This window comes from Burkholderia sp. Nafp2/4-1b, assembly GCF_003635165.1.
In the GTDB taxonomy this organism is placed as follows: domain Bacteria; phylum Pseudomonadota; class Gammaproteobacteria; order Burkholderiales; family Burkholderiaceae; genus Burkholderia.
On the sequence record NZ_ML058597.1, the window covers coordinates 395760 to 509659 of the forward strand.

105 protein-coding genes (2 of these 105 cut by a window edge) are annotated in these 113900 nt (G+C 67.2%); 54 read left to right on the top strand and 51 right to left on the bottom strand.

Features of this window, described 5'->3' with window-relative positions:
• Window positions 1-4, bottom strand: partial view of a MurR/RpiR family transcriptional regulator gene (locus C7H84_RS01880; RefSeq protein ID WP_121857145.1) — the start only. Its footprint begins 875 nt before the window's first position; 4 of the gene's 879 nt are visible here — the first part of the coding sequence; the start codon lies at window positions 2-4; its stop codon lies off the left edge, out of view.
• A 366-nt stretch (window positions 5-370) separates the two neighbouring features.
• On the opposite strand from C7H84_RS01880, the gene ggt reads away from it, so the two are divergent.
• Complete coding sequence (gene ggt / locus C7H84_RS01885; protein ID WP_121857146.1) at window positions 371-2122, top strand: gamma-glutamyltransferase; 1752 nt, start codon at window positions 371-373, stop codon at window positions 2120-2122.
• A 221-nt stretch (window positions 2123-2343) separates the two neighbouring features.
• Window positions 2344-3672, top strand: a complete 1329-nt coding sequence (locus C7H84_RS01890) for a dicarboxylate/amino acid:cation symporter (protein ID WP_121857880.1) — start codon at window positions 2344-2346, stop codon at window positions 3670-3672.
• Here C7H84_RS01890 and C7H84_RS01895 read toward each other — a convergent pair.
• Complete coding sequence (locus C7H84_RS01895; protein WP_121857881.1) at window positions 3669-4058, bottom strand: DUF3331 domain-containing protein; 390 nt, start codon at window positions 4056-4058, stop codon at window positions 3669-3671. The two genes, C7H84_RS01890 and C7H84_RS01895, sit on opposite strands and share 4 nt — an antisense overlap.
• 44 nt (window positions 4059-4102) lie before the next feature.
• Window positions 4103-5395, bottom strand: coding sequence for an NAD(P)/FAD-dependent oxidoreductase (locus C7H84_RS01900; protein WP_121857147.1), 1293 nt, complete (start codon window positions 5393-5395; stop codon window positions 4103-4105).
• Window positions 5396-5544: 149 nt separating this feature from the next.
• On the opposite strand from C7H84_RS01900, the gene C7H84_RS01905 reads away from it, so the two are divergent.
• Window positions 5545-6198, top strand: a complete 654-nt coding sequence (locus C7H84_RS01905) for a TetR family transcriptional regulator (protein WP_121857148.1) — start codon at window positions 5545-5547, stop codon at window positions 6196-6198.
• A gap of 519 nt (window positions 6199-6717) precedes the next feature.
• Window positions 6718-8235 (top strand): cytosine permease, encoded by a 1518-nt coding sequence (locus C7H84_RS01915; RefSeq protein WP_121857150.1) that lies wholly within the window; start codon window positions 6718-6720, stop codon window positions 8233-8235.
• Between the two features lie 201 nt (window positions 8236-8436).
• On the opposite strand, the gene C7H84_RS01920 is transcribed toward C7H84_RS01915, so the two are convergent.
• On the bottom strand, window positions 8437-9192 hold the full coding sequence (locus C7H84_RS01920) for a glucose 1-dehydrogenase (protein ID WP_121857151.1): 756 nt from the start codon (window positions 9190-9192) through the stop codon (window positions 8437-8439).
• 377 nt (window positions 9193-9569) lie between these two features.
• Here C7H84_RS01920 and C7H84_RS01925 point away from each other — a divergent pair, with 377 nt between their 5' ends.
• The gene (locus tag C7H84_RS01925) at window positions 9570-10181 is read left to right on the top strand and encodes a cysteine hydrolase family protein (RefSeq protein WP_121857152.1); all 612 of its coding nucleotides are present in this window, start codon (window positions 9570-9572) and stop codon (window positions 10179-10181) included.
• Between the two features lie 72 nt (window positions 10182-10253).
• On the opposite strand, the gene C7H84_RS01930 is transcribed toward C7H84_RS01925, so the two are convergent.
• Window positions 10254-11879, bottom strand: coding sequence for an amidohydrolase (locus C7H84_RS01930; RefSeq protein ID WP_121857153.1), 1626 nt, complete (start codon window positions 11877-11879; stop codon window positions 10254-10256).
• A 754-nt stretch (window positions 11880-12633) separates the two neighbouring features.
• The gene (locus tag C7H84_RS01935; RefSeq protein WP_121857154.1) at window positions 12634-13008 is read right to left on the bottom strand and encodes a YXWGXW repeat-containing protein; all 375 of its coding nucleotides are present in this window, start codon (window positions 13006-13008) and stop codon (window positions 12634-12636) included.
• Between the two features lie 609 nt (window positions 13009-13617).
• On the opposite strand from C7H84_RS01935, the gene C7H84_RS01940 reads away from it, so the two are divergent.
• Window positions 13618-14739: a porin gene (locus C7H84_RS01940; RefSeq protein ID WP_121857155.1), complete on the top strand. Its 1122-nt coding sequence runs from the start codon at window positions 13618-13620 to the stop codon at window positions 14737-14739.
• Between the two features lie 180 nt (window positions 14740-14919).
• On the opposite strand, the gene C7H84_RS01945 is transcribed toward C7H84_RS01940, so the two are convergent.
• Window positions 14920-15318, bottom strand: coding sequence for a GreA/GreB family elongation factor (locus tag C7H84_RS01945; protein ID WP_121857156.1), 399 nt, complete (start codon window positions 15316-15318; stop codon window positions 14920-14922).
• Between the two features lie 513 nt (window positions 15319-15831).
• Between C7H84_RS01945 and C7H84_RS01950 the strand changes: the two genes are divergently transcribed.
• Entirely contained in the window at window positions 15832-16161 is a 330-nt protein-coding gene (locus tag C7H84_RS01950) for a DUF4148 domain-containing protein (RefSeq protein WP_121857157.1), read from the top strand.
• A gap of 151 nt (window positions 16162-16312) precedes the next feature.
• Here C7H84_RS01950 and C7H84_RS01955 read toward each other — a convergent pair whose 3' ends face one another.
• Complete coding sequence (locus C7H84_RS01955) at window positions 16313-16774, bottom strand: CBS domain-containing protein (RefSeq protein ID WP_121857158.1); 462 nt, start codon at window positions 16772-16774, stop codon at window positions 16313-16315.
• Window positions 16775-16951: 177 nt separating this feature from the next.
• Here C7H84_RS01955 and ribA point away from each other — a divergent pair, with 177 nt between their 5' ends.
• Together ribA and C7H84_RS01965 are read left to right on the top strand one after the other, a co-directional pair.
• Window positions 16952-17602: a GTP cyclohydrolase II gene (ribA, locus tag C7H84_RS01960; RefSeq protein ID WP_059819351.1), complete on the top strand. Its 651-nt coding sequence runs from the start codon at window positions 16952-16954 to the stop codon at window positions 17600-17602.
• A 256-nt stretch (window positions 17603-17858) separates the two neighbouring features.
• Window positions 17859-18440 (top strand): GNAT family N-acetyltransferase, encoded by a 582-nt coding sequence (locus tag C7H84_RS01965; protein ID WP_121857159.1) that lies wholly within the window; start codon window positions 17859-17861, stop codon window positions 18438-18440.
• 312 nt (window positions 18441-18752) lie between these two features.
• Here C7H84_RS01965 and C7H84_RS01970 read toward each other — a convergent pair whose 3' ends face one another.
• The 3 genes from C7H84_RS01970 to C7H84_RS01980 form a co-directional block, all read right to left on the bottom strand.
• On the bottom strand, window positions 18753-19511 hold the full coding sequence (locus C7H84_RS01970) for a hypothetical protein (protein WP_205611383.1): 759 nt from the start codon (window positions 19509-19511) through the stop codon (window positions 18753-18755).
• A gap of 54 nt (window positions 19512-19565) precedes the next feature.
• Entirely contained in the window at window positions 19566-20174 is a 609-nt protein-coding gene (locus C7H84_RS01975; protein ID WP_121857160.1) for an acyl-homoserine-lactone synthase, read from the bottom strand.
• Between the two features lie 209 nt (window positions 20175-20383).
• Window positions 20384-20827 carry a DUF4902 domain-containing protein gene (locus tag C7H84_RS01980; RefSeq protein ID WP_121857161.1) on the bottom strand — a complete coding sequence of 148 codons (444 nt, stop codon included), beginning with the start codon at window positions 20825-20827 and terminating at the stop codon, window positions 20384-20386.
• A 73-nt stretch (window positions 20828-20900) separates the two neighbouring features.
• Between C7H84_RS01980 and C7H84_RS01985 the strand changes: the two genes are divergently transcribed.
• Window positions 20901-21620, top strand: coding sequence for an autoinducer binding domain-containing protein (locus C7H84_RS01985; RefSeq protein ID WP_121857162.1), 720 nt, complete (start codon window positions 20901-20903; stop codon window positions 21618-21620).
• 45 nt (window positions 21621-21665) lie between these two features.
• On the opposite strand, the gene C7H84_RS01990 is transcribed toward C7H84_RS01985, so the two are convergent.
• The 5 genes from C7H84_RS01990 to C7H84_RS02015 form a co-directional block, all read right to left on the bottom strand.
• A complete protein-coding gene (locus C7H84_RS01990; protein WP_121857163.1) occupies window positions 21666-22373 on the bottom strand; it encodes an MgtC/SapB family protein in 708 nt (235 codons plus the stop codon).
• A 343-nt stretch (window positions 22374-22716) separates the two neighbouring features.
• Window positions 22717-24264: a TolC family protein gene (locus tag C7H84_RS02000; RefSeq protein WP_121857164.1), complete on the bottom strand. Its 1548-nt coding sequence runs from the start codon at window positions 24262-24264 to the stop codon at window positions 22717-22719.
• Window positions 24251-26278 carry an FUSC family protein gene (locus C7H84_RS02005; RefSeq protein ID WP_121857165.1) on the bottom strand — a complete coding sequence of 676 codons (2028 nt, stop codon included), beginning with the start codon at window positions 26276-26278 and terminating at the stop codon, window positions 24251-24253. Before C7H84_RS02005 ends, C7H84_RS02000 begins: the two co-directional genes overlap by 14 nt.
• Window positions 26259-27308, bottom strand: a complete 1050-nt coding sequence (gene mdtN, locus C7H84_RS02010; RefSeq protein WP_121857166.1) for a multidrug transporter subunit MdtN — start codon at window positions 27306-27308, stop codon at window positions 26259-26261. The genes C7H84_RS02005 and mdtN overlap by 20 nt, the downstream gene beginning before the upstream one ends.
• On the bottom strand, window positions 27305-27598 hold the full coding sequence (locus C7H84_RS02015; RefSeq protein WP_121857167.1) for a hypothetical protein: 294 nt from the start codon (window positions 27596-27598) through the stop codon (window positions 27305-27307). The genes mdtN and C7H84_RS02015 overlap by 4 nt, the downstream gene beginning before the upstream one ends.
• 691 nt (window positions 27599-28289) lie before the next feature.
• Between C7H84_RS02015 and C7H84_RS02020 the strand changes: the two genes are divergently transcribed.
• The 4 genes from C7H84_RS02020 to C7H84_RS02035 all read left to right on the top strand — a co-directional run bounded on the left by C7H84_RS02020 (window position 28290) and on the right by C7H84_RS02035 (window position 32050).
• On the top strand, window positions 28290-29438 hold the full coding sequence (locus C7H84_RS02020) for a metallophosphoesterase (RefSeq protein WP_121857168.1): 1149 nt from the start codon (window positions 28290-28292) through the stop codon (window positions 29436-29438).
• Window positions 29439-29548: 110 nt separating this feature from the next.
• The gene (locus tag C7H84_RS02025) at window positions 29549-30154 is read left to right on the top strand and encodes an alpha-ketoglutarate-dependent dioxygenase AlkB (protein WP_121857169.1); all 606 of its coding nucleotides are present in this window, start codon (window positions 29549-29551) and stop codon (window positions 30152-30154) included.
• Between the two features lie 333 nt (window positions 30155-30487).
• The gene (locus tag C7H84_RS02030; RefSeq protein ID WP_121857170.1) at window positions 30488-30694 is read left to right on the top strand and encodes a hypothetical protein; all 207 of its coding nucleotides are present in this window, start codon (window positions 30488-30490) and stop codon (window positions 30692-30694) included.
• A gap of 408 nt (window positions 30695-31102) precedes the next feature.
• The gene (locus C7H84_RS02035; protein ID WP_121857171.1) at window positions 31103-32050 is read left to right on the top strand and encodes an IclR family transcriptional regulator; all 948 of its coding nucleotides are present in this window, start codon (window positions 31103-31105) and stop codon (window positions 32048-32050) included.
• A 130-nt stretch (window positions 32051-32180) separates the two neighbouring features.
• Here C7H84_RS02035 and C7H84_RS02040 read toward each other — a convergent pair whose 3' ends face one another.
• Window positions 32181-33266 carry a porin gene (locus C7H84_RS02040; protein WP_121857172.1) on the bottom strand — a complete coding sequence of 362 codons (1086 nt, stop codon included), beginning with the start codon at window positions 33264-33266 and terminating at the stop codon, window positions 32181-32183.
• Between the two features lie 451 nt (window positions 33267-33717).
• On the opposite strand from C7H84_RS02040, the gene C7H84_RS02045 reads away from it, so the two are divergent.
• From C7H84_RS02045 to C7H84_RS02115, 15 genes are all read left to right on the top strand, one after another.
• Window positions 33718-34035: a non-heme iron oxygenase ferredoxin subunit gene (locus C7H84_RS02045; protein WP_121857173.1), complete on the top strand. Its 318-nt coding sequence runs from the start codon at window positions 33718-33720 to the stop codon at window positions 34033-34035.
• Window position 34036: 1 nt separating this feature from the next.
• On the top strand, window positions 34037-34348 hold the full coding sequence (locus tag C7H84_RS02050) for a recombinase-like helix-turn-helix domain-containing protein (RefSeq protein WP_121857174.1): 312 nt from the start codon (window positions 34037-34039) through the stop codon (window positions 34346-34348).
• 63 nt (window positions 34349-34411) lie between these two features.
• Entirely contained in the window at window positions 34412-35482 is a 1071-nt protein-coding gene (locus C7H84_RS02055) for an aromatic ring-hydroxylating dioxygenase subunit alpha (protein WP_121857175.1), read from the top strand.
• Window positions 35475-36245: an SDR family oxidoreductase gene (locus tag C7H84_RS02060; RefSeq protein WP_121857883.1), complete on the top strand. Its 771-nt coding sequence runs from the start codon at window positions 35475-35477 to the stop codon at window positions 36243-36245. Before C7H84_RS02055 ends, C7H84_RS02060 begins: the two co-directional genes overlap by 8 nt.
• Before the next feature lie 34 nt (window positions 36246-36279).
• Window positions 36280-36807 (top strand): cupin domain-containing protein, encoded by a 528-nt coding sequence (locus C7H84_RS02065; protein ID WP_121857176.1) that lies wholly within the window; start codon window positions 36280-36282, stop codon window positions 36805-36807.
• A gap of 18 nt (window positions 36808-36825) precedes the next feature.
• On the top strand, window positions 36826-37722 hold the full coding sequence (locus C7H84_RS02070) for an alpha/beta fold hydrolase (protein WP_121857177.1): 897 nt from the start codon (window positions 36826-36828) through the stop codon (window positions 37720-37722).
• Entirely contained in the window at window positions 37719-38576 is an 858-nt protein-coding gene (locus C7H84_RS02075) for an IclR family transcriptional regulator (protein ID WP_121857178.1), read from the top strand. Before C7H84_RS02070 ends, C7H84_RS02075 begins: the two co-directional genes overlap by 4 nt.
• Entirely contained in the window at window positions 38573-39370 is a 798-nt protein-coding gene (locus C7H84_RS02080) for an SDR family oxidoreductase (RefSeq protein ID WP_121857179.1), read from the top strand. Before C7H84_RS02075 ends, C7H84_RS02080 begins: the two co-directional genes overlap by 4 nt.
• Window positions 39363-41033: a thiamine pyrophosphate-binding protein gene (locus C7H84_RS02085; protein ID WP_121857180.1), complete on the top strand. Its 1671-nt coding sequence runs from the start codon at window positions 39363-39365 to the stop codon at window positions 41031-41033. The genes C7H84_RS02080 and C7H84_RS02085 overlap by 8 nt, the downstream gene beginning before the upstream one ends.
• Window positions 41026-41865, top strand: a complete 840-nt coding sequence (locus C7H84_RS02090; RefSeq protein WP_121857181.1) for an aspartate dehydrogenase — start codon at window positions 41026-41028, stop codon at window positions 41863-41865. The genes C7H84_RS02085 and C7H84_RS02090 overlap by 8 nt, the downstream gene beginning before the upstream one ends.
• Window positions 41866-41956: 91 nt before the next feature.
• Entirely contained in the window at window positions 41957-43447 is a 1491-nt protein-coding gene (locus C7H84_RS02095; RefSeq protein ID WP_121857182.1) for an aldehyde dehydrogenase, read from the top strand.
• An 18-nt stretch (window positions 43448-43465) separates the two neighbouring features.
• On the top strand, window positions 43466-44428 hold the full coding sequence (locus C7H84_RS02100; protein WP_121857183.1) for a VOC family protein: 963 nt from the start codon (window positions 43466-43468) through the stop codon (window positions 44426-44428).
• Window positions 44425-45669, top strand: coding sequence for an FAD-dependent oxidoreductase (locus C7H84_RS02105; protein WP_121857184.1), 1245 nt, complete (start codon window positions 44425-44427; stop codon window positions 45667-45669). The genes C7H84_RS02100 and C7H84_RS02105 overlap by 4 nt, the downstream gene beginning before the upstream one ends.
• Window positions 45670-45707: 38 nt before the next feature.
• Window positions 45708-47108, top strand: a complete 1401-nt coding sequence (locus C7H84_RS02110; protein WP_121857185.1) for an MFS transporter — start codon at window positions 45708-45710, stop codon at window positions 47106-47108.
• A gap of 129 nt (window positions 47109-47237) precedes the next feature.
• Complete coding sequence (locus tag C7H84_RS02115) at window positions 47238-47639, top strand: PPC domain-containing DNA-binding protein (RefSeq protein ID WP_121857186.1); 402 nt, start codon at window positions 47238-47240, stop codon at window positions 47637-47639.
• Window positions 47640-47708: 69 nt separating this feature from the next.
• On the opposite strand, the gene C7H84_RS02120 is transcribed toward C7H84_RS02115, so the two are convergent.
• The 4 genes from C7H84_RS02120 to C7H84_RS02135 form a co-directional block, all read right to left on the bottom strand.
• Complete coding sequence (locus C7H84_RS02120) at window positions 47709-48944, bottom strand: DUF2252 family protein (RefSeq protein WP_121857187.1); 1236 nt, start codon at window positions 48942-48944, stop codon at window positions 47709-47711.
• A gap of 102 nt (window positions 48945-49046) precedes the next feature.
• Window positions 49047-50333: an Nramp family divalent metal transporter gene (locus tag C7H84_RS02125; RefSeq protein WP_121857188.1), complete on the bottom strand. Its 1287-nt coding sequence runs from the start codon at window positions 50331-50333 to the stop codon at window positions 49047-49049.
• A 435-nt stretch (window positions 50334-50768) separates the two neighbouring features.
• Entirely contained in the window at window positions 50769-51017 is a 249-nt protein-coding gene (locus tag C7H84_RS02130) for an adhesin (protein WP_121857189.1), read from the bottom strand.
• Window positions 51018-51639: 622 nt separating this feature from the next.
• Window positions 51640-52074: a universal stress protein gene (locus C7H84_RS02135; RefSeq protein ID WP_121857190.1), complete on the bottom strand. Its 435-nt coding sequence runs from the start codon at window positions 52072-52074 to the stop codon at window positions 51640-51642.
• A 385-nt stretch (window positions 52075-52459) separates the two neighbouring features.
• Between C7H84_RS02135 and C7H84_RS02140 the strand changes: the two genes are divergently transcribed.
• The 4 genes from C7H84_RS02140 (at window position 52460) to C7H84_RS02155 (ending at window position 56902) form a co-directional block, all read left to right on the top strand.
• Window positions 52460-53944 (top strand): amidase, encoded by a 1485-nt coding sequence (locus C7H84_RS02140; protein ID WP_121857191.1) that lies wholly within the window; start codon window positions 52460-52462, stop codon window positions 53942-53944.
• 249 nt (window positions 53945-54193) lie between these two features.
• On the top strand, window positions 54194-54892 hold the full coding sequence (locus tag C7H84_RS02145) for a hypothetical protein (protein ID WP_121857192.1): 699 nt from the start codon (window positions 54194-54196) through the stop codon (window positions 54890-54892).
• Window positions 54893-55058: 166 nt separating this feature from the next.
• On the top strand, window positions 55059-55892 hold the full coding sequence (locus C7H84_RS02150) for an arylamine N-acetyltransferase (RefSeq protein ID WP_121857193.1): 834 nt from the start codon (window positions 55059-55061) through the stop codon (window positions 55890-55892).
• 143 nt (window positions 55893-56035) lie between these two features.
• On the top strand, window positions 56036-56902 hold the full coding sequence (locus C7H84_RS02155; RefSeq protein WP_121857194.1) for a class I SAM-dependent methyltransferase: 867 nt from the start codon (window positions 56036-56038) through the stop codon (window positions 56900-56902).
• 123 nt (window positions 56903-57025) lie between these two features.
• Here the strand turns inward: C7H84_RS02155 and C7H84_RS02160 are convergent, their stop codons facing one another.
• The 5 genes from C7H84_RS02160 to C7H84_RS02180 form a co-directional block, all read right to left on the bottom strand.
• Entirely contained in the window at window positions 57026-61876 is a 4851-nt protein-coding gene (locus C7H84_RS02160) for an NAD-glutamate dehydrogenase (protein ID WP_121857195.1), read from the bottom strand.
• A gap of 259 nt (window positions 61877-62135) precedes the next feature.
• Window positions 62136-62282: a hypothetical protein gene (locus tag C7H84_RS02165; protein WP_240461945.1), complete on the bottom strand. Its 147-nt coding sequence runs from the start codon at window positions 62280-62282 to the stop codon at window positions 62136-62138.
• 105 nt (window positions 62283-62387) lie between these two features.
• Entirely contained in the window at window positions 62388-62576 is a 189-nt protein-coding gene (locus C7H84_RS02170; protein WP_014898956.1) for a 4-oxalocrotonate tautomerase, read from the bottom strand.
• A 54-nt stretch (window positions 62577-62630) separates the two neighbouring features.
• The gene (locus C7H84_RS02175; RefSeq protein ID WP_121857196.1) at window positions 62631-63407 is read right to left on the bottom strand and encodes a class II aldolase/adducin family protein; all 777 of its coding nucleotides are present in this window, start codon (window positions 63405-63407) and stop codon (window positions 62631-62633) included.
• The gene (locus C7H84_RS02180) at window positions 63382-64275 is read right to left on the bottom strand and encodes an urea transporter (protein ID WP_121857197.1); all 894 of its coding nucleotides are present in this window, start codon (window positions 64273-64275) and stop codon (window positions 63382-63384) included. The genes C7H84_RS02175 and C7H84_RS02180 overlap by 26 nt, the downstream gene beginning before the upstream one ends.
• 275 nt (window positions 64276-64550) lie before the next feature.
• Here C7H84_RS02180 and C7H84_RS02185 point away from each other — a divergent pair, with 275 nt between their 5' ends.
• Both C7H84_RS02185 and C7H84_RS02190 read left to right on the top strand, forming a co-directional pair.
• Window positions 64551-66095: a Fic family protein gene (locus C7H84_RS02185; protein WP_121857198.1), complete on the top strand. Its 1545-nt coding sequence runs from the start codon at window positions 64551-64553 to the stop codon at window positions 66093-66095.
• An 85-nt stretch (window positions 66096-66180) separates the two neighbouring features.
• Window positions 66181-66735, top strand: a complete 555-nt coding sequence (locus C7H84_RS02190) for a putative glycolipid-binding domain-containing protein (RefSeq protein WP_121857199.1) — start codon at window positions 66181-66183, stop codon at window positions 66733-66735.
• On the opposite strand, the gene C7H84_RS02195 is transcribed toward C7H84_RS02190, so the two are convergent.
• The 10 genes from C7H84_RS02195 to C7H84_RS02240 form a co-directional block, all read right to left on the bottom strand.
• A complete protein-coding gene (locus C7H84_RS02195) occupies window positions 66696-67676 on the bottom strand; it encodes an alpha/beta fold hydrolase (RefSeq protein ID WP_121857200.1) in 981 nt (326 codons plus the stop codon). The genes C7H84_RS02190 and C7H84_RS02195 overlap by 40 nt on opposite strands.
• Before the next feature lie 4 nt (window positions 67677-67680).
• The gene (locus C7H84_RS02200; RefSeq protein WP_121857201.1) at window positions 67681-68586 is read right to left on the bottom strand and encodes a metal-dependent hydrolase; all 906 of its coding nucleotides are present in this window, start codon (window positions 68584-68586) and stop codon (window positions 67681-67683) included.
• On the bottom strand, window positions 68583-69518 hold the full coding sequence (locus C7H84_RS02205; RefSeq protein ID WP_121857202.1) for an SDR family NAD(P)-dependent oxidoreductase: 936 nt from the start codon (window positions 69516-69518) through the stop codon (window positions 68583-68585). Before C7H84_RS02205 ends, C7H84_RS02200 begins: the two co-directional genes overlap by 4 nt.
• A gap of 21 nt (window positions 69519-69539) precedes the next feature.
• Window positions 69540-71129, bottom strand: coding sequence for an NAD(P)/FAD-dependent oxidoreductase (locus tag C7H84_RS02210; protein WP_121857203.1), 1590 nt, complete (start codon window positions 71127-71129; stop codon window positions 69540-69542).
• Window positions 71130-71375: 246 nt separating this feature from the next.
• Window positions 71376-72047 (bottom strand): lysoplasmalogenase, encoded by a 672-nt coding sequence (locus C7H84_RS02215; protein ID WP_121857884.1) that lies wholly within the window; start codon window positions 72045-72047, stop codon window positions 71376-71378.
• A 230-nt stretch (window positions 72048-72277) separates the two neighbouring features.
• Entirely contained in the window at window positions 72278-72691 is a 414-nt protein-coding gene (locus C7H84_RS02220; RefSeq protein WP_121857204.1) for a VOC family protein, read from the bottom strand.
• A gap of 290 nt (window positions 72692-72981) precedes the next feature.
• On the bottom strand, window positions 72982-73962 hold the full coding sequence (locus C7H84_RS02225; RefSeq protein WP_121857205.1) for a sulfonate ABC transporter substrate-binding protein: 981 nt from the start codon (window positions 73960-73962) through the stop codon (window positions 72982-72984).
• Between the two features lie 123 nt (window positions 73963-74085).
• On the bottom strand, window positions 74086-74925 hold the full coding sequence (locus C7H84_RS02230; RefSeq protein ID WP_121857206.1) for a MerR family transcriptional regulator: 840 nt from the start codon (window positions 74923-74925) through the stop codon (window positions 74086-74088).
• 9 nt (window positions 74926-74934) lie between these two features.
• Window positions 74935-75495 (bottom strand): GNAT family N-acetyltransferase, encoded by a 561-nt coding sequence (locus C7H84_RS02235; RefSeq protein WP_121857207.1) that lies wholly within the window; start codon window positions 75493-75495, stop codon window positions 74935-74937.
• A 101-nt stretch (window positions 75496-75596) separates the two neighbouring features.
• On the bottom strand, window positions 75597-76511 hold the full coding sequence (locus C7H84_RS02240) for a LysR family transcriptional regulator (protein WP_121857208.1): 915 nt from the start codon (window positions 76509-76511) through the stop codon (window positions 75597-75599).
• Window positions 76512-76637: 126 nt separating this feature from the next.
• On the opposite strand from C7H84_RS02240, the gene C7H84_RS02245 reads away from it, so the two are divergent.
• On the top strand, window positions 76638-77636 hold the full coding sequence (locus C7H84_RS02245; RefSeq protein ID WP_121857209.1) for a quinone oxidoreductase: 999 nt from the start codon (window positions 76638-76640) through the stop codon (window positions 77634-77636).
• Between the two features lie 262 nt (window positions 77637-77898).
• Here the strand turns inward: C7H84_RS02245 and C7H84_RS02250 are convergent, their stop codons facing one another.
• Window positions 77899-79413: an MDR family MFS transporter gene (locus C7H84_RS02250; protein ID WP_121857210.1), complete on the bottom strand. Its 1515-nt coding sequence runs from the start codon at window positions 79411-79413 to the stop codon at window positions 77899-77901.
• 229 nt (window positions 79414-79642) lie between these two features.
• Here C7H84_RS02250 and C7H84_RS02255 point away from each other — a divergent pair, with 229 nt between their 5' ends.
• Window positions 79643-81202 carry a methyl-accepting chemotaxis protein gene (locus tag C7H84_RS02255; RefSeq protein WP_162999189.1) on the top strand — a complete coding sequence of 520 codons (1560 nt, stop codon included), beginning with the start codon at window positions 79643-79645 and terminating at the stop codon, window positions 81200-81202.
• 77 nt (window positions 81203-81279) lie between these two features.
• On the opposite strand, the gene C7H84_RS02260 is transcribed toward C7H84_RS02255, so the two are convergent.
• Both C7H84_RS02260 and C7H84_RS02265 read right to left on the bottom strand, forming a co-directional pair.
• The gene (locus C7H84_RS02260) at window positions 81280-82947 is read right to left on the bottom strand and encodes an ATP-dependent helicase (RefSeq protein WP_121857211.1); all 1668 of its coding nucleotides are present in this window, start codon (window positions 82945-82947) and stop codon (window positions 81280-81282) included.
• A gap of 145 nt (window positions 82948-83092) precedes the next feature.
• Window positions 83093-83947, bottom strand: coding sequence for a helix-turn-helix domain-containing protein (locus tag C7H84_RS02265; protein ID WP_121857212.1), 855 nt, complete (start codon window positions 83945-83947; stop codon window positions 83093-83095).
• Between the two features lie 527 nt (window positions 83948-84474).
• Here C7H84_RS02265 and C7H84_RS02270 point away from each other — a divergent pair.
• Window positions 84475-84684, top strand: coding sequence for a hypothetical protein (locus C7H84_RS02270; RefSeq protein WP_121857213.1), 210 nt, complete (start codon window positions 84475-84477; stop codon window positions 84682-84684).
• Between the two features lie 357 nt (window positions 84685-85041).
• On the top strand, window positions 85042-85317 hold the full coding sequence (locus tag C7H84_RS02275; RefSeq protein WP_121857214.1) for a hypothetical protein: 276 nt from the start codon (window positions 85042-85044) through the stop codon (window positions 85315-85317).
• Between the two features lie 165 nt (window positions 85318-85482).
• On the opposite strand, the gene C7H84_RS37040 is transcribed toward C7H84_RS02275, so the two are convergent.
• The gene (locus C7H84_RS37040) at window positions 85483-85794 is read right to left on the bottom strand and encodes a hypothetical protein (protein WP_240461946.1); all 312 of its coding nucleotides are present in this window, start codon (window positions 85792-85794) and stop codon (window positions 85483-85485) included.
• A gap of 451 nt (window positions 85795-86245) precedes the next feature.
• Here C7H84_RS37040 and C7H84_RS02285 point away from each other — a divergent pair, with 451 nt between their 5' ends.
• From C7H84_RS02285 to C7H84_RS02305, 5 genes are all read left to right on the top strand, one after another.
• Window positions 86246-86563, top strand: a complete 318-nt coding sequence (locus tag C7H84_RS02285) for a co-chaperone GroES (RefSeq protein ID WP_121857215.1) — start codon at window positions 86246-86248, stop codon at window positions 86561-86563.
• A gap of 81 nt (window positions 86564-86644) precedes the next feature.
• Window positions 86645-88267 (top strand): chaperonin GroEL, encoded by a 1623-nt coding sequence (gene groL / locus C7H84_RS02290; RefSeq protein ID WP_121857216.1) that lies wholly within the window; start codon window positions 86645-86647, stop codon window positions 88265-88267.
• 116 nt (window positions 88268-88383) lie between these two features.
• The gene (locus C7H84_RS02295; protein WP_121857217.1) at window positions 88384-88671 is read left to right on the top strand and encodes a hypothetical protein; all 288 of its coding nucleotides are present in this window, start codon (window positions 88384-88386) and stop codon (window positions 88669-88671) included.
• 322 nt (window positions 88672-88993) lie between these two features.
• Window positions 88994-89500 carry a low affinity iron permease family protein gene (locus C7H84_RS02300; protein ID WP_121857218.1) on the top strand — a complete coding sequence of 169 codons (507 nt, stop codon included), beginning with the start codon at window positions 88994-88996 and terminating at the stop codon, window positions 89498-89500.
• An 84-nt stretch (window positions 89501-89584) separates the two neighbouring features.
• Window positions 89585-90892 carry an Nramp family divalent metal transporter gene (locus tag C7H84_RS02305; RefSeq protein ID WP_121857219.1) on the top strand — a complete coding sequence of 436 codons (1308 nt, stop codon included), beginning with the start codon at window positions 89585-89587 and terminating at the stop codon, window positions 90890-90892.
• Between the two features lie 131 nt (window positions 90893-91023).
• Here the strand turns inward: C7H84_RS02305 and C7H84_RS02310 are convergent, their stop codons facing one another.
• Both C7H84_RS02310 and C7H84_RS02315 read right to left on the bottom strand, forming a co-directional pair.
• Window positions 91024-91302 carry a hypothetical protein gene (locus tag C7H84_RS02310; RefSeq protein WP_121857220.1) on the bottom strand — a complete coding sequence of 93 codons (279 nt, stop codon included), beginning with the start codon at window positions 91300-91302 and terminating at the stop codon, window positions 91024-91026.
• A gap of 474 nt (window positions 91303-91776) precedes the next feature.
• Window positions 91777-92424, bottom strand: coding sequence for a hypothetical protein (locus tag C7H84_RS02315; protein ID WP_121857221.1), 648 nt, complete (start codon window positions 92422-92424; stop codon window positions 91777-91779).
• Window positions 92425-92666: 242 nt separating this feature from the next.
• On the opposite strand from C7H84_RS02315, the gene C7H84_RS02320 reads away from it, so the two are divergent.
• The 4 genes from C7H84_RS02320 (at window position 92667) to C7H84_RS02335 (ending at window position 97186) form a co-directional block, all read left to right on the top strand.
• Window positions 92667-94001, top strand: a complete 1335-nt coding sequence (locus tag C7H84_RS02320; RefSeq protein WP_121857222.1) for an FAD-binding oxidoreductase — start codon at window positions 92667-92669, stop codon at window positions 93999-94001.
• A 60-nt stretch (window positions 94002-94061) separates the two neighbouring features.
• Window positions 94062-95156, top strand: coding sequence for a potassium channel family protein (locus C7H84_RS02325; RefSeq protein WP_121857223.1), 1095 nt, complete (start codon window positions 94062-94064; stop codon window positions 95154-95156).
• Between the two features lie 127 nt (window positions 95157-95283).
• On the top strand, window positions 95284-96762 hold the full coding sequence (locus tag C7H84_RS02330; protein ID WP_121857224.1) for a sensor domain-containing diguanylate cyclase: 1479 nt from the start codon (window positions 95284-95286) through the stop codon (window positions 96760-96762).
• A gap of 79 nt (window positions 96763-96841) precedes the next feature.
• Window positions 96842-97186: a cupin domain-containing protein gene (locus C7H84_RS02335; RefSeq protein ID WP_121857225.1), complete on the top strand. Its 345-nt coding sequence runs from the start codon at window positions 96842-96844 to the stop codon at window positions 97184-97186.
• Window positions 97187-97192: 6 nt separating this feature from the next.
• On the opposite strand, the gene C7H84_RS02340 is transcribed toward C7H84_RS02335, so the two are convergent.
• Entirely contained in the window at window positions 97193-97951 is a 759-nt protein-coding gene (locus tag C7H84_RS02340; RefSeq protein WP_121857226.1) for an SDR family oxidoreductase, read from the bottom strand.
• Between the two features lie 114 nt (window positions 97952-98065).
• Complete coding sequence (locus C7H84_RS02345) at window positions 98066-99010, bottom strand: LysR family transcriptional regulator (protein ID WP_121857227.1); 945 nt, start codon at window positions 99008-99010, stop codon at window positions 98066-98068.
• A gap of 164 nt (window positions 99011-99174) precedes the next feature.
• Between C7H84_RS02345 and C7H84_RS02350 the strand changes: the two genes are divergently transcribed.
• Window positions 99175-100389: an FAD-dependent monooxygenase gene (locus tag C7H84_RS02350; protein WP_121857228.1), complete on the top strand. Its 1215-nt coding sequence runs from the start codon at window positions 99175-99177 to the stop codon at window positions 100387-100389.
• A 220-nt stretch (window positions 100390-100609) separates the two neighbouring features.
• Here the strand turns inward: C7H84_RS02350 and C7H84_RS02355 are convergent, their stop codons facing one another.
• Entirely contained in the window at window positions 100610-102010 is a 1401-nt protein-coding gene (locus C7H84_RS02355; RefSeq protein WP_121857229.1) for an LLM class flavin-dependent oxidoreductase, read from the bottom strand.
• A complete protein-coding gene (locus C7H84_RS02360; protein WP_121857230.1) occupies window positions 102007-103272 on the bottom strand; it encodes an acyl-CoA dehydrogenase family protein in 1266 nt (421 codons plus the stop codon). The genes C7H84_RS02355 and C7H84_RS02360 overlap by 4 nt, the downstream gene beginning before the upstream one ends.
• A 305-nt stretch (window positions 103273-103577) precedes the next feature.
• Between C7H84_RS02360 and C7H84_RS02365 the strand changes: the two genes are divergently transcribed.
• Window positions 103578-104816, top strand: a complete 1239-nt coding sequence (locus C7H84_RS02365; protein ID WP_121857231.1) for an SfnB family sulfur acquisition oxidoreductase — start codon at window positions 103578-103580, stop codon at window positions 104814-104816.
• Between the two features lie 104 nt (window positions 104817-104920).
• Here C7H84_RS02365 and C7H84_RS02370 read toward each other — a convergent pair whose 3' ends face one another.
• Together C7H84_RS02370 and C7H84_RS02375 are read right to left on the bottom strand one after the other, a co-directional pair.
• Window positions 104921-105865, bottom strand: a complete 945-nt coding sequence (locus C7H84_RS02370; RefSeq protein ID WP_121857232.1) for an alpha/beta hydrolase-fold protein — start codon at window positions 105863-105865, stop codon at window positions 104921-104923.
• A gap of 61 nt (window positions 105866-105926) precedes the next feature.
• The gene (locus C7H84_RS02375; RefSeq protein WP_121857233.1) at window positions 105927-107030 is read right to left on the bottom strand and encodes an OpgC domain-containing protein; all 1104 of its coding nucleotides are present in this window, start codon (window positions 107028-107030) and stop codon (window positions 105927-105929) included.
• A gap of 381 nt (window positions 107031-107411) precedes the next feature.
• Between C7H84_RS02375 and C7H84_RS02380 the strand changes: the two genes are divergently transcribed.
• Window positions 107412-108566, top strand: a complete 1155-nt coding sequence (locus C7H84_RS02380; protein ID WP_121857234.1) for a porin — start codon at window positions 107412-107414, stop codon at window positions 108564-108566.
• Window positions 108567-108617: 51 nt separating this feature from the next.
• Here C7H84_RS02380 and C7H84_RS02385 read toward each other — a convergent pair whose 3' ends face one another.
• Window positions 108618-109529, bottom strand: a complete 912-nt coding sequence (locus tag C7H84_RS02385; protein ID WP_121857235.1) for a LysR family transcriptional regulator — start codon at window positions 109527-109529, stop codon at window positions 108618-108620.
• 141 nt (window positions 109530-109670) lie between these two features.
• On the opposite strand from C7H84_RS02385, the gene C7H84_RS02390 reads away from it, so the two are divergent.
• Together C7H84_RS02390 and C7H84_RS02395 are read left to right on the top strand one after the other, a co-directional pair.
• Complete coding sequence (locus C7H84_RS02390) at window positions 109671-110687, top strand: aldo/keto reductase (protein ID WP_121857236.1); 1017 nt, start codon at window positions 109671-109673, stop codon at window positions 110685-110687.
• A 158-nt stretch (window positions 110688-110845) separates the two neighbouring features.
• Window positions 110846-111586 carry a sulfite exporter TauE/SafE family protein gene (locus C7H84_RS02395; protein WP_121857237.1) on the top strand — a complete coding sequence of 247 codons (741 nt, stop codon included), beginning with the start codon at window positions 110846-110848 and terminating at the stop codon, window positions 111584-111586.
• A gap of 21 nt (window positions 111587-111607) precedes the next feature.
• Here the strand turns inward: C7H84_RS02395 and C7H84_RS02400 are convergent, their stop codons facing one another.
• Both C7H84_RS02400 and C7H84_RS02405 read right to left on the bottom strand, forming a co-directional pair.
• Window positions 111608-111994, bottom strand: a complete 387-nt coding sequence (locus C7H84_RS02400; protein ID WP_121857238.1) for an ester cyclase — start codon at window positions 111992-111994, stop codon at window positions 111608-111610.
• 51 nt (window positions 111995-112045) lie between these two features.
• Complete coding sequence (locus tag C7H84_RS02405; RefSeq protein ID WP_121857239.1) at window positions 112046-112942, bottom strand: LysR substrate-binding domain-containing protein; 897 nt, start codon at window positions 112940-112942, stop codon at window positions 112046-112048.
• Between the two features lie 538 nt (window positions 112943-113480).
• On the opposite strand from C7H84_RS02405, the gene C7H84_RS02410 reads away from it, so the two are divergent.
• Window positions 113481-113900, top strand: partial view of a peptidoglycan DD-metalloendopeptidase family protein gene (locus tag C7H84_RS02410; protein WP_121857240.1) — the 5' portion only. Its footprint extends 417 nt past the window's final position; only the first 420 of its 837 coding nucleotides appear in the window; the start codon lies at window positions 113481-113483; its stop codon lies off the right edge, out of view.

Consider the following 113900-nt stretch of genomic DNA (forward strand, 5'->3'; position numbering starts at 1 on the left):
CCATCGGGCACTCCGGCTTTTCTCTTGACTGAATGACAAACGGCAGACGTGCGTCTGCCGGCGACTCCATGCATGTTAGCCCATCGACACCGCGCAACACGCGTGCGATCGCACATTAGAGGGACGCATCGCACGGCGCTGCGATCATACATATGTGTAATAAAACAAACATCCTGCCACACGGGCATGCGCCGCATTTCAAGCATGAATTCAGTGATAACCCTAGTTTTTGACAAAAAAATACCGATGATATGATCGCGCCCTCGCCGGAATGTATTGTTTATTACATGTCGAATCAACAGCGCCGACCAGCCTCCGGGCCGGTCACGCATCCCGGCATGGCCCGGTAACTCGTCTGGAGGATTCCGTCATGAGGCGGCTCGTAGTACTCACCCTGTTGTCGGCCATCAGCGCATGCGCGCTCGCCGCGTCGGAACCCGCGGTAGAAGCGAAGAACGGTATGGTCGTGTCGTCGCAGCACTTCGCGTCGCAGATCGGCGTCGACATCCTGAAAGCGGGCGGCAACGCGGTGGATGCGGCCGTGGCGGTCGGCTACGCGCAAGCGGTGACCAATCCGTGCTGCGGCAACATCGGCGGCGGCGGCTTCATGACGCTGCACATGGCCGACGGCCGCGACCGCTTCATCAACTTTCGCGAGACGGCGCCGGCTGCCGCATCGGCGAACATGTACCTCGATGCGAACGGCAACGTGATTCCGGACGACAGCCTGTACGGCTATCGCGCGGTCGGCGTGCCGGGCACGGTCGCGGGCCTCGACCTCGCGCAGCGCAAGTACGGCAAGCTGACGCGCAAGCAGGTGATGGCGCCGGCGATCCGGCTCGCGCGCGACGGCTTCGTGCTGACCCGCGGCGACACGGACATCCTCGACACGACGATCGAGCGCTTCAAGAAGGATCCGGAAGCCGCGCGCATCTTCCTGCGCCCCGACGGCACGCCGCTGCAGCCGGGTGACCGCCTGGTGCAGAAGGACCTGGCGCGCACGCTCGAGCGCATCGCGGAGCAGGGCCCGGACGCGTTCTATCACGGCGAGATTCCGAAGATCGTCGAAGCGGCCGCGAAGCGCGGCGGCGGCCTGATCACGGCGGCGGATTTCGCGTCGTATCGCGCGCAGGACGTGACGCCGCTGACCTGCACGTACCGCGGCTACGAGTTCGTGTCGGCGCCGCCGCCGAGTTCGGGCGGCGTGACGATGTGCGAGACGCTGAACGTGCTCGAAGGCTATGACCTGCGCAAGATGGGCTACCAGTCGGCTGCGGTGGTCCACTACATGACCGAGGCGATGCGTCACTCGTACGAAGACCGCAACACGCTGCTCGGCGACCCGAACTTCATCGACAATCCGGTCGAGAAGCTGACGAGCAAGCAGTATGCGGCCGAGATCCGCAAGCAGATCAGCGGCGACATGGCGACGGCATCGGTCGACGTGCAGCCGGGTGTCGGCGTGCACGAGAAGCCGGAGACGACCCACTACTCGATCATCGACCACGACGGCAATGCGGTGTCGACGACGTATACGGTCAACGGCCGCTTCGGCGCCGTGGTGATCGCGCCGGGCACGGGCTTCTTCCTGAATGACGAGATGGACGACTTCACGGTCAAGGTCGGCGCGCAGAACCTGTTCGGCCTCGTACAGGGCACGCGCAACTCGATCGCACCGGGCAAGCGCCCGCTGTCGTCGATGGCGCCCACGATCGTGAAGAAGGACGGCAAGGTCTTCATGGTGGTCGGTTCGCCGGGCGGGTCGCGCATCATCACGATCACGCTGCAGACCGTGCTGAACGTGATCGACTACGGGATGACGCCGCAGGATGCGGTCGGTGCGCCGCGCGTTCACCATCAGTGGCTGCCTGACACGGTCTATTACGAAACGCGCGGCCTGTCGCCCGACACGCTGTCGATCCTGCGCAACATGGGCTACAAGATGGTCGAGCAGACGCCGTGGGGCGCCGCCGAGCTGATCATGGTCGGCCTGCCCGGCACCGAGGCGGTCAGCCACCAGAGTTCCGGCAACGACTCGTCGGTGTCCGGCAACGTGCGCGTCGGCTACATCTACGGCGTCAATGATCCGCGCCGGCCGGCCGGTGCGGCGATCGGGTACTGACCTGACCGGGCTGGATTCGATCGCATCCCGCTGAACGGTTGCCCGGCGTTCGCCATCGTGCGAATGCCGGGGCAGCGGCAGCGCGTCCGTTCGCGGACTCCACCAGTATCGAGCGTGGCGGGGCACCCGGAATGCCGGGTGCCAGCGGCCCGCAGTGCGCCCCGTGGCACGGCATCGGCGCGCGCATGTTCTTCATCCTGCACCGTGCATCGAGCTCCGTTATGAACAAACGAATGTCTGCGGCCGTCTGGATCCTGCTCGCGATGGCGGCCGGTATCCTGATCGGCTATCTGATCTACACGCAGTTTCCGGACAAGCAGTCGGCCACCGAGATCGCCGGCTACATCTCGCTCGTCTCCGACGTGTTCCTGCGCCTGATCAAGATGGTGATCGGGCCGCTGGTGTTCTCGACGCTCGTCGTCGGCATCGCGCACATGGGCGACGCGTCGTCGGTCGGCCGCGTGTTCGTGAAGGCGCTCGGCTGGTTCGTCACCGCGTCGCTGATCTCGCTGCTGCTCGGGCTGCTGATGGCGAACCTGCTGCGTCCCGGCGAGAACCTCGGCTTGCCGTTGCCGGACATCGGCGCGTCCGCGCATCTCGCGACGTCCAAGTTCACGCTGAAGGATTTCGTCAGCCACATGGTGCCGAAGTCGTTCGCGGAGGCGATGGCGAACAACGAGATCCTGCAGATCGTCGTGTTCTCGATGTTCTTCGGCGTCGCGCTGGCGGCGCTCGGCGACCGCGGCAAGATCCTCGTCGCCGCGATCGACCAGCTCGCGCACGTGATGCTGAAGATCACCGGCTACGTGATGAAGCTCGCGCCGCTCGCGGTGCTGGCGGCAATGGCGTCGACCGTCGCGATCAACGGACTGTCGATCCTGCTGAAGTTCGCGGTGTTCATGGGCGACTTCTATGTGAGCCTGTTCCTGCTGTGGGGCACGCTCGTGCTCGCCGGCCTGCTGTTCCTCGGCCGGCGCGTATTCAAGCTGCTCGCGCTGATCAAGGAGGCGTTCATGCTGTCGTTCGCGACCGCGAGTTCCGAAGCCGCGTATCCGAAGATCCTCGACGCGCTCGACCGGTTCGGCGTACGGCGCAAGATCTCGAGCTTCGTGATGCCGATGGGCTATTCGTTCAACCTCGACGGCTCGATGATGTACTGCACGTTCGCGTCGCTGTTCATCGCGCAGGCGTACAACATCCACCTGTCGATCGGCACGCAGATCACGATGCTGCTGGTCCTGATGCTGACCTCGAAGGGAATGGCCGGTGTGCCGCGCGCATCGCTCGTCGTGATCGCGGCGACGCTGCACCAGTTCGACATCCCGGAAGCGGGGCTGCTGCTGATCCTCGGCGTCGACACGTTCCTCGACATGGGGCGCTCGGCCACCAATGCGGTCGGCAACTCGATCGCGAGCGCGGTGGTCGCGAAGTGGGAAGGCGAGCTGATGTCGGAGTCCGAAGCGCGCGCGCATGCTGCGCATCTCGACGCGGAACTGGAACGGCAGAACGGCGATCCGGCTTATGGCGCCGGTCGCGCGACGTCCGTTTAAGCGGCACGCGCGTCGTCGATGCACGCCGCCAGCACCATCGCGGCGGCATTGGCCGGCGCCGAGCCGAGCAGTTGCGGCGCGTAGACGCTGTCGCCGGGCGCGATCGGCCGCCCCGACAGCGCGCAGACGCCGCGCTTGCGCGTCGTGAACAGCCGCCACTTCTGATAGCCGTAGTGGCCGGTGCACGCGTCGCACCACGAAATCATCACGGTGTCGGCGGTGGGCCGCTCGAGCACGCTGATCGTCGGCCGGCTCGTCGCGTCCCACGACGGCAGGCGATCGCGCGTGATGCTGCGCCGTCGCGGCGCGCTCCATGAAACGGACGGCATGTCAAAGCTGCCGATCGCGGCGACGGTCCTGAGCCAGGCGACTGCACGGTTGCTCATCATTGCTTTCCTCGAAACGTTACGCGATGCCGCGACACGCGGCATCACGACAGGCGGATGCGCGGCTGCACGCAGCCGTTGATTCGTTCGGCGATCCACAGCAGCGTCGCCTTGGAAAATCCGTGCAGCGCCTGCTGGTGGCGCCGGTACAGCATCAGGTGGCTGAACTGCGCGAAGCGCCCCTGGATGAAGCCGCCACGGAAGAACCCGAATTGCCCGAGCGTGCCGAACGCGTCGTAGTCGCTGATCGACACGAGCGCGCCGAAGTCGTGGAACGCGAACGGCGGCAGCGGCTTGCCGTCGAGCCACGCGGGCAAGTGCTTCGCGAGATGCTCGGCCTGCTGGGTCGCGACCTGCGCGGTGGGCGGCAGCGGCCGCTCGTGACCGTCGGGCTGCAGGCTCGCGCAATCGCCGATCGCGAACACGTGCTCGTCGGCCGTGGCCTGCAACGTGGGCCCGATCAGGATCTGGTTCGCGCGGTTGGTGTCGAGCCCGCCCAGCGACTGCATGAAGTCGGGCGCCTTCACGCCAGCCGCCCACACCATCAGATCCGCTTCGGAGAACGAACCGTCGCCGTAGTGGAAACCGTTCGCATCGGCCGCCGTGACGCGCGTCGACGTCAGCACACGAAAGCCGATTTGCTCGAGCCGCCGCTGTGCCGACGCGGAAATCTTCGGCGGAAACGCGGCGAGGATGCGCGGGCCGCTTTCGAGCAGCGTGAGCTGCAGCCGCTCGCGTACGGTCGGATCGCCATACGCCTGCGCCACTTCGAGCAGCCGGCTCAGTTCGGCTGCGAGCTCCACGCCCGTCGCGCCCGCGCCGACGATCGCGACGCGAAACGGCTCGTCGCGCGCGATGCTGCGAAACACGCGCATCCGCAACGCTTCGTTGAAGGTTTCCGCCTGCTGCTGGCTGTCGATGAAGTAGCATTGCTCGCGCACGCCCGGTACGCCGAAGTCGTTGGCCTGGCTGCCGAGCGCGAGGATCAGCACGTCGTATTCGAGTTCGCGCGCGTCGATCACGCGTTCGCCATCCTGCGAGCGGATTTCGCCGAGCTGCACGCGGCGCCGCGCGCGATCGAGTCCCTTCAGTTCGCCCGGCTGGTACGTGTAGCCATGATCGCGCGCATGGGCGAGGAAGATCACCTGCTGTTGCTGCACGTCGCGGGTGCCGGCCGCGATGGTGTGCAGCATCGGCTTCCATACGTGGGTCGGGCTGCGGTCGACGACGGTCACCTGCGCGCGCCCGCTGCGGCCGAGACGCTCGCCGAGGTGGGTTGCAAGCTGCAGGCCGGCGATGCCGCCGCCGACGATCACGATGCGGGTAGGGGTTGTCATGGATAAATCATCACGTGATGAATAAGGTATGATCGTAGCGCTTCCCGGCTTCGCGTGTCAACGAAGCCGGGCACGCAGTCCGGGTGTCCGCGACGCGAAACCGGGGCCCGAACGCGGGCATTCGATTCATTCAACGGGAGCAGGAAAACGTGGCTGAAGGCACTGAGCGCGCGCCGGCGAAGCGGCGTACGCGCGGGCGGCCGCTGGCGGAGGCGTCGGTTGGACCGGACGTGATATTGCGGGCCGCGCGCCGCACGTTCGCGAAGCGCGGCTACGATGCGACGAGCGTGCGCGAGGTCGCGCGCGAGCTTGGCATCGACGCGGCGCTGATCGCCCATCATTTCGGCACGAAGGAAACGTTGTGGCTGGCTGTCGTCGAGCAGATCGTCGATCTGGCCGAGCCGATGTTCGACGCGTTGCGCGCACTGCGCACGTCGTCATTGCCGCATCGCGAGCGCGTGCGGCGCGCGATCGAGCTGTGCGTCGATCATGAATTCGCAGAGCCGGACATCGGCATGTTCTTCTCGACGGCGGCGACGGAGGAGGGCGGCCGGCTCGACCGGTTGCACGAGCGGATCGTGCGCCCGTATCACGACGCGATGTTTCCGCTGCTCGCGGATGCGGTCGACGCCGGCGAGATCTGCCCGGTCGACCCGAACGTGCTGTTCTTCATGATCGCGAGCGCAGTCGGCACCACGGTGTCATACAGCCATTTGATGCTGGAATTCACGTCGCTGCCTACGCGGCAGGATGCGTTTCGGCAGGCTGTGCTCGACGTCGCGCTGAACATGCTGCACGTTTGAGGGCAGCGCGCGGCGCGAAACCGGCCTGCGCGCACGCGTGGTCGACCTGTCGTCGTGGAGTGCTCAGACCGTGACTGTTACCAACCGTCAACATTAGAGAAACTGACAATCACGGGCACGGCGATCGCGATGATCGGCGACAGGTGGATCCGGTGACGCGGGAAGTCGGCGCGGCATCGCACATCGCGCCGGCCCCGGTCCGCGTGCGTCAAGCGCGATCCGGCGGCGTATCGCCGAGCCAGCGCCGCAAGCCGGGTCCGTTGCGCCTTCGGGATGGGGTAGCTTGTGCACGGATCGACGCGAGCGACGCGCAAGCGGCCTCACATTGCCGCATGCCACGCATGGCCTGACCAATTGCCGATTGCTCCCCGCGAAACATTGTTCTCCTTCGTCGTAAACGTCTCCAATGCGTGATTTTTGCGCTGCCCGATCCGGTTTAGAGTGGCCGCAAATCGATGACGATGTGTCGTATGGCCGCAGTCGCGGGCCGTACCGACGCACCAGAGGAGCTGGAGACAAATGGGTGAAGGCAGAATTACGCAAGTCGAATCGTTCGGTTTCGAGTGCATTCCCGACGCATCGCGCTATGCGCGTCCGATCGATCTGTTCCGGCTGCTGTTCGGCGGCTGCAATACGTTTTCTACGTCGGTGCTCGGCAGCTTTCCCGTGCTGGTCGGACTGTCGTTCAAGGCGGGCGTCGCCGCGATCGTGCTCGGCGTGCTGGCCGGCACCTGCATCCTTGCGCCGATGAGCCTGTTCGGCCCGCGCAACGGCACGAGCGATCCCGTGTCGTCCGGTGCGCATTTCGGCATTCACGGCCGGATCGTCGGCTCGTTCCTCGCGCTGCTCACGTCGATCGCATTCTTCTCGCTCGCGGTGTGGAGCTCGGGCGATGCGCTCGTCGGCGGCGCGCACGACATGGTCGGCGTACCGGTCAACGGCTTCACGCTCGGTGCCGCGTACATGGTGTTCGCACTGCTCGTGCTGATCGTCTGCATCTACGGCTTCCGATTCATGCTGTGGGTCAACAAGATCGCCGTGTGGGCCGCGAGCCTGCTGTTCGTCGCCGGCCTGTTCGCGTTCGCGGGGATGTTCGACATGAACTACGCAGGCACGCTGAACCAGGGCAGTGCGGGCTTCTGGGCCGCGTTCGTCGGCGCGGTCCTGGTCGCGTTGAGCAATCCGGTGTCGTTCGCGTCCACGCTCGGCGACTGGGCACGCTACATTCCGCAACAGACGCCGAGGCGGCGCGTGATGGGCGCGGTGTTCGCCGCACAGATCGCGACCTTCGTGCCGTTCTTCTTCGGCCTTGCAACCGCGACGATCATCGCGTCGAAGGCGCCCGCGTTCATCGCGTCGAACGACTACGTCGGCGGGCTGCTCGCGGTGTCGCCGCGCTGGTTCCTGCTGCCGATGTGCCTGATCGCGATCATCGGCGGGATGTCGACCGGCACGACCGCGCTGTACGGCACGGGCCTCGACGTGTCGAGCATGTTCCCGCGCTTTCTGAACCGTGTGCGCGCGACGCTGCTGATCGGCACGATCGCGATCGCATTCATCTTCGTCGGCCGCTTCTGGTTCAATCTCGTCGAAAGCGTCGCGACGTTCTCGACGCTGATCGACACGTTCAGTTGCCCGTGGATGGCGATCATGGTGATCGGCTATGTCACGCGCCGAGGCTTCTATCTGGCGGACGACCTGCAGGTGTTCAACCGCGGGCTGCGCGGCGGCCACTACTGGTTCACGCACGGCTGGAACCTGCGCGCGATGGGTGCATGGCTGCCGGCGGCGTTCATCGGGTTGTCGTTCGTGAACCTGCCGGGCCAGTTCGTCGGGCCGCTCGGCGATCTCGCGGGCGGTCTCGATCTCAGCGTGCCGGTGTCACTGGTGGTCGGCGGGCTGCTGTATTTCGTGCTGCTGATGCTGTATCCGGAGGCGGAAGGCGTGTACGGCCCGCGTGGACGTTTCCTCGCGCGCGGCGGCAAGCAGGCGGTGCGCGGTGTCGGCGCACCGGCGATCCAGCCGAAGGGGTATTGAAGCGCCGCGTCACGTTCGGTTTCGCACCGCTTCCGAAACCATTGTGCCGCCGCGCGGGAAAGCCGCCGGCGGCATGCACGTTTCCGGATGATTGATTAGTGATGCGTATGACGTTGCGGACCTGGTTGACCGCGTTGCCCGCCCCGGCCGGAAATGAAAACGCGCGCCATGCAGGCGCGCGTGTGTCGGCTGAGGTGCGGATCAGTGGAACGTGCTGCCTGCGAGCATCCCGCCGTCGACGATGAATTCCGAACCCGTGCAATACGCGGATTCGTCTGACGCGAGGAACAGCACGAGGCTCGCCACTTCGTCGGGTTTGCCGATGCGCGCGATCGGCAGCCCGCTGTAGATCGACGACGGGTCGAAATCCGCGTATTCCGGCGGGCGCGCCATCACGGTGTCGATGCCGCCCGGGTGGACCGAGTTCACGCGGATCCCGTAGCGACCGAATTCGAGTGCGGCCGCCTTCGTCATTCCGCGCACCGCGAACTTGCTCGACACGTACGCACTGCCGCCGGCCACGCCTTCCATCCCGGCCGTAGACGAAACGTTGACGATCGAGCCGCCGCCCGCATCCTTCAGCGCGGCCAATGCCGATTTCATGCCGAGCCAGCAGCCGACCTGGTTCACGTCGATCACCTTGCGGTACTCGTCGAGCGAACACGATTCGATCGGCACGAGCTTCAGGATCGCCGCGTTGTTGACGAGGATGTCCAGCCGACCGAACTGCGCGAGCGTCGCGCGGACGGCGGTGTGCCAGTCGTCCTCGCTCGTCACGTCGAGATGCTGGTAGCGTGCCGCATCGCCGAGTTCGGCCGCGACGCGCTGGCCCGCATCGTCTAGCACGTCGGCGATCACCACGCGTGCGCCTTCGGCGACGAACCGGCGCGCCTCCGCTTCGCCCTGGCCGCGGGCGCCGCCCGTGATCAGCGCCACTTTGCCTTCGAGTCGTTTCATCGTGTGTGCTCCTTTCAGTGAAGTGGGATGCGTGCGGGCGCGGCACCGCTTCGTGCGGGATGCGGCGCGCAATGAGCGACGGCCATGATGGCAACAAAGCCGGCGCGGCGTGCCGTCCAAACGGACTAGCCATGCGGTGCATGCGTCGCTGCTGATGTCGCTCGCGACGACGGACACCCGCACGTTGGCCTGATCCTGTCGGACGTTGTCCCGCGGGCCGCTGTCGCGCGGGGCCGCGCGGCCCGACACTGGCGCCTCGCGGTCGCGGCCGGCCCGACCTGCAAGGCGGCAGGCTGCCGCCGGGCCGCGTGCGGTGGCGCCGGCCGTGCCGGCCCGCCGTCCCGTTCGATGTGCCAACCTGGAGTAGAGAGCGACCCATGCAACATCCGACCATCCGTACCCTGGCCGGCGCGAGCGCGCCGACGTCGATCGACGCCGCCCGCACCGCGCTGCTGGTGATCGATTTCCAGAACGAATATTTCAGCGGCCGTCTGCCGATTCCGGAAGGATCGCGTGCGCTCGGCAATGCGCAGCGCGCGATCGCGTTCGCCGATCGTGCGGGCATCCCGGTGTTCCATATCCAGCACGTCGGCGCGGCCGACGGCCCGCTGTTCGCCGACGGTAGCGACGGCTTCCGGTTTCATGCGGACCTGCAGCCGGCGCCGCATCACACGGTCGTGAAGAAGACGTCGGTGAGCGTGTTCCCGACGACCGACATCGACGCGCGCCTGAAGGCGGCCGGCATCGACACGCTGATCGTCACCGGGCTGATGACGCATGCGTGTGTTGCCGGCGCGGCGCGCGATGCGGTGCCGCTCGGCTATGCGGTGATCGTCGTTGACGACGCGTGCGCGACGCGCGACCTCGACACTCCCGACGGCGGCACGCTGACGCACCGCGACCTTCATCGCGCGACGCTGGCCGCGCTGTCGGACACCTTCGGCGACGTGCTGACGACCGCGCAGGTGCTCGCGCTCGACGTCGCCTGATGCATGTGCGGCCCGCACGGCCGGCGCGTGAGCGGGGGCGCCGAGCCCGCGCGCTCGATGCGCTCAGTCCGCTCAGTCCGCCCAGCCCGGCGCCGCGTACACGACTTCGCCACGGAAGCACGTCTCGATCACGCGCGTTTGCGCGAACGTGCCGACCGGGTGCTCGAACGGATTGCGGTCGAGGATCGCGAGGCTCGCATCCTTGCCCGCTTCCAGCGAGCCGGTGCAATCATCGAAGCGCAGTGCATACGCGGTGTTCACCGTGTAGGCCTCGAGCATCGTGAGCAGGTCGAGGCGTTCGTGCGGATTCCACGGCGGGCTGTCGGGCTGGTCGATCAACCGGTGCGTGACGCCGGTCTGGATGATCTGCATCGGGTTCATCGTGCTGACCGACCAGTCGGAACCCGCCGCGAGCATCGCGCCGGCGTTGCGCAGGCTGCGGAACGGATAGTTGCGCGCGGTGCGTTCGGCGCCGAGCAGGTCGCGGTAGAGCTGTTGCTGTTCCTCGCGCGCGGCCGTCCACAGCGTCTGCACGCTGGCGATCGCGCCGAGCCGGTTGAAGCGGCCCATGTCGGCCGGATCGACGAGCTGCAGGTGCGCGAGCTGCGCGCGGCGGTCGCGCAGCCCGTTGCGGTGCTGGAGGTACTCCAGCGCGTCGAGCGTCATGCGCACCGCGCGATCGGCGAGCGTGTGGAAGTGCAGGTCGAAGCCGGCCGTATCGGCGAGCAGGCAGATTTCGTTCAGCGCTTCCTGGCTCCATAGCGCGAGGCCGCGGTCATCGGTGCCGGCGTACGGCTCGAGCAGCGCGGCGGTTTTTGATTCGGCCACGCCGTCGACGAAGATCTTCACCGTATGCAGGCGCAGGTTGTCGCGCTCGTATTCGCGTCGCCAAGCGACGAACCGTTCGATCTGCTCGCGCGGATCGCGGCGCGGGTTCGCGTAAAGGCCCGCGCTCATGTACGTCTTCAATTGGCCGGCGCGTTGCGCGCTGGCATAAGCCTCCAGCTGGTCCTCCTCGACGCGCGCGTCGAACCAGCCGGTGATCCCGTAGCCGTGCGCCATCGCATGCGCTTTCGCGAGCGACTTCGGATAGCCGGCCGGACTCAGTTGCGGAATGAGCGGACACACGCGGTAGAACGCCGCTTCGTGCACGACGCCGTTCGGCGCGCCCGACGCATCGCGTTCGTACATGCCGCCGGTCGGGTCGGGCGTGTCGGCCGCGATGCCGGCCGCTTCGAGCCCCTTCGTATTGAGGCAGCCGCTGTGTACGTCGAAGCCGACCACGAGCAGCGGCCGGTCGGGCACGATGCGGTCGAGCAACTCGCGGGTCGGATATGCGCCGAACGCGGCCAGGTCGGCGCCGCCGAGATAGACCCACGGTTCGTTCGGCGTCGCGTTGGCGCACGCGCGGATGCGCTGCAGGATCGTATCGGGATCGTTGATGCCGGAGAGGTCGAAATCGCCGAGGATCTGGTGGCCTTCGAGCGGATGCACGTGACCGTCGATCAGGCCCGGCAGCATCAGCCGGCCAGCCAGGTCGACCCGGCGTGTCGCGGGGCCGGCGAGGGACCGGATGTCGTCGTCGCGGCCGACGGCGAGGATCTTGCCGTCCTTCGTGGCGAGCGCCTGCGCGAAGCGGCGCTGCGCATCGCCGGTGTAGAGCAGGCCGTTCAGGTAGATGGTGTCTGCATACTGCATGTGGCTCCTCCGGATTTTGGGGAATCGACGGGCGCACGGATTCCCGGGACGCGCCGTGGGGCGCGTCCGGTGGTGTGGAACCGGTCGGGTTGGAATGGGTGACGGGCGCTACGGCCGCGTACGGTGCGGTACGTGGCGTCGGGTTCCGCGGTGGATACGCGTCGGCGGCGCGATGGGTGACGCGTGCGCGGCCGTGCGGGCCGGTGTCCATCCGTGAATCGGCATTCCGTGTCTCCGTGGATCCGACGCACCGCAGGCGTCGGGTGAGTCAGATACTAGGAGTGGGCCGGGCGGCTGTCTGTCCTTGTTTTAAGGACAAGTCGCGACAAAGAGGGAGAAGGCGGAGAAGGCCCGAAAGCCCGGACCTTGGGCGTTCGTTCCTGACGCCGACGCCTGTCGACTCGAGGAACTCGAACTCGGGACGGAACTGCGTAGCGCTAGGCACGCACGTGAAGGCGGCCGGTGCGCACCGTGATGCGATGTCGGGAGGTGCGCGCAATGCCGTCGGCAGCGTGCGCGAATGGCCTGGAATCACGCAAGCACGGACGTCGTTAAGAGGACGTGCGCGCCGCAGATCGCAGCGCATGTGTGGGCGGCGGCAATGGTCCGGGTCTGGTTCGGTGCAGGCAATGCCGAAATTTCCCGCTCGACACGTCGGCCCGCCGCGATGCGACGAACGGAACGGGGCCAACCAAACCCAACGAAACCAATAACTGCGGCTCAGCGCCGATCAACGGCCCACGCGGCCGACCGCCTATCGCCAGCCGCCGTCGACGTAGACCCACGCCGGCCCCTGGCGCCGCCAATAGCCGGGCACCCACCGACGCCCCGGGCGCCGTGCGACCCAGCGGCCGGACACCCATATATAGTGGCCGCGCTGCCACCGCCAGTAGCCGTCGGTCCAGACATAGCCGTGCGGCCGAGGCGGCGGCGGCCGGCGATCATGCCGCGGGGCTGGCGGCGCAAAACGGGGGCGATCGACATACGGCGGCCTGCCGGGCCTGGCGGGCGGACCGGGCGGACGGTACCCGGGCGGTGCGGGCTGGGCCGACGCGGTACGCAGCCAGCCGCTGGTGCCGGCCAATGCGACGGTCAGTCCGATGGCGCGCAACAACGAGCGTCGATTCATGGGGGTCCTCTAATATGTAATCGGGGTGTGGCTTACATTAGCCTGCCGGCCCCATCGGCGGGTTACCCGGGCCGTTAAGGCTGTTACCGCATGTCACGGCGGCTCTTGGCTCCGGGCGGCCCACACGGAACCGTCTACCGTGCGGCAGCCGCCGCCGACGACGCGGGGCCGCTACCGCCGCGACAGTGCGTTTACCCTGCGCTCGTCGCGTTTTAGGCGGGACGACCCAATATTTGAGATTGTTTCTGGTAAAAATTACCGTTTTTGACGGGTTCCACCGGTTCTAGTTGTTGTTTCTATGCAACCGTCAAGCCGGTGACATGAAAGAATGGTCGGATAAAAGGCTCCAAAAAGCCGCCGTCAAGAAGCCAAAAAAATTCGTTAAAACAAATACTTATGACGCGTCCCCATTTCTATTATTTCTAGTTCTGGAAAAGCTTATTTCTTTATTTGCGGATCGCGCCCCTAGGGTACACCCCTAAACTCACGGTTCCCAAACGGGCAACTATCCGGGCACAGCCAGCAGGACCGATGGCGTTTCCGGGCGGTTGCAGACCGTTTATGAACAAGGTCGCGAGACCTGCCTCTTTTTAGAAGGGAGCTCCACGAATGAACAAGACTCTGATCGTTGCAGCAGCTGCAGCATCGTTCGCTACCGTCGCTCACGCGCAAAGCAGCGTCACGCTGTACGGCGTGCTGGACGCAGGCATCACCTACACGAGCAACGTCCAGCCGGCACTCGGCCAAGCTGGCAAGTCGCGTTGGGCGATGGGTTCGGGCATTGACCAGAGCCGTTTCGGCCTGCGCGGTTCGGAAGACCTCGGTGGCGGCCTGAAGGCAATCTTCACGTTGGAAAGCGGCTTCAACATCGGTAACGGCAAGTTCGCGAACGGCAACGGCGGCATGTTCAACCGTCAAGCTTTCGTCGGCCTGTCGAGCCAGTACGGCACGGTCACGCTGGGTAAGCAGTACGACGCAACGCAAGACTACCTGGCGCCGCTGACGGCAACGGGCTCGTGGGGCGGCACGTACTTCGCGCACCCGCTGAACCTCGACCGTCTGAGCACGAACGGTGATGTCGCACAGAACAACACGATCAAGTTCACGAGCGCGAACTACGCTGGCCTGCAATTCGGCGGCACGTACTCGTTCTCGAACAACACGAACTTCGGCAACAACCGTGCGTACAGCGCGGGTGCTGCATACCAGTTCCAAGGTCTGAAGCTGGCTGCTGCATACTCGCAAGCGAACCTGGGTGACGGTACGAACGCAAACGGCGCAACGTCGTCGGCGATCGGCGGCATCGCTAACCAAGGCCGCGTCCGCACGTACGGCGCTGCTGCTGGCTACGCATTCGGCCCGGCACAAGTCGGCGCTGCATGGACGCAAGCACGTCTCGACAACAACGCAGTCGGTCTGGGCACGCTGCGCACCGACAACTACGAAGTCAACGCGAAGTACAACCTGACGCCGGCTCTCGGCTTGGGTGCTGCTTACACGTACACGAACGCGAAGATCAACAACGGCAGCACGCACTGGAACCAGTTCGGCCTGCAAGCTGACTACTCGCTGTCGAAGCGCACGGACGTCTACGCACAAGCTGTGTACCAGCGTGCAGCGAAGAACGGCATCGGCGCATCGATCTACAACGGCGACAGCTTCGCCAACAACCTGCCGAGCTCGTCGATCAACCAAACCGCAGCAACGGTTGGTCTGCGTCACCGCTTCTAAGCGTGACGGCTGGGTAACCAGTCTCGCAGTATCGAAAAAGGCGCCTTCGGGCGCCTTTTTTTTGCCCATCGGGGCAGCACCGAACGCTGTGACGAGGGGCGTATCGCCCGAATGCAAAAAAGCGAGGCTCAGAGCCTCGCTTTTCGTTTGATTGGAGTGCGCTGCCGCCCGGCAGCCGCGTCAGCGCGTGTATTCGCCGTTGGCTTCCGGCTGGAACACGATCGCCGCGACCTTCATCTGCTTTTCAACGCCGCTCGGCTGCAGCACCTTCACCAGTTGGCCGCGTTGCGTGCCGAGCAGTGCCATCCCCACCGGCGAGAACACGTTCAGGCGCCCGAGTTCGAGATTGGCGGCGTCCGGATAAACAATCGTCCAGGTGGCCTGTTCCTGGGAAGCTTCGTCGAGCAGCGTGATCTGCGAGTTCATCGTGACGACGTTCGCCTTGATGGCGTCGGACTGCACGATATCGGCGCGCTCGAGCAGCGCGTCGAGCATCGTCTGGAAGCGCGGATTGTGTTCGGCGTGCTTCTCGAGGCGAGCGACGTCGACTTCAGTCAACTGGTAAAGGCGTTGTTTCATGGCAGTTCTCCAAATGATCGGCATGGGGCAGGCAGGGCGTGCCTATGTGGATCGCCCGGAGCCTGTCTGACCTGGCTCCGGGAGGAGACCGTGCCGTCAGATCAGGCGCCGGGCAGGGGCGAGCGGTGCCTGGGCCGTGCGTTGGACGCAGGGGTGCGCCGGATGGCCGGCGTGCGCGCGCACGCCGGCGGGGCCGGACGGCGAAACCGATACGAGCGTGCGCGCGTGCATGGTGGATGAGGTATCGAAGGGTGAAGGAAACCTTACGATTCTACAACACAAGCTCTCGGATCGGTGATTCGGCTGTCGGCCGTTCGTCAGGCATTGTTGTGGAAATGATGGAAGTGATAGCGCTCGTGTCGAGCAACAGCGGCCGATATTTTCCAAAAACGCAACGCTGTATGTTCAAACCAAGGGTTTCCCCTTGGTATCGCGAGCACTACACTTGTCTCATCGCTTCAGACAGTCCCGCCCGGAGCGACGGCAAAAGAGAACATATTTCGGAGGTCCATCATGAAGTCGATCATCTACGCAGCGATCGCTGCATCCGTCCTTGCTGCCCCGATTGCATCGTTCGCACAGTCCGAGCAGGGCTTGACCCGTGACCAGGTCCGGGCCGATCTCGTGCAACTCGAACAGAACGGCTACAAGCCGCTCGCGAGCGACGCGCAATATCCGCAGAACGTCCAGGCCGCGGAACAACGGATTCAGCCGAGCCAGCCGATGCTCGCCCAGGCCGATACGAGCGGCTATGGTGCGGTCGCGACGGCCGCCGGCCAGTCGGGCCGCCGCATGACGCGCGAAGCACCGAATCCCGTGAATTCGGTCTACTTCGGCAACTGATCATCCCGGGTCTGCCCGAGCACGGCATGTGACCGACACGACGCGCGCCACCAGCGCGCGTTTGCGTCAGCAGAGCAGAACCTCCGTCGCCGCAACCCGGCGGCTTTCCGCCCAGACGCTCACGCGTTTGGGCCTTTTTTGCTGGGTTGGATCAGGCGGACGTGACCGCCGGCGTGCCGTGAATGTAGTGTTCGAGCTGGCTGATCGTGAATTGCTGATCCGCAATCACGCTCTTCACGAGGTCGCCGATCGAAATCAGGCCGATCAGCTTGCCGCCGTCGAGCACGGGCAGGTGGCGCATCCGGTGCTCGGTCATCAGCGCCATGCACTCGTCGGTCGATTGTGACGGTTCGACATAGCGCACCTTGGTCGTCATGATTTCCTCGACGCGGGTGGCTTTCGACGAACGGTCCTGCAGCACGATCTTGCGCGCGTAATCGCGCTCGGTGACGATGCCGGCGATGTCGTCACCATCGACGACCAGCAATGCGCCGATGCCCTTTTCCGCCATCAGCTTGATCGCGTCGTAGACGAAATCGGCTTTCGTGACGGTATAGATGGTGCGGCCCGAATCCGGCTTGGCTTTGAGAATTTGCGCGACAGTCGTGCTCATTTGCTTGCTCCGTGTGCAGAACGATGCAGGGAAGGCAGGGCGTGATGCGCGGCACCCGACGGGCCCAGTATAGCCGGGCCGGCTGCGGCAGTCGCGTGACGTTTCCAGATTAGCGGTAAACTCCCGTCACGCACCATCCACACAACTCCTACATTCCTGATCGTTTCGACTGAATTCATGATGTCTTCGCGTCCCCAATCGCCCACGCCGGGCAATGGCCAGGCCGACGAGTGCGTGACGCTCGTCGCCACCGCGTCGCTGCCCACGCGCTACGGTACGTTCACGTCGTACGCTTTCCGTGTATCGGGCAGCGATGCCGAACATCTCGCGCTCGTGATGGGCGACGTCACCGGCGAGCAGTCCGTGCTGACGCGGCTGCATTCCGAGTGCCTGACCGGCGACGTGTTCGGTTCCTACCGCTGCGATTGCGGCGAGCAGCTCGATCTCGCACTGCGCTACATCGCGGCGGAAGACCGCGGCGTGCTGCTGTATCTGCGTGGCCACGAAGGGCGCGGCATCGGCCTGAGCAACAAGATCCGCGCGTACGCGCTGCAGGAGCAGGGGCGCGATACCGTCGAGGCGAACCTCGATCTCGGCCTGCCCGACGACGCTCGCGAATACGACTCGGCCGCCGCGATCCTGCGGATTCTCGGCGTGACGTCGGTGCGACTGATGAGCAACAACCCGAAGAAGTTCGACACGCTCGTGAAGCACGGTATTCCCGTGTGCGAACGCGTGGCGCTTGCGGTGCCCGTGCGCGAGGAAAACGAGCGTTATATCCGGACCAAGCAAGCGAAGTTCGGGCATTACTTCGAAGAAAACGAGTAAGCACGTTTGACGCGCGGACGCCTGAGCGGGCGTCGCGCGCCAATGAGCGCAAACACCGGGTGGGGGCGATGCGTTCCACCCGATTCATTTTCGTCGGGGGCTCCTTCACCCGTCGAAGCTCCTCGCCGGTGCTGGCGACGATCGCGATTGCGATTGCCTCACTGCCTCGGTTTGCATTCGGGTCTGTTACCGCGCGACCTGCATTGCGCGCGTGCGACCCCGCGCATCCGTGTTCCATTGCACGTTCCGCTCACCGGTGAACCCGCCACTGAAGATCGAAACCGAACGTTTGACGTTGCGTCGCTGGCGCCCGGACGATGCCGATGCGCTCGCAGCGATGCATGCGCATCCAGACGTGACCGCATGGCTCGCACGCGGCCCGATGTCCGTCGACGAGGCGCAGGCCACCATTGCGCGCTTCGAAGCGCATTTCGACGCGCACGGTTTCGGTGTGTGGGCAATTGAACGCCGCGCGGATGGCGCGCTGACCGGACTCTGCGGTTTGTCGCGCGAAGTTCGCGACGCGCATCCGATGGCACCGTGTGTCGAGATTCTGTGGCGTCAGGCTCGCTCATCGTGGGGGCAGGGCCATGTCTTCGAAGTGGCCGCTGCGGCATTGACTGACGGATTCAGCCGAATCGGGCTCGACGAGATCTTCGCGTGGACAGCCGCTACCAACCTGCGATCGCAGCGTGTGGCGGAGCGACTCGGGATGCAGCGGCAACCGATGCGCGATTTCGATCATCCTGCGTTGCCTGCCGGGCACACGTTGCGACGACACGTGGTGTTTGTCGCGCACGCGACGCGGGTTGGTCTCGACGGCGACCTTCGCGCGTAACGGCCCCGGCTAGGAGCCGCGCGACGATGCGACCCCGAATAAATCGAGCAGGCAAGAAAAAGCCCGCTACTGGAGCGGGCTGAATCCATGTTTGGAGACATGGAGGAGACATATGCAACTTTAAGGGAAAACCCGAGGGATGGCAAGCCCTAGTTGTAATTGTGCAACGCAGCGTCGACTGACTTTTCTGGAAGGTTAGGGCAACGCACCACGCCATCCCGCTCTCACAGGCACCGCGCGCCCGTCCTGGCGCAGAACCGACCGCCCTCGGAACGCTGACCTCGGCGTATCCGCGAGCGAGTACCGCTGCTCTCACATCCCGCCCGCCCGCGCATGCGCGGCAAACGCGCTGAATCGCTCTTGCGCAACCGGTACCGCGTACTTGTTGCGCATTTCCGTCTCGATCCACGCACAGGCTTCGCGTGCGCAGTCGGTCAGCGCATGGCGCGTCGCGTGCCCGTCGATGTCGTACACGAAGCGCACGCCCACCTCGTCGTCGGCGACTTGCCGCTGCAGCTCGTTCAGCTGCAGTTGCGGCCCATGCTGCTGCGACAGCGCCCGCAGTTCGTCGAAGTGGTATTCGAGCCAGTCGGCGAAGAACAGCGCGTCGCTGTGGCAGCGCAAACGGAACGCCGCGCTGCGCGACGGACGCTGCGCCGTATCGGCTCCCTGCGGCTCGCCGGTCGGCGCGAGCGCCGTGTCGACCGGCGCGAGCGGCTGCCCGATTTGCCGGTACGGTTCGCGCTCGCGCAGCGCGTGCCACAGCAGCTCGTCGCCCGCGGCGCCGGACGGCTGCATCGTCAGGTCGTGTCGTCCGTCGCCGACCGCGGCGACGTCGCGGATCACGAGGCGCAGCGAGCAGAGCGGCGCGTCGGCGACCAGCAGCGTCGCCGCGCGCGGCAACCCGCACACGAGCGGCGCGGCGCCGGCCGCCCGGAACACGAGCCCGCGGCGATCGAGCCGCACGAGCGGCAGCGGCCGCGGAAACGACGGGTAGGCGACTGCGATGCGGGCGCCGCCGGCGCCCGTCAAGCCGGGCATCATCGCGCGAAAGACCTGAGACTGGTCCACGGTGGTTCTCCTCTTCGTTACGAGGCCGCCTGGCCGGACGACGCGTGTTCCGGCTCAGGCGGCAATGGCTTGCCGGGTGGCCCGTCCCGGCTCGATTCCCAGTGCGGCAAACGTTTGCGGATCGATGTCGATCCAGCACGCGACAACCAGACGACCGTCCACCTGTTTCGGTGGACCTGCCCGGTGCGCGTGCACACCGATCCGGCGGAACAGCCGCTCCATGCTCGCGAACGTCACGCCGATCAGCTGCCGTGCGCCCAGCTGCGCCGCACATTCGACGACGGCAGCGAGCATCGGACGGACGGCCCACTCGGCATTGCCCGGGCCGCCTTCGTCGCCGGTCGCCGCGAACCGCGACAATTCCCAGACGGCGGCCGATTGCGGCAGCGCGACGTCTTCGGCGATCAGGTCGGCGAACAGCGACTTCAGCAGATACGGACGGGTGGTCGGCAACAGGCGCGCACATCCGCACACGTCGCCGCCGGCGTTTCTCGCGAACACATAGACGGTATCGTCGCGATCGAACTGATCGCGCTCGAAGCTTTCGTTCGCTGACGGGAGCGCCCAACCGAGCTGTTCGACGAATACGCGGCGCCGATAGCGCCCAAGATCCGCTGCAAGTTCGTACGGCAACCGCCCTTCCTCGTGAACGAAGGTCCGCATGGTGTCCTCGGATCGGTACTTTGGTATGCACGCATTACATCGCGCGTCCCGAGGAGGCGGTAACTGGTAACTCTTACAGGGTGACGGCCGACCGATGCGATTTGACCGGTGGTATCGGTTTCTTGATCGGCGGGATTGAAATACGGGCGGCTTTTGCTTATAAAGAGCGCCAGTCTTGCGGAAATGTCAGAGGAATGCGCGGCCGGTTGTCACTGGAGCGTGGGACCGGCATGATAGGCGTCGTTGCGGCCGAGCAGCGCACACGCGACGGCGGCCGCCCAGTCAAGGCTGGCGAGCCGCGTGAGCAGCGCTGCGGCGGTGCGGAACATGCCGAGGTCGACGCCGGCAGGGTCGACGGCCATGATGTTGCTGCGGACGTCGCCGCCCGCGATCACGAACGTGCCCGTCGCGCGTTCGAGATACCAGTCCCAGCCGAGCGTCAGATAGGCGACGCCGGGGCTGGCCGGGCGGTGCCATTCGGTGTAGCCGGCCAGGCGTGCGTCGATGGCGCCGTCGCGCAGTTCGGCGAGCAGCGCTGCGTCGAGGCCGCTCGCGACATGGTCGAGCGCGAGCGCGGCCAGTGCGTTTTCGGACAGACGCACGTAGCCGTCCGAAGACGGGCCGCGGACCGGGTGCAACAAAGGTGAAGTCATGCGCGGAATGTATCAGCCCCGAACGGGCGCTGGCACCTGACAGCTATGACAGCGTGACGTTGTCGGAGAAAGAATGGAATTGCGCTGGCAGGATGCCTACCAACAGTTCAGTGCCGCGGAAGACGAGCAACAGCTCTTCCAGCGGATCGCCGCTTATTCTAAACGCCTGGGCTTCGAATATTGCTGTTACGGCATTCGGGTGCCGCTGCCCGTGTCGAAGCCGGCCGTCGCGATCTTCAATACCTATCCGGACGGCTGGATGGCGCATTACCAGGCGCAGAACTACATCGAGATCGACTCGACGGTGCGCGACGGCGCGTTGAGCACCAACATGATCGTCTGGCCGGACGTCGACCGGATCGATCCGTGCCCGCTGTGGCAGGATGCGCGCGACCACGGGCTGTCGGTGGGCGTCGCCCAGTCGAGCTGGGCGGCGCGCGGCGCGTTCGGGCTGTTGAGCATCGCACGGCATGCGGACCGGCTCACGCCGGCCGAGATCAACATGCTGACGCTGCAGACCAACTGGCTCGCGAACCTGTCGCATTCGCTGATGAGCCGCTTCATGGTGCCGAAGCTGTCGCCCGAGTCGAGCGTCACGCTGACGGCGCGCGAGCGCGAGGTGCTGTGCTGGACGGCCGAAGGCAAGACGGCCTGCGAGATCGGCCAGATCCTCAGCATCTCGGAGCGCACGGTCAACTTCCACGTGAACAACATCCTGGAGAAGCTCGCCGCGACCAACAAGGTGCAGGCGGTCGTGAAGGCGATCGCGGCCGGGCTCATCGATACACCCTGACCCGTCACGGGCGGCGGGCGGCGCCGTCGTGCAGGCCGCCGTCGCTCACTCCATCATCGGCTCCGCTTCCTTCGCGGTCCAGCTCACGCTGGAAATGCTCTTCTCCATGCTGATGCGGCTCGCGATCTGCTCGAGCTTCTGCTGATCCTTCGGATGCAGCTTCAGCGTCGCGGTCACCTTCAGCCGGTCCGGCTGCTCGGGCACGTCCTCGCTCGTCAGGCTCTGGAACGACAGTGGTTTCGCGTACATCGAATTCGACAGCAGCGTGCGGATGTGCACTTCGTCGGAGGCGAGGCAGATCACGGTGATCTGGTATTCGCGCACGAGATCGGCGTTCGACACGGGGGTCGCGTTGATCGCCTGGCTGACGCCGCGCAGCACCGTGTTGGTGAGCAGCACGACGCCGGTGCCGGCCAGTGCCGGCACGTAATGGCCGGAGCCGGCCAGCACGCCGACCGCGGCCGAGCACCACAGCGTCGCGGCCGTGTTGATGCCCTGGATCGAGCCCTTGTCGCGCATGATCACGCCGCCGCCGAGAAAGCCGACGCCCGACACGACGTACGCGGCGATCTGCGTGACGCCGGCCACGCCGTTGCCGGTCAGCACGCCGAGCGTGACGAACAGGCACGCGCCGCTCGCGACGAGCGTGATCGTGCGCAGGCCCGCCGTGCGTTGCCGCATCTGGCGTTCGAGGCCGATCGCGACGCCGCAGGCGAACGCGGTGAAAAGACGGAGTGCGAAATCGAGAGTCATGGTTGTCCTGCCGTGCAAAGAGCGCATGCGGGCACGCATCGCGGCGGCGCGAGGCCGAACGCGGCACGATGGCCGTCAGCGCGCGGTACTGTAGCGCGCGAATGCGTCATTCAGTGTGAAACGGATGGCGTGCGGGCTCGCGGAACGCGAGCCGCGGCAGGAGAACTGCGTCGGACAGGCGTTCAGGCGGCAAGCGGCGCACGCAGCGGAGTGCTGCAACTGTCCACGATGGTTCCTGAAGGAAGAATGGGCGGCATTCTAGAGGCCCGCCCGCGCACGCGTCAACCGCTTCGGCGGCCGGCCGCGAACAGCCGGCGCGTCGCCGCGACGATCGTTGTGACGATCACTGCGCGGCGCCGATCGTCCCCGTCGCGAGCGCGAGCGCGGCGGCGGCCGACAGCGCGCCGGCATAGCTGTCGACTTCCGCGTTGCGGGCAGCGAGCAGCTGGCTTTGCGCGATCGTCGCATCGGTGACCGAGCCGACGCCGTTGCGGTACGCGGTCAGCGCCGCGTCGTAGCTCGTCTGCGCGGCATCGACGAGCGCCTTGGCCGCATCGTGCGACGCGAGGCTCGTCTGCACCGCGTTCTGCGCGGCGACCACCTGGCGAACGGCTTCCTCCTTGGTCCGTGTGAGCCGCGCCGACGCGCTTTGCGCATCGTTGCGCGCCTGCATCAGCACCGCCGAGCGCAGGCCGCCGTCGTACAGCGGGATTGTCACGCCGAGAAACACGCCGCCGCCGTAGCGGCTGCCGTTCAGGTTCACGGTAGGCGCCTGGTCGCCGATGCCGGGCAGCGCGGTAATCGCGGTGCCGCCGCTCGCATACGACGTCGATGCGGACAGGAAGACCTTCGGCATGAACGCAGCTTCCGCAGCCCTGATCTTCGCGCGGTTGGCCTGTTCGAGCGCATACGCGCCCTGCAGGTCGGGGCGGCGCGCGATCGCGTCCGCCACGATCGCGTCGACCGACGACGCAAGCGCGGGCGGCAGCGGGCGTTGCGGCAGCGTGGCGATCGACGGCTTCGACAGCGGCGAGATACCGAGCGCGGAAACGAGCGCGAGATAGCTGTCGCTTTCCGCGCCGTTCGCCTGCACGAGCGCGAGATTGGCCTGCGCGCGGTTCTGCGTCGCCTGCGCAAGTTCGACGACGGTGCCGAGGCCGTGCTTGAGCCGCGCGCGCGACGCCGCGAGGATCGCATCGGCGTTCGCCAGGCCCTGCCGCGCGCTGGCCGCGCGCGAACGGGCGGCTTCGTAGCGGTAGTACGCGACGGTCACGTCGTGAATCACCTGCTGGTGCACGGCCGTGAACGCGACGTTCGAAGCGACCGATGCCTGCTCGGCCGCCTCGACGCGCGCCGCGCGGCCGCCGAAATCGAACAGCAGCCATTGCAGCGACAGCGCCGAGATCGTGCCGTGCACGGTCGTGTTGCTCGATGCGTCGCCGAGGATCGTCGACGTCGAGCCGTGGCTCGTCTGGTACGCGCCCATCGCGGTGGCGGACAGGTTTGGCAGGTACGCGGCCTTCGCGATGCCGACCGCGAGCGCCGCGTTGCGCGCGTCGTTCCACGCGATGCGGGTCAGCGGGTTGGTCGATTCGGCGAGGTCGATCAGCTCGGGCAGCGTGTATGGATGGGCGGCATCGAGCGCCGCCGGGGGCGATACCGAGGCGAGCGCGGGCGAGGCCGGCAGCGTGTAGTCGTGCGGCGCGCGTTGCGCGGATGCCGGCGGCGCGCCCGGCACGAGGTCGCCCGCGGCCGACGTTTGCGGCTGCCATGGGCGATCGGGGGCCTCCGGCGCCAGGTCGATCGACGACGTGGCGCAACCGGTCAGCGCGAGGGCGGTCGCGAGCGCGGCGGCGGCGATCGACGCGGCCGGCGGTTCAGGGACGCGCATGAGGGGCAGGCTCCTTGGAGGTGGCTTGACGTGCGGCGTCGGCGATGTGCGCGAGCCGCTTGTCGATCAGGTTCAGCAGCGCGTCGCGTGCAGGATCGGTCGCGGTGGTGGCCGGCGACGAGGGCGGCATGGCTGCCGCGCCGGCGGTCGAGGCCTGCGCCGACGGAGCGGCGTCGGCAGCTGGGTCGTCGTCGCGCAATTCGACCACGCGGGCGAGCCGCGCGTCGATCGCCGCGTCGCCCGGCGTGCGCTCGGCGAGCAGGAACAGCGGGCCTTCGAGTGCGCCGAGTTCAGCGAGCGCGCGTCGCCGGGTGGCGAGCCACGTGGGGGCCGGCCGTACCCACGACGGTTCGTAGTGGATCAGGCCGAGTTCCTGCGCGATCGCGCCGTGGCGCGCGAAGGCTTCCGCGGCGAGCGTGCGGCGTTCGGCCGGCTGCAAGATCTGCGCGATGCGGCGCCACTGGTCGAGCAGCGCGGCGAGCGCGACGTCGATCTGCTTGCCGATGCTGACGGGCCAGATGCGCGTGAACACCAGATAAACGACGATGTTGCCGAGCAGGATGCCGATCGTGCGATCGCGCGCGAGCGTCAGGTCGAAGCCGGGGCCCGCGCCCTGGATCGTGCACAGGAAGAACGCGAACGCGACCTGGAAGCCCGCGTACGCGATGCGCGGCGAACCGAATGCGACCCACGCGGACAACCACGCGCCGACGAACACGAGCGCCATCAGCTCGCCGATCGACGACAGCGCCGGCACGACGAACACGAGTGCCGCGGTCCCGATCAGCGCGCCGGCGATGCAGCCGGCGATCCGCAGCGTGAGCTTCTCGACCGTTTCGGCGGTCGAGCCGAGCGACACCATGTAGCAGGTGATGAAGCAGGTGTGGATGCCTGACCAGTCGAGCTGCGAGTACAGCAGGTAGCAGAACATCGCCGCGACGGTCGTCTTCAGCGCGTAGCGGATGTGGTCGGGGTTGGTGCGGGCGTCCGGCAGGAAGAAGCCGCCGCGCGGCGCGGGTGGGGCGGCGGGCACGCCAGGCGCCGCCGGCTCCGCGAATCGCGTGATCGCGGTATGCAGGTCGGCTGCAACGACGCGCGCAAGCGGCGGCAACGTCTCGGCCGGCGGCAGCGCAAGCGTCACGTCGACCGGGTAACCGCCTCGTTCGAGGATGCCGGCCATCTCGTCGAGCGTGGCCGCGGCCGGTTCCGCGAACGCGGCGGGCAGCCGTGCTTCCGCCTCGCGGTCGGCCAGCGCGACCGCGACGAGCAGCGCGGTGCTCGACGCGATGGCCTGCTTCAGCGCGGGCGCATCGGCGGCCGACGTCGACCCTTCGAGCGTCGACAGCTTGAGCCACGTGAGCAACTGCTTGTCGCCTTCGCGCAGGCTCGCGTCGAAGGCCGCGCTTGCATCGTCGTCGCCACGCAGCCGCCGCGCGGCGAGCCGCAGCCGCTTCGCGAGCTGGATGAGCGCAAGCTTGCGCGGGGACGGCGCGATCAGCAGGTTGACGACGATCGCGACGCCGACCGGAATCGCGACCATCAGCCACGAATAGAGCAGCGCGCGCGTCGCGGCTTCGCCGATCGGCGCGAGCCCGAGCTGGTCGAGCCCGAAGCCGACGATCATCGCGAGGATCGCGCCGACCGGCCGCAGCTTGCTCGCCGACGTGAGGTACAGCAGCCCGACCGACAGCACGGCCATGCACGCGACGCGCAGCACCGAATACTCGATGCTGAAGATCGCGACGCCGACCACGAGCGCGATCACGAGCGTGATGAGCAGCAGCATCGCGACCGCGAGCACGACGCTCGTCACGCGATCGGCGCGGTTCAGGAAGAACACGACGTACGCGGAGATCGCGGCCTCCGGCGTGCCATAGCCGCTCGTCACGAGCACGACGAGCGCGCAGATCAGCGCGACCCGCACGGCCATCGCCGCGCGCCCGGGAAACGGCGCGAGCAGTCGCAGGACTTCGCGCGGGCCGGGCGAGCGGACTTCAGCGGCAGGCTGAGCCATGCCGGATCTCGACGATCGCGCTCGCGCCGACCCGCACGAGCTTGCCGTCGGGTTTGTCGAGCTTCACGCGCACGGGAAAGCGCTGCGCGACGTGCACCCAGTTCACCGAGCGCTGCACGATCGGCAGCGCGCGCGGCAGGTTGATGCGATCGCTGTCCGCGATGCCCGCGCCGATGCCGACGACCTTGCCCGGCAACGGGCGGCTGCGGTCGATCATCGAATAAACGGTCGCGCAATCGCCGACCGCGATGCGGTTCAACGACGTTTCGCGGAAGTTGCCGACCGCGAACCATTCGCTCGCATCGATCAGCGTGAAGATCGACTGGTTCGGCGCGAGGGTTTCACCGGCGAGCACGGTCAGGCCGGTCACCATCCCGTCGTGCGGTGCACGCACGACGGTGTCGTCGAGTGCGTGCTGCGCGCGGGCGAGTGCGGCTTCGCGTGCGTGGAGCGTCGCGATCGCGTCGGCGTCGTCGCCGATCGTCTGCGCGGACGCGCGCTGCTGTTCCTGCGCCTGCGCGAGCGACACGGCCGCGTCGCGCTGCCGGACCTTCGCCTGGTCGAACTGCTGCGCGCTGACGTAGCCTTGCGCGGCGAGCGGCGCGAGCCGGTTCACGTCGCGCGTCGCGAGATCGTGATTCTGCGTCGCGCGCTTCACCTGCTCGCTGGCGACCGCCGCGTTCGAGCGCTCGCCGATCAGCGACCGCCGGCGCGTGTCGAGCGACGCGCGCGCCAGTTCGAGATCGGCCTGCGCCTGCGCGACGGTCAGCCGGTACGGCACCGGATCGATCTGATACAGCAGGTCGCCTTTCGCAACGCGCTGGTTCTCGTGCACGGCAAGCTGCACGATGCGTCCGCCGACGGGCGACGCGACGTGCACGACGTCGGCGTCGATCGATGCGTCGTCGGTGGACGGGTAGGCCGTCGTGCGGTGGTACGCGTACGCGAGCGCGGCAATGCCGAGCGCGACGATCGCGAGCGCGATCACGCGGCCTTTCGTGGAGGGGCGGGCGGTTCCGGCGGCCTTCATGCGAACGGCCCCGTGCCGGTGAGCCATACGATCACGGCGACGACGAGCCCGATCGCGGTACAGACGGCAAGCTGGTAGGGCACGGTTGCGGCCCAGCCGGTCGCGACGAACACGCGGTGCGCGACGATCGCGCCGACGATGCCGACGATCGCACTGACGAGCCAGAGCGGGAAATACGCGCCGAACAGCACGTACGACGGTGCGCCGCGCGACGTGCAGCCGGCGAGCGGCAGCGCGGGCACCAGGACGGCGGCGACGCGCAGGGGCACGCGCGGCATTGTTTTTCTCATGGTGTGACGAGCTCGACGTTGGAGGTGGATGCCGGGCGCGGCCGACACGGGCGTCGCAGCGACGACGATTCCGCGATACGGAGCCGATAATAAATCAGCGCGATATCGACCGCCAGTCAGACCGCCAGCCGTGCGGCGTGCCGCCTGCTGGCGGCCGGGTACGGTCGCGGCCGGTGCGCGATTCTGCCAGCGCTGGCTCGCATAGGGTTGCGAACGGACTGTAAAGCATCGTCAGACGAGAAACCGGCGGTGCGACGTTGGTTCGTCGATGCGCGGAAATCGATGCGCGAACACCCGATTGCCGCATGAATTCGAGTGAATCCGCATTCGGGCATGTCAGCGGCATGCTGCGTCGAGCGCATTGGTCCGAATGCGTTCGGGAGGCGTTCGGGATGCGGGCTGGCGAGCGACGTTCGGCGTTGCGTCGCCGTGGCGAAACGATGCGACACGTCGTGTCACCTCACATCACGTCACCTCGGGCGATGCGATCGACCGGCATGCCGGTACCCGGTCTTGACGCTGGCCGCACGGTGCGCCCCCGGCGGCGCGGCGCGGCCCATCGTGCCGGCCGGTATCTGTGTACCATCGTGAGTATGGCGCGACACGCGGCGCGTGACGCGGCGAGACCTGACGTCACGGTTCCGTTCGCGACGCGGCGCACAAGCGATATCGCAACGAGGACGACTATTCCATGCGAAGTTTCTTTGTCCGGTTCATTGCAATCGGCGTGCTGTTCCATCTGTATGTCGGGCTGCGGATCATTCCCGACGCGTTCGCGTCGCCGCTCGCGCGCACGATCGCGGCACTCGTGCTGGCGAGCTTCGTCGTGCTGATCCCGCTCGGCATGTTCTCGCGCCGCTTCGACGAAGGCTGGGCCGCGACGCTGCTCGGCTGGGTCGGCCCGCTCGTGATGGGCTTCTTCTCGTCGCTGCTGGTGCTGACGTTTCTGCGCGAGCTGGTGCTGCTCGGCGTCGTCGCGTGGCGGCATCTGGGGCACGACGGCGCGTGGAGCGGCGCGGCATCCGACACGGCGCTCGCCGTGCTCGCGGCCGCGGTGCTGGTCAGCGCGATCGGCTTCGTCGGCGCGCGCCGTACGGCGGCGGTCAAGCGCGTGTCGATTCCGGTCGACGGGCTGCCGGCCGCGCTCGACGGGCTGACGATCGTGCAACTGTCGGACATTCATGTCGGGCCGACGATCAAGCGCCCGTATATCGAGCGGATCGTGCGGGCGGTCAACGCGCTCGGCGCGGATCTCGTCGTCGTGACGGGCGACGTGGTCGACGGCTCGGTAAAGCGGCTGCGCGAACACACGGCGCCGCTCGGCCAGATGCAGTCGCGGCACGGCAGCTTCCTCGTGACGGGCAACCACGAGTACTACGCCGGCGCGTACGAATGGATCGACGAATTCCGGCGCATCGGGTTGACGGTGCTGCTCAACGAGCACGTGGTGATCGAGCACGACGGCGCGCGCGCGGTGCTCGCGGGCGTCACCGATTTCACGGCGGGCGGGTTCGATCCCGCGCATCGCAGCGACCCCGAGCGGGCGCTGGCGGGCGCGCCGCGCGACGTCGCGACGAAGATCTTGCTCGCACACCAGCCACGCAGCGCGGAAGCGGCGAACCGCGCCGGCTTTACGGTGCAGTTGTCCGGCCACACGCACGGCGGCCAGTTTCTGCCGTGGCCGCCGTTCGTGCGACTGCAGCAGCCGGTGATCGGCGGGCTGGACCGGTTCGGCGCGATGTGGCTCTATACCAGCCGCGGCACCGGCTACTGGGGGCCGCCGAACCGCTTCGGCGTGCCGTCCGAGATCACGCTGCTCCGCTTGACGCGCGGCCGCTAGCCCATCGGCATGTCGCGCGCCGGAATGACAGCGCATGGCGGCGCGCGTTGCCGTTGGCTACCATGCAGGCATGATTCGCCTGCATCGTTCATTCCCTGCGTGATCCCGCCATGTCGACGCCCGATCTTTTCGCCGATGCGCCTGCGCCCGACGTGGACTGGTGCCCGGACTGGCTCGCGCCGGCCGACGCCGATCGCGTGCTGGCCGCGTTGATCGACGAGGTCGCGTGGCGGCAGGACACGATCCGCACGCCGCGCGGCCGCATTCCGCTGCCGCGGCTCACCGCGTGGCAGGGCGAGCCCGACGCCGTCTACGTGTATTCGGGGATCCGCAACGTGCCGGCGCCGTGGACGCCGGCGGTGCTCGACCTGAAGCGCGCGGTCGAGGCGACCTGCGGCGCGCGTTTCAACAGCGTGCTGCTCAATCGTTACCGCAACGGGCAGGACAGCCTCGGCTGGCATGCGGACAACGAACCGGAGCTCGGCGACGCGCCGGTGATCGCGTCGGTGAGCCTCGGTGCGATGCGCGTGTTCGACCTGCGTCATCGGGCGACCGGCGCCGTGCATACGTACCGGCTGACGCACGGCAGCCTGCTGGTGATGCGCGGCCGCACACAGGCCGAGTGGCAGCATCGTGTGCCGAAGGCGCCGGCCGTGCAGGGCGAGCGCGTCAATCTGACGTTCCGGCGCGTGGTGTCGGCGGCGACGGGCCGGTAGCGGCCGGCTATGCCGAGCGGCGGGTGGAGGGCCGGCCGCTCGCCGGGATCGCGCCCCGTTTCCCATGCGATCGGAAAACCGCCGTCCATGTGGCACGTTGCCGCACATACCGTGGGTCATGCTGCCCCAATACGCCTTCGAGGCCCGTCCCATATAGGTTTCAGTTTGATTTCATCGACCGACGGGTACCGATAGGCAGGTGTAAGCCCTGATGGTGCGACGCAACATTCCTTGACTAGACTGTCGAATGGCTGAAACGCGCCGGAAGCCGGCGCATCTTTTCGACATGCCTGCCGCGTCGCCGCTGCGACGTGCAGTGCTGGAGCATAACTCGTGACGTTACTGGACTCATCCCTCGAACCCTCGCTGCACGTCTTCGAACAAGACGGCGGATGGCAATGGGCGCTGACGGTGAAGCGGGCGTCCGGCGTTGGTGTGAAAGTCGTCGCGTTCAGCACGGATGGCTTTCGCGGCGAAGCGGACGCGTACGCTGCCGGCCAGCTCGCCCGTGCCGAATTTGACGACGCCGTGACCGCCTGACGTCCCGTTGCCCCGATCCTGTTGGTGGATCGGCGGCCGTTTGTTGCCCTCGTTTTCCGATCCGTTTCCCCATCCGTTTTCCTTGCCCTGTAGCGGCCGCGATTGTGCCGCCGGATGTCGGCTGTCTTGCATTTGATGCGCACGGCGACCGTGACCAACGCGCCGCTTCGCCGGCCGCGACGTTCCGATGGGCAGTCCTGTCTATCGCTGTTATCCTCTCGACCGCATCAGGCTATGCACCGGTCCGGCTAGCCGGCCGGGCGCAGCGGGCCGCCGGCAAATTGCGCCGGATCGTGCCGGATCGCGCCGGATCGTGTTGATCCGGTCCGGCCGAAAATCCATAATCAAGCATTGCGGGTCATTCGGGAGCGCTTCCATTCCGTCCATGAGCACAGGATCAATCCAACGATGAGCGGCGCATCGAAATCGCCGGCGAAGCCGGCCAGCGCGCCGCGCGCGACAGCCGCCGACGACGTCGTCGACCTCGACGCATCGAAGGCCGGCGCGGGCGATGACGAATCGTCCGGCGGCGCGTCGTCGTATCTGGTGCCGGGCCTCGAACGCGGGCTGCGGATCCTCGCCGAATTCTCCGCGCGCGAGCCGGTGCTGGGCGCGCCCGAACTGTCGAAGCGCATCGGCATCCCGCGCACGACCACCTTCCGCCTGCTGCAGACGCTCGAAGCGCTCGGCTTTCTCGAGCGTGTGAACGGCGACCGCTATTTCCGCCTAGGCGTCGGCGTGCTGCGGCTCGGCTTCGAATACCTGAACTCGCTGGAACTGACCGACCTCGGCACGCCCGTGCTCGAACGGCTGCGCGACGCGTCGGGCCTGTCGACGCACCTGCTGATCCGCGACCAGCGCGATGTGGTGTTCGTCGCGAAGGCACAGAGCAACACGTCGATGTTCGGTTCGGTGAAAGTGCACGTCGGCACGCGGCTGCCCGCGCACGCGACCGTGCACGGCCATGTGCTGATGGGCGATCTCACGCGCGACGCGCTGCGCCAGCTGTATCCGGAGAAGCGGCTCGAACAATTTACCGAGCGCACGCCGGGCACCGTCGACGAGTTGTACGAGCGCGTGCGCCATTACGCGCGGCTCGGCTATGCGGTCAGCGAGGCTGCGTTCGAGAGCGGCATTTCGGCCGTGACGGCGCCGGTGCGCGACCATTCGGGCGCGATCGTCGCGGCGATCACCGCGACGGTGCCGCGCTCGGAGATCGGCGAGGCGGGCGAGAAGGAGCGGCTCGTCGAAGCGGTGTGCGGCGCGGCGGTCGACCTGTCGCAGCGGCTGAATTACCGGCCGCTCGAAAGCGACCCGACGTTCGCCCACGCACGTCACCGTGTCGCGATGTTCTGATCCGTCGAGCGAGCCGCGTGCCGCGGCTTGACCGGTAGCCGGTCGCCAATGACCGAGTCGCCACACAAAAAGAGCAGCCCGCGGGCTGCTCTTTTCGTTTCACGCACCGGGCATGCGCGCCCGTCGCCGCTCAGAACGAGTGGTGGATGCCGGTCAGCACGATCACCTGGTTCGCGGTGCTCGACGTGCCGGCCGTGAAGAACGCGGCCTTCGCGCCACCCGAACCATGCTCATACAGCACGTTCGCATACAGCTGCGTGCGCTTCGACAACGCGTAGATGTCGCCGAGCTCGACCTGCGTCCAGCGGCGGCCGGCGAGTGTGGTCGTCGCCGCGCCGCCCGCGATCGTGTTGAACGCGCTGCTGCGGTAGTTCACGCCCGCGTCGTAGCTCTGGAACGTGTCGGAAAACCCGTTCGACTGCATCTTCACGCGCGTGTAGAGCCCGTGCACGAGGAAGTCGCCGATCTGGTACGACGCGCCCGCGCCGATGTTCTCGACCTTGTTCGCGAGATAGCCCGCCGCGGTGTTCTGCCCCTGGAACGACGTGATGCCCGTCTGGCTGATCAGGATCGAGCGGTCGTGCTCGTTCGAGTAGACGGCCGATGCCTTGAACGGCCCGTTCGCATAGTTCAGCGCCACGCCGACCGACTTGCCGGTCGAGAAGTTCGTCGTGTTGCCGAGCGCCATCGTCGCCGCGGCCGAGAAGCCGGCGAAGCTCGGCGAACGGTACTTGACCGAATTGTTGTACGGCACGTTGCCGGTGGCGGCGAGCCCGTCGATGTTGCCCGGGTGGAATGCATACCAGCTCAACGCCAGATATGCGGTGCTGAGCGGATCGAGATAGTCGAACGTCAGCGGCGTCTGGCGGCCGAGCGTCAGCGTGCCGTAGCGATCCGAGCCGAGGCCGACGTAGGCCGCCCGGTTCCACAGCGTGTTCGCGGTCGCGAGCTGGCCGTTGTTCGTATAGAAGCCGTTTTCGAGCTGGAAGATCGCCGACAGGCCGCCGCCGAGGTCTTCCTTGCCTTTCAGGCCCCACCGATCGGGCTGCGTGTTGCCCTGGATCATCGCCCACTTCGCATGGCCGCCGACGTTGTTCACGTAGGCGACGCCCGCATCCAGGCTGCCGTACAGCACCACGCTGCTCTGGGCCCATGCGCCCGATACCGATACCGCGCCCATTCCGATGATTGCTGCTGCTACCGCGTGCTTGACCATTTGATCTCCTGACTCTCCAAACCTGATGAGAAACGTGCCGTGGTGGGGCGGCGCGGAAGACGGCCAGCCGTCGCGCGTGCTTCACCACCCGGTGGGCATTCTTTGTGTTCCACATAAGGAACATCGTGCCTCTGGTGGAATGAAGTATAGAGGTCTTGGGCACGCGATCAAAAATAAATTTATCGGGCCGGATGGCGCTACGGGTAATCCGCAACAGCACATCGTTCGTCCCGAAAAAACCGCGTAAATCCCCGTAGCGAAACAAAAAATCATATCGGACAAGGGCGGCGCGGAAGACGGCCGACCCCACGGTCGGTGTTTTCCCTAGGACATGCAGCTTTTTGTTTTACTCGTGGAAGGTCGCTCCTATAATCACCATCCATAAACTGCTGTTCCGGGTATGGAACAAATCCGGAGCGAACCCAGAGTCGATCAGAAGGAAGGGTGTGAGATGTCTGAACAATGGATTTGTGCCGGTCACGCCGGCGCGCTGTCGGAAGACACGCCGATCGAGTTCAAGCGGACCGACGGCGTGGAAATCGGGATCTATCGCGTCGGCGACGAGGTGTATGCGCTCGAAAACGTGTGCCCGCATGCATACGCGCTGCTGACGCAGGGCTTCGTCGACGAAGGCACGGTCGAATGCCCGCTGCACGAAGCCGTGTTCGACATCAAGACGGGCGAATGCCTGAAGGGCCCGGGCGGGCGCGCGCTGAAGCAGTACGCGGTGCGGCTGGCCGGCGAAGAAATCCAAGTCAAGGTGGAATGACATGAAAGAAGCGACCGTCAACTTCAATCCCTTCCTCAAGCCGTGGGTGGCTCCGCAGCCGAACAACGTCGCCGGGAAGGGGCAGATCGAGATCCCGGGGCAGGTCGAGAACCAGGTGTGGCAGAACCGCAAGGCCGCGCCGACCCAGTACGAGAACGACCTCGGCGATGCGCTCGAACGCGTGTTCGAGAGCGGCGCGACCGAGCTGGACGATGTCGTCGCGGGGCTGAACCGCATCGGCTTCCGTGCGCCGGACGGCACCGCGTGGACCGCCGAGCGTTTCCGCGCCGAAATGGCCTCGCTGGCGGAATGAACGCACCGACCGCGCCGCGCGCCTGAGCGCCGACCCGACGACAACCGCATCCGGAGCACACTGATGACGTCCCCCGCACAACACGAAACCCAACACGACCCGGTCCGCGACTACCTCGACCGCGGCATCAAGAACTACTGGTATCCCGTCGCGCCGAGCTGGCAGGTGTCGAACGCGCCCGTCGGCCTCACGCGCCTGTCCGAGCAGATCGTGCTGTGGCGCGATCACGAGGGCAAAGTCCACGCGCTGGAAGATCGCTGCCCGCACCGCGGCGCGCGCCTGTCGCTCGGCTGGAACCTCGGCGGCAACATCGCCTGCTGGTATCACGGCGTCGAAATCGACGGCGGCGGCACGGTCAATCGTGTGCCGGCCGTGTCGAACTGTCCGCTCGAGGGCACGAAGTGCGTGAAGTCGTATCCGGTCGAGGAGAAGGCCGGCGCGATCTTCCTGTGGTTCGGCGACGAAGCGCACGGCGAGCCGGCGCCGCTGATTCTGCCGGAAGAACTGGTCGCCGACGAATACGCACACTTCCTGTGCGTGTCGAACTGGAAGTGCAATTACCAGTACGCGATCGACAACGTGATGGACCCGATGCACGGCGCGTATCTGCATGCGACGTCGCACTCGATGGCCGAAGGCGACAAGCAGGCCGAGATGCGCGTGCGCAAGACGGAAACGGGCCTGATGTTCGAGAAGATCGGCCAGCGCGACGTGAACTTCGACTGGGTCGAACTCGGCGAAACGGGCTGCCTGTGGATGCGCCTCGCCATTCCGTACAAGCAGAAGTTCGGCCCGGGCGGCAACTTCGGGATCATCGGCTTCGCGACGCCGGTCGACGGCGACAACTGCCAGGTTTACTTCTGGCGCACCCGCAAGGTCAGCGGCTGGCAGCGCGACGTGTGGCGCTTCATGTACCGCAACCGCCTCGAGGGCCTGCACTGGGACGTGCTCGAGCAGGACCGCTACGTCCTCGAAAGCCTCGCGCCGCATGCGCGCGATCACGAATACCTGTACCAGCACGACGTCGGTATCACGCGCGTGCGCCGGATGCTGCGCCAGCGCGCGCAGGAACACCTGTCGACGCTTGATGCGCATCGCGCGGCGCATGCCGCTTCGGAGCCCGCGAATGGCTGAATTCGCACCGGTGGTGGCGCTGCCGGGTCGCCGCGTGCTCGTCACGGGCGGCGCTCGCGGTCTCGGCGCCGCATTCGTGAAGGCGCTGGTCGCAGCGGGCGCGCAGGTCGCGTTCGGCGACGTGCTGGTGGAGGAGGGCCGCGCGCTGGCCGCGCAGCTCACGCAAGCCGGCCACACCGCGCATTTCTTCGCGCTCGACCTGACTGATCCGGCGAGCGTCGACGCGTTCGTCGCGCAGAGTGCGGCGGCGCTCGGCGGCCTCGATGCGCTGATCAACAACGCGGCGATCACGAACTCGGGCGGCAAGCTGTCGACGGAACTCGACGTGTCGACCTGGGATGCCGTGATGAACGTGAACGTGCGCGGCGTGTGGCTCGTCAGCAATGCGGCGCTGCCGCACCTCGCGCAGTCGGGGCGCGGCGCGATCGTGAACCTCGCGTCGGACACCGCGTTGTGGGGCGCGCCGAAGCTGCTCGCGTACGTCGCGAGCAAGGGCGCCGTGATCGCGATGACGCATGCGCAGGCGCGCGAGTTCGGCGCGCGCGGCGTGACGGTCAACGCGATCGCGCCGGGGCTCACCGAAGTCGAGGCGACGGCCTACGTGCCGGCGGAACGCCACGCGTTCTACATGCAGGGCCGCGCGCTCGCGCGTGCGCAGGTGCCCGAGGACGTGACGGGCCCGGTGCTGTTCCTGCTGTCGGACGGCGCGCGCTTCGTGACGGGTCAACTGCTGCCGGTGAACGGCGGCTTCGTAATGAATTGAATTGAAGTTTTCACTCGGAATGAAGGAGAGGACGATGGCGGACGCAGATCTCGAACGCAAGTCGTGGGACCAGCCGGAAGACGCAAGCTTCGGCGACTGGATGGAAGGGCGTGTCGCGCGCTATGAAACGCGGCGCTACGACTGGGACGCGCTGAAGTTCCAGGCCGACTACGACCCGAAGTACCGCCGTGCGCAGATGCGCTACGTCGGCACGGGCGGCACGGGCGTCGCGAAGGACGTCAACACGGTGCCGGCCGGCAACTTCACGTTCTCGACGATGGTGATCCCCGCCGGCAACATCGGCCCGAGCCACATCCACACCGACGTCGAGGAAATCTTCTTCGTGCTGCGCGGCAAGATGAAGGTGATCTGCGAGCGCGACGGCGAGACCTGGGAAGCGGTCCTCGGCGAGCGCGATCTGATCTCGGTGCCGCCGGGCGTGTATCGCACGGAAATCAACATCGGCGAGGAAGACGCGCTGATGTGCGTGATGCTCGGTTCGCCGAAGCCGATCACGCCGACGTATCCGCCGGATTCGCCGCTCGCGAAGATCAAGCGCTGAGACGGGGCGGAGCAAGCAATGAGTGTCATCGACAAACGTGAACGCGACCTCACCGCGGCGTTCGCCTCGCTGCTCGGGCAGTTCCCCGAACAGCGCTGCGCGGCCGGCGCGGCGGGCACGATCGGCTATCGCGAGGCCGGCGCGCAGCATGCGGGCCGCGCGCTGCCCGTCGTGCTGCTGCACGGGATCGGCTCGGGCGCCGCATCGTGGGTGCGCCAGCTCGACGCGCTCGGCGCGTCGCGACGCGTGCTCGCGTGGGACGCGCCCGGTTACGGCGTGTCGACGCCCGTGCATGGCGCGTCGCCGACGGCCGCCGATTACGCGGCGTCGCTGAACGCGTGGCTCGAGGCACTCGGCATCGAACGCTGCGTGCTGGTCGGGCATTCGCTCGGCGCGATCATCGCGGGCGGGTTGGCCCGCATGATGCCCGCGCGAATCGCCGGCCTGCTGCTGATTTCGCCCGCGGGCGGCTACGGCAGCGCGCCCGCCGAAACGCGCGATGCGCGTCGCGATGCGCGCCTCGCGATGCTCGAGGAACTCGGCCCGGCCGGGCTCGCCGAGCAGCGCAGCGACAACATGCTGTCGGGTTTCGCCAGCGAGGATGCACGTGCCTGGGTGCGCTGGAACATGGCGCGCATCGTGCCGGCCGGCTATGCGCAGGCTACCCATCTGCTCGCGAACGCCGATCTCGCATCCGATCTCGCCGGTTTCCGTGGCCGCACGGCGGTGGCGGTCGGCGCGAACGACGCGATCACGCCGCCGGCTGCATGCGAGCGCATCGCCGCGGCCGCGCACGTGGAGCTGCAGGTGATTCCGCAGGCCGGTCATGCGGGTTACGTGGAGCAGCCGGCGGTTTATTCGTCGCTGATCGACGGCTTCTGCCGTCAATGCGATCGTCAACGGGGGCTGGAATGAGCGAACCGTTGCAACAACAGGATGCGGACAACGCGAAGTCCGACGCCGGCTACGTGGTGCCGGGCCTCGAGCGCGGTCTGCGGATCCTCGCCGAATTCTCGCCGCGCGAGCCGGTGCTCGGCGCGCCGGAGTTGTCGAAGCGCCTGGGCATTCCGCGCACGACGGTGTTCCGTCTGCTGCAGACGCTCGAATCCCTCGGCTTCCTCGAGCGCGCGGACAAGGATCGCAACTACAAGCTCGGCATCGCCGTGCTGCGGCTCGGCTTCGAGTACCTGAGCTCGCTGGAGCTGACCGATCTCGGCCTGCCGGTGATCGAGAGCCTGCGCGACGCGACCGGCTTCACGACGCACATCGTGATCCGCGACGGCCGCGACGTGGTGTTCGTCGCGAAGGCGCAGAGCCAGTCGCCGGTGTTCAGCTCGATTCGTGTGAACGTCGGCACGCGGCTGCCCGCGCATGCGACGACGCACGGCCACGTGCTGATGGGCGACCTGTCGCTGAAGGAGCTGCGCGCGCTGTATCCGGAGAACACGTTGAACCGGATGACGAGCGCGACGCCGGAAACGGTCGACGCGCTGTACGAAGTGATCCGCGAGGATGCGCTGCGCGGCTACGGTGTCAGCAATTCGTCGTTCGAGCGCGGGATTTCGGTGGTCACGGCGCCGGTGCGCAACGACACGCAGCGGATCGTCGCGTGCATCACGGTGACGGTGCCGCGGCCGGAGATCGACGCGGCGCTGATCGCCGACGGCTTGTTCGACAAGGTGCAGCGCGCGGCGGCGGAACTGTCGCGGCGGCTCAATTACCGCTCGGATGACGAGCATACGTTTCTGAAGGCTTTAGGACTCCGATGATCCAGATCGACTTGACCGGGCAGGTGGCGGTGGTGACGGGCGGTTCGTCCGGCATCGGCCTCGCGACTGCCGAACGGTTCCTGCAGGCCGGCGCGTCGGTCGCGATTTGCGGCCGCGACGGCGAGCGCCTCGCACGTGCCGAAGCGCTGCTCGGCGACAAATATCCGGGTGCCCAGCTGCTCGCCGTGCGCTGCAACGTGCTCGACGAAGCCGACGTGACCGCGTTCGCGCAAGCGGTGTCCGACCGCTTCGGCCGTGCCGACATGCTCGTCAACAACGCGGGCCAGGGCCGCGTGTCGACCTTCGCCGACACGACCGACGACGCATGGCGCGAAGAGCTCGAACTGAAGTACTTCAGCATCATCCGCCCGACGCGCGCATTCCTGCCGCTGCTGCGCGACGCGGCCGCGCCGACGATCACCTGCGTGAACTCGCTGCTCGCGCTGCAGCCGGAGCCGCACATGGTCGCGACGTCGTCCGCGCGTGCGGGCGTGCTGAGCCTCGTGAAGTCGCTCGCGACCGAACTGGCGCCGCAGCGCATCCGCGTGAACTCGATCCTGATCGGCATCGTGGAGTCGGGTCAGTGGCGCCGCCGCTACGAAGCGCAGGCGCAGGCCGGCGAAAGCTGGGAGGACTGGACGGGCGCGCTCGCCCGCAAGAAGAACATTCCGCTGAACCGCTTCGGCACGCCCGACGAGGCAGCCTGGGCACTTTTTTATCTCGCAACGCATCTGTCGTCCTATACGACGGGCAGCCATATCGACGTTTCTGGAGGTTTTGCACGCCATGTCTAAAAAAACCACGGTTGGCGAGCTGATTGCCGCCTTTCTCGAGCAGTGCGACGTCAAGACCGCATTCGGTGTCATCTCGATCCACAACATGCCGATCCTCGACGCGATCAACTCGCGCGGCAACATCCGGTACGTCGGCGCGCGCGGTGAAGCGGGCGCGGTGAACATGGCCGACGGCCTGGCCCGCGTGTCGGGCGGCCTCGGCGTCGCGTTCACCAGCACCGGCACGGCGGCGGGCAACGCGGCCGGCGCGATGGTCGAAGCGCTGACGGCAGGCACCGCGCTGCTGCACATCACCGGGCAGATCGAGACGCCGTACCTCGACCAGGATCTCGCCTACATCCACGAAGCGCCGGATCAGCTGACGATGCTCGACGCGATCTCGAAGGCCGCGTTCCGCGTGCGCACGGTCGAAACCGTGCTGCCGACGATCCGCGAAGCGGTGCGCATCGCGCAGACCGCGCCGACGGGCCCCGTGTCGGTCGAGATTCCGATCGATATCCAGGCCGCCGAAATCGAATGGCCGGAAGACCTCGCACCGGCGCACGTCGCGGTGCGCGAGCACGACGACGCACGCGTCGCGAAGCTCGCCGATGCGCTGGCGGCCAAGCGCCGTCCGCTGCTGTGGCTGGGCGGCGGTGCGCGCCATGCGCGTGCGGAAGTCGAACGCCTGGTGAAGCTGGGCTTCGGCGTCGTGACGAGCGTGCAGGGCCGCGGCGTGCTGCCCGAAGATCATCCGGCGACGCTCGGCGCATTCAACGTGCATTCGGCCGTCGAGGCGTTCTACAAGACTTGCGACGCGCTCGTCGTGGTCGGCTCGCGTCTGCGCGGCAACGAGACGCTGAAGTACAAGCTGGCACTGCCGCAGCCGCTGTTCCGCGTCGACGCCGATGCGCTCGCCGACAACCGCGGCTACCGCAACGAGCTGTTCGTGCATGGCGATTCGAAGCGCGTGCTGGCCGAGCTGGCCGATCGCCTCGAAGGCCGGCTGTCGGTCGATCCGCAGTTCGCGATCGACCTCGCGGCGGCGCGTGAAGAGGCGGTCGCCAACGTGGCGGAAGGCCTGGGGCCGTACAAGAAGCTGGTGGACACGCTGCAGGGCGCGGTGGGCCGCGACTACAACTGGGTGCGCGACGTGACGATCTCGAACAGCACGTGGGGCAACCGCCTGCTGAAGATCTTCGAACCGCGCGCGGGCGTGCATGCGCTCGGCGGCGGCATCGGCCAGGGCATCCAGATGGGCATCGGTGCGGCGCTCGCGGGCGCGGCGGCGAAGACGGTCTGCCTGGTCGGCGACGGCGGCCTGATGGTCAACGTCGGCGAGCTGGTGACGGCCGTGCAGGAAAACGCGAACGTGATGATCGTGCTGATGAACGACCAGTGCTACGGCGTGATCCGCAACATCCAGGACGCGCACTACGGCGGCCGCCGCTGCTTCGTGCAACTGCATCAACCGGATTTCGCGCAGTTCTGCGCGAGCTTCGGTCTCACGCACTACCGGATCACGTCGCTCGACCAGGCGGAAGCGATCGTGCGCGAAGGCATCGCGAAGGAAGGGCCGGTGATGGTCGAAGTCGACATGCTGTCGGTCGGCTCGTTCGCATCGGCATTCGCGGGCCCGCCGGTGAAGAAGGAGGAAACGCCGGCGGAGCGCCAATATGCTTAATGGACACCACCCGGGCCGCGGACACGGGCATGCGCCCGTCGACGTCGTGATGATCGGTTTCGGCGCGATCGGCGCCGCGGTGTATCACGCTGTCGAGCACGATGCATCGTTGCGCGTCGCGCACGTGATCGTGCCCGAGCACCAGCGCGACGCGGTGCAGCGCGAGCTTGGCGGTGCGGTGGAGGTCGTGTCGTCGGTCGACGCACTGGCCCGCCGTCCCGAGTTCGCGCTCGAATGCGCGGGCCACAGCGCGCTCGTCGATCACGTCGTGCCGCTGCTGAAGGCCGGCACCGATTGCGCGGTCGCATCGATCGGCGCGCTGTCCGATCTCGCGCTGCTGGACGTGCTGTCGCGGGCCGCCGACGAAGGCGACGCGACGCTTACGCTGCTGTCCGGCGCGATCGGCGGGATCGACGCGCTGGCGTCGGCCAAGCAGGGCGGCCTCGACGAGGTGCTGTACGTCGGCCGCAAGCCGCCGCTCGGCTGGCTCGGCACGCCCGCCGAGGCACTGTGCGACCTGCACGCGATGACCGAGGAGAAGGTGATCTTCGAAGGCACCGCACGCGACGCCGCACGGCTGTACCCGAAGAACGCGAACGTCGCGGCGACGGTTGCGCTCGCGGGCCTCGGCCTCGACGCGACGCGCGTGCGCCTGATCGCCGATCCGGCCGTCGCGCGCAACGTCCACCGCATCACCGCACGTGGCGCATTCGGCGAGATGTCGCTCGAAATGAGCGGCAAGCCGTTGCCCGACAACCCGAAGACGTCCGCGTTGACCGCGTACAGCGCGATCCGCGCGCTGCGCAATCGCGCGGCCCGCTGCGTGATCTGAGCGAGCGAGCCGGACCTTCGGGCCATTGAGCGGCCGCCTGCGCTAACGCGCGTGGCGGCTGCGCTGAAGACAGATTTGTGGGACTTGTGACATGACTCCATTCGATACGAGCCTGGTACCCAACGGCGACATCCTGATCGGCGGCGAGTGGCGGCGCGGCCGCGGCGCGCCCTTTGCGAGCATCTATCCGGCCGACCAGTCGCTGAACATGGAAGTCTCGACGGCGAATGCGGAAGATGCGGCCGACGCCGTCGTGGCCGCCGACGCCGCGTGGCGTCGCGCCGACTGGGCCGGGCTCAAGCCGCACCAGCGCGCGCTGGTGCTGTACCGGATCGCCGACCTGATCATGCAGCGTCACGAAGCGCTCGCGAACCTGCAGCGCCGCGACAACGGCAAGCCGATCGGCGAGACGCGCGTGCTGGTCGCGAGCGCGGCCAACACGTTCCGCTATTTCGCGGCATGCCTCGAGACGCTCGACGAAGAGCTGACGCCGTCGCGCGGCGACTACCTGACGATGAGCGTGCACGAGCCGATCGGTGTGATCGCGGCGATCACGCCGTGGAACTCGCCGATCGCATCCGACGCGCAGAAGCTGGCGCCGGCGCTGGCCGGTGGCAACGCGGTGGTGCTCAAGCCGGCCGAAGTCACGCCGCTCGTGTCGCTCGCGCTGGCCCGGATCTGCGAGGAAGCCGGCGTGCCGAAGGGCGTGCTCAGCGTGCTGCCGGGCAAGGGCTCGGTGATCGGCGACGTGCTGGTGCGTCATCCGCTCGTGAAGAAGGTGTCGTTTACCGGCGGCACCGAAGTGGGCCGCGGCATCGCGCGCATCGCGGCGGAGAAGCTGATGCCGGTGTCGCTCGAACTCGGCGGCAAGTCGCCGACGATCGTGTTCGACGACGCCGACCTCGATCACGCGGTGAACGGCGTGCTGTACGGGATCTTCAGCTCGTCGGGCGAGGCATGCATCGCGGGCTCGCGCCTGTTCGTGCAGCGCACGGTGTACGACGCGTTCATGCAGCGGCTGGTGGCCGGCGCGCGCAAGCTGCGCGTGGGCGACCCGACGCGTCCGGACACGCAGATGGGCCCGCTGATCACCGCGAAGCATCGCGAGTCGGTGGAGCGCTACGTCGCGCTCGGGCTGGAAGAAGGCGGCCGCCTGCTGTGCGGCGGCGAGCGGCCGTCGGGCGACGGGCGCGAGGACGGCTTCTTCTATCAGCCGACGATTCTCGAAGGCTTGCCGAACAGCGCACGCATCTGCCAGGAAGAAATCTTCGGGCCGGTGCTCGTCGCGATGCCGTTCGACGACGAAGCATCGCTGCTCGCGCAGGCGAACGACAGCGTGTTCGGTCTTGCCGCCGGCATCTGGACGCGCGACTACAAGCGCGCATGGCGCACCGCGCGCGCACTCGAGGCGGGCACCGTCTGGATCAACACGTACAAGCTGTTCTCGATCTCCACGCCGTTCTCGGGCTGGAAGGAGAGCGGGATGGGCCGCGAGAAAGGGCGTCTCGGCATCCGCGAGTACATGCAGCAGAAGAGCCTCTACTGGGGCTTGAACGACGCGCCGCTGCCGTGGGCGAACTGAGCGAAGGGGAATGACGCAATGAGCATCTTGGGTATCGAGCAGATCACGTACGGTGTCGACGACCTCGCGACGTGCCGGCGCTTTTTCGCCGACTGGGGCCTGAAGGAAGTCGCGCACGACGACACGCGCGCCCGTTTCGAAACGCTGAACGGCTGCACGGTGATGGTCGTCAAGGCCGACGATCCGTCGCTGCCGCCCGCGTTCGAAGCGGGCCCGACGCTGCGTGAAGTCACGTGGGGCGTCGCGACGCGGCAGGAAGTCGACGCGCTGCGCACGAAGCTGGCCGGCCAGCCCGGCTATTACGCGCAGGACGATGCGGTCGGCTGCATCGATCCGAACGGGATGGCGATCCGGATCGAAGTCACGCGCAAGCGCGCACTCGACATCACCGGTTCGCCGTCGAACGTGTGGGGCCACACGGTGCGGGTCGACCAGCCGAGCCCGATCTATGCGCGCGCGGAGCCGGTCGAGGTCGGGCACGTGGTGTTCTTCACGAACTGCCTCGACGCGCAGGAGAAGTTCTATCACGAGCTGCTCGGCTTCGAGACGTCGGACCGCTACCCGGGCCGCGGCGCGTTCATGCGCTGCGCGCCGCACGGCGGACACCACGACCTGTTCCTGCTCGCGCTGCCGAATGGCAAGCGCGGCCTGAATCACGTCGCCTTCACCGTGCGCGACATCCACGAAGTGTTCGGCGGTGGCATGCATATCGACCGCTGCGGCTGGGAAACGCAACTCGGTCCGGGTCGTCATCCGGTGTCGTCCGCATACTTCTGGTACTTCCAGAATCCGGCCGGCGCGCTGATCGAGTACTACGCGGATGAAGACGTGCTGACGCCCGAATGGCAGCCGCGCGAATTCGAACCGGGCCCGTCCGTGTTCGCCGAATGGGCCGTCGATGGCGGCCTCGACGGCAACACGCGCCGGCAGAAGAACGCGAAGGCGCCGGAAGGCAAGTTCATGACGGAGCGCAAATCGTGAGCGAAGCAAACACGCAGGAATCGGCCGCGCCTCGCACGGTCGTCGTGATCGGCGGCGGCCAGGCCGCCGGCTGGGTGCTGAAGACGCTGCGCGCGGAAGGCTTCGCGGGCCGGCTCGTGATGATCGCCGACGAGCCGCACCTGCCGTACGAGCGTCCGCCGCTGTCGAAGGCCGTGCTGGCCGGCGACGCGGACATCGAAACCGTGCGCGTCGTGCGCCCGGACGAATTCGACGCGCTGAACATCGACGCGTGGCAGCCGGAACGCGCGGCATCGATCGACCGCGCGCGCCGTGTGGTGACGACCGAAAGCGGCCGCGAAGTCGAGTACGACCGCCTCGTGATCGCGACCGGCGGCACGTCACGCCGCTTGCCGGATGCAATCGTCAAGACCCCTAACTTGAATTACTTGCGCACGCTCGACGAAGCGGCGGCGCTCGGCGAGAAGCTGCGTGCGAGCCAACGTGTGCTGGTGATCGGCGGCGGCTGGATCGGCCTCGAAGTCGCGGCGACCGCGCGCAAGCTCGGCGTCGAAGCGGTCGTCGTCGAAGGCGCGCCGCGGCTGTGCGGCCGTTCGGTGCCGCAGATCGTGTCGGACTTCCTGCTCTACCTGCATCGCGCGAACGGTGTCGACGTGCGGCTCGGCGCGGCGCTCGCGTCGCTCGATGCACAGCCGGACAACACATCGAAGGTGCGTGCGACGCTCGCCGACGGCACGACGATCGACGCCGATTTCGCGGTGGCCGGCATCGGCCTCGCGCTGAACGCGACGCTCGCGACCGACGCAGGCCTGGCGATCGACGACGGCATCGTCGTCGACGAATTCGGCGCGACCAGCGACCCCGCGATCTTTGCGTGCGGCGACGTCGCGAACCATCACAACGGCTGGCTGAAGCGGCGCGTGCGGCTCGAATCGTGGGCGAACGCGCAGAACCAGGCGATCGCGGCCGCGAAGGCGGTGCTTGGCGTGCGTGCGCCGTACGCGGAGATTCCGTGGTTCTGGTCCGATCAGTACGACGTGAACCTGCAGATCCTCGGCGATCTGCCGGCCGATGCACAGGTCGTCGTGCGCGGCGATCTCGCCGCGCGCCGTGCGACGCTGTTTTTCTTGGGCGATGGGCATGTGAGAGGTGTCATCGCCATCAACAACGCACGCGAGCTGAAGCTCGCGCGCAAGTGGATGAACCAGGGCCGGGCAGTCGATACGGAAGCCCTGGCGGACACGACCAAAGCGCTTGCCTGACCGGACGAACCGGCACACAGATCCAGGAGACACCCCGCATGAGCACTTTCGACAACGTCGTGGCCGGCAGGGCCACGATGGAAGCTGCCGCTTCCACGCCCGGCGCGATCATCGCGCGGCTCGAGCGGCTTCCGGTCAACGCGATGCAGATCCGCGCGCGCGTGCTGATCGGCACCGCGACGTTCTTCGACGGCTTCGACGTGATCACGATCGCGGCGACGCTGCCGCTGCTCATTCACAAATGGGGACTGTCGCCGACACAGATCGGCATGCTGATCGCGTCCGGCGCGATCGGGCAACTGATCGGCGCGTTCCTGTTTCCCGCGCTCGCGGAGAAGCATGGCCGCGTGAAGGCGATCGCGTGGAGCTCCGCCGTGATCGGCATCACCAGCATCGCGTGCGGCTTCGCGCCGACGTTCGAGATTTTCGTGCTGCTGCGGATCCTGCAGGGCCTTGGCCTTGGCGGCGAACTGCCGGTTGCCGCGACGTACATCAACGAAATCACGCGTGCGCACGGCCGCGGCCGCTTCGTGCTGCTGTACGAGATCGTGTTTCCGATCGGCCTGCTGGTGTCGATGGCGCTCGGTGCATGGCTCGTGCCGCGGTTCGGCTGGGAGATCATGTACTTCGTCGGCGGGCTGCCGTTGATCCTCGCGCTGGTGCTCACGCGTCTCGTGCCGGAATCGCCGCGCTGGCTCGCGTCGCGCGGACGGCTGCCGGAAGCGGGGCGCGCGGTGAGCGTGTTCGAAGCATCGGTGCGCGGCGAGCTGCCGGCGGTCACGCAGGTCGCGGCGTACGACGAGATGGTGCGCCAGCATCCGAAGCGGCGGATGAGCGACCTGTTCAGCGCCGCGTATCGCAAGCGCACGCTCGCGGTGGCGACACTGTGGGCGACCTGCGGGTTCATCCAGTACGGGCTGTCGACGTGGCTGCCGACGATCTACAAGAACTTCTATCACGCACCGCTGCAACTCGCGCTGAACCTCGCGGTGATCGGCTCGGTGATGGGCGTGCTCGGTTCGCTCGCGTCGGCGCTGCTGGTCGACAAGCTCGGCCGCAAGCCGGTGATCGTGTGGTCGTTCGTGCTGTGCGCGCTGTCGCTGGCGCTTGCGGGCATCTATCACGCATCGTCGGTGTATGTCGTCGCGGTGTTCTGCTCGCTGTCGCTCGGGCTGATGGCGTCGGGCTTCATCACCGCGTACGTCTATACGCCGGAGCAGTATCCGACCAGCATCCGCGCGTCCGGCTGCGGCCTCGGCAGTGCGTGGCTGAAGATCGCATCGTTCGCCGCACCGATGATCGTGCCGCACGCGATCATCGGCGGCAACCTCGCGCCGGCGTTCTACCTGATCGGCATCGTGCCGCTGATCGCGGCGCTGACCGTGCACTTCGTCGGGATCGAGACGAAGGGGAAGGTGCTCGAGGCGCTCGAGGCGTAAGCACGGATCGGAACGCCGCGTGTTGCCCTTGTGGCAGGCGCGGCGTTCGATCCGTCAGGCGGCTTGCCGGATTGCGGCGCCGAACGTACTCTTGGTCGATACCCGGCCCCCACCAGCAGGTGATCGACCATGCAAGCCCATCCTCTCCGTCTTTCCCCCGGCGACGACCTGCGTGCGTCGATCGAGCAAGCGTTGCATCGGCTCGACGCGCATGCGGCCTTCGTGATCCAGGGCATCGGCAGCCTCGACGTCGCGCAGTTGCGCTATGCGGGCGTCGACGCCCCGACCGAACTGCGCGGCGACCTCGAGATCCTGACGCTGGCCGGTTCGGTCGCGCCGGACGGCGCGCACCTGCATATGTCCGTGTCCGACGCGCACGGCCACGTGTCGGGAGGCCACGTCGCGAGGGGCTGCGTGGTGCGCACGACCGCCGAGATCCTGCTCGTGTCGTTGCCCGCGCATCGTTTCTCCCGTGAGCCCGATGCGGGCACCGGCTTCAACGAGCTGGTGATTCGGCCGGCGGCAGACTGACTTCGTGCGGAGCGTTCTCATGCATGAACGGCGCACCTGTCGCAACCGCGAACGATCGATGGCGACGGTTCAGCGGACCGTCTTGCCGAGCACATGACGGCGGCAATGTTCGAGATACGCCTCCTCATGCGCGGCCATCAGTTCGATGATGCTTCGCCACAGCCATGACGGCGCGTCGACCGTCTTCGGGTGTTGCCGACGCAACTCGGCGCGCCACGCACGTTGGGTCGCATTGTCCATCTGCGCGGCGTGCGCGTGGCCGATCACCAGCGCGAGATAGCGCGCGACTTCGACCGCATCGGCCTCCGACAGCCGTTCCGCTTCCAGTTTCAGATCCTGCGGCATCAGTTCGCGCATGACGACGGGGCGCCCGTCGAGCCGTGCCGCGCACATCCGGCTTCCCAGCATCGGCGATACATGCCGCGCGCCTTCGAGCACCCGTTGGGCGGGGTCGCGCGGCATGCGCACGCCGGGATGCTTCGGCGCCTTGGCGGCCGCGGCCTCCTTGATGTCGATCAGATAGGGCGGATGCCCGTCGGAACACGCGTCATCGATATCGAGCATGACCGCGAAGCGGCGCCGGCCGAGCGAGCTGCAGCCCTTCACCCAATAGGCGGCGTCGAGCACCTTCATTTTGGCGTCGGTGCGTGCTGCGCGGCTGAGTGCTGCGCCGATCGGGGAAACCGGTGCGGATTCGAACAGCGCGTGGATAGCGCTGCGCTCCGGTTCGGACAGCGGCCAGAAGCGTTTGCCCAGCGGGATGCGCGGCGTGCCGTTGCGGATCGTCTGGCGGTCGAGCTTGCGCCATGACCGGTTCAGCGCGGCCTTCATCGCGATCTTGATCGCGGCCGGGCGTTGCATGTGGCTGGTTTCGGCACGGTGCCGCGGGTCGAATGCCTGCTCGTATCCGTCGATGAGCGCTTCGATCATCCGCCACGTGATGACGCCGGGCAGATCGGAGCTGCGCGCCGCGGTCGCGAGCGAGACGCCGAGCCGCAGCACGTCGTGAACGGGATTGCCGATCACGCTCTGGTCGAGATCGCGAATCTGCACGGCGACTTCGCCCGTTTTCGCCGCGACCGGCCCCAGATTGCCGAGATGGCAGTCGCCGCCGATCCAGATCGGGGGGCCGTCGGGCACGGTGCCCGAGCGATGGTCGGCCAGCCACGCGTAAAAGCGCTCGGCGCTGCCGCGCGTATAGGTGTGGATCGAGCGCGCCATCTTGCGGCTGCGCAGCGTCGCGAGAATGTGCGCGCGCTGGTCGCTGTCAGGCAGCCGTGACGATCCTGATGATTTCTTGGCCACGATGCGTTCTCCTTGTGAACCGCGGCAGGTATTCCGGGTGTGATGGCTCGGACGCGGCGCGGTGGCCCGGCGGGGTGCCGGCGCGCGGCAGCGCGATGACGGTCAACCCGGCACGAACACGCCCAGCGCCGCGACCGCCATCGCGAGCGTCGCGAGCCAGCCGCCCCATGCCAGCGTGCCCGTGACGGCGAATTCCCCCATGATGCGCCGGCTGCCGGCCATCAGCATCATCACCACCATGATCGGGACGGCGGTCACGCCGTTGATGACGGCACTCCAGTAGAGCGCGCGGATCGGATCGAAATGCATGAACGTGATCGCGACGCCGCCGATGATCGCCAGCGCGATGACCGCATAGAATTCGCGCGCGACGCCGAATTGCAGCGCGAGACTGTTGCGCCAGCGGAAGGTGCCCGCAGCCGCGTAGGCGGCCGAGCCCGCGAGCACGGGCAACGCGAGCAGGCCGGTGCCGATGATCCCGAGCGCGAACAGCACGTATGCGAAGTGGCCGCCGATCGGCTCGAGCGCCTTCGCGGCATCGGCGGACGTCTTCACGTCGATGTGATGCAGGTTGAGCGTAGCCGCTGCCGTCAGCGTGATGAAGAACGCAATGATGTTCGATACGCCCATCCCGACCCAGGTATCGAAGTTGATCCGGCGCAGCTGCGCGGGCGCCTGGTGAGGCGCGCGCCGCAACGAGTGCTGGTCCGGCGCCGCGCGCAGTTCTTCCACTTCCTGCGACGCCTGCCAGAAGAACAGGTACGGACTGATCGTGGTGCCGAGCACGGCGATGACCGTGGTCAGGTAAGCGGCGGTCAACTGGAAATGCGGCCGCACGATCGCACGGCCGACCTCGCCCCACTGGATGGGCACGATGAGCGCGACCGCGACGTACGCGAGCAGGACGAGCGCGGTCCATTTGAGCAGCCGCGCGTAGCGTTCGTACGGCACGAAAATCTGCAGCATCGCCGACACACCGCCGAGGCACACGACATAGAGCTCCTGCGGACCGTGCAGCAGCAGTTTGACCGCCGCGCCCATCGCCGACAGGTCGGCGGCGATGTTGATCACGTTGGCGACGATCAGCAGCACGACGGTGACGTAAAGCAGCCACGGCGGATAGTGCGTGCGCATGTTCGATGCGAGGCCCTTGCCCGTCACGCGGCCGATGCGCGCGCTGACCAGCTGGATGGCCGTCATCAGCGGATAGGTCAGCAGCAGCGACCAGAGCAGTTCGAAGCCGAACTGCGCGCCCGCCTGCGAGTACGTGCCGATGCCGGACGGATCGTCGTCGGCGGCACCGGTGACGAGGCCCGGCCCGAGGCGTCGAAGCCAGTTTGCCGCACGCGGACGATGCTGCTCGGTATCGAGGGACTCGTTGTCGTTCATGATCGCGACCCGTGGGGGAGGGGCAATGGAGTCGCAAATGGCGTGCCTGAGCGGCGGAGCGGGTGCGCAGGGGCGCGGCACGTTTCGTCCTACGGGGGCGCGCGGTGCAACACGATGGGGTGCTGGTGTGGCCGTGGGGCAAGCGGGGGGAGCGGTCGGCGTGCTCGTCAGGAAGGGCGACCGGACGGCGGCAGCGAACGACGTTGCGGGACCCTTCGCGTCACTCGCAACTCGCCATCGCTACGACGCGTTTGATGTGCTCGACGCGCCGCCGCGACCGCTCACGGGTTGCGGCGCGCGCCGCACGGGGCGTGTACTGCGTCTACCGGCGCGTCAATGCAGGCGGTGCGAAGCCGAAAGTTCGGGAAGCGCCGGCGACGACCCTCTCGCCGTGCGGCGCGCTATGAACGCGACCGGCGCGGTGCACGTTGCGGCTCAGCGCGCGGCCGTCGCGACGTCCGGAGTGCCGCGCCCGGTCACCAGGCAGCCGGACATGAACGCCTCGCTCTGGCTGTCGGCGGCTGCGCTGCCGAAGCCCTTGCCGAGCGCATCGTATTTCACCTGCTCGGCGCGCTGCGAGCAGGCCGTCGGGCTGGCGTCGCGGCCTTGTGCGTGCAGCAGCGCCCGATCGCCGATCAGATAGACCAGCAGCGCAAAAAAAGCGATGTGTACGACTCGTCTCATGGTTCGTCTCCTCGTCGCTCAAGCGTAACGCGGACACGATTGGCGAGGCACTTGGGGCTTCCCCCGGTAAACGTCTGCTGAAATGACGGCGAGCCGAACTGATAGCGTCCCGTTTTTTACCGGGCGAACGACGAGAAGCGCCGGTCGCCGGCCGCTTCCGGCGAGCGATTGACGCGAGTTTGACGAATGTCAGGTTGCGGGCAGGGCGAGACGGTCGCGCCGGCGCTCAGAGCGATAGCATGAACGCATGTCTTACGGAACGCGATGCGCGGCAAGCGATGGGCGCAGCGGCTTCGAACGCAGCAGATACGTGCTGATCATCGCTGTCGAAATAGTGAGGAATCCAAATGCTTAATGTCTCTTCGGTCCTGATCAGCATGGCGCCGCTGTGGGTGATTTTGCTGGGCGCATCGTCGTTGGCGACTTACCTCGTGTTCTGGCGCAAGGTCATCAAGTAAGCACTGCCTCGCGGAGGAACCGTCGCGTGTCGTCCGGAAGGAGATGCGTCGACGCGGCAGCATTGCCACACCACCGTGATCGGGCTCGCGCGCGTCGCCGCTCGCGTGGCGATCGAGCGTTACGCGTGGCAGGCTAACCACCGACGGCAACACGGGCGCCGTGCTTATCGCACCGCCGTCACCGGCACATTGGAAATACGCACGAGCCGGTTCATCACGCTGCGCCCGAACATCGACAGCAGCCCGTGCAACGGGCCGAGCCGCGGCGCGACGACGACGATTTCGTCGCAGCCTGTCTCCGCCGCGACCGCCGCGATCGTGTCGGCCACCGGCCCGACCTTCTTCACGACGCTGTACCGCACGCCGGCTTCCTGCAGCATTCGCTCGGCCATCGCGAGGTCATCGCACGCGAACCTGTCTTCGATCGAGCGCAACCGCGACAGCGAATGAAACGCCTCGACGCGCGTTGCTTCGAGCGGCGCCTGCACATTGATCAGCACAATTTCCGACGCGCAGTGCTCGCGGTACAGGAACGTCGCATGGCGGATCGCCTGAAGCGAGCGGGGAGAATGGCCGACCGGAACCAGCAGCTTGAGCATGGAGAATGCCCCGGAGACGAGATGGTTGCAGCGTAGCGTTCCGCCGGATCGCGCGCGCTAAAGAAATCGGGCGAGCGCGTAAAAATGTCGTCAACGTCCACCGTCTTGCTGCGCTTATTAAAAATATAAGAAATTTAAGTTTATGCGCATAAACGTTTTCATCTATGGGCCGGGCCGCGGGCGCGCGACCCGGCGGCGCGACGCCGATTTAGTCGGTTCCTTAATGAATCGCGGCGCAAAATATCGGAGGTCGGCGATTCGGCGTCGCGTAGAGTAGAGCATCGGCCGCGGCGCGGCCCCGCCCGGCGGCCTCTCGAGCCTGCGCGGACGGCCCGCCGCCATCACGCGGGCCGCCACCTTCCATACCGATTCCAGGAGACTCCGCATGCCGCACGGCGCCCCGCAGGTTCTCGCTCCCGCTTCCATCACCGTCGACCCGATCGTGCGCCTGTCCGCGGGCGAACTCGCGTCGGCGATCCGCAGCAAGGCGGTGTCGTGCGTCGATACGATGCGTGCGTATCTCGATCACATCGAGCGCGTGAACGGCGCGGTGAACGCGCTGGTCTCGCTGCGCGATCGCGCGACGCTGCTCGCCGAAGCCGCGGAAAAGGACGCCGCGCTCGCTCGCGGCGAGTATCACGGCTGGCTGCACGGAATCCCGCAGGCGCCGAAGGATCTCGCGATGACGAAAGGGCTGCGCACGACCTACGGCTCGCCGATCTTCCGCGATAACGTGCCGCAGGCCGATTCGGTCGGCGTCGCGCGCATGCGCGCAGCCGGCGCGATCTTCATCGGCAAGACCAACACACCGGAGTTCGGCCTCGGCTCGCACACGTTCAACGAGGTGCACGGCGCGACGCGCAATCCGTACGACCTGACGAAGAGCGCGGGCGGCAGCAGCGGCGGCACGGCCGCGGCGCTGGCGTCGCGGATGCTGCCCGTCGCCGACGGCAGCGACTTCGGCGGCTCGCTGCGCAATCCGGCCGCGTTCTGCAACATCTACGGCATGCGTCCGTCGCAGGGTCGCGTGCCGCGCTGGCCGGGCGTCGACGTGTACATGCAGCAGCTCGGCATCGAAGGGCCGATGGGCCGCACGGTCGGCGACGTCGCGCAGTTGCTCGCGATCCAGGCCGGCTACGACCCGAACGATCCGCTGTCGCTCGCGGAGGATCCGGCCGTGTTCACGAAGCCGCTCGACAAGGATCTGCGCGGCGAGCGCATCGCATGGGTCGGCGACTGGAACGGCTACCTCGCGACCGAGCCGGGCGTGCTCGCGCAGTGCGAAAAGGGCCTTGCGACGCTGCGCGAGATCGGCTGCGACGTCGACGCCGCGCTGCCAGCCTTCGCGCCCGAGCGAATCTGGCGTCTGTGGCTCACGCATCGGCACCTGCTGTCGGGCGGCGGCCTGCTCGCACACTATCGCGACCCGACACGGCGCGCGCTGCTGAAGCCCGAGGCGATCTACGAGGTCGAAGGGCTGCTCGCGATGCAGGCCGCCGCGGTGTTCGACGCGAGCGTCGAGCGCACCGCGTGGCACCAGGCCGTGCTGAGCTTCTTCGATCGCTACGACTTCATCGCGGCGCCGACCGCGCAGGTGTTCCCGTTCGACGTCGAGCAGCGCTGGCCGAAGGAAATCGCGGGCCGCGCGATGGACACCTACCATCGGTGGATGGAAACGGTCGTGCCGTGGACGCTGGCCGGCTGCCCGGTGATCAGCGTGCCGGTCGGCTTCAACGACGCCGGGCTGCCGATGGGGATGCAGCTGATCGGCCGGCCGCGCGCGGATCTCGCCGTGCTGCAGCTCGCGCGCGGCTACGAGCAGGCGGCCGACTGGGTCGGCCAGCGGCTGCCAGGCTGGATGGCTGCGTAACGCGCGCGCCGCGGCGTCGGTTCCGGACGCCGGATACAAACGGGTATTGATGCGGAAGCGGAACGAATCCTGCTGCATGCCCGACATGGCGCTGCATACCCGAAGGAATGCGCGCGATGACGCGCCGCCGCGCCGCAATTGCAAGCGGCCGTCGCGTGCGATTTCGTTTCGAGGTGTTTCAGTCGTTGCGGCCGCGCGCGGCGCGCTTCGACAATATTGGCCTCGATAATCCAGGCACGAGGCAAACAGATGAAGCACATTCGCGCGACGGGCAAGCACCTCGCATCCGTTAGCATCGCATTCGGCATCCTGCTTGGCGTGAACGGCACCGCGCAGGCGCAGCTCGACCTGCAGTCGATCGGATCGGCGCTGCTCGGCGGAGGGCAACAACAGCAGCAGACCGCGCCGTCGCAGGGCGGCGTCGCGCAGCTGATGCAGGCGTATGTCGGCGCGAACCAGCAGGTGCTGACCGGCCAGTCGTCGCTCGCGTCGGCGATGGGGCTCACCGGCGCGGCCGGGCAGGCACAGCAGGCCGCGAGCCTGCTCGGCGGCGGCAATGCGCTGACGCCGGCCGCGCTGTCGCAGATGGGCGGCGCGCAGCAGTCGGTGTCGCAGGCGCTCGGCCAGGCTTTCGCGAGCGGCGGCGCGACGCACGGCCCGATCGACAAGCAGGCGTTCAGCAACGGCCTCGCATCGCTCGGGCAGGGCCTCACGCAGTATTCGCAACTGCAATCGGGGCTCGGCAGTCTCGGTTCGACGAGCGCCGCGTCGCTGCTGCAAGCGGGGCTGAATCCGCAGAACATGCAGGCTGCGTCGTATATCGCGCAAAGCGCGCCGGGCCAGTTGCAGTCACTGGCGTCGACGCTCAGCCAGGCCGTACAGTTCGCGACGAGCCAGGGCATTTCGGTGCCGTCGGTCGCATCGTCCGCGCTGAAGCTGCTGCCGTAACGTGGCCGGACCCGCGCGCTGGCGGTGCCGGCAGCGCAGCCGGCGATCCGGGATGGCTTGGGGTGGGCGACCAGCGCAAGCCCGTTAGCGGCATGAACAGACCCTGCGCAACATGGGGATTTCGCTCGATGCTATCGTGACGTGTTCCCGTTCTCGGTGCCGGTACATGATTGACTCGTTCGACCTCCCGCGCTACTTCGCCCGCATCGGCTACGACGGCCCGGCCGAGCCGACGCTCGACGTGCTGCGGCGACTGCATCTGCTGCACCCGCAGGCGATTCCATTCGAAAATCTCAACCCGCTGACCGGCGCGCGGGTCGCGCTCGACCTGCCCGCGATCGTCGACAAGGTGATCGGGCGCCGACGCGGCGGCTACTGCTTCGAACTCAACAAGTTGTTCTATACGGCGCTCACGACGATCGGCTTTCGCGTGACGCCGCTGATCGCGCGCGTGCGCTGGATGCGGCCGCCCGAAGTCGTCACCGCGCAGACGCACATGCTGCTGCGCATCGATCTCGACGGCGCGACGTGGCTTGCGGACATTGGCTTCGGCAGCGCAACGCTCACCGCGCCGCTGCGCTTCGTGCCGGGCGAGCGGCAATCGACGCCGCACGGTGCGTTTCGCGTCGTCGACGCACCGGCCGACGGCGAGTTCGACATGCAGTTCGAGATCCCCGACGGCTGGCACACCACCTATCGCTTCTCGCTGAAGCCGGCCGAGTGGATCGATTACGACGCCGCGAACTGGTTCACGTCGACCTATCCCGAATCGATCTTCGTGAACGATCTGATCGCATGCCGCGTACTGCCGGACGGCCGCGCGGCGCTGTTCAACACCGTGCTGACGCTGCGCGACGCGGCGGGGGCCGGGCGCACCGTCACGTTCGACGACGCGGCTGAGTGGGGCGCGTGCCTGCGCGACACGATCGGCATCGACACGACCGGCTTCGATCTCGACGCGCTGTTCGCGCGGGTCGCGGCGCGGGCGAATACGATGTGAGGGTGGTGCAAGCGGTGGTGCAAGCGGTGGTGCAAGCGGTGGTGCGGCGGGACGGGCGGGCGTTGACGTCTGCTGCACGCCGCGCCACCGACTCCGGTTCCCCGATTGACTTTTGCTTTTTGCCAGCATGCGAGGCTACGGCGATGACCGATAACCGCCAGGATCAGGACGCCCCCGACAGCACCGCCGCGCGCGTCGCGCTGTGGCGTGCGCTGCACGTCGAGCTCGATGCACCGCCGCATGTGCTCGCCGACGAAGTCGGCCTGCAACTGCTCGCGCCGGAACCCGGCTGGCAGCAGCGCGGCGACATGGATCCGCAGTTCACGCGGCCGTTTCGCGCGTCGATCGTCGCGCGGGCGCGCTTCATCGAGGATCTCGTCGTCGAGCAGGCCGCGCAGGGCGTGGCCCAGTACGTGATCCTCGGCGCGGGCCTCGACAGCTTCGTGCAGCGCCGGCCCGAGATGGCGGTGCGCTTGACCGTGTTCGAAGTCGACCCGCCGGCGCCGCAGGCGTGGAAGCGCCGGCGTTTGACCGAGCTCGGCTTCGGCGTGCCGGACTGGCTGCGCTTCGTGCCGGTGGATTTCGAGCAGAAGCAGTCGTGGCGCGACGCGCTCGTCGCCGCGGGCTTCGATGCGGGCAAACCGGCGGTCGTGGTGTCCACCGGCGTCAGCATGTATCTGACGCGCGAAGCGAACTCGGCGGCCATGCGCGAAGTCGCGGCGCTCGCGCCGGGGTCGACGTTCGCAATGACGTTCCTGCTGCCGCTCGAGCAGGCCGATCCGGATGTGCGCCCCGGGCTCGAAATGGCCGCGAAGGGCGCACGTGCGAGCGGTACGCCGTTCATCAGCTTCTTCATGCCGGCCGAGATCCGCGCGCTCGCGACGGAAGCGGGCTTTACGCAGGCCGAGCACGTGTCGGCAGCGGAACTCACGCGCCGCTACTTCGCCGATCGGACCGACGGCCTGCGTCCGCCGAGCAACGCGGAAGAGCTGCTGGTCGCGACGGTGTAGCGCTTTGACGCGCATCGACCACCAATCACGCCGGCCGATCACATTGACGGCCGGCCTCCGCTGAACAATGCGCAAACGTGGCGAGTTGCGACCGCGTGACGCCGCGGTCACACCGGTCACGCATCACGCGCGTTCGAGCACGGCCATCTCGCGCACGACCACGAGCAGCACTGCCAGGCTCGCGCCGCCCGACGCGCGCAGGTCGGCGAGCAGATGCTCGTAGCGCTGCAGCGCCGCTTCGCGGCGTTCGCGCCACGCGTGGACGATGCCCTCCGGCGCGGTTGAATCGGCCGATTCCGCGAGCGCGCTGGTGGCCAGCGTGCGCTTGAGCCGCGCGACTTCCGCGAGCGCTGCCGCGCGCGCCAGCATGTCCCAGTGCGTCGGCGTCGGCAGCGTGGCCGCGCGCTCGCCGATCCAGCCGTAGTTCAGCAGCGTGCCGAGCGAGAAGTACACGCCCGCGACGAGTTCGAGGCTGCGGTCGCAGGTCGCCGCCACTTCGGCGATGTCGAGCAGCGCGGCCGAGATGTCGCCGCTCGCGACGCGTGCCGCGAGCGCGCTGTCGACGCCGGCATCGACCAGCACGCGCTGCCGCTCGGACAACGCTTCGAGATCGCCGGCCGGCAGCAGCGACGGCAGTTGCGGCGCGATGCGCTGCACCGCGTCGCGGCAGCGCGCGATCAATCCGCCGACGCCGCCGTCGGCCACCGCGCCCGACTGCAGGTGGCGCAGGAACCACAGCGCCGCGCGCTCCAGCAGCCGCGCGACGTCGACGAACATGCGCGCCTGCACGTCGTCGGCAACGCGGTTGTCGAGCGCGTCGATGTCGCGCCACACCGCATCGAGATCGAACACGTCGCGCGCCATGATGCAGGCGCGCACGATGTCGCCCGGCTTCGCGTCGGTTTCCTCCATCAGCCGATGCACGAATGCGCAGCCGACCCGGTTGACGAGCGCGTTGGTCAGGTGCGTCGCGAGGATCTCGCGGCGCAGCGGGTGGCGCTGCATCGGTTCGCTGAAGCGCTGTTGCAGCGGCTTCGGGAAATAGTCGACCAGCATCGCGGCGACGAGCGGATCCTCCGGCACGTCGGTTTCGAGCAGCGCGTCGTACAGCCACATCTTGCTGTACGCGAGCAGGACCGCGCGCTCAGGCGACGTGAGGCCCTGTTTCGCGGCCTGCCGTTCGGCGATCTCGTCGTCGGTCGGCAGGAACTCGATCACGCGGTTCAGGCGGCCCGCGCGTTCGAGCCAGCGCATCAGGCGCGCCTCCGCGTCGAGCAGCTCGACGCTGTAGCGGCCGGCGATCGACAGCGCCTGCGTCTGATAGTAGTTGTCGCGCAGCACCAGCAGCCCGACTTCGTCGGTCATTTCCGCGAGCAGCGCGTTGCGCTGCTTCTCGGTCATCTCGCCGTCGCTGACCACCAGCCCGAGCAGGATCTTGATATTGACTTCGTGATCCGAACAATCGACGCCGGCCGAGTTGTCGATCGCGTCGGTGTTGATGCGGCCGCCGCGCTGCGCGAACTCGATGCGGCCGAACTGCGTGCAGCCGAGATTGCCGCCTTCGCCGACCACCTTGCAGCGCAGGTCCGCGCCGTTCACGCGCACCGCGTCGTTCGCGCGATCGCCGACCTGCTGATGCGTTTCGCGCGCGGCCTTCACGTAAGTGCCGATGCCGCCGTTGTACAGCAGGTCGACGGGTGCCTGCAGGATCGCGCGGATCAGCTCGGTCGGCGGCAGCGCATGCGCGTCGATGCCGAGCACGGCCTGCACGGCCGGCGACAGCGGGATCGTCTTCGCGGTGCGCGGATAGACGCCGCCGCCCGCCGAGATCACCGATGGATCGTAGTCGGCCCAGCTCGAGCGTTCGAGCGCGAACATCCGCTGGCGCTCCGCGAAGCTCGCCGCCGGATCGGGGTTCGGATCGAGGAACACGTGCCGGTGATCGAACGCCGCGACGAGCCGGATATGCGGCGACAGCAGCATCCCGTTGCCGAACACGTCGCCGGACATGTCGCCGACGCCGACCACGGTGAAGTCGGTCGTCTGCGTATCGACGCCCATCTCGCGGAAATGCCGCTTCACCGATTCCCATGCGCCGCGCGCGGTGATCGCCATCTTCTTGTGGTCGTAGCCGACCGAGCCGCCGGACGCGAACGCGTCGTCGAGCCAGAAGCCGTATTCGTGCGAGATCGCGTTCGCGTAGTCGGAGAAGGTGGCCGTGCCCTTGTCGGCGGCGACGACGAGGTACGGATCGTCGGGGTCGTGCCGCACCACGTCGGGCGGCGGCACGATCGCATTGCCGGCGAGATTGTCGGTCAGGTCGAGCAGCCCGCGCAGGAACGTCTGGTAGCACGCGATGCCTTCGCGCATCCACGCTTCGCGATCGCTCGGCGGCGGCGGGTTCTTCACGACGAAGCCGCCTTTCGAGCCGACCGGCACGATCACGACGTTCTTCACCATCTGCGCCTTCATCAGCCCGAGCACCTCGGTGCGGAAATCCTCGCGCCGGTCGGACCAGCGCAGGCCGCCGCGCGCGACGCGTCCGCCGCGCAGATGCACGCCCTCGACGCGCGGCGAGTACACCCAGATCTCGAACATCGGCTTCGGTTCGGGCAGGCCGGGCACCTTTGCCGGATTGAACTTGAACGACAGATACGGTTTCGAGTCGCCGTTCGCATCGCGCAGGAAATAGTTGGTGCGTTCGGTCGCATTGATCACGCCGAGGAACTGGCGCAGGATCCGGTCCTCGTCGAGATTCGGCACCTGGTCGAGCGCCGCCTCGATCGCCTTCAGCAGATGTTCGGTCTGCACGTCGCGTGTGCCGCCGGTTCCGCCCGTGGCCGGGTCGAAGCGCAGCAGGAACAGTTCGACGAGCTGTCGCGCGATCGCCGGGTTGCCGGTCAGCGCGCGCTCGATGTACGCGTCGCTGAACGTCGAGCCGACCTGCCGCAGGTATTTCGCATACGCACGCAGGATCGTGACCTCGCGCGCGCTAAGGTGCGCGCGCAGCACGAGGCGGTTGAAGTCGTCGTTCTCGATCCGCCCGCTCCAGATCCGGTCGAACGCGTCCTCGAACAGGCCCTTCACGCGCTCGATGTCGAACTCGGTGTCGTCGGCCAGTTCCAGCCCGAAGTCGTGTACCCATGCGTGCGCGGCGTCCTGCGTCTGGATCCGGTACGGCCGCTCCTCGTCGACGCGCACGCCGAGATGCTCCAGCATCGGCAGGCTGCGCGACAACGCGATCGGATCGCCCGCGCGATACACCTTGAAACGGAACGCGCGCGCCTCGGCCTCGATCGGGCGGTACAGGTTCATTGCGAGCTGGCCCGATTCCTTCACGCGCTCGATCAGCTCGATGTCGCGCACGGCCGTGCGCGCCGGATAGTCGTCGCGATAGCCGGCCGGGAACGAGTCCGCATAGCGCTGCAGCAGGCGGTTGCCTTGCTCCTCGCCGAACGCGTCGAGCAGCGCATCGGCGAGATCGTCCTGCCAGCGGCGCGCGACCTGCACGAGTCGCGTTTCGAGCTCGCGCGTGTCGACGTCGGGCATCGTGCCCGGTTCGGCATGGACGACGAAATGAATCCGCGCGATCGCCGACTCCGACAGCAGCGGCGTGAATTCGACGTTCACGCCGTTGTATGCGTCGACGAGCAGCTTCGCGATGCGGCGGCGCAGGTCGGTGTTGTACTTGTCGCGCGGCACGAACACGAGACACGACACGAAGCGGTCGAAGCGGTCGCGCCGCACGAACAGGCGCGTGCGCTGGTGTTCCTGCAGGCGCAGGATGCCGAGCGCAATGTCGTAGAGCTGGTCTTCGTCGGCCTGGAACAATTCGTCGCGCGGATAGGTTTCGAGCACCGTCACCAGCGACTTGCCGAGATGCCCCTTCGGCAGGAAGCCCGCGCGCTGCACGATGTTCGCGCACTTGCGGCGCACGATCGGAATCTCGGTGTACGAACCGAAATAGGCAGTCGACGTGTAGAGCCCGATGAAGCGGCGCTCGCCGGCGATCTTGCCGTCGGCGCCGACCAGCTTCACGCCGACGTAGTCGAGGTAGCCGGGCCGGTGCACGGTCGCGCGCGAGTTGGCCTTGGTCACGAAGATCGGCCAGGGGCCGGTGATGATCTCGGCGGCGGCCGGTGGCAGCGGCGTCACGTCCGGCGCGCCGGGCGGGCGCAGCGCTTCGCGCAGCAGCCCGAAGCCGGAGCCTTCGACGCCGCGCAGCCCGAAGCCCGGGCCGTCCGATACCAGCGAGTAGTCGCGCTGGCCGAGGAACGTGAAGTGATCGGCGAGCATCCATTCGAGGAACGCGCGCGCCTCGATGTCTTCCGCGGTTGATTCGCGGGCTTTCATGTCCTTGATCGTCGCGCGGGCGATGTCGACGATCTTCGGCCAGTCCTCGACCGATGCGCGTACGTCGCGCAGCACCCGTGCGATGTCGTCGCGCAGCGTGTCGAGCAGCGCGGCGTCGCCGCAGCGGTCGACTTCGAAATGGATGAACGATGCAAGTTGCGAGTGGCTATCGCCGGGCGTTGCGCCGCCGGCCTCGACGCGCTCGATGCCGCCGTCGCTGCCGCGCCAGATGCGAAACACCGGGTGCAGCGCGGAGTGCAGTGCGAGCCCGAGGCGGTTGACGGCCATCGTCACCGAGTCGACGAGGAACGGCATGTCGTCGTTGACGATCTCGATCACCGTGTGGTCCGAGTGCCAGCCGTGCTGCTCCAGGATCGGGTTGTACACGCGCAGCCGCTCGCTGCCGGGCACGAACTTCTGGGCGGTCTGCCAGTGCGCCATCGCGGCGCCGTAGAGGTCGGCGATGCTGCGGTTTTGCAGATCGTCGGCGTCGACGAAATCGTAGTAATGATGCAGGAACGGTTCGACGATCCTAAACGTGGCTTCGGGCAGGCGAGCGCGCGCGAATTCGACGACATCGGAGAGCAGGTGTGCGACGACTTCCTCGTTCTTCGCTTCCATGGCGGTCTCCTGGTCGGGTGGCCATTGGCTGCTTCGTGTGTGTTCGGCATTATGCGCCGATTGATGCGCCGATTGCGTGACGGCGCGATGTGCGGGCGCACAACGGCGCGGCGTGCAACCGGCGCATGCAGCGGGCGCGCGCAGCGGGCTGCGCGCAACGGGTTTTCCCGGCGTTGCGCGGTTGGGTCAGGTGAGGTCGGGCGGCTTCAGGTCGGGGGGCGCGCGTACAGCGGGTTCATGAAGTCGAGCAGCGGCGTGGTCAGCAACTGCGACACGAATTCGCGATACGCGACGAACTCGTGTCGCAGGCAGTCTCGTCGACCGCCCGAAGCGTTTTATCCAGTTGCGCGCCCGCCGACAGGATCATGTCGTTCGGTGCGGCGGCGATCCGCGTGTCGTCGATCATGCGGTCTCCGTAGAGACGCGCCGCGCGCGTCACGTTCGTGCGGGTGTCACCGCAGTTCGAGCGCGTTTCGCCCGGCAGGTTGCGCCGGTGCCGAAGCGGCCGGTGTCAGCGTTCGTCGCTCCACAGCTTGCCGGCCGTCGCCCAGTTCTCCTTCTTCACGTCGGCAAGAATGATATCGACCGAGCCCGGGTCGCAGCCGAGCGTCTCGCAGGTGACACGCGTGATTGCTTCGACGAATGCGCGCTTCTGTTCGACCGTGCGGCCTTCGAACAACTGGATATTGAAAGTCGGCATGACTGGATGCTCCGAGGGTTGAGGGTGAGGAAATTCGCCGGCACGCCGGCAGCGTCAGTCGCGATACGACGGATCGATCCGGTCGAGACGGCGCAGCAGCGCCGGCCATTCCAGTTCGCCCTCGATCGCGCCGCCGTCGCGCAATTGCTCGGCAGTACGGTCGGCGATGGCCGGCTCGGGCACCACGAGCGGTCCGCCGCCCGCCTGTGCGCGCACCTGGATGTCGCACGCCTTGATCAGCGTATCCATCAGCACATACGCCTCGGCCACCGTCCGGCCGACCGTCAGCGTGCCGTGGTTGCGCAGCAGCATCGCCGATTTCGCGCCGAGGCTCGCGGTCAGCCGCGCGCCTTCGGCCGGCGAGAACGCGAGCGCTTCGTAGTCGTGATACGCGAGATCGCCGTGAAACCGCAGCGCGTGCTGCGACGCGGGCAGCAGCCCGTCGCGCTGGATCGACACGGCGATGCCGGCCGTATTGTGCAGATGCATCACGCAAACGGCGTCCGGCCGCGCGGCATGCACGGCCGCATGCAGCGCGAAACCGGTCACGTTGACCGCGTGTTCGCCGTCGCCGATCCGGTTGCCGGCGAGGTCGATCTTCACGAGATTCGATGCACGGACCTCGTCGAACGTGAGGCCGAACGGGTTGATCAGGAAATGGCCGGGCTCGCCGGGCACCGTCGCGGACAGATGCGTGTAGATCAGGTCGTCCCAGCCGTTCAGCGCGACGAGGCGATAGGCGGCGGCGAGATCGACGCGCAGGCGGCGCTCGGCGTCCGAGATCGGGCCGGCGGGCTTCACGGTGTCAGGACGGTGTGCGAATGACGACATCGGGTTCTCCGAGGGTAAGGCGGCGCGCGACGGCCACCGTGATCCACGACGCGAGCGCGAACGGCGCGGTGAGCGCGACGATGCCCGCCTGCATCGCGAGCCACTGGATCAGCGCGGCCAGTGCGGCCGCCGCGAGCGCTGCACGCGCGCCGCGCGACATCAGCGCGAGCGCGGCGAGTGCGCCGTTGAAGCCGAGCAGGCCGTCGGCCAAGGCGGCGCCGCTTGCGCCGAGCGCGATCAGCAGCACGGTCGACACGGTCGCACCGCCGAGCGCGAATGCGGCCGCGCGGCGGGACGCGAGCGCGATGCCGGCGACGATCAGCGCGCCGCCCCATGCGCCTTGCGCGAAGGTGGTTTGGGCGACGCCCGATAGTAGCGCGGCGGCGAACGATTCCAGCGAGAACGTTGCGCCCTGCGCAGCGCCGCTTGCGTGCTGCACTGCGACAAACGGCAGCCACGCCGCGGTCGCCGCGAGGCATGGGCTCGAATATGAGCACTGGCGCCATTTCGCGAGCGGCGAGCGCATTGCACGCTGCACGAGTGCGGCGCCGGTCGCGGCGAGCGGCACCAGCACGAGCGCGGCGACCGGCGCGGGGGCGAACAGCACCGCTACCAGCGCGGCGAGCGCGCCGTTGAAGCCGTGCAGCCCTTGTTCGACGTCGCGGCGCGCCGCGCCGGTCAGCACCGCGGTCAGATTGGCCGCGGCCGCGCCGACGAGCGCCGCGCACGCGAGCCGCAGGTCGGTCAGCGCGAGGGCGGCGACCAGCATCGCGCCGGTGAACGCGTTCGGCTGCAGCACGATCTGTCCGATGCTGCGCAGCAGGATGCGCAGGTCGATCGACGGCGAGGCAGGGCGGGCGGTAGGCATGGCGGCGGCGGAACTGGACGAGCCGCGAGCATAGGACACAATCCCATGCACCGAAATAGGGAATTCTGGATAGTCAGGATTTGTGGCGGGTGCCCCGAATTGGGGCGGAGAGAGGGTCGATCGGGGCGTCCGTTAACGTTTTCGCTCGCTTGACGCAGTTTCTTAACAAATTCGCACCGTTGCTATCGTTTTCGTGCTCAAGCTAATGCGTTAGCGTTTTCGTGTAGGATCGGAGAATTGTTAGTGTTTTTGAGGTCTTGTTAGGAGATTTATCGATGCAAGTCGGTTTCAAGGCTCTGGCTGCTCGCTACGACATTACGCTGGCGCAGCCGCTGCGTGTCGATTCGATCGTTGGCAGCACACGTGCAAGCCGCGAAAACGACGATCAGGTAGAGAACCGGTATTCGCTCACCTATCGGCCCACTGACGACTTTGCGGGTCATTTTGAGTTCGGACTGAAGTATGAAGAGCTTCACTTCGAGTTTTTTGCTCGCTTGTTTGCCGTCGTTGGACCGGAACCTATTGAACGCTGGTGCCGGAGCGCTCCGTTGGGCCAATACGCTCGACGCACGGGTTTCTTGTATGAATGGCTGACAGGCCAGCGTCTGGACGTACCGGACGTGACGAATGGCGGCTATGTCAATGCGATTTCTTCAACTGAATACCTTACCCGCATAGAGCCACTTCGAAATCGCCGTTGGCGGCTGTACGACAACTTGCCGGGTACGCGTGCGTTTTGCCCGCTGGTTCGCCGAACCGCGGCAGTTCAGGAAGCCCTGAAGTTTGATTTGAGCGCGGCATTGAGCGAGTTGGACCGCGTCTTCGGGCCGGACATCTTGATGCGGACAGCCAGTTGGCTGACATTCAAGGAGTCGCGTGCAAGCTTTCTCATCGAGAAAGAGGTGGATCAGGCGGATCGCATTCAGCGATTTGCGCACGTCATCGCGCAATACTGCGGCCGTATCGACGCTCCACTAAGCGCCTCAAGCCTGCATACGCTGCAAGCCGGCATTCTGGGCCACGACGCGTTTGGCTTGGGGGTGCGGCGTTCACCCGCCTTCGTGGGGCAGGCTACGATGCGCGAGAACATCGTGCATTACATTGCCCCGGCATTCGAAGACGTGACGCCGATGCTTGCGGGGCTCGGCGAATTCGAGGCAGCAACTCGCGGCGCCGAGCCGCTGGCACGTGCCGCTGCGTTGGCGTTCGGCTTCGTTTATGTCCATCCCATGCGTGACGGCAACGGCCGGATTCATCGCTTCTTGATCAATGACTCACTGGTGCGGGACAAGGCGGTGCCGGATGGCGTGATATTGCCGATCTCGGCAACCATCACGAGTTCGACGGAGTTTCGTGCCGGATACGATCGCACGCTCGAGGCGTTCTCCCGCTGCGTTATGCGGCGCTACGCAACGTCCTATCGGTTCGGAGAACTTGTGACCTATGACGACGGAACGCGCAGCAACTTCGATTTCGACAGCTATGAAGATGCACGCTTCGTCTGGCGCTATCCAGATTTGACGGCTCACGTCCTGTATACCGCGCGAGTCGTCGAGCACACGATTCGCACCGAAATGGCCGATGAGGCCAGGACGTTGGTCATCTTTCAACTCGCCCAGGAGCGACTCAAGGAAGTGGTGGAGATGCCGAACCCGGATGCAGACCGGATCATTCGCTCCGTCAGGGAAAACGGCTGGAAAATCTCTCGCAAGCTCAAACAGCAGTATCCGCAACTCGAGGATGAACGCAGAGCAGCGCGAGTCGTGGAAGCGATCCGCTCTGCATTTGAGGAGCCGGACATAAACGTCAAACACGAGTAACGCGGGCAGGACTCGTCGACGGTGGCATTCTGGATACTCGGGATTTGTGCGACGATGCCCCGGCATTGGGCAACGAGGAGGAACCATGCGAGAACTGCGCTGGGCGTCGCTCGAGGGCGACGGAATCGAACATCTGACGTTCGACCGGAGTGATTCCGGCATCGTCGTCGAAAGCGCCGTGGTCGGCCAACGCTACGGCCGCGCGTATGGGCTTGCCTACCGGGTCGAGTGCGATCCGCAGTGGCGGGTGAAGTACGCGGTGCTCAGGGCGATGGGCGGCGGCACGCTCGAACTGCATGGCGACGGGGCCGGGCACTGGCGCGACGGTTCAGGCCGCGCGCTGCCGAAGCTTGACGGCTGCATCGACATCGACATCGCGGCGACGCCGTTCACGAATTCGCTGCCGATCGGCCGCCTCGGCCTCGCGCGTGGCGAGCGGCGGCCGATCGACGTCGCGTACATCGCGACGCCGGACCTGACCGTCACGCCGGTCAAGCAGGCGTACGCGTGCATCGAGCCCGGCCGCCGCTATCGCTACGAAGGCATCTTCCGGAATTTCACGGCGGAGATGGACATCGACGATGACGGGCTCGTGATTGACTACGAAACGCTGTTCAGGCGCCTGCCGCCGCTGCGCTGAACCGCCGGTCCTGCTCCTGCGCCGGCTCCGGCTCCCGCTCGCACGGCAGCGGCCGCGGGTACTGCCGCCGCCGCTGCCGGACCTCCCGCGACCGCCGGCCTTTCATGCGCGGCCGCAAACCGGTCGATCCGCGCCGCGATCAGCGCCGGATTGCGCACCACGACCCAGTGCGAACCATCGATTTCCTCGCGCACGTGCTCGCCGAGCCAGCGCTCGAGACCGACCGACATCTCCGGCGTCACATAGCGATCGCGCACCGGCACGAGGATCTGCACCGGCGCCTGCGCATAGCGTTCGCGCGGCTTTCTCGCCCGCGCGACAAAATTCGCGCGGTAAAGCTGCAGCCCGTTCAGCGCGTTCTTCAATTGCGCGGGATCGCGCTCGGGCCGTACGTGCTCGGTGAACTGCACCCAGCGCGGCCACAGCGCGGCGCCGCCGAGTCGCCAGACCAGCGACGGCACGACCGGCAGGTGGAAGAACGCGATGTACCACGACTTCAGGCTCTGTTTGAGCCGCATCTTCGCGCGGAACACGTGATCGAGGCAGGGCCCCGAGATCGACGTGTACGACGCGATGCGGCCGCAAAATGCCGGATCGGTCACGGCCTCCCAGCACTGGATCGACCCCCAGTCGTGACCGACCAGATGAAACGGCCGGTTGCCGCAGGTGGCGTCGGCGACGGCCTTCAAATCGTCGGCGAGCCGCGCGAGCGCGTAGTCCGCGCGGCGGCGCGGCGCATCGGACGCACCGGCGCCGCGCACGTCGTACGCGATCACGCGGTAGCGTTTCGCGAGCCGCGCGCGGACCGGCGCCCACACCGCCGCCGAATCGGGATAGCCATGCACGAGAATCAGCGGCGGCGCGCGCCGCGGGCCGTTGACATAGACGGCGAGTTTCACGTCGCCGGAATGGACGGTCAGCATCTCGTCTGCGCGCGCCATGGCGTCATGCCTGCGGAACCGGATGCAGCGGCACGCGGCGCGGCGCAGCCTGCGCCGCATGGCGCGCGTTGGTCGCGTCGATGTTCGCGAGCAGCGTGTCGAGCCCCTGCAGGTACTGATGGTTGTCGTGGTCCCACGGATGGAAGCCCGGCCGGAAATAGTCGAGCCATTCGCGCGCGATGCTCGGGAACACGCCGGTCCGCGGGCTGTACAGATACTTCACGAGACGCCACATGCCGCCGAACCGGCCGTGCCGGCGACGATGCGACAGCATCAGCCGCACATGGAAGTCGAACACGATCGTCCAGAACATCACGGTCGTCAGCAGCATCGTGCTGGTGCGCAGCAGATAGCTGCCGATACCCGGCTTCACCACGGCGTTCCATACGTCGTACGACACCGCCTTGTGCTCGGTTTCCTCCATCGCGTGCCACATCCACATCTGCTGATAGCCTTCGACCGAGCCGTCGATCCGGTGCTCGTGGCCCGACAGCAGCTGGTTCGCGAGGATCGCCGTGTAGTGCTCGAGCGCGATCGTGATCGCGAGCTGCATCGAATGCGGCAGGGTCTTCTTGAAGAAGCCGAGGATCGTCCACAGCCGCTTGTCGAGCTTGTGCGCGGGCAGGCCGGCCGACTGCAGCAGGTCGTTGTACTCGATGTGCTCGCGCGTGTGCATCGCTTCCTGGCCGATGAAGCCGAGCACCTGCTTCTTCAGTTCCGGATCCTCGATGCGGTCGCGGTAGTTGCGCACGGAATCCATGAAGAAGCGCTCGCCGGCCGGGAACAGCAGCGACAGCGCGTTCATGAAGTGCGTGACCGGCACGCCCTGCACGTGCCAGTCCTTCGCGCGTTCGGGCGGCAGCGCGAAACGGATGTCGCGCCGCACCGGCATCATTTGCGGTGTCGTCATGATTGTTCTCCCTGATTGCCTGCGTTGTTGTACGTTGCTTGCAGCGGGGCTGCGGCCGGCGCGCCGTAGCGGGCGGCCGCGCGGCGCGCCTTCGCGGCCTCGCGCCGCGTCGCGAGCACGACGAGCGCCTGGTACGCGGCCGGCAGCACGCGCGCCATCCAGTCCGCGGCCTTCGCATCGCGGCCGATCAGCACGCGGCGCTTGTTCCGGCGCACGCCGGCGAGGATCGTGCGCGCGGCGTCGTCGGCGGTCGTGATGAAGAATTTCTCGAAGCTGTCCTTGCCTTGCTGCTCGCTCTCGACGATGAAGCCGACCATGTTCTTCGCGACCCGGCTCGACTGCGCGATGTTGGTGCGGATGCCGCCCGGGTGCACGCAGGTCGCCGACACGCCGCACTTCATCATGTCGAGTTCCTGGCGCAGCGATTCGGTGAAGCCGCGCACCGCGAACTTGGTCGCGTTATAGCCGCTCATCCCCGGCTGCGCGAAGATCCCGAAGATGCTCGACGTGTTGATCACGTGACCGTCACCGCTCGCTTTCAGGTGCGGCAGGAACGCCTTCGTGCCGTGCACGACGCCCCAGAAGTTAATGTTCACGATCCACTCGAGATCGCTGTATTCCATCCCTTCGATCGTGCTCGACAGCGCGACGCCCGCGTTGTTGAAGATCAGGTTGACCTTGCCGTGTTCCTGCGCGGTGTCGTCGGCCCACGCGAACATCGCGTCGCGGTCGCCGACGTCGAGCACGCGCGTCGACACGCGCACCTTCGGCGCGATCGTGCGCACGATCCGCTCGGTTTCGGCGAGGCCGACGCCGTTCTTGTCGGCGAGCGACACGTGGCAGCCGGCCTGCGCGAGCTGGATCGCGAGCGAGCGGCCCATGCCCGAGCCTGCGCCGGTGATCGCGGCGACCTTGTTGGCGAAATCTCTCATGTCGTTGGCTCCTTGTCTGGCTCAGGCCGCTTCGGCGGAACGGGTCGTGGAAGCGGCAGCGGCGGGCGCGGCGACGGGCCGCGCGCTCGTGTCGTGATGCGGTGCGCGATACGCGTGGTAGTCGGCGATCGAGAAATGCGCGGTCGCCTGGCGGAAGCGCCACGTGAAGCCCGGCCACAGCGTCGTGTTCTTGCCGGTGCGCGGATCGAGATACCAGCTCTTGCAGCCGCCCGTCGACCAGATCGCCTTCTTCAGCTTGCCCTGCAGGTCGTTGTTGAACTGCGCCTCGACGAGCGGGCGCACCTCGATCGCCTCCGCGCGTTCGCGATGCATCGCCTGCAGCGCGCCGAGGATGTATTCGATCTGCGACTCGATCATGAACACCATCGAGTTGTGGCCGAGGCCCGTGTTCGGGCCGACGATCATGAAGAAGTTCGGGTAGCCCGGCAGCGTCGTGCCGAGATACGCATGCGCACCGTCGCGCCACGCGTCGACGATGTCGAGCCCGCCGCGGCCGATGATCGCGCCGCGCGGATACGGATCGGCGACCTGGAAGCCCGTGCCGTAGATCAGGCAGTCGACTTCATGGCGGCGGCCGTCGGTCGTCACGACCGCGTCGGCTTCGATATGGTCGATGCCGGTCGTGATCACGTCGACGTTCTTGCGCGACAGCGCCGGGTAGTAGTCGTTCGAGATCAGCACGCGCTTGCAGCCGAGCGTGTAGTTCGGGGTCACGACCTTGCGCAGTTCCGGGTCGGGTATCTGCTTGCGGATGTGGCGCAGCGCGAGCTTCTGCACGTTCTTCATCAGCGACGGATGGATCGCGAAGCCGAGCACGCGCGATTCGAGCATCCAGTAGATGCCGCTACGCACGGCCTTCTGCGTGAACGGGAGCGTGCGGAACAGCCATTTCTCGAAGCGCGTCAGGTTGCGGTCGGGCTTCGGCATGATCCACGGCGGCGTGCGCTGGAACAGCGCCAGTTGCTTCACGCGCGGGGCGATCTGCGGCACGAACTGGATCGCGCTCGCGCCGGTACCGATCACCGCGACGCGCTTGCCTTCGAGCGCGTAGTCGTGATCCCACTGCTGCGAATGGAACGCGCGGCCCTTGAAGGTCTCGACGCCCGGAATCGCCGTCAGCGCGGCACGCGACAGCCCGCCCATTCCCGACACCAGCACGCGCGCCGACAGCCGCTTGCCGTTCGCGAACGTAAGGCGCCAGCGTTGCGCGGCTTCGTCGTATTCGGCGCGCTGCAGTTCGTGGTTCAACCGCAGGTGCGGGCCGACGCCGAAGCGCTGCACGCAGTCTTCCAGGTACGCACGGATTTCCGGCTGCGGCGCGAACATGCGCGTCCAGCGCGGATTCGGCGCGAACGAGAACGAATAGACGTGCGATTGCACGTCGCATGCACACCCGGGGTAATGATTGTCGCGCCACGTGCCGCCGACCGACGCGGCCTTCTCGAGGACGACGAAGTCGGTAACGCCCGTCTGCCGCAGGCGAATGGCCATCCCGAGACCGGCGAAGCCGGTGCCGATGATGGCGATGTCGGTGGTTTCGTCCGGGCCGTCGTGGCCGGGCGGGCCGAAAGGCAACGTGCGAGCATTCATCCGGGTGTCTCCGATTTGGCTCATTTTTGAATGTTACATTGTTGGATGTAACGATAGTGGGTGAGCCTGGAAACCGCAAGCGCCTAGAAGCGGTGCTCTAAGGGCCGGAAGCCACGCCGGAAAAGGCTGGGCGGGGTTTGGAACAGCGCGGCTTCCGCATTGCGGGATGCGCGGAAACGGCCGTCGGCAGGGCGCGAGAGAAAGGGGCTCAGGCCGCCCGCGCGCGACGGCCTGTTTGAAACACAATCAGGGACGGATGGTGCGGGCCGCCGTCTCATGGAAAACCCCGGCCACGATCGTGACCTGCGCGAGCGCGTAGAGGCCCCAGATCAGATAGTCGATGCCGGGAAAGCCCCCGAGAAAGCGCCCGACGCCGATCAGCGTGTCCGAGCCGACGAAGATCAGGCTGCCGACGGCGACCAGCGGGCCGCGCGTGCGGGCCGCGAGCGCGAAGCTCGCCATCGCGCACAGCACGAGCAGGTAGACGGCGACGGGCACGAGCAGCTCGCCCAGATGCGGAAGGAACGCCGCGTAGAACGCCGGCGCGGCGACCCACAGCGCGATCAGCGCGACGATGCGCCAGCCGTGCGGCCGCGCGCGCCAACGGAAGAAGATCGCGCAGTAGCACAGGTGCGTGAGCACGAACGCGCCGAGGCCGAGCACGAACGACAGCGGCCAGTCTGGCAGTGCGAGCAGCACGTCGCCGAGCACGGCGGTGGCGAGCGCCGCGCACAGCCACGCGCGTTCGCGCGGCGCCGCGCAGGTGCTGCCGGCCGCGAGCAGCAGGAGGCCCATCGCGGCTTTCGCGGCGGCTTGGCCGGGATAGGGCGCGGCGGCGAGCGACAGTCCGTACAGCAGCGCGGCGGCGACGGCGAGCGGCCAGAGCCGGCGGTAGGTGGCGGGAAGTGTGGCGATCAACGCGGGTGTCTCCGGATTGTTGTTGTCTGCGGTGGACGCCGCGCCGGCGGGGGCGCGGGTGCAGGCCATTATCCGGAAGAACGGGCGCGGGAAAACCGGCGAATCCTTCTAGGTCGTTGTCTGCGATGTGAAGCGGGCAACGCCGGGCCCGCGGATACACGCCATCGCCCGACGTTCCCCATTGCGACGTCGCGCCTGGCTGGCGCGACGCCCGCGCGGCGAAGGGGCGCTCAGTTGTGCGGCGGGACGGCGTTGGGATCCATCCACATCACTTCCCAGATGTGTCCGTCCGGATCCTCGAAGCTGCGGCCGTACATGAAGCCGAAGTCCTGTACGGGCGTCGGGTCCGCGTGGCCGCCGGCACTGCGCGCGCTGTCGACCAGACTCGATACCTCGTCGCGGCTTTCGGCCGACAGGCACAGCAGTACCTGCGCGTCCGCATGCGCGTCGACGATCGGCTTGCTGGTGAACTGGCGCCACTTGTCGTGCGTGAGAAGCATCGCGAAGATCGTATCGGAGAACACCATGCAGGCTGCGGTATCGTCGCTGAATGCAGGATTGTTGACGGCCCCGACTGCCTCGTAGAACGCCTTCGAACGCTTCAGGTCGGTCACCGGCAGGTTGACGAAGATCTTCTTGCTCATCGTTTTGTCCTTTGCGTGTCGCGGCGGCACGATTGCCGCCACTATCGACAACGACGGCCGGGACCCGACAGAATCGACAAGCGCCGCAAAATTTTTTCAGCGAGCCGCTTGCAGGGGAAGGCCCGCAGCGCGCTTCGCATGATCGCGTCGACGCTGTGGACAGCGGGCGCACCTTCGGGCCGAACGCCGACCGTATCGTTTCACGCTTCCTGCAATCCCCGCAAGAACGAAGAAGGCCGACGAGCAGGGCGCCCGTCGGCCTTTTCGAACGAGTAGTGAGACCGCGCGCGTTACTTCGCCGCCAGCGCGCCCGCCACACTCTTGTCGGTCCACGCATTGTCCGCCACGCTCAGCTTCTGCGGAATCAGCTTCGCGGCGTAGAACGCATCGGCCACGCCTTGCTGAACCGCGACGATCTTGTCATCGATCGGCACCGCGCCGAACGGCACACGTTTGATCCACGTTTCCACGAGCGGCTGCGGCAGGCCGACCTTCGGCGCGATCAGCGCGGCCGTCTCGGCCGGATGCCCGTTGACCCACAGGCCGGTTTCGCGCAATTGCTTCAGGATCGTGCCGACCACGTCGGCGTGTTGCTCCGCGAACGTTCGCGTCGCCTCGTAGAAGTTGTTCGCGGGCGTGAGGCCCGTGTAGTCGGACAGCGTGCGGATCTTCAGCGAATTCTGGGCGGCCGCGTAATACGGATCCCAGACGGCCCACGCGTCGACGTTGCCGCTTTCGAACGCGGCGCGTGCGTCCGCGGGCGGCAGGTAGACAGGACGGATCTCGTCGTAGCGCACCCCTGCTTTCTTCAGCGCTTCGAGCAGCAGGTAGTTGGCGCTCGAGCCCTTCTGCAGCGCGACCTTCTTGCCGCGCAGGTCGGAGAGCGAGCGGACCGGCGAATCGGCCTTCACGAAGATGGCTTCGTTGTGCGGCGACGGCGGTTCCGCGGCGACGTACACGAAGCGTACGCCGGCCGCCTGCGCGAACACCGGCGGCGGCGCGCCCGTGTAGCCGAAGTCGATGCTGTTCGCGTTCAGCGCCTCGAGCAGTTGCGGGCCCGCCGGGAATTCGAACCACTGAACGTCGTAGCCGAGCGGCTTGAGCCGCGCCTCCAGCGCGCCTTGTGTCTTGACGACCGCCAGCAGGCCGGCTTTCTGGTAGCCGATGCGGACGAGCTTGTCCGCGCTGCCCTGTGCGAAGGCCGATGTGGCGGCGACGGCGACGAGCGCCGTCGCGGCGGTGCGGGTGATCCAGCGGGCGAAACGAATCATCGAACGGACTCCATGCGAAATGTCTTCGGAGAGCGGCCGACGCCGCTCGGTTGGAAGAATCGTCGCATGGGCGCTGGAGCCCGCAAACGAAGCATTGCCGATATGAATATGACGGCCGCGACCCTATCGTTTGTCGCCGCTGCCGGGTGTATCGGGGGTAGCGGCCTGCCGCGCCGCTTCGTCGCTGAGCTTCTTGTCGAGGATCGTCGCGACGCGGCCGCCCAGATACGCGCTGGCCGCATTCTCGAGCGCGCGGTTCGTCTCGCCTTCGACGAACACGGCCGCGAGCGGGCGCAGGCGCCAGATCGCATCGACGAGCGCGGGCACGTCGGTCACCGGCGGCAGCGAGCCTTCGTCGTAACGGTCGAGCCGCTTCACGACGAGATCGACGAGCAGCCGCGCGATCGCGTCGAAGTGCGGTCGCGCGGCGCTGATCACGTCGAGCAGCTCGCGCGGCGGGATGCCTTCCTTCGTCATCGCGGCTGCCGCTTCGAGCAGCGCGGGGCTTTTCGCGACGAACGACAGGCCGCGCCGCTCGAGCAGCCCGAGCTCGGTCACGCGCGACAGTTGCGACGCCGTCTGCGGGCCGAACATCTGCGCGAGCGCGGCGAGCGAATAGGTCTTCGGCAGTTCGTGCGACCAGCGGCCGCCGATCGCGGTTTCGAGACCGAGGATCGAGCGCAGGTCATGACCTTCGTCGATCGCCTTGATCAGGTCCTGGATGTTCGACAGCGTGTAGCCGCGCGCGAGCAGGTGATTGATCAGCTTCAGGCGGGCGACGTGCGTGTCGTCGTAGATGCCGACGCGCCCGCGCTTCTCGGGCGGCGCCAGCAGCCCGCGATCCTGGTACGCACGGACGTTGCGCACGGTCGTGTCGGACACGCGCGCGAGCTCATCGACCGTGTACTCGTTGCGGGATTCCGCCGCGGCCTCGTCGGGCATGGTTCGAGTCTGTTTTGACATGCGGCCATTCTAGCGCGACGCGACAGGCTCGGGCGACGCGGGGAGCGTGCGTGCGCCGTCGCCGAGCGCGCGCTGCATCAGTGCGGTATCGATCCAGCGGCCGTGCTTGAAACCGACCGCTTTCAGCATCCCTGCCGGTTCGAATCCGAACGCGCTGTGCAGCGACGTCGAACCGCCGGTGCCGCCGTCTGCGATCACCGCGATCATCTGCCGCCACGGGCCGGCCTCGCACCGTGCGATCAGCGCCGCGAGCAGCGCGCGGCCGATGCCGCGGCCGCGCTGCGCATCGTCGATGTAGATCGAATCCTCGACCGTGTGGCGATACGCGCTGCGCGTGCGATACGGCGTCGCATACGCGTACCCGGCCACGCGGCCGTCGCACTCGGCGACGAGATACGGCAGCCCGTCGCGCAGGACCGCGGCACGGCGCGCGCGCAGTTCGTCGACGCCGGGCGGCGTTTCCTCGAACGAAGCGACGCTGTGGCGTACATGGTGCGCGTAGATCGCATGAATGGCGTCGAGATCGGCATCGGTCGCGTCGCGGACGACGCAGGCAGGAGCAGCGGGCATGGTGGCGAAGCGGGCGGACGAAAACGCTACTATGCCGGCCGCCGGGCGGTGCGGTAAAGGCGTTGGCCGCAGCGCGCGCGCCTGCGGTCTCCCCAGCAGTCTTACAGGTGTCCGTCCGCGTCGCGCACCGCGTCGGCGATCGCATCCGCGACGCGCTGCACGCGCGGCGACCGACGCACGTCGGGATGGACGACGAGCCAGATCTCGCGCTCGACATCGCAACGCGGCACGGACGTCAGTTCGACGATCGCGGTGGAGGCCGGCAACGACGGCTCGACCGAAGCCGACGTGTCGGTGCGCACGTGCGTGGCAGGTTCGTCGACGAGAAAGCGCGGCAGCAGTGCAATCCCCGCTCCAGCCGCGCATGCGCGATGCAGTGCTGCCAGGTCGTTGGCGATGAACGCGAAGCGGCGCCCGGCCGCGAAACGTTCGAGCCACTGCTGCTGCGGCATTTGCGCGAGCGCGTCGTCGTAGCCGAGAAACGCCCACGTATCGGGCGGCGCGGCGGCCCAGTCGGGCGACGCGCACAGCGCGAAGCGCATCGTGCCGAGCCGGCGCGCGGCCAGCCCTGGCTCGCTCGGCCGCGACAGGCGCACCGCGAGGTCGGCTTCGCGCGCGTACAGGTTGGCCGCGTGCATCTCGCCCATCAGGTCGATCCGCAGCGCGGGCCACGCGCGCTGCGCGCGGGCAAGCCGTGGCGCCAGGAAGTGGCTCGCGAACACCGGCGACGCCGACACGCGCACGACGCCGTCGAGCGCCGCGGCACCCTGCGCGGCGCGCGCGAACGCGTGCACGTCGGCTTCGACGCGGCCCGCATGATCGGCGAGATGCAACCCTTCGTCGGTCGGCGGCCAGCCGCGCGGCAGCCGGTCGAACAGCCGGATGCCGAGCGCGGTTTCCAGCGCGTCGATGCGCCGCGCGACGGTCGAATGCTGGACCTGCAGCGCCCGCGCAGCGGCCGACAGGCTGCCGCCGCGCATCACCGCGAGGAAATAGCGAAGGTCGTCCCAGCTCATCGGCAACGCGGAAGCGGGGGCAGGTTCGGTCGAATTTTGCACAGTGGATGGGCGCGCAGCGGGAATTCCGATCGATTATGCACGATGGGATGATCGTGTCACGTCAATTCGATTGCGAGGAACGTCATGACTCAAACTGCCACCGCCACCCGGATCGGGATCGACCGCTACGGCGATGCCGGCGTGCTGCGCCGCATCGATGCGCCCGTCGCGCCGCCCGGCGCGGGCGAGGTGCGGATTCGCCAGACGGCCGTCGGCGTGAATTTCGTCGACATCTATTTCCGCACCGGCGCGCATCCATTGCCGGCGCTGCCGGACGCGCTCGGTGTCGAGGCGGTCGGCGTGGTCGACGCGGTCGGGGCCGGCGTCACGGCGCTCGCCCCGGGGCAGCGGGTGGCGTACGCGGGGTTGCCGACCGGCAGCTACGCGAGCATGCGCACGCTGCCTGCCGAACGCGTGGTGCCGGTGCCGGACGGCGTCAGCGACGACGCGGCCGCCGCCGGGCTGCTGAAAGGGATCACCGTCTACATGCTGCTGCACCGCGTGCGGCAGGTCGGCGCAGGCGACACCGTGCTCGTGCATGCGGCGGCCGGCGGCGTCGGATTGCTGGCGACGCAGTGGGCGCGCGCGCTCGGCGCGCGGGTCATCGGCACGGTCGGCTCGGCCGCGAAGGCGGCGCTGGTGCGCGCGCATGGCGCGGAAGCCGTGGTCGATTATCGGGAGGAGGATTTCGTCGCGGCGGCGCGCGCGTTCGGCGGCGGCGCGGGTGTCGACTATGCGATCGAAGGGATCGGCGGCGACGTGCTGACGCGCACGCTCGGTGCGATCCGGCCGTTCGGGATGGTCGCGAGCATCGGGCAGGTGGCCGCGATCGGCGCCCGGCAGACGATCGACCTCGACGAACTCGGGCCGGCCCGCTCGATCGCGCTGGCGCGGCCGAGCGTGCTCGGCTTCATCGCGCGTGACGTGGCCGGATATCGGGAAGCGGCGCGCGCGACGCTCGACCGGATGGCGGGCGGGATGCACGTGGAGATCGGCGCGCGGCTGCCGCTCGAACAGGCGGCCGACGCGCATCGGTTGCTGGAGTCGCGGCAGACGACGGGAGGCGTGGTGCTGGTGCCGTGACGGCTGCGCGCGCAGCGGCGGCAAGGAGTGGGGACGCTCGCCGCGCGGCGTCGAACCGCGGGCCGGTGGCGGTGTGGTGCTGCCGCCGGCCGACAGGTCAGCAAGTCAGCAAGTCAGCAAGTCAGCAGGACAGCAGGACAGCAGGACAGCAGGACAGCAGCGCGTGGTCGTGCGCCGTGGAGCCGGTATCTGGACGGGGCCGCGACCGGGTCGTTGGTGCGAGCATGCCCGGGACGACACCGGGCACGCATCCGGACATGCATTAGTTGTGCTTGCGCAGCGGCACACCCTGGACGAACCACGCGAGCACGAATGCGATCGCGATCACACCGGCCGCCGCGAGATACACCACGTGCAGCGACCCGGCAAACGCATGCAGATACGCATCGCGCACCGCATCCGGCAACTGGTGCACGGCGGCCGGCCCGAGCGCGGGCGGCAGTTCCGTGCCGGCCGGCAGCGCCTGTACGATCCGCGACTGCAGCCCGTGCGAGAACAGCGCACCGAACGCGGCGACGCCGAGCGAGCCGCCGATCGAGCGGAACAGCGTCGCGCCCGACGTCGCGACCCCCATGTGCCGGAATTCGACCGTGTTCTGCACCGCGAGCGTCAGTACCGGCATCACCATCCCGAGCCCGATCCCGAGCAGCGCCATGTACGCGTACATCGTGTGCAGCGGCGTGTCGAGCGACAGCGTCGACAGCAGCGCCATCGCGATGCCGCCGATCAGCGTCCCCGCGATCGGAAACGGCCGATACGTGCCGAGCCGCGAGATCAGCCGGCCGCTCGCGACCGACATCGCGAGCATCCCGCCCATCATCGGCAGCAACTGCATCCCGGCCTGCGACGGCGTCGAGCCTTTAACGACCTGCAGGTAGAGCGGGATGAACGTGACCGAACCGAACAGCGCGATGCCGACCACGAAGCCGATCAGGCTCATCAGCACGAAGGTGCGCTGGCGGAACAGGTCGAGCGGCATGATCGGCTCGGCCGCGAGCCGCTCTTCGTAGATGAAGCCGCCGAGCGCGACCACGCCGAGCACGAGCGTCATCCACAGCTGCGGCGACGACCACGGCAGCAGCGACCCGCCTTCGCTCGTGAACAGGATCACGCAGGTGAGGGCCGTCGCGAGGAACGCGGCACCCATGTAGTCGATCCGGTGCTTCACGTGCGCGGTGTGCGGACGGAAAGCGATGCCGATCACCGCGAGCGCGAGCAGGCCGAGCGGCAGGTTGATCGTGAAGATCCAGCGCCACGACAGGTGTTCGACCAGGAAGCCGCCGAGCAGCGGCCCGACGATCGTCGCGAGCCCATACACGCCGCCGAACATCCCTTGATAACGCGCGCGGCGCTCGGGCGGCACGAGGTCGCCGATCGCGGCCATCGTGACGACCATCAAGCCGCCGCCGCCGAGCCCTTGCAGTGCACGCAGCACGATCAGCTGCGTCATGTCCTGCGCGACGCCGCACAGCGCGGAGCCGGCGAGAAACAGCACGATCGCGACCTGCAGCACGATCTTGCGGCCGTACAGGTCGCCGAGCTTGCCGTACAGCGGCAGCACGACGGTCGACGACAGCAGGTACGCGGTGACGACCCACGACAGCTGGTCGAGGCCGCCCAGTTCGCCGACGATGGTCGGCAGCGCGGTCGACACGATCGTCTGGTCGAGCGCGGACAGCAGCATGACGAGCAGCAGCGCGGCGACGATCAAGCCGGTCGGCGCGTCGCGGCGGGCCGCGTCGGCGGCCGGTGGAGCAACAAGGGTATCGGTTCTCATCGAAATATCTGCCATGGCAGGGAATGGTCCGAAATATAGTGATAATTAATTGACTGGTCAATTTCTGCCGAGCCTCGAATTGTTGCAGCGGTAACAGGAGATTGCCGGCCGGAAAAATTGACCGCGATCAGCCCGAGAGAGGAACGGCCTCAAGTTTCCTGCAGGGAAACCGTAATAAAGAGGGCCGCGCACCGACTGCCGCGGCACCTTTCCTCGCTCACGTGCCGTCATGAACCTGAACGCCCTGTTTTCCCGTTTCTCGATCCGTACGCGGATTTTCTCCACGCTCGGTCTCGTCGCCGTGCTGCTCGTCGTGTCGGGCCTGATCGGCCTCACCGGCATGCAGAGCTCGAATCGTGCGCTCGACGAGGCCTATACGCGCCAGCTGGCCGCGAAGACCGCGCTGTCCGCCGCCAGCCTGAACCTGACGATCGTGCGCACGACGCTCGACCGCGCGCTGCTGCACCCGGAAGCGCCGGAGGTGCCCGATCTCGTCAAGAAGGCCGAGGGCTATCTCGCGAAGGCCGACACCGCATGGCGTACCTACGCGGCGATGCCGCACGACGGCGACGAAGGCGCGCTCGCGACCCGACTCGATGCGGCACGCCAGGCGTTGATCGGACAGGCGCTGAAGCCGCTGATCGACGCGATTCGCGCGGGGCGTCGCGACGACGCCGACCGGCTGCTGATGACGGTCGCGCCGCCGCTGTCGGTCGCGCTCACGCAGGCGACCGACGCGCTCGATGCATATCAGGCCGCGCGCGGCAAGGACGTGTACGACACCGCGCAGACCTATTACGGCTGGATGCGCGCGGGCGCGATCGCCGGCATCGCGTTCGGTCTGGCCGCGTGTCTCGGCTGCGCGGTCGGCCTGCATTTCGCAATCACGCAACCGGTGAACCGGCTGCTGTCGCATTTCCGCCGCCTGTCGGACGGCGACCTGACGTCGGAATTGCGCTGGTCGTCGCGCGACGAGATGGCCGAGCTGGTCAACGGCGTGACGGGCATGCAGCGCAGCCTCGCCGATACGGTGCGGCAGGTCAGCCAGGGCTCGGAAGCGATCTCGACCGCGACGCACCAGATCGCGGCCGGCAACACGGATCTGTCGCAGCGCACGGAGGAACAGGCGTCCGCGCTGCAGCAGACGGCCGCGAGCATGGAACAGCTGACGGCGACCGTGAAGCAGAATGCCGACAACGCGGTCGAGGCGCAGGCGTGTGCGGACACCGCGAGCGAGATCGCGATGCGCGGCGCGACGGTCGTCGGCGAGGTGGTCGGCACGATGAACGAAATCGACCAGAGTTCGCAGAAGGTGGCCGACATCATCGGCACGATCGAGGGCATCGCGTTCCAGACCAACATCCTTGCGCTGAATGCGGCGGTCGAAGCCGCGCGCGCGGGCGAGCAGGGCCGCGGTTTCGCGGTGGTGGCGGGCGAGGTGCGCACGCTCGCGCAGCGTTCGGCATCGGCCGCGAAGGAAATCCGCACGCTGATCGGCGAGTCGGTCGAGCGCGTCGCGACCGGGTCGCGACTCGTCGGCGTGGCCGGTACGACGATGCAGGACATCCAGCAGGCGATCGGCCGCGTGACGGGCATCATGACCGAGATCGCCGCTGCATCGAACGAGCAGCGCGACGGGATCGAGCAGGTGAACCGCGCGGTGTCGCAGATGGATCAGGTGGCGCAGCAGAATGCGGCGCTGGTCGAGCAGGCGGCGGCGGCCGCCGCGTCGCTCGAGGAGCAGGCCGACGGGCTGCGCCGGACGGTTGGCGCGTTCCGCGTCGCGTGACGTTCGGGGGCAGCGGGCGGGCGGTCAGTGCCGCTTCGTCACTGCCGCTCGCCGTCCACCGACGGCCAAGCGCCGCGTCAGCCCGCTCCGAGCTGCGCGGCCGCGCGCGCCGACGCGACGAGCAGCAGCTTCATCGTCGCGCGCGTCGCGCCGACGAACAGCTTGCGGGCCGCGCGCGCATCGAGCGTGTCGAAGTCGACTTCGGTGAGGATCACGCACGGCGCCGATTGCCCCTTGAACCGGTAGATCGAATCGAGCAGCACGTCGCCTTCCCGATATTCAGGGTTGCCGAACAGGTCGTACTTGCCGGTGAAGCGCTTGACCCGGTGCGGGCCGAGCTGGTCGAGCCGCGCGAGCGCCGAGCTTTCGCGGCCGCGATACGACAGCACCGCGATGTCCTGCTTGCGAAAACCGAGCGACAGCGCGTGCGTGATCGCGCGCTTGGTCGCGTCGATGCACGCTTCGGCGAGCGCGTCGTCCGATGCGCCGTCTTCTCCGTATGACGACACCGACGGATCGGAACCGTCGAACGGGCTGCCCGAGCGCAGTTCTGCCGCGAGCGGCTCGACGCGGCCCACGACGTCGCGCACGAATTCGAGCAGGTCGCGCGGGCTGCGATAGTTCGTCAGCGCCTTCAGCGTGACCCAGCCGGGCAGCGAGACGGGCTCGCGCAGGTAGAGGTTCTGCAGCGGATCTTCGAGCCACCACCATGCGCCGTCCGGTGCCAGCAGGCGCTCCAGCGCCGCCGCCCACGGCGCGTGGAAATCCTGCCCTTCGTCGACGATCAGCACGTCGAAGCGCCAGCGTTCCGGCACCGGCGCTTCAGCGAAGCGCGCCTCGAGCCGCTCGAACGCGCCGGGCGCGTCGAAGTCGGGCGTATAGCCGCCGTCGCGGGCCACCCAGTCGCACAGCTGGTGGTAGTTCGCGATCTTTGCGCCGGGCGGCGCGATGCGCGCGATGTAGTCGGCGAGCGGCCGGTTGAAGCACACGTACAGCACGCGCTTGCCGGCCGCGACCGCATCGCGCATCGCCTGCACCGCGAGCTGCGTCTTGCCGGACCCCGCGGTGCCCGTCACGCGCAAGCGGAACGGCGTGAACTCCAGCTGGCGCGCCCACGCGGCGAGCCCGCCCGACAGCCGCGTGACGAGCGTGCCGGCCTGCCCGACGAGCGCGCTCGTATCGGGCGTGAGCGCCAGTTCGTCCGCGAGGAAATGATGCAGCTTCGCGGCGTTCGGCAACGGTTCGTCGTGCTCGGGCAGGATCTGCTGGATCACCTGCGCGAGTTGCGCCTTGCGCGACGCGTCGACGATGCGCTCGGCCGCGACGCCCGCGATCGCTGTGTCGCGGATCGCATAGTCGGGGCAGTACAGCAGCGCGTCGACGCCGTAGACGCCCGCGCCAAGCGCGGCGGTCAGCCGCCGGTGCAGCGTCTCCTGCGTGCGCGCGAGCTGGATCGGCACGTTGCGCTCCTTCTGCAGATAGACCTTCACGAGCCCCTTCGGCGTCTCGCGCAGGAAGCCGGCCTTCTGCTCGATCAGCAGCACGCGGCCGGCCGCGTTCACGACGACGAACGCCGCTTCGCCGAACACCGAAAAGCCTTGGTCGGCGCGCGTCCAGTGCACGCCGTGATAGACGGTGTAGCTGTCCGGCAGCGCGTGTTCGAGCGCGGCGAGCGTCTCGCGCTCGCGTTCGGCCGCGCCGGTGGCGGCGAGGCTTTTCCAGTCGTCGGGAATGAGGCGGGCCATGAAGTCGGGCGGCGGATGCCGGTCATGAACAGGGTGCGGCTATTGTACTGACGAACCTGTTCACGACCGCCGCGCCGCGCGGGGGGCGGCCATGCGGAGAGCGATGCGTGCGGGAATTACCCGCGCTTGACCGGATTATCCGCGCTTAACCGCGCGCAAGCCGCTTCGCGAGATCGGCGCTGAGGATCGCCATGCGCGCGGGTTTTTCGTAGCAGACGACGTCGAACGCGCGGATTACCTCGCTGATGTCCGCCTCGCTCGCGCGGCCGGTGAGCAGGTCGCCCGTCAGCACGAAGATCGGCGCGCCCGGATTGTCCGACGTGCGCACCGCCTTGATCGCGGTGGCGGCCGTGCTGTCGTCGAACAGCCATTCGGTGACGACCGCGTCGAACGCCTGGCCCTGCAGCGCGTCGACGAACTGTGTGAGGCCGTCGAACGCGGCCGTCGCGAAACCCTGCCGTTCGAGATAGCGGCACAGCTCGGTCGCGCTGACGCGATCGGGATCGATCACCGCGACGACGAGCTTGTCGCTCTCCGCGCGGCGCGGATAGATCTCGATCTTGTGGACGTCGTACGCGTTCTGATACAGCACGCCGGTATGGCGCAGCACGCGCCAGCGGCCGTTCTGTTCGTACGCGACGAACTCGGGACGTGCGCCGGCTTCGAGCGGCGCGCCGATCCAGGCGGTGCACGGAATTTCCGCGACGCCGGCGTACAGGACGGCTTCCTGCGAATAGGCGCCGACCATGCCGGGGTCGAGCGTCTGCGCGCCGAACAGTTGAGCGGCGGGCTCGCCGTACGCTTCGGCGACTTTCTTGATCTGCGCGAGCGTCCAGGGGCTGCTGCCACGCAGTTTGCGGTGGCCCTGCGAAAAGCTCAGGTCGAGGATGCGGCACAGCTCGGTGGTCTGCTGGCGCTTGCCGATGCCGTTACGGCTCATCAGCTCGCGCACGCGCTCGGCAACCGCGAGGGAATCCGTGGTGATTGCTTCAGTGGTCATGCTACGGGAACGGATCGTGACGTTCAGAACGACGCCTTGCGGCAGTCTCGACGGACAGTCTTGACGACGTCCGGTGGCGAGCCGACCGGCCACGCGCGGAAAAGATAACTTTACCGCAAAACAGGTGTCATTCCATGTCGCGAAAGGTGCGTTTCTGTGAAAGGTGTGTCACGACGTTACGTTGGGGCCGGGTCGGGCGCCGCGCGCCGCTGGCCCGTTCTCAACCTTCGGGCGCGGATCGCCCGAGGCCGGGACATCATTGCCCGCGCGATCGCGTGTAATCGCGTCGGGCGGCCGCTGCGTGCACCACGGCAGCGCACATTCATGCCCAGAGTGTGGGATGGGGCGGCGTCGCCTGCGACAAATTTTTACAGGAGCCCGCGCGTCGTGCCGGACCGCTCCGCATCTTATATGCGGATGGTTTGGTGGCTCACTCTAATTGGCCGGGGGGCCAGGCACTATGGCGCCGGGTGAACGCGACAGGGCCGCATGCTACGATTGCGCCGTCTCAAAAAAGCATTGAAGCGATGCAGAAGAAATTTGTGATGCGCGGGTACGAGATGAACTGCGAGCCGCGCGTGACGGAGGACGGCAAGTACGCCGCCCAGGTCGAGGTCACGAAGCTGGGTTTCAGCCGCGAGGCGGCATTCCGCAAGCTGGGCGAATTCGATACCGAAGCCGAAGCCGTCGCCTATGCGCAAAAATTCTCCGAAGAGTGGCTGAGCCGCTACGCGTAGCGCATCGTTTGCCCGTGCAACACGGGTGTCGGTTCGACCGGCCGGTGCAGGCAGCGTGAGCCCTGGGGCGCCGAACGGCCGCCCTCGTCCAAAGCGAAAAACATGAAGGACGCCCAAGGTGCGGCGGGGTGGCGCGCGCCATCTCGCCGTCGCTGCGTTGCGCGTTTGCCTCGTTGCGCCGGACCGGTGTGCCGTGCCCGAACACGCATGTGATCTGCGGAAAACGAACCGCAATCGAGCCGAGATTGATTCCCGACGGTTTCGAATATCCGGGGAAGTTAGTAGATTAATGCGTTGCGCCGTGAGGTATCGTTCGATGCTCGGTTGAAGGCAACACAACACAATTGGAGACTGCGAATGGCCACATTGCGCATGCAGACCGTCGTACACGGTAAAACTGTCCAGGTCATGTTGTCGCCGGAACATCGTACCGCCCGGATTTACATCGTCGACAACGAAGCGGGCAGTCATCCGCCCCGCACGATGAGCATCGAACAGTACGTCGACGCCGGAATGGCGGCCGACGAGATTGCGCGGCATGTGCTCGAAGTCGTCGCGATGTCGATCGAACAGCTGGCACGACTTCAGCCGTACGGCCGCACGGCCGGTGCGCGAACGCGCTATTCGCACTGATCTCGCTGACGTCGGTCGCGGCGGAGTGGTCTGCGCTCCGCCGCCGGCCGCCGGATTCCTGCCTTCGCTATCGGGTTGCGCTCAGCAACCCGCGATTGCGTTGATCTGCGACGCGGCTGCCATGTGCGCCGCATCAAACCCTATGCATTGCAACACGCGCCGGGTTCATCCGGGCGCGTGCTGGTTCGCATCCGTCAGCGGCGTGTCCATCCGTCGAGCAGCGGCGTCAGGCAAGCGCGCGTCGTCATGCGCCCGGAGCGGCGCGCGCCGCATGCCGCGCGCGGTGCCGGATCCGAATGCATCGAGCATCGCGCGTCCGCGCGGCGTCAGGTGCACGCGGCGATGACCGTCGCCGCGATGTTCGAGCATGATCAATTGCCGCTCGAGCAGCGTGTCGATCTCGCTGCGGGTCGAGTCCAGCTGATCCGGCGCATGACGGATCAGCATCAAGGTCGCGAATTCGTGTGGACTGAGCATGGTGGTCTCTCATGGTCAATGCGTCGGGAAGGCGACGACACGATGCGCGACGAACGGTGCGCGACCGGGCCGCCGCCTGCCTGGCTGATCACCCATCGAAACACGCAGCGCGTGAACCGCGACTGCGTTGAGCGACACCTAACATAGGACAGGCGACGCAAATTTCAAGAGGCCGTCCGACACGTGACGAATGGCGGTTTCGGGTGCCTCTTTCGACGTCGTGAGCGAGCACAAGAAGACCGTGCGACGGCCTTCATATGCACGACGCATCAGTGTCGCCGAGCCGAAACATTTTGTTACAAACACGCATTCAGCACCCCTCTTGAAGCGCATATCGGCCGCCACTATTTCGCTTCTCGCCAATCGATGGCACGTCGGCGCATCGCCTTCTTCCGGTGCAAGCGCCGACGGATTCCCTTATTCAGGTGATCTCATCGCTCAGGAGATGAAAATGCAGATTCGTCCCCTCTACGACCGGGTTATCGTCAAGCGAATCGAACAGCAGCGGACGACAGCCTCCGGCATCGTGATTCCCGACTCCGCCGCGGAAAAGCCCGAGCAGGGCGAAGTCATCGCGGTCGGCAGCGGCCGGCTGCTCCAGGACGGCTCGCAGCGCCCGCTGCAGCTCAAGGTCGGCGACCAGGTTCTCTTCGGCAAATATGCAGGCCAGACCGTCAAGGTGGACGGCGAGGAACTGCTCGTCATGCGCGAAGAGGACGTCATGGGCGTACTCGAACCCGAATCGCAGGCCGCCAGAAAAGCGGCGTGACGTCCGATTCGGCCGTGTCGCACCGGCGTTGGCGCGGTGCGCGCGGCATTCCGTTCAACGACTTTATCCGGAGCAACCAAAATGGCAGCAAAAGACGTGAAATTCAGCGACGGCGCGCGCAGCCGGATCGTCAAGGGCGTGAACGTCCTGGCCGATGCGGTGAAGGTGACGCTCGGTCCGAAAGGCCGCAACGTCGTGATCGAGCGCAGCTTCGGCGCGCCCGTCATCACCAAGGACGGCGTGTCGGTCGCGAAGGAGATCGAGCTGAAGGAGCGCTTCGAGAACATGGGCGCGCAGATCGTCAAGCAGGTCGCGTCGAAAACCGCCGACGTGGCCGGCGACGGCACGACGACCGCCACCGTGCTCGCGCAGGCGATCGTCCAGGAAGGCATGAAGCACGTCGCGGCCGGCATGAACCCGATGGACCTGAAGCGCGGCATCGACAAGGCCGTCGGCGCGGTGCTCGACGAGTTGCGTCAGCTGTCGCGGCCGATTTCGACCCACAAGGAAATCGCGCAGGTCGGTGCGATCTCCGCGAACGCGGACGAGGCGATCGGCAAGATCATCGCCGACGCGATGGAGAAGGTCGGCAAGGAAGGCGTGATCACGGTCGAGGACGGCAAGTCGCTCGAGAACGAGCTCGACGTGGTCGAGGGCATGCAGTTCGACCGCGGCTACGTGAGCCCGTATTTCGTCAACGATCCCGACAAGCAGGCCGCCTATCTCGACGACGCGCTGATCCTGCTGCACGACAAGAAGATCTCGAGCGTCCGCGATCTGCTGCCGATTCTCGAGGCGGCGTCGAAGGCCGGCAAGCCGCTGCTGATCGTCGCGGAAGATGTGGAGGCCGAAGCGCTCGCGACGCTCGTCGTGAACGCGATGCGCGGCATCCTGAAGGTCGCCGCCGTCAAGGCGCCGGGCTTCGGCGACCGGCGCAAGGCGATGCTCGAGGACATCGCGATCCTCACCGGCGCGACGGTGATTTCCGAAGAAACGGGCAAGCAGCTCGACAAGGCGACGCTCGACGATCTCGGCCGTGCGAAACGTGTCGAGGTGCGCAAGGACGACACGATCATCATCGACGGCGCGGGCGACCCCGCGCGCATCGATGCGCGCGTGAAGTCGATCCGCGTGCAGATCGACGAAGCGACGAGCGACTACGATCGCGAGAAGCTGCAGGAGCGCGTCGCGAAGCTCGCGGGCGGCGTGGCCGTGATCAAGGTCGGTGCGGTCACCGAAGTCGAAATGAAGGAGAAGAAGGACCGTGTCGACGATGCGCTGCATGCGACGCGTGCGGCGGTCGAGGAGGGGATCGTGCCGGGCGGCGGCGTCGCGTTGTTGCGCGCACGCGCGGCGCTGTCGGACCTCAAGGGAGCGAACGCCGACCAGGACGCCGGTATCCGGATCGTGCTGCGCGCGCTCGAGGCGCCGCTGCGCGTGATCGTGTCGAACGCGGGCGACGAGCCGTCGGTCGTGATCGCGAAGGTGCTCGAAGGTAAAGGAAACTTCGGCTACAACGCGGCGACCGGCGAGTATGGCGATCTGGTCGAAGCGGGCGTGGTCGATCCGACCAAGGTCACCCGCACTGCGCTGCAGAACGCCGCGTCGATCGCCGGCCTCGTGCTGACGACCGATGCGACCGTCGCCGAAGCGCCGAAGGAGGAAAGCGCCGCGCCGGCAGCCGCGCCCGAACTCGGCTACTGACCCGCATCGCAGGAAACCCCTGCGCGTATCGATCCGCCGCGGGCCGGAGCGGCGCTGTTCGGCGCGCGCGACAGCGGGGCGCGCGCGCCGTTTTTTTCAGGTTTGCGAGACCGACCATGAAACTCGAACTGCTGATCGATTCGAAACCGCTGCACATCGAGATCGACGACGTCGTTGCCGGGCTGCTCGCCGCGCGGCTCGGGCTGCCTCCGGACGGCGAACACCGCGATGCGATCGCCCGGTATCTCGGCGAAGCCGCCGCGCCGTGGACGCTCGACGACAACTACATGCGCAAGCGCGTGATGCGCCGGCTGATTCTCGATATCGCCGATCCGACGCTCGTCATCGATTACCTGATGGCCGACCAGCCGGATCCGGGCGCAACGGGCGCAACGGGTGCATGACGGGCCGCGCCGTGCCGCCCCGCGTCGGAAGCGCTTCTGGCGCCTGGCCGGACGTCGATCGGCTCGAGCTCATGCTCCGTCCGGCTTGCCCGGCGGGAAGGTTGCGCGACATTCGTTCCGGCGAAATCTCAGCACGAAGCGATCCCACGCTCGACCGACGGGTGCGCGCAAAGCACGCGGCTCTGCCGGGCATGCGTCGTGCTCTGGCGCTCCGGGCGGCGCGTGCGTGCGCCTCGTGGGCACGCGGCTCGTGCGTTGGCGCCGGACCCGTGCGCCGGCGGAGCGCGGGCGCGCTGCGAGGACTTTCGATTCCGGAGAAGACATGCAAAGGGACAACGAATCAACCGGCGTGCGGCCGGACTTCCGCGACGACGCTGCGGCCGATGCTCGACCGGCCGGGAATCCGGTGACACGAGCCTTCGAGCGCTTCGCGTCGGGCGTGACCGCATGGGCCGGCTCGCCCGTCGCGTTCGGGTCGGCGGTGGCCATCACGGTCGTGTGGCTCGCGTGCGGGCCGATCTTTCATTACTCGGATGCGTGGCAGCTCGTGATCAATACCGGCACGACGATCATCACGTTCCTGATGGTCTTCCTGCTGCAGCGGAACCAGAACCGCGACAGCGTCGCGCTGCATCTGAAGCTCGACGAACTCGTCGCGGCGACGCGCTCCGCGAGCGACCAGTTGATCGGCATCGAGGATGCGTCGGAGGAGGAACTGCACCGTCTCGCGAAGGCCTATCTGGCGCTCGCGAAGCGGGCCGCCGTTGACGGTCGGGCCGCGGTATGCGACGAAACCGATGCCGCGGACGAGCCGAGCGGCGTGTCGTGACCGGCGCCGCGCGCTTACAAGCGGTTGTCATTTGGGTTGCATCGGGCGCGTCGTGCGCGACGCCGATTTCTCGACGGAGGGCGGATGGCGACGCTCGACAGGAATGCGCTGACGGAGCGGACCGCGACCGGCATGCGCGACGTCTTCGCGGGCAGAAGGCGCGGCGCGGGCGCCGCGCTGCTGTTCGCGGGGCCGGCGATCATCGCGTCGGTCGCCTACATGGATCCCGGCAATTTCGCGACGAACATCCGGGCCGGTGCGCAGTTCGGTTACGCGTTGCTCTGGGTCGTGTTGCTGGCGAACGTCATCGCGATGCTGTTCCAGGCGCTGTCGGCGAAACTCGCGATCGCGACCGGCCGGAATCTCGCGGAACTGTGCCGCGCCCATTTCCCGCCGCGGGTCGTCGTCGGCATGTGGGTCGTGAGCGAGCTGGCCGCGATGGCGACCGAGCTCGCGGAATTTCTCGGCGGCGCGATCGCGCTGTCGTTGCTGTTCGATCTGCCGACGCTCGCGGGGATGGCCGTGATGGCCATCCTGACCTACGGCATCCTGCTGGCCGACCGGAGCGGCTTCAGGCCGATGGAGCTCGTGATCGGCGTGCTCGTGGGCGTCATCGGTCTGTGCTATCTGGCCGAGCTGTTCATCGCGCCGGTCGCGTGGGCCGAAGTCGGGCTGCATGCGGTCGTGCCGGAATGGCCGCGCGGCGAGGCGCTCACGATCGCCGTCGGCATCGTCGGCGCGACGATCATGCCGCATGCGCTGTATCTGCATTCCGGGCTCATGCAGCGGCGCGTGGCGGGACTCGACGCGGCGCAGCGCCGCATGATGGTGCGTTTTTCCAACCGGGAAGTGATCGTTGCGTTGTCGATCGCCGGGGCGGTCAATATGGCGATGGTCGTGATGGCGAGTGCGGCGTTTCATGCAGGCTATCGCGATGTCGCGGAAATCGGCACCGCGTACCGGACGCTGACGCCGCTGCTGGGCGCAGCCGCGGCCGTGTTCTTTCTCGTGTCGTTGATGAGTTCCGGCATCTCGAGCTCCGTCGTCGGCACGATGGCCGGACAGATGATCATGGAGGGCTTCGTCGGCTTCCGGATTCCCGTCTGGCTGCGCCGGCTCGTCACGATGGTTCCCGCGTTCGTCGTCGTCGGGCTCGGCGTCGATTCCACCGAGGCGCTCGTGATCAGCCAGGTCGTGTTGTCGTTCGTCTTGCCCGTGCCGATGCTCGCGCTGGCCTACTTCACCGGCTGCCGCGACATCATGGGCGCGTTCGCGAACGGGCGCGCGACGCACTGGGCTGCAATTGGCGCGATGGTCGTCATTTGCGCGCTGAATGTCGTTTTACTGGTGCAGCCGATCGGGGCGCTGGCGTCGCATTTCGGCGTTGGATGAATAACGGTCTGGAAGGGATTTGAATAAGCGTGGCGGAAAATATTGCGTGCCGGCATTGCGCTGACAAGTCTTTTTTACCGCGGCGTGCAAACAAGAAGAAGACAGGCCCGCGGGTCGGCGGGCCTGCTCGTTTACCGCGCTTTCAGCATTTCGTCAGCGAGGCGATACGCGCTCAGCGCGCGCTTGGACTCGTAATCGGCAATCGCCGATACGTTGCGGCCTGCATCTCGCGACAGCAACCCTTGCAGCGCCGCCGCAGCGAAGAAATCTCGCAGGTCCGGCATCGGCTGCTTCGATTCCGGCGGCGCGGCGACCAGCGGCTCCGGCTTCCAGAAAACCGGCGACGGGAGCGAGGCTTTGTGTGCGGAAGCAGTTTTCTTGGTGCTCACATCCTGAGACAACGACATCATTTCTTCCCCTTCGATCAGGTGTCAGTTGGCGAATCAACGTAAGGTCCTCGTTTACATGGCGAGCAACATTGTTTTCGTGTTCTGAGAAGTACTAATCGATAGAGCGACGCGAATATTCGCCGGGAATACGCGATTCGTCAAAGGAAATAAATTCGTTCTATCTATTTGTTCGGTGAGCATTTTCTGTTCCCAAAACATGTGGAGATAAAGCGCTCTGCGTGAAAGTCGATCTCGATGGTATGTCGACGTGAATGACGCGCCGGTGACATGCGAAAGTGTGTGATGGCGCACTGATGCGTGGGTCTCTTTTAGTGTTCGCGCGAATCAATGGCGCATGCCGCGCCGATGAATTCATCGTAAGTATTCGTCGTGATCGACAACGCGATGGATGTCGTTATGTATGACGTAATGCGGCGGTCGAAATGCGGCGCGCAATGGGGGCCATTAAAAATGATTACGCCGAATTCAACTGCCTTACGTCGGCATATACGTGAACGGCTCGCCGTCCTCGCGTTCGACGGACAGCAAACGCTTCAGTTGATCGAGCGCGAACAACTGCTTGCCGTCCGCGGCCGCTTCGGCGATCGCGGCATCGACGAGCTTTCGCGCGCGCGCGAGGATCACGGAGCGCTGACGCGCGATTTCGAGCACCATGCGTTGCTCGATGTTCTGCCGGCTCGACTGCTTGTCGCTCAGGTGACGCCAGCGATCGCGAAGCTCGCACCAGGTGACGCGCTGGAATTCCGGAATCGTGCGCGGGAACGTGCCGGCTTCCGCAGGCTCGGGCTGCGCGCGCAACGCGCATCGCAGCGCCTCGCGGGCGCGCCATTCGTCGGAAAACGGCGCATACACGTCGCGCGTGCGGCCGATCGGATTCGCGCGCTCGATTTCCTTCTCGAGCAGGTAGGTCAGCCGTCGCAGTGCGGAACCATGCGCGAGCATCGCGGGATCGAGCACGCGGATCCGGCGCGAAGCATCCGCGACGTGCGCCTTCAGTTCCCACAGCGTCAGGCGCAGATGCTGCACCTCGAGGATCAGACGCTGGACGTCTGCATACGTGCACTTCGTCCACCATTCGGTGAGGTCGTTCAGCTTCGGGGGATCGAATGGGGGGAGGATCATGGCTACTGCAACAACACTGTATGGATATACAGTTTATCGCGCGGTAACATAGCGCCGTCAAGGCGAAAAAATGGGGACGGCCGAGCGGCCGCCTGCCGACGGACCGGACAGTCGATCGGCCTTCCTGCGCTTTCGCCATTCACGCTTTCACCATTCACTTTCGCAGCCTGAGAGCCTGAGCCGGCGCCCGCCATCGCTTACGTCGATGGATGCGCCGGACCTACCGACGCCAACAGAGAACAATGACGACCACCTATCCGCTGCATGACGCACTGACTCGCGCCGATACGGCGTTCCCAGCCGAAGCCGACGTCGTGATCGCCGGCGCCGGCATCATGGGCTGCGCGGCCGCTTACTACCTCGGCCTGCGCGGCCTGAAGGCCGTCGTGCTCGACAAGTCGCGCATCGCCGGCCAGCAATCGACGCGCGCGTGGGGCTTCGTGCGCCAGCAGGGCCGCGAGTCCGCCGAAGTGCCGCTGATGATGGCCGGCATGCGAATCTGGGAAGGGCTCGAGCAGGCGCTCGGCTTCGATCTCGAATGGCGGCAGGGCGGTTGCCTCTACATGGCGGACAACGACGACGACTGGGCGTCGTTCCAGGCGTGGCTCGCCGTCGCGCGCGAACACGGTCTCGACACGCGCACGCTGACGCGTGCGGAGATCGACGAACACGTGCGCGGCCTGTCGCCGGAGGCGCGCACGCTCGGCGGGCTGTACACCGCGAGCGACGGGCAGGCCGAGCCGCGCCGCGTGGCCGCCGCATTCGCGGCGCGCGCAACCGAAGCCGGCGCGCGTTTCTTCGAAGGCTGCGGCGTGACGGCAATCGAGACGGCCGGCGGCGCGATTGTGGGCGTCCAGACCGAGCGCGGCGCGATCCGCACGCGGCGCGTGATCTGCGCGGCCGGCGCGACCAGCTTCCGGCTGCTCGACGGCGTCGGCATCCGGCTGCCGCAGCAGGCCGTGCGCGGCACCTGCATGCGCACCAACGTGCTGCCGCACGTATCCGCGTCGACGCTCTGGGGGCACGGCCTCGGCATTCGGCAGCGCAAGAACGGCACGATCAATCTCGCCGACGACATGCAGGCCGACGTCGATCTGACGCTGGGCCACTTGCGCGGCCTGAGCCTGTTCTGGCCGGAGTTCTGGTCGCAACGACAGAAGTTCCGGCTGCACCTGAATGCGGCCGCGTGGCGCGATGCATGCGCGCGCATCGGCGGCGTCGTCGGGCCGATCGAGCCGCGCGATCCGCAGCCGCAGCCGAATCGTGCGCATGCGCCGCGTGCGCTCGCGAAGCTGAAGGCGATCTTCCCCGCGCTGAAGGATGCGCAGATCGTCGAGGCGTGGGCCGGCCTGATCGACGTGCTGCCCGACGGGATTCCGGTGATCGACGCACCCGGCACGCCGTCCGGGCTCGCGATCGCGACCGGGTTCTGCGGGCACGGCTTCGCGATGGGGCCGATCGTCGGGCGGCTGCTGGCCGAATGGGTCGATACCGGCGCGCCGTCGCTCGACCTGGCGGCGTTCCGTGCGCAGCGTTTCGTCGACGGGACGATGGTCCGGCCGCGCAGCGTGCTGTAGCGGCCGGGCCTGCCTGATCTCGTCGTAGAATCGAGCCCGCATCCTTCAGGAGAATCCCCGTTGGCAACGCCTTCCGCCCAGCGCCGCTCGCTGCGCTCACGCCTGCGCCGGGCGCGCGATCCGTGGCAGGCGCCGCGTGCGCGCACGCTGTTCACGCGTCCCGCGACGTCGCCGCGGCGCACGCTGCTGTTCCGTCTCGGCGCCGTCGTGACGCTGTGCATGCTCGCGTTTCTCGTGCTGTATCTCGATCGCGACGGCCTGCGCGATTCGACCAAGAGCACGCCGATGAACGTTGCCGATCTCGTGTACTTCACGATGGTCACGGTCGCGACGGTCGGCTACGGCGACATCGTGCCGGTCACCGCGCGTGCGCGCCTGATCGATGCGTTCTTCATCGTGCCGATCCGCATCGGCATCTGGTTCATCTTCCTGGGCACGGCGTATCAGTTCGTGATCCAGCGCGTCATCGAGGAATTCCGCATGAAACGCCTGCAGAAGCAACTGTCCGATCACATCGTCGTGTGCGGCTATGGCCTGTCGGGGTCGATCGCCGTGCGCGAGCTGCTCGAGAGCGGCGTCGATCCGTCGACGATCATCGTGATCGATGCGCAGCAGCAGGCGCTCGAGGCCGCGACGTCGCTCGGCGTGACGGGGCTGCTCGGCGATCCCGCGCATGAAGACCTGCTGCAACAGGCGCAGGTGCGCGCGGCGAAGGCCGTGATCATCTCGGTGACCGACGACCCGACCGCGATCCTGCTCACGCTGTCGGTGCGCAGCATCGCGCCCGAGACGAAGATCGTCGTGCGGATCCAGGAGAACCTGTATCAGCGGCAACTGCGGCAGGCGGGCGCCGACGTGATCGTGTCGTCGACCAAGATCGGCGCACTGCTGCTTGCCGATGCGGTGCACAGCCGCTACATCGTGCCGTTCGTGAACGACATGCTGTCGACGCGCGGGCGCGCGACGCTGCTGGAGCGCGAGGCATTGCCGCACGAGATCGGCTGCATGACGAACGTCGTGCCGGGCGCGATCGTCGTCGGGCTCGATCGCTGCGGGAAGATTTATTCGTTCTATGAAGATCCGCCGTGCCGGATCGAGGCGGGCGATACGCTGGTCGTGATTCAGTCGGCGCGGATTCCGGATGCGGAGGTTTGACGGGCCGGCAACGCACCCCTGTCGTGCCGCGCTGGTGCATTTCCTGCTTGATATGGCACCGTATGTTTTTTAGTATGAGGTATTCGCTCCGTGCGCGCGCAGACGCGCCCGGTCATAGAGGAGACACATGCAATCCAGGTCGGCGGCACCTCAAACCATCGTCGTGGTCGGCATCCTGGTCGCCTGCGCGCTGATGGGTCTGTGCGTATTGCAGCTGCTACAGAGCCGCAACGACGCGCTCGAGCGGGCAAGCGAAACCTCCCGCAATCTCGGCCTGATCGCCGAGCGCGACATCGGACGCAACTTCGAACTCTATGACCTGTCGCTGCAGGCGGTCATCGAGGGGCTCCAACGTCCCGACGTGATGAATGCGCCCGCAAGCTTGCGGCGCGCCGTGCTGTTCGACAATGCGATGAGCGCGCAATTTCTCGGCTCGATCCTGGTACTCGATGCCGGCGGCAACATCGTCCTCGATTCGGGCAGCGACGTGCCGCGCCACGGCAATTTCGCCGATCGCAAGTACTTCACCGTCCACCGCGACAACCCGAATGTCGGTCTCTACATCAGCGACCCGTTCACATCGCGCCTGCGCGCTGGCTCGCCCAGCATCGGGCTCACGCGGCGGATCTCGAATCCCGATGGCTCGTTTGCAGGCATCGTGCTCATTGCGGTCAACCTCGAGTATTTCCACCAGCTGTTCGCCGGCTTGTCGCTCGGGCAGCACGGTTCGATCTCGCTGATCGGCAACGACGGCGTGATGGTGATGCGCCAGCCGTACGACGTCCACACCATCGGCCGCAACATCAGCCAGGCCGCGACCTTCAAGCGGTTCGCGGCCGCGCAGGAAGGCGTCTTCTCGGAAACCTCGTCGCTCGACGGCGTGCGCCGTCTCTACTACTTCCGCCACTTGCCGAAGCTGCCGCTGATCATCATGGTCGCGGAAGCGGAGCAGGACATCTATGCGGCGTGGCGGCACCGCGCGACGACGATCGGCGCGCTGGTGGCAATGTTCGGCGCGGCGTTCATCGCGGTGTCGGTGATGCTTGGCACGCAACTCCGGCGCCGGATGCGCGCGGAGTCGGAACTCGTGCTGCTCGCGCGCACCGATGGCCTCACCGGCCTGAACAATCGCCGCAGCTTCGGAGAAGTGCTGGATCGCGAATGGCGGCGTGCCCGGCGATCGCGGTCGGTGTTCTCGTTGTTGTTCGTCGATGTCGATCGCTTCAAGGCGTACAACGATACCTACGGCCACCAGGCGGGCGACGACGCGCTGGCCGCGGTCGCGCGTTGTATCGGCGACAACATCCGCCGGCCGCTCGATACCGCGGCCCGCTACGGCGGAGAGGAATTCGTCGTGCTGCTGCCCGATACGCCCGAAACGGGTGCCGCGCAGATCGCGGAGCGCATTCGCGCGGCGATCGACGAGTTGCCGATCGAGCACGTCGGCAGCGAATACGGGCATGTCACCGCGAGTATCGGCCTGGCGAGCTGGACGCCCGAGCACGATGCCGAGGCCGATGCCGTGATCAAGGCGGCCGACGAGGCGTTGTATCGGGCGAAGGCGACCGGGCGGAACAAGGTGGCCGCGTTTCAGGCACCGGCTTGACAATTTCGTCGCAACGACGGCCATCGCGCTACAGTGGACCTCAACCGCCTTTCAAAGTCGGGCGAACGCGAGGTCGAACATGCAACTTCAAACCGGCAACCTGTTCAGCATCGAGGGCGCGCGCGGCAGCGACGAGCGTGTCGACCTGCTCGTCGCGGGCGCTCGCCTGAACGTCGAGCGGATCGTATCGTTGGGGCACACGAGCCCCGACGGCTTCTGGTACGACGATCCGCGCGCGGAATGGGTTGCGCTGCTGTCGGGGGCCGCGGTGCTCGAATTCGAGGCGGACGCGACGTTGCACGACATGCGCCCGGGTGACTACGTGCTGATCGAACCGCATTGCCGGCATCGCGTCGCGTGGACGCATCCGGACGAGCCGAGCGTGTGGCTCGCGATCTATCACGATGCAGAATCGCGTGGTTGACCCGGCTTACCCGCGCCCCACGAACGGCATCGTGGTCGCCATGATCGTCATGTTCAGGATGTTCGTATCGAGCGGAAGATTCGCCATCTGAACTACTGCGTTCGCGACATGCGTGACGTCCATCCGTGCCTCGGGCGCCATGCGCCCATCGGCCTGCAATACGCCTTCGGTCATCCGGTCGGTGAGAGACGTCGCCGCGTTGCCGATGTCGATCTGGCTGCACGCGATGTTGAACGCACGACCGTCGAGCGCGAGCGACTTGGTGATGCCGGCCACCGCATGCTTGGTGGCCGTGTACGCGATCGTATTCGGGCGCGGCGTATAGGCGGAAATCGAGCCGTTGTTGATGATCCGGCCGCCTTGCGGCGTTTGCGCCTTCATCAGTCGCCACGCGGCTCGCGCACACAGAAAGACGCCCGTCAGGTTCGTCGCGACGACGTCGTTCCATACGCCGAGCTCGTATTCGTCGAGCGGAACGGCCGGCGCGTTGCGACCGGCGTTGTTGAAGAGCACGTCGAGCCGCCCGAACTGCTGCGCGATCCGCGCGAATGCGTGTTCGACAGACGCCTCGTCGGTCACGTCGGCGGCAAACGCGTGCGCGTCGCCTTGCGCGGCAGCGATCGCCTCTTTCGTTTCGAGCAATGCGGCTTCCTTGCGACCGATCAGCGCGACGGCAAATCCGGCGTTCGCGAGCGCGATTGCCGCGGCACGACCGATGCCGGATCCGGCGCCCGTGACGGCGGCGAACTTGTTCGAGGCAGACATGACTGGATTCCCTGCGGGTTGGATGACGAAAGAGACGGCGGATGCGCAATGGATCCGCCGTGCGCCGGTTCTAGCGACATCGTACGCGTACCGCGCGTTGCGCGGCGCGAACCGCTATTTCCTGCGTGCCGGCGCGGCCTTGCGTCCACGGGTTTCGGTTTCCGCGAACAGGCCGACGACGACATCCCGCAACCAGCGGTTGCCTTCGTCCTGATTCACGCGCGTATGCCACAGCATGTGGATCGGCGCACCCGGCAGCGTGACCGGCAACGCGCGCCAGCCCAGCGAGAACGGGGCGGCGAGCTGCAACGCGAGATGTTCCGGCACGGTCGCGATCAGGTCGGTGCGCTGCAGGATATAGCCGACGCTCATGAAATGCGGCACCGTCAGCCGTACGCGGCGCTTCACGCGGCGCCGCTTCAGCCATTCGTCGACCTGCCCGTGACCGGTGCCGGCCGACACGACGACCAGATGCTCGGCGTCCCGCCACGCGTCGACGGTCAGCGGGGCGTCCTCGAGCGGATGGCCGCGCCGGAACAGGCACACGTATCGCTGATCGAACAAGCGGCGCTGATAGAAGCCGCCCTGCAACTGCGGCAGCAGCCCGATCGCGAGATCGACGCGGCCGTCGGCCATCTCGTCGCTGAGGTTGACGCTCGTATTGCGCACGGTATTGAGCGCGATGCCTGGCGCCGCGCGCGACAGGTGTTCGAGCAACGCGGGCAGGAACACGACTTCGCCGATATCGGTCATCCCGATCGTCATCGTGCGCGACGCGCGCAGCGGATCGAAGCCGGTCTCCGGATTGAGCGCGGCATGCAGCGTCGACAGCGCGTGCGCGACCGGCTCGGCCAGGCGCAACGCGAACGGCGTGGGGACCACACCGCCGGGCCCGCGCACGAACAGCGGATCGCCGAGCCGGCGGCGCAGCTTCGCGAGCGCGTTGCTGACGCCCGGCTGGCTCATGTTCATCTGCTCGGCGACGGTCGACACGCGCCGCTCCTGCATCAGCCGCTGAAACAACAACAGCAGATTGAGATCGATCTCGCTCAATTCCATGATGGCGCGTTGTCTCCGGTCATTCCGTCTAGTGATGAAGCAGATTCCGTGCATTTTATTGTGGGATGACGGAGCGCTGCTGACAATACCGATACGGCGCGCGGATTCGACCGGCGCGCCGCGGCCTCATCACTCGCTGAATCAATATCGGAGACACGTTCATCATGCAGACCAATCTGAGGATCGCGATCGTCGGAGCTGGCATCGGCGGCCTGACGCTGGCGCTCGCGCTGCGCGAGCAGGGCATCGACGCGCAGTTGTACGAGCAGACCGACGTGCTGCGCGAGGTGGGCGCGGCCGTCGCGCTGTCGGCCAACGCGACGCGCTTCTATGAACGGATGGGATTACGCCCGGCTTTCGACGCGGTGTGCGCGGAAATCCCGGGCCTCGTCTATCGCGACGGGCGCAGCGGCGCGGTCATCGGCCATCATCGCGGCGAGCCCGACTACCGCCGCCAGTTCGGCGGTTCGTACTGGGGCGTGCATCGCGCGGACCTGCACGCGATCCTGTCGAAGGCGGTCGGCGTCGAGCAGATCCATCTCGGCCATCGGCTCGTCGATCTCGCGCAGCATCCGGATCGCGTCACGCTGAGTTTCGACAACGGCGAGCGCATCGATGCCGATCTGGTGATCGGCGCGGACGGTGCGCGCTCGATCACGCGGCGCTGGATGCTCGGCTACGACGACGTGCTGTATTCCGGGTGCTCGGGCTTTCGCGGCGTGGTGCCGGCCGAGCGGATGGACCTGCTGCCCGATCCCGAGACCATCCAGTTCTGGGTGGGGCCGCACGGCCATCTGCTGCACTATCCGATCGGCGACAACGGCGACCAGAACTTCCTGCTGGTCGAGCGCCATCCGTCGCCGTGGCCGACGCGCGACTGGGTGATGCCGGCGCAACAGGGCGAGCAGTTGCGCCTGTTCAAGGACTGGCATCCGGCGGTCGTGCAGATGATCACCGCGGTGCCGATCAGTCAGCGCTGGGGGTTGTTCCACCGGCCGCCGCTCGGCCGCTGGAGCCGCGGGCGCGTGACGCTGATCGGAGACGCCGCGCATGCGCTGGTGCCGCATCACGGGCAGGGCGCGAACCAGTCGATCGAGGATGCGATGGTGCTGGCCGCGCAACTCGCGAAGGCCGGCCGCGGCAACTGGCGCGAAGCGCAGGAGGCGTACGAGCGGTTGCGGCGCGGCCGTACGCGCAAGGTGCAGTACGCATCGATCTCCGCGGCCGACGTGCTGCATCTGCCCGACGGGCCGGCCGCCCAGGCGCGCAATGCGCGGCTCGGCGAGCGCGACAGCGTGCTGCATCACCTGGACTGGATTCACGATTTCGACGCGCTCGCCGATGAACCGAACGAGCGGCAGGGCGGGACGTGGCTTTGAGCGGTTGATGGTACTGCGATCGGCCGGCGTGTGAATGAAGCTCATCGTCGTCGCGCATTCGTCCGCCGTCGACAGGTCGATCGTGCCGCCCGAGTGCCGCCAGCCGCGAAGTGCGTCGTGCGCGTGCGGTGGACCCGCTTCGCGTCGGGCCAGATGACCGACGCGGCGCCCGCGTGGCTGCCGGCCGGCCCTCACACGAGCCCGGCCGGCCGCATGACCGTCATGCGTAGTCGGCCACCCGTTGCGCGGCGCGCTTGACCTGCTCGATGTCGCGAAACTGCGCGGCCGGATGCGTGTCCGGCAACTTCGCCGAGCCGCCGAACAGCTTCTCGCGCAGCGTGCCCGGCGCGTATTCGGTCGGATATACGCCGCGCCGCTGCAACTCCGGCACGAGGTAGCGCACGATGTCCTCGAAGGTTTCGTGCGCGACGGCATACGCGAGATTGAAGCCGTCGACGTCGGTCGCGGCGACCCATTCCTGCAGGATGTCGGCGACGGTCTGCGCGGAGCCGACGAACACGGGCCCCATCCCGCCGATGCCGCCCCACGCGGCCAGTTCCTCGATCGTCCACGCGGTATCGCCGCCGGCCAGGTGCTCGACTGCCGACACGATCGCATTCGTCTCGACGCGCCTGACCGGATCGCTCGGCGCGTACTGGCCGAAATCGATGCCGGTCCAGCCGGACATGAACACCAGCGAGCCGTCGTACGACACATAGCGGCGGTACTCGTCGAACTTCGCCTGCGCCTTCTCGTCCGTCTCGTCGACGATCACCGTGACGAGGTTGTAGATCAGCACGTCGTGCGCATCACGGCCAGCGGCGGCTGCCTGCGCGCGCACGTCGGCGACGTAGCGCGCGAGCTGCGGACGCGTCGGCGCGGCGACGAACACGCATTCGGCGTGCTGCGCGGCGAACGCCTTGCCGGGGCCCGAGGCACCGGCCTGGAACAGCACCGGCGTGCGCTGCGGCGACGGCTCGCACAGGTGATAGCCGGGCACGTCGAAGTAGCGTCCCTTGTGGCCGATCTCGTGCACTTTCTCCGGATTCGTGAACACGCGGCGGTCGCGATCGCGCACGACCGCGCCATCTTCCCAGCTGCCTTCGAACAGCTTGTACAGCACTTCGACATATTCGGCCGCGACCGCATAGCGGTCGTCGTGCGTGCGCAGCCCGTTGTCGCCGACGTTCTTCGCGCCGCTTTCCAGATACGACGTGACGATGTTCCATGCGAGCCGGCCCTTCGTGTGATGGTCGGCGGTCGACAGCCGGCGCGCGAACGTGTACGGATGCTCGAACGTCGTCGACGCGGTGATGCCGATGCCGAGATGCTCGGTCGCCATCGCGATCGGCGCGGCGAGCTGCAGCGGATCGTTGACCGGGATCTGCGCGGCCTGGTGCAGCGCGTGATAGTTGCTGCCCTGGTAGACGTCGTAATAGCCGATCACGTCCGCGATGAAGATCGCATCGAAGATCCCGCGTTCGAGCACGCGCGCGAGATCGGTCCAGTAGTCGAGATCCTTGTACTGCCACGAACGGTCGCGCGGATGCGCCCACAGGCCGGGCGACTGATGGCCGACGCAGTTCATCTCGAACGCGTTGAAGCGGATGGTCTTGCTCATCGCGCGGCCTCCGTTGCCGTGCCCGTGGCAGCAGCGGCGCCATTGCCGACGCGCCACACGAACGGCGGCGTGCGTCCGTTGATGACCCAGTCGCCGACGATCCGTGCCTTGTAGACGAGCGGATTGTGCGACGACACCGTGCGCGCGTTGCGCCAGTGACGATCGAGCGCGGTCGTGCTGCGCGTCGCGGATGCGCCGAGCGCGTCGAACAGGCGCGTCGCCGCGCGCAGCACGAGTTCCGACACGACGAGCTGGCTCTGCGCGGATTCGATTTCGGCCGCGACGTTCGCGGCATGCTCGGCTTCGTCGTCGTTGCCGAAGCGCGCGATATAGGCCTGTTGCAGCGGCTGCGCGGCACGCAGCGCGAGCGCATCGGCCGCGTACGCCCACGACGCGATTTCGCCGATCACCTGCTGCAGTTGCGCGTCGTCGCCGGCGCGCGCGGCGTTGCCGTGGCTGTACACGCGCGTGCGGTTGCGCACGAGCTCGCCCGCGTCGCGCACGATCGCATGGCCGATGCCGGCCAGCGTGGCGACGTGGAACAGCTGGTAGAACGCCGTCTGATATTTGAAGCGGCGCGCGAACTCGATCACGTGGTCGGCGTCGACCGCCGCGTTCTCGAAGCGCGTCGTGCCGCTGCCGGTCGTGCGCTGGCCGAAGCCGTCCCAGTCGTCTTCGAGTATCACGCCGGGCTGTGCCGTTGCGACCGCAACGATCACGTCGCTGCCGTCATGTTCGCGTTGCGCGAACACGTCGATCCAGTCCGCGAACAGGCTGCCCGTGCTGTAGAACTTTCGGCCGTTCAGCACGAGCCGGCCGTTCTGCTCCGATACCTTGGTGATGGTCTGCCCGAGCGGGACGTCGCCGGCTTCCGACCACGCATTGCCGACGAGCTGGCCGCTCGCGAAGCGGTCGAACCACGTCGTGCGCTGCGGCCCCGGCGGTGCGTTCAGCCAGTCCTCGACGAACGCGAAGTGGCCGCGCAACGCCTGCGGCAGATTCGAATCGGCGGTCGCGAGTTCGGTGAGCAGCCGGAACAGCTGCGGCAGCGATGCGCCGGCGCCGCCGTCGTGCACCGGCAGCCGGACCGCGCCGAAGCCGGCGGCCTTCAGCCAGCCGATCGCTTCGTGCGGCAGTTCGCGGCGCTGTTCGCGCTCCGCGGTGCCGGCCGCGATCCGGTCGAATATGGGGCGAAACCGGCTCGCGAGTGCATCGTAGTCGGTGCCGGTGGAAAGAGAGGGATCTGCGTGTGACGAAGTCATGCGGTGTTCCTCGAAGGGCGGGGCCGTTTGCACCGGGAGGCCAGTATAGGAAGCGTCGCGCGCGCGTTCCAATAACGGATTCGCAGATCGTTATCGTCACGGCGCATTACGTGGCGCGGCGCGCAAAAGTACCGACGTTCGGGCGTCGATTGCGGCGTCGAAGCGCACTTCGAAGCGCACGTCGCACGACATACGAAGCCATGTCGTTTGTTATCCGAAGGAATATCGTTACGAGAATCGCTCGGTTTGCCGGTGCGGGACGCACTGCTAGATTGACTGTTTTCGTCATTCGACAGGAGAGCCCGATGTCAGATACGAGCGCGACGATTCAGGAGCGGCCAGCCGATGCAAAACCGCAGGTGGCCCGCGTGATTGCCGACGACGCACAGGCGATCGCAGCCGCGCACGCGCTTGCGCAGCGGCTGGCCGAAGGGGCCGCCGAACGCGATCGCGAGCGACGCTTGCCGCGCGACGAGATCGAATGGTTCTCGCAGTCGGGACTGTGGGCGATCACGGTGCCGAAGGCTTACGGCGGTGCAGGCGTGTCGCACGTGACGCTCACCGAGGTGATCAAGATCGTCGCGGCGGCCGATGCGTCGCTCGGGCAGTTGCCGCAGAACCACTTCGGGCTCGTCGACGTGATCGCGCTGATCGGCACCGACGCGCAAAAGCGCTATTTCTTCGCGGAAATCCTGAGCGGCAAGCGCTTCGGCAACGGCTTTTCGGAGAAGGGCACGAAGCACGTGCTCGACCTGAAGACGCGTGTGCGGCGCGATGGCGACGACTACGTCGTCGACGGCACGAAGTTCTATTCGACCGGCGCGCTGTTCGCGCACTACGTGCCGGTGCTCGGCCTCGACGATGCGCAGCAGGCGTGGCTCGCGTATATCCCGCAGCCGACGCCGGGGCTGACCGTGATCGACGACTGGTCGGGCTTCGGCCAGCGCACGACCGCGAGCGGCACGGTGGTGCTCGACGGCGTGCGCGTGCCGGCGTCGCACGTGCTGCACGCGCAGCGCGTGTCCGACGAGCCGACGCTCAACGGCCCGGTGTCGCAGATCATCCAGGCGGCGATCGATGCCGGCATCGCGAAGGCCGCGATCGCCGATACGGAAGCATTCGTGCGCACCCGCACGCGACCGTGGGTCGACAGCGGCGTCGAGCGGGCGACCGACGATCCGTTGATCGTCCGCGAGATCGGCCGCCTGCATATCCAGTTGCATGCGGCGGAAGCGCTGCTGGAACGCGCGGCGCGCACGCTGGACGAGATCGGTGCGCGCGGCACGGTGACCGACGACGATGTCGCGCGCGCATCGGTCGCGGTCGGCGAGGCGAAGGTGTTGACCACCGAGATCGCGCTGCTGGCCGGAGAAAAGCTGTTCGAGCTGGCCGGCACGCAGTCGACGCTCGCCGAACACAATCTCGACCGGCACTGGCGCAATGCGCGCACGCATACGCTGCACGATCCGGTGCGGTGGAAGTATCACCTCGTCGGCAACTACTACTTGAATGGCGTGCGGCCGGCGCGTCATGCATGGAATTGAACCGCACGTGTGGGTGATTCCGGCGGCCCCGGTGACACGGGGCCAACGGAGCACGAAGCGTCAGGCAGCCGGCGCGCAACTGCCTGACGTGTAGCGCGGCGTCGTTACTTCACGCACTCCAGCGCGTACTTCAACCCCGTCCCGAGGATGCCGCGCCATACCTCCCACGTATGCCCGCCGTCGACGATGCGCAGCTCGGCCGGATTCTGCGCACGGCGCAGCTGCGTATACAGCAGGCTGGATTCGGCCTGGATCGTCAGGTCGTCGTCGCCCGCCGCGATGAACATCGGCACGCGCCAGTTGCGCGCGAAATAGCCGCGCATCAGCGCCGGGTAGTTCAGCTCGTGCCACACGCGCGAATCGAACTGCCGGTCGCCGAACACGCCGACGTAGCGCGCGGCGGAATTGAGTGGCGGCTCGTTCGCATAGATCGCGGGGCTCAGCAGCATCGCGCCGCAGAACAGGCCCGGTTCGAGCAGCGAGAAACGCAGCGCGCCGAAGCCGCCCATCGACACGCCGCCGATCGCGCGGCCCGCGCGCTGGTTCGACACCGCGAAGTGCGCTTCGACTTCCGGCAGCAGATCGTTCAGGAACGCGCTCTGCATCTTCTCCTTGCGATCGACGTACCAGTCGGTGCCGCCTTGCGGCATCACGATCACGACGGGCGGAATCTCGTGCCGCTCGATCAGCGTGTCGGCGGTGGCCTGCAGCCGGCCCTGGGTGACCCAGTCGTTCGCGTTGCCGGCATTGCCGTGCAGCAGGTACAGCACCGGATAGCGCGCGCCTTCCGGGTTGTAGCCGGGCGGCAGGTAGACCGTGTACGACCAGTCGCGCTTCAGCGAAGCCGAGCGGAACGCGCGCAGCACGATGCTGCTGCCCGGATTGACCGGCGGTTCCTGCGCAGCGGGTGCGACCGTTGCAGGCGGGACGATCGCGGGGGTGGTCGCGGATGACGTCGGCGCAGGCACGGGCGCGCCCTGCGACGCGTGGGCGGTGGCGAGACAGCCGGCGAGCAGGGCGACGGCGAACGAAAGGGCGAGTCGGCGCATGGCGAAGCGTTTCAGGGGAGGCGGCCGCTATCGTAGCAGCGGCGCATGACCGCGCGGCACATCATTGCCGCGCACGGACTGGAAACGGCAGCCGCGACACCAGCGGCGCATAGAGCTTCGCGACGAGATACAGCAGCCCCATCGCGACCACGTCGGCGGTCAGGCCGAGCGGCACATCCAGATAGCCTTCGGTCGCCTGGTAAAGCAGCGAATCGACGGCCAGCGAAATGCCGGTGCCCGCGACGAAGCACAGCAGCCCCTGGCGGCCGATCGTGCCGATCCACGGCATCGCGTGCGCGACCTTCTTCATCCAGCCGAGGTGCACGAGCTTGGCCGCGAGCCACGCGATCGCGAGGAAGTTCGCGAGCCGCAGCGCGCCGAGGTTCTGCTTGATCGACGGATCGGTCGGAAACGGCTCGATGCGCAACCGGTAGTACGCGCCGGCCGCGACGATCGCGAGCGCCGCGGCCGTCAGCAGCCAGCCCTGCGGCTTCGGTGCGAGCGTCTGGTAGACGGGCTGGCAGCGCGCGATCACGCCGAGCACGAACAGGAACTGCCACGCGAACGGGTTGAAGTCCCACGGCGCGCCTTCGACGGTTGGCAGGAAGCGCGCGACGTGCGGCGCCGCGTACCACAGCGAACCGCTGAACGCGAGCATCAGCCACGGCTGCGTGCGCGCGAGCGGCAGCGCGAGCGGCACGAGCAGCGCGAAGAACGCATACATCGGCAGCACCGACGCGAGATACGGCTGGCGGCGGAACAGCAGGATGTCGCGCAGCGCGGCGAGCGGCTTGTGGAGCAGGCCGTCGAGATCGTTGGTCGGCATGTTCGGACCGTCGATCGAGAACGCGTTCAGCACGGCGGTGATCAGCAGCATCAGGCCGGCCGTCACGAGGAACGCACGGTAGATCTCGAACGCGCGGCGGATGAAACGCTGGCGCGCGGCGGCCTCGTCGTGGCGCTCGGCGAGCGAGTTGTACGCGATGGCGGTCGCGAAGCCGCCGAGGAACACGAACACCTCGGCCGCATCGCACAGCGCGTACGCATGCAGCGTCACGCGGGACAGGATGCTGCCGCCAATGTGGTCGACGACGATCACGAGCAGCACGAGCCCGCGGAAGAAATCGAGCTCGGCGTAGCGGCCGGCCCGGGCGGCGGCGGTCATCGGGCCGCCTCCCGGCGCGCGCCGCGTGCGCGGCCGGCACCCGCCGCGCAAGAATCGGGGTCAAGCATGACTTCGTGAAGAAATGACGAACGGATGCGCATTGTGCCACCGATGCGACACCGGTCGGGTTTACGCGGATGGCGGGCGCGTCAGCCGTTGCCGACAAGCCTGGTCAGGTGGTCGCGCGAACGGGGCAGTTGGACCCGCGCAACGCTTTGCGCACCGCGCCCCGCACCCCGATGGACGGACGATTTGCGACGTGACACCATTTTGTCCTCGCGGCCGCACACCGCGTTGTCCGCCCTGCGGGCCACTCAATAAAACAGCTCAAACAATCGCCGGGCGAATGGCCTGCCCGGCACCCGGCTCCGGAGATTCGTCATGAAGAAGCACGTCTTTTTTGCCGCCGCGCTGGCTGCCTTCGCCGCGCCGGCCTTCGCGCAGGACAGCGTGACGCTGTACGGCCTGATCGACGAAGGCTTCAACTACACGAACAACGTCAACGTGAATGGGGTCGGAAAAGCGGATTACCAGCTGGCGAGCGGCTATGCGCAGGGCAGCCGCTGGGGCCTGAAGGGCAGCGAGGATCTCGGCGGCGGCCTGAAGGCGATCTTCACGCTGGAAAACGGCTTCGACGTGAACAATGGCCGGCTCAACCAGGGCGGCCGGATGTTCGGCCGTCAGGCATTCGTCGGCCTCGGCGCGTCGCGCTTCGGCACGCTGACCTTCGGCCGCCAGTACGATGCCGTCGTCGACTACCTCGCGCCGCTGACCGCGAACGGCAACTGGGGCGGCACGCTGTTCTCGCACCCGTTCGACAACGACAACACGGACAACTCGTTCCGCGTCAACAACACGGTCAAGTACGCGAGCCCCGACTGGAACGGGCTGTCGCTCGGCGGCACCTACAGCTTCAGCAACAGCACGGGCTTCTCGAACAACCGCCAGTACAGCATCGGCGCGCAATACTCGCTCGCCGGGCTGCAGGTCGCGGCCGCGTATCTGCAGGCGAACAGCCCGGGCGTCGGCAACGCGGGCGCGATCGCGGCCGACGACGCGAACTTCGTCGCCGACCGCCTGCGCATCTTCGGCGGCGGCATCAACTACACGTTCGGCCCGGCGACGGTCGGCTTCGTCTATACGAACACGGACGTGAAGAACCCGGTGTCGAATGTCTACCTGCCGGCAACGACGTTCACGGGCCTCGGGCTGACCGCCACCCGGTTCCAGAACTTCGAGATCAACGGCAAGTACCAGCTGACGCCCGATTTCTATCTCGGCGCGCAGTACGTGTACACGGACGGCAAGTTCGATGCCGCGGCCGGCCCGATCAAGCCGAAGTACCACACCGTCGGGCTGATGGCCGACTACAGCCTGTCCAAGCGCACCGACGTGTACCTGCAGGGCGCCTGGCAGAAGGTCGGCGGCGACAAGACGGGCACCGCGGCGGACGGTGGCTACGTGGTCGGGACGGACGGTCCGTCGTCGTCGTCGAACCAGTTCGCGGTGCGCGCCGCGATCCGCCACAAATTCTGATGTTGCGCGCCGGCCGCGCGCGGGCCTGACCGGCCCGGCGCCCGGCGGCCGTCATTCCGCCCGGAGCGCGTCGCCGAGCGTTTCCGCGAGCCAGTCGACGACGATCCGCACGCGCGGCGCGAGATGCCGTCCGTGCGGAAACACGATCGACACCGGCAGCGGCGGGGCATGCCATTCCGGCAGCACCTCGATGAGCGAGCCGTCCTCCAGCAGCGGCGCGAGCCCTTCGCGCGGCGCCTGGATGAGCCCGAGGCCAGCCACGCAGCATGCGAGATACGCGTGCGAGCTGTTCACCGCGACGACGCTGCGCATCTTCACGGTCTGCAGCTCGCCCGAGTCCATGTCCGCATATTCCCAGTCCAGTTCGCGCCCCGCGCGGCTCGAGAAATAGCCGACCGCGACGTGGTCCGGCAGATCGTCCGGCGAGCGCGGCGTGCCGTACCGCGCGAGATACGCGGGCGACGCGCAGTTGATCTGCGCCAGCTCGTCGACGCGCCGTGCGACCAGCGACGTGTCGGACAACACGCCGACCCGCACCGCGCAGTCGATCCCGTCGGCGACGAGGTCGACGAAGCGGTCGGTCGTGCCGAGCACGACGCGCAGGTCGGGATAGCGCGCATGGAAATCCGGCAGCGCCGGGATCACATGGTTCAGCGCGAAGCGCTCGGGCAGGTCGACGCGGATCACGCCGCGCGCCGATGCGCCGGCGTCGTCGAACAGCGTCTCGGCGTCGTCCAGATCGGCCAGCAGCCGCATGCAGCGCTCGTAGTAGGTCGCGCCTTCGGCGGTCAGCGCGACGCGCCGCGTGGTCCGCTGCAGCAAGCGCACCTTCAGGTGCTTCTCCAGATACTGAACGGCATTGCTGACTGTCGGGCGCGGCAATTGCAGTTGCTCGGCGGCTTTCGTGAAGCTGCCGAGGTGGGCGACGCGCGCAAAGATGCGCATTGCATGCAGGTGGTCCATGCGGGGCGGCAACGTGGGCGATTTGGGACAGGCTCCATTGTTAATCAGCGTCGAATGATTTGGTTGGGCGTTTCGCGTTTATCGCGCGCGGCAATGCGCCGAGAATCCGGTTCATTCACTCACCACTGCAAGGACACGGACATGTACAAGCGCCAACTGGGCCGCACGGGCCCGCAGGTATCGGCGATCGCACTCGGCTGCATGGGGATGTCGGATTTCTACGGGCCGGCCGATCGCGACGAAAGCATCGCGACGCTGCACGCGGCGCTCGACAACGGGATCACGCTGCTCGACACGGGCGACTTCTACGGGATGGGCGACAACGAGATGCTGATCCGCGACGCGCTGCGCAGCCGGTCGCGCGACGACGTGCTGATCAGCGTGAAGTTCGGTGCGCTGCGCGATCCGGCCGGCGCGTTCGCCGGCTACGATGCGCGGCCCGAGGCGATCCGCAACTTCGTCGCGTATTCGCTGAAGCGGCTCGGCACCGACCATATCGACATCTACCGGCCCGCGCGCGTCGATCCGGCGGTGCCGATCGAGGAGACGGTCGGCGCGATCGCCGATCTCGTGAAGGCCGGCTACGTGCGCCATATCGGCCTGTCGGAGCTCGGCGCCGACACGATCCGCCGCGCGGCGGCCGTCGCGCCGATCGCCGACCTGCAGATCGAATACTCGCTGCTGTCGCGCGGGATCGAGGCGGACATCCTGCCGGCGTGCCGCGAACTGGGGATCGGCGTGACGGCGTACGGCGTGTTGTCGCGCGGGTTGCTCGGCGGCGGCTGGAGCGCGGCGCGGCAGGGCGAGCGCGATTTCCGTGCGGCGAGCCCGCGCTTCCAGGGCGAAAACCTCGCGCACAACCTTGCGCTGGTCGACGCGCTGCGGGCGATCGCGGACGAGAAGGGCGGCAATCCGGCGCAGGTCGCGATCGCGTGGGCGCTGTCGCGCGGCGACGACATCGTGCCGCTGATCGGCGCGCGCAAGCGCACCCAGCTTCAGGACGCGCTGCTTGCGCCTAAATTGCAACTAACGGTCAATGATCTCACTCGCATCGAAGCGGCGGTTCCCGCCGGGGCGGCTGCCGGCGAGCGTTATCCGGCTGCGCAGATGGCACACCTCGACAGCGAGCAGGGACGGGGGGCGGCGCACGGCGAATGAGTGGGGGTGAGCATGGAGGGCGCGCGGGTTTGTCGATCCGTGCGCTTGGTGGGTTGGCGGCCACACGAGCCCGAGCCAGCCTCAGGCAAAACCAGATGGCGGGCGGCGCGACGGTGGTTCACCATCGGCGCCGTCTTCAACCGGACGGAACGCCTTCCATGCACGTTCATACGCTGACGATCATCGTGTTCGTCTTTCTGCTGGCCGGCGCGGTCAAGGGCATGATCGGCCTCGGGCTGCCGACGATCGCGATGGGGCTGCTGACCCTCGCGATGCCGCCGTCGGCCGCCGCGAGCCTGCTGCTCGTGCCGTCGTTCGCCACCAACGTGTGGCAGTTGTGGCTCGGCCCGTCGTTCGGGTCGCTGCTGCGACGTCTGTGGCCGCTGCTCGTCGGGCTGACGATCGGCACGCTGACGGGCGGGCTGCCCGCGCTCGCGGCCGGCAGCGCGTGGACCCACGCGGCGCTCGGCATCGTGCTGGTCGCCTACGGCTGCTGGGGGCTGGCCGCCGCGCGGCTGCCCGCGCCGGGACGCCATGAAAAATGGCTGTCGGCGGTGGTCGGCTACCTGACGGGCGTCGTGACGGCCGCGACCGGCGTGTTCGTCGTACCGGCCGTGCCGTACCTGCAGGCGCTGCGCCTGTCGAAGGACGACCTGATCCAGGCGCTCGGGCTGTCGTTTACCGCATCGACGATCGCGCTCGGCCTGCAGTTGCGGATGACCGGTGCGCTGCAGACGGTCGATCTCGGCGTCTCGGCGCTGGCGCTCGTGCCGGCACTCGCCGGGATGATCGGCGGCCAATACGCGCGGCGCGTGATGAGCGAGAAGGCGTTCAAGCGCTGCTTCTTCGTCGGGATGATCGCGCTTGGCGCCTACATGGCCGTGACGCGGTTGCGGTAACCGCCGCGGCGGCCAGGATCGTCACAGCTGCGCTTCGATCGCGGCCTTGTCGATCACGGACCAGACCTGCCGGATCCTGCCGTCGTGAAATTCGTAGAACACGTTCTCCGCGAACGTGACGCGCGTGCCGTCGACGGCGAGCCCCATGAAGGTCCCTTTCGGCGCACAGGCGAAGCGCAACCGGCACGCGATGCGCGGCGGCTCGCACACGAGCAGCCGGATCTCGAAATGGAGATCGGGAATGTCGCGGAAATCCTGCTCCAGCATCGCGCGGTAGCCGGCCAGGCCGAGCGGCCGGTCGTTGTGGATCACGTTGTCCGCGACGTACTGGCCGAGCGCCGGCCAGTCCTGCCGGTTCAGGCAGTCGATGTAGGCGCGGTAGCGCGCGGCGAGATCGGCTTCGGTCATGGCTGCGTTGCCTCCTCGGGTATCGCCGGGTGGGGCCGGATGGCGCGTCGTTCAGCGTGGCGGCGTTTCGCCCGACAGGTACGACACGAACGCCTGCGTGTATTTGGGCAGCGCGTCGAACGAGCGCGCGCAGAGCGTCAGCTTGCGGTGGCTCCACGCGTCGGACAGCTCGACGAGCCGCACGTCCATCGTCTGCATCGCGCGCTCGGCGGCATGGCGCGACACGATGCCGATCCCCACGCCGCTTTCGATCACGCGGCAGATCGCATCGAAACTCTTCAACTGCACACGGTAGCGGATCCGCTTGCCGAGCGCACGCGCCTGATCGGCGAGATGGACCTGCAGCGCGCTGCCGTCGGTCAGGCCGATGAAGTCCGCGTCGGCGATCTCGTCGAATGCGACCTTCTCGTGCGCGGCGAGCGGATGCCCGGCCGGCACGACCGCGATCAGCCAGTCCTCGCGGAACGGCTTCTGTTCGAGCCCGCCGAGCCCGACCGAATCGGCGACGATGCCGACCTCGGCCGTCTTGCTGCGGATCGCATGCACGATTTCCTGGCTCGAGCGTTCCTCGACGCTGATCGACAGCTTCGGATGATGCGGCAGATACGCGGCGAGCGCGTCGGGCAGGTATTCGCTCAGCGACGCCGTGTTGCACAGCAGCCGGATATGCCCGCGCAGCCCCTGGCCGTATTGCTGCAGTTCGCCGCGCATGTGGTCGATCTGCTGCAGCACCGTGCGCGCATGGTGCTCGAGCGCGCGGCCGGCGTCGGTCACCTGCGCGCCCGACTTGGTCCGGTGCAGCAGCGGCACGCCGAGTTCGTCTTCCATGCCGCGGATGCGCTCGCTCGCGGCCTGCAGCGTGATGTGCGTGCGCTCGGCGCCGCCGGTGATCGTGCCGGCCTCGCAGATGTTCAGGAAGAGCCGCAGGTCGGTCAGGTCGAAGCGCATGGTGGGGGCGCGTAGCGATTGAAGATTGGAATGGCCGATAAGTTAGCAGGAACCGCCGCGCCGGTCTCAGGCTGGCGTTGAGGCCCCGTTCGCCGGTTCCGCATTTTCGGGGCACGATCGATGCCGGATCATGGCCGCATATCAACGGGCGGAGACTGTCATGCGGATCGATTCGTCGTGGGGCGTGGCGTTCAAGATCGCGTTGCACCTGCTGTTCCTGTGCATCGGAATCGCGTGGGCCTGCGCGGAACTGGCCGACTGGCTGCGTTGAGCGGGCGGCCGGTGCCCGCTGCGTCAGCCCTTCCATGCGGCCATGCGCGCATTGAAAGCTTTTCGAAATATCTGCCAGCAGCGAAATTTCTTGCGCATCCAGCGCCCGAAACCGTCAAGTTTTTCCAAATTCGACCGTATTACCGGTAGCTAGCGTCTACCGGCGCGCGGTTCGTGATCGTTTGTCATCATTGTTTGCATCCGGTTACACGTCGACTGTTCCATTTTTGAGATGCTTGAAAGATTGTCAAACCGGAGTCGATCGTCCATGAAACAGCACGAGATTTGCCGCAAGTCGGCCTGGCTGTCGGGGCTGGCCGCCGTGCTCGTCATGGCCGGTTGTGCCAGCACGCCGTCCGTGCCGCCGAGCGACACGCTGGCGGCGGCGCCGTCGGGCCAGCCGGGTGCCGCGTCGGCGGGCACGGTCGCGACGCCGCCGTCAGCGCCCATTCTCGTCGCACAAAAGTACGTGGTGAAACGCGGCGACACGCTGTCGGGCATCGCGTCCGCGAACGACTGCAGCGTCGCCGACCTGCGCACCTGGAACAAGCTCGGCGCGCGCGGCAAGCTGCGTAGGGGCCAGGTGCTGCGCATCGTCCGGCAGCAGCCGCTGCCGGCGTCGGGGGCGAGCGGCAGCGCACCGGCTGCCGCGAACACTCCGGCCTCCGCGGCGGCGAGCGCGTCGACG

Coding starts and splice junctions, on each gene's coding strand:
- C7H84_RS02240 (WP_121857208.1), bottom strand. CDS start 76,511: ATGAGCTGGGACGACCTTCGCTATTTCCTCGCGGTGATGCGCGGCGGC.
- C7H84_RS01955 (WP_121857158.1), bottom strand. CDS start 16,774: ATGAGCACGACTGTCGCGCAAATTCTCAAAGCCAAGCCGGATTCGGGC.
- C7H84_RS37040 (WP_240461946.1), bottom strand. CDS start 85,794: ATGCTCAGTCCACACGAATTCGCGACCTTGATGCTGATCCGTCATGCG.
- C7H84_RS02135 (WP_121857190.1), bottom strand. CDS start 52,074: ATGCTCAAGCTGCTGGTTCCGGTCGGCCATTCTCCCCGCTCGCTTCAG.
- C7H84_RS02115 (WP_121857186.1), top strand. CDS start 47,238: ATGCAAGCCCATCCTCTCCGTCTTTCCCCCGGCGACGACCTGCGTGCG.
- C7H84_RS02405 (WP_121857239.1), bottom strand. CDS start 112,942: ATGCGCTTCGACCTGACCGACCTGCGGCTCTTCCTGAACATCTGCGAG.
- C7H84_RS02055 (WP_121857175.1), top strand. CDS start 34,412: ATGACGTCCCCCGCACAACACGAAACCCAACACGACCCGGTCCGCGAC.
- C7H84_RS02075 (WP_121857178.1), top strand. CDS start 37,719: ATGAGCGAACCGTTGCAACAACAGGATGCGGACAACGCGAAGTCCGAC.
- ribA (WP_059819351.1), top strand. CDS start 16,952: ATGATGTCTTCGCGTCCCCAATCGCCCACGCCGGGCAATGGCCAGGCC.
- C7H84_RS02365 (WP_121857231.1), top strand. CDS start 103,578: ATGTCAGATACGAGCGCGACGATTCAGGAGCGGCCAGCCGATGCAAAA.
- C7H84_RS02400 (WP_121857238.1), bottom strand. CDS start 111,994: ATGACCGAAGCCGATCTCGCCGCGCGCTACCGCGCCTACATCGACTGC.
- C7H84_RS02315 (WP_121857221.1), bottom strand. CDS start 92,424: ATGATCCTCCCCCCATTCGATCCCCCGAAGCTGAACGACCTCACCGAA.
- C7H84_RS01980 (WP_121857161.1), bottom strand. CDS start 20,827: ATGACTTCACCTTTGTTGCACCCGGTCCGCGGCCCGTCTTCGGACGGC.
- C7H84_RS02255 (WP_162999189.1), top strand. CDS start 79,643: ATGAACCTGAACGCCCTGTTTTCCCGTTTCTCGATCCGTACGCGGATT.
- C7H84_RS02225 (WP_121857205.1), bottom strand. CDS start 73,962: ATGATTCGTTTCGCCCGCTGGATCACCCGCACCGCCGCGACGGCGCTC.
- C7H84_RS02100 (WP_121857183.1), top strand. CDS start 43,466: ATGAGCATCTTGGGTATCGAGCAGATCACGTACGGTGTCGACGACCTC.
- C7H84_RS02375 (WP_121857233.1), bottom strand. CDS start 107,030: ATGACCGCCGCCGCCCGGGCCGGCCGCTACGCCGAGCTCGATTTCTTC.
- C7H84_RS02300 (WP_121857218.1), top strand. CDS start 88,994: ATGCAAAGGGACAACGAATCAACCGGCGTGCGGCCGGACTTCCGCGAC.
- C7H84_RS02050 (WP_121857174.1), top strand. CDS start 34,037: ATGAAAGAAGCGACCGTCAACTTCAATCCCTTCCTCAAGCCGTGGGTG.
- C7H84_RS02190 (WP_121857199.1), top strand. CDS start 66,181: ATGCGAGAACTGCGCTGGGCGTCGCTCGAGGGCGACGGAATCGAACAT.
- C7H84_RS02140 (WP_121857191.1), top strand. CDS start 52,460: ATGCCGCACGGCGCCCCGCAGGTTCTCGCTCCCGCTTCCATCACCGTC.
- C7H84_RS02235 (WP_121857207.1), bottom strand. CDS start 75,495: ATGCCCGCTGCTCCTGCCTGCGTCGTCCGCGACGCGACCGATGCCGAT.
- C7H84_RS02180 (WP_121857197.1), bottom strand. CDS start 64,275: ATGCCTACCGCCCGCCCTGCCTCGCCGTCGATCGACCTGCGCATCCTG.
- C7H84_RS01940 (WP_121857155.1), top strand. CDS start 13,618: ATGAACAAGACTCTGATCGTTGCAGCAGCTGCAGCATCGTTCGCTACC.
- C7H84_RS02165 (WP_240461945.1), bottom strand. CDS start 62,282: ATGATCGACGACACGCGGATCGCCGCCGCACCGAACGACATGATCCTG.
- C7H84_RS02060 (WP_121857883.1), top strand. CDS start 35,475: ATGGCTGAATTCGCACCGGTGGTGGCGCTGCCGGGTCGCCGCGTGCTC.
- C7H84_RS01975 (WP_121857160.1), bottom strand. CDS start 20,174: ATGCGGACCTTCGTTCACGAGGAAGGGCGGTTGCCGTACGAACTTGCA.
- C7H84_RS02035 (WP_121857171.1), top strand. CDS start 31,103: ATGAGCGGCGCATCGAAATCGCCGGCGAAGCCGGCCAGCGCGCCGCGC.
- C7H84_RS01895 (WP_121857881.1), bottom strand. CDS start 4,058: ATGAGCAACCGTGCAGTCGCCTGGCTCAGGACCGTCGCCGCGATCGGC.
- C7H84_RS02110 (WP_121857185.1), top strand. CDS start 45,708: ATGAGCACTTTCGACAACGTCGTGGCCGGCAGGGCCACGATGGAAGCT.
- C7H84_RS02005 (WP_121857165.1), bottom strand. CDS start 26,278: ATGGCTCAGCCTGCCGCTGAAGTCCGCTCGCCCGGCCCGCGCGAAGTC.
- C7H84_RS02345 (WP_121857227.1), bottom strand. CDS start 99,010: ATGGAATTGAGCGAGATCGATCTCAATCTGCTGTTGTTGTTTCAGCGG.
- C7H84_RS02160 (WP_121857195.1), bottom strand. CDS start 61,876: ATGGAAGCGAAGAACGAGGAAGTCGTCGCACACCTGCTCTCCGATGTC.
- C7H84_RS01920 (WP_121857151.1), bottom strand. CDS start 9,192: ATGAAACGACTCGAAGGCAAAGTGGCGCTGATCACGGGCGGCGCCCGC.
- C7H84_RS02310 (WP_121857220.1), bottom strand. CDS start 91,302: ATGATGTCGTTGTCTCAGGATGTGAGCACCAAGAAAACTGCTTCCGCA.
- C7H84_RS01925 (WP_121857152.1), top strand. CDS start 9,570: ATGCAACATCCGACCATCCGTACCCTGGCCGGCGCGAGCGCGCCGACG.
- C7H84_RS02155 (WP_121857194.1), top strand. CDS start 56,036: ATGACCGATAACCGCCAGGATCAGGACGCCCCCGACAGCACCGCCGCG.
- C7H84_RS02350 (WP_121857228.1), top strand. CDS start 99,175: ATGCAGACCAATCTGAGGATCGCGATCGTCGGAGCTGGCATCGGCGGC.
- C7H84_RS02020 (WP_121857168.1), top strand. CDS start 28,290: ATGCGAAGTTTCTTTGTCCGGTTCATTGCAATCGGCGTGCTGTTCCAT.
- C7H84_RS02090 (WP_121857181.1), top strand. CDS start 41,026: ATGCTTAATGGACACCACCCGGGCCGCGGACACGGGCATGCGCCCGTC.
- C7H84_RS01900 (WP_121857147.1), bottom strand. CDS start 5,395: ATGACAACCCCTACCCGCATCGTGATCGTCGGCGGCGGCATCGCCGGC.
- C7H84_RS02285 (WP_121857215.1), top strand. CDS start 86,246: ATGCAGATTCGTCCCCTCTACGACCGGGTTATCGTCAAGCGAATCGAA.
- C7H84_RS01945 (WP_121857156.1), bottom strand. CDS start 15,318: ATGAAACAACGCCTTTACCAGTTGACTGAAGTCGACGTCGCTCGCCTC.
- C7H84_RS02015 (WP_121857167.1), bottom strand. CDS start 27,598: ATGAGAAAAACAATGCCGCGCGTGCCCCTGCGCGTCGCCGCCGTCCTG.
- C7H84_RS02395 (WP_121857237.1), top strand. CDS start 110,846: ATGCACGTTCATACGCTGACGATCATCGTGTTCGTCTTTCTGCTGGCC.
- C7H84_RS02265 (WP_121857212.1), bottom strand. CDS start 83,947: ATGACCACTGAAGCAATCACCACGGATTCCCTCGCGGTTGCCGAGCGC.
- groL (WP_121857216.1), top strand. CDS start 86,645: ATGGCAGCAAAAGACGTGAAATTCAGCGACGGCGCGCGCAGCCGGATC.
- C7H84_RS02175 (WP_121857196.1), bottom strand. CDS start 63,407: ATGTCGTCATTCGCACACCGTCCTGACACCGTGAAGCCCGCCGGCCCG.
- C7H84_RS01935 (WP_121857154.1), bottom strand. CDS start 13,008: ATGAATCGACGCTCGTTGTTGCGCGCCATCGGACTGACCGTCGCATTG.
- C7H84_RS02250 (WP_121857210.1), bottom strand. CDS start 79,413: ATGAGAACCGATACCCTTGTTGCTCCACCGGCCGCCGACGCGGCCCGC.
- C7H84_RS01930 (WP_121857153.1), bottom strand. CDS start 11,879: ATGCAGTATGCAGACACCATCTACCTGAACGGCCTGCTCTACACCGGC.
- C7H84_RS01915 (WP_121857150.1), top strand. CDS start 6,718: ATGGGTGAAGGCAGAATTACGCAAGTCGAATCGTTCGGTTTCGAGTGC.
- C7H84_RS02195 (WP_121857200.1), bottom strand. CDS start 67,676: ATGGCGCGCGCAGACGAGATGCTGACCGTCCATTCCGGCGACGTGAAA.
- C7H84_RS02000 (WP_121857164.1), bottom strand. CDS start 24,264: ATGCGCGTCCCTGAACCGCCGGCCGCGTCGATCGCCGCCGCCGCGCTC.
- C7H84_RS02275 (WP_121857214.1), top strand. CDS start 85,042: ATGGCCACATTGCGCATGCAGACCGTCGTACACGGTAAAACTGTCCAG.
- C7H84_RS02150 (WP_121857193.1), top strand. CDS start 55,059: ATGATTGACTCGTTCGACCTCCCGCGCTACTTCGCCCGCATCGGCTAC.
- C7H84_RS02320 (WP_121857222.1), top strand. CDS start 92,667: ATGACGACCACCTATCCGCTGCATGACGCACTGACTCGCGCCGATACG.
- C7H84_RS02295 (WP_121857217.1), top strand. CDS start 88,384: ATGAAACTCGAACTGCTGATCGATTCGAAACCGCTGCACATCGAGATC.
- C7H84_RS02270 (WP_121857213.1), top strand. CDS start 84,475: ATGCAGAAGAAATTTGTGATGCGCGGGTACGAGATGAACTGCGAGCCG.
- C7H84_RS02370 (WP_121857232.1), bottom strand. CDS start 105,865: ATGCGCCGACTCGCCCTTTCGTTCGCCGTCGCCCTGCTCGCCGGCTGT.
- C7H84_RS01950 (WP_121857157.1), top strand. CDS start 15,832: ATGAAGTCGATCATCTACGCAGCGATCGCTGCATCCGTCCTTGCTGCC.
- C7H84_RS02040 (WP_121857172.1), bottom strand. CDS start 33,266: ATGGTCAAGCACGCGGTAGCAGCAGCAATCATCGGAATGGGCGCGGTA.
- C7H84_RS02130 (WP_121857189.1), bottom strand. CDS start 51,017: ATGAGACGAGTCGTACACATCGCTTTTTTTGCGCTGCTGGTCTATCTG.
- C7H84_RS02145 (WP_121857192.1), top strand. CDS start 54,194: ATGAAGCACATTCGCGCGACGGGCAAGCACCTCGCATCCGTTAGCATC.
- C7H84_RS01990 (WP_121857163.1), bottom strand. CDS start 22,373: ATGACTCTCGATTTCGCACTCCGTCTTTTCACCGCGTTCGCCTGCGGC.
- C7H84_RS02210 (WP_121857203.1), bottom strand. CDS start 71,129: ATGAATGCTCGCACGTTGCCTTTCGGCCCGCCCGGCCACGACGGCCCG.
- C7H84_RS01985 (WP_121857162.1), top strand. CDS start 20,901: ATGGAATTGCGCTGGCAGGATGCCTACCAACAGTTCAGTGCCGCGGAA.
- C7H84_RS02170 (WP_014898956.1), bottom strand. CDS start 62,576: ATGCCGACTTTCAATATCCAGTTGTTCGAAGGCCGCACGGTCGAACAG.
- C7H84_RS02305 (WP_121857219.1), top strand. CDS start 89,585: ATGGCGACGCTCGACAGGAATGCGCTGACGGAGCGGACCGCGACCGGC.
- C7H84_RS02245 (WP_121857209.1), top strand. CDS start 76,638: ATGACTCAAACTGCCACCGCCACCCGGATCGGGATCGACCGCTACGGC.
- ggt (WP_121857146.1), top strand. CDS start 371: ATGAGGCGGCTCGTAGTACTCACCCTGTTGTCGGCCATCAGCGCATGC.
- C7H84_RS02085 (WP_121857180.1), top strand. CDS start 39,363: ATGTCTAAAAAAACCACGGTTGGCGAGCTGATTGCCGCCTTTCTCGAG.
- C7H84_RS02065 (WP_121857176.1), top strand. CDS start 36,280: ATGGCGGACGCAGATCTCGAACGCAAGTCGTGGGACCAGCCGGAAGAC.
- C7H84_RS02260 (WP_121857211.1), bottom strand. CDS start 82,947: ATGGCCCGCCTCATTCCCGACGACTGGAAAAGCCTCGCCGCCACCGGC.
- C7H84_RS02185 (WP_121857198.1), top strand. CDS start 64,551: ATGCAAGTCGGTTTCAAGGCTCTGGCTGCTCGCTACGACATTACGCTG.
- C7H84_RS02200 (WP_121857201.1), bottom strand. CDS start 68,586: ATGACGACACCGCAAATGATGCCGGTGCGGCGCGACATCCGTTTCGCG.
- C7H84_RS02220 (WP_121857204.1), bottom strand. CDS start 72,691: ATGAGCAAGAAGATCTTCGTCAACCTGCCGGTGACCGACCTGAAGCGT.
- C7H84_RS02330 (WP_121857224.1), top strand. CDS start 95,284: ATGCAATCCAGGTCGGCGGCACCTCAAACCATCGTCGTGGTCGGCATC.
- C7H84_RS02360 (WP_121857230.1), bottom strand. CDS start 103,272: ATGACTTCGTCACACGCAGATCCCTCTCTTTCCACCGGCACCGACTAC.
- C7H84_RS02380 (WP_121857234.1), top strand. CDS start 107,412: ATGAAGAAGCACGTCTTTTTTGCCGCCGCGCTGGCTGCCTTCGCCGCG.
- C7H84_RS02205 (WP_121857202.1), bottom strand. CDS start 69,518: ATGAGAGATTTCGCCAACAAGGTCGCCGCGATCACCGGCGCAGGCTCG.
- C7H84_RS02080 (WP_121857179.1), top strand. CDS start 38,573: ATGATCCAGATCGACTTGACCGGGCAGGTGGCGGTGGTGACGGGCGGT.
- C7H84_RS01890 (WP_121857880.1), top strand. CDS start 2,344: ATGAACAAACGAATGTCTGCGGCCGTCTGGATCCTGCTCGCGATGGCG.
- C7H84_RS02230 (WP_121857206.1), bottom strand. CDS start 74,925: ATGTCAAAACAGACTCGAACCATGCCCGACGAGGCCGCGGCGGAATCC.
- C7H84_RS02335 (WP_121857225.1), top strand. CDS start 96,842: ATGCAACTTCAAACCGGCAACCTGTTCAGCATCGAGGGCGCGCGCGGC.
- C7H84_RS02355 (WP_121857229.1), bottom strand. CDS start 102,010: ATGAGCAAGACCATCCGCTTCAACGCGTTCGAGATGAACTGCGTCGGC.
- C7H84_RS02025 (WP_121857169.1), top strand. CDS start 29,549: ATGTCGACGCCCGATCTTTTCGCCGATGCGCCTGCGCCCGACGTGGAC.
- C7H84_RS02125 (WP_121857188.1), bottom strand. CDS start 50,333: ATGAACGACAACGAGTCCCTCGATACCGAGCAGCATCGTCCGCGTGCG.
- C7H84_RS02045 (WP_121857173.1), top strand. CDS start 33,718: ATGTCTGAACAATGGATTTGTGCCGGTCACGCCGGCGCGCTGTCGGAA.
- mdtN (WP_121857166.1), bottom strand. CDS start 27,308: ATGAAGGCCGCCGGAACCGCCCGCCCCTCCACGAAAGGCCGCGTGATC.
- C7H84_RS02095 (WP_121857182.1), top strand. CDS start 41,957: ATGACTCCATTCGATACGAGCCTGGTACCCAACGGCGACATCCTGATC.
- C7H84_RS02340 (WP_121857226.1), bottom strand. CDS start 97,951: ATGTCTGCCTCGAACAAGTTCGCCGCCGTCACGGGCGCCGGATCCGGC.
- C7H84_RS02390 (WP_121857236.1), top strand. CDS start 109,671: ATGTACAAGCGCCAACTGGGCCGCACGGGCCCGCAGGTATCGGCGATC.
- C7H84_RS02070 (WP_121857177.1), top strand. CDS start 36,826: ATGAGTGTCATCGACAAACGTGAACGCGACCTCACCGCGGCGTTCGCC.
- C7H84_RS02385 (WP_121857235.1), bottom strand. CDS start 109,529: ATGGACCACCTGCATGCAATGCGCATCTTTGCGCGCGTCGCCCACCTC.